Here is a 115,343-nt window from a genome sequence, read left to right on the forward strand (position 1 = left end):
GCAATTCCAAACGCTCGATCTGTGGACTTTCTTCTTGGAATTGGACCACATAGGTCTGTACAGCTCCCGTATCCTTAGCAGTCACAAAGATTTGGGATTTCAAACCATTTTCGCGATTAGCTTGTAGGACCGTCACTTGAGCATTTTCTGCACTTGCTGTGACTTGACCTGGTTCTTGACCATAAGCGAGGGAACGGAAAATGGTATGGTTGCCACTACCAAATTTTGGAAGGGCTACCCCATCTAGCTGAACCGTTGGTTTCTTAGCCTTGGCTACATCTCCTCCTGCAACCACTAGTGTCGCTTGGACCGTTTCCCCATTGCCTAGGAGACCTGTCGCCTTCAAGCGAGCACCTGGTGTGGACAACTGATCTTCTTGACCAGCTTCCAAGGTCCATTGATCGACCTCATAGTGAGCAGTGGTCCCATCAGTGAAGACTAATTGCACAGCCTTATCCACTGTTGCTAGATCTGCTCCCTGTGGGATTTGTTTGATGACTGGAAGGACTTGTTCCACGCCGATCACATCGACCAGAGCTTCGACCGTGCGTCCTTGAACATGACCGGTCACACGGACTTGGCCAGCACGGCTATAGTCTGCCGCATCCCATTCAACGGCTTCTTCTTGGGCCTTGCCATCGCTATAGACCACATTGACCTTACTTGGTAAGGTTGGTTTTTCTCCTAGATAAGCACTTTGTCGAACAGGTTCCACACCTAATACAGTGCGTTCTGCTTGGTCCTTCTTACCTGTAAAGAGGCTGACTTGGTCTGATTGCAAGCGGTCTGAGTCTGCATACAGAGTAAAGGCTCCCGCCTGCTCAGTTGATTTGACAATCACAACCCCTTTGCCATTGAAGGCTTTGCGTTGCCATGAGCCATCTTCCTGCGCTTTGTAGCGTTCACGGCTGGCTTGTTCCCCATTATCGACACCGACAATTTGGCCTTGTCCATGCAAATGGAAATGCACCAAATTATTGGCAGTTGGCACGATACGACCTTCTTCATCGACGATTTCATAGGTAATATAGGTCAAATCCTTACCGTCCGCTGCGATCGCATGTTCTTCTTTCAACAAACGAACACCCGCAGCCTTGCCGGCTGTTTCGACTTGATCTTTCGCGATCACTTCTCCTGCTTCGTTGCGGGCAATGGCTTCCACTTTACCTGGTACATAAGGAACCAACCACTCTAGATAGAGTTCATCCGGATTTGCCCCTTCTTGGTAGGTCCGGCCATCTGCTGTGGTCTTCTTGGTAAAGGTCTTGACTCCTTGTGATTCCCCATTGACAATCAATTCCACACTGTGGGCATTGGAGAAGGTCCGAACAGGGATCCGGCCTTCTTCGTCCATGACACGATTGGCTAATTCTGGATTGTCCCAGTTCCAATGTGGCAAGAGATGGACCATCGGATGTTTCTCTGCCGATACCCATTGACTTTGGTAAAGGTAAAAATCATTCTTTGGAAGGCCGGCAGTATCCACGATACCGAAATAAGAACTTTTCACAGGTGTGTCATTTTGGTTGTGCCATGGTGTTGGCTCACCGATATAATCCGTACCGGTCCAGATAAATTGTCCTGCATAACCGGCATGATCACGGTCAAAGGTCCAAGAGGCGGTTGCTGTCCGACCCCAACCAACCCGGTCATTGCCGTAGTCTGATTGTTCATAGTGGCGGTCTTCTTGGTTGCTGCCGACCCATTCTCTTTCAGGATGATAGTATGAGCCCCGTGTCCGCGTTGCAGAAGAGGTTTCCGAACCATAAATGAGCCAGTTTGGATGTTTGGCCCGTAAGCTTTCATAGTTGGCTTCTGAATAGTTAAATCCAACCGCATCGAGCTCTGCTACTACCTTTTCATGGCCTCCTGATCCATCACCAAAGCGGAATTTATCAGCTCCCATGGTGACATAGCGGGTTGCATCCACGTCCTTGATGGTTTTGACCAAGCGACGAACAGTTGCGACAGACTTGTCCGAACCATCTGCTTCACCGACTTCGTTACCGATTGACCACATGACAATGGCTGGATTGTTCTTGCCCCGCTCTACCATAGTCCGTAGATCGTAATCTGACCAAGTATCCCCCTTACGAGCTTCTGGGTGAGTGGCATCCTTTTCAAAGAAACGACCGTAATCGTATTGCTTCTTGCCACCATACCAGGTATCAAAGGCTTCTTCTTGAACCATCAAGCCCAACTCAGCCGCAATTTTTAAGGTTTGTTCACTGGCTGGGTTGTGGGTCGTCCGGATGGCATTGACTCCCATGTCCTTCATCTGTTTGAGACGACGGTATTCAGCCTTGTAATTTTCCTCAGCTCCAAGAGCCCCGTGGTCATGGTGAAGGGATACCCCGTGGAATTTCGTCGCCACCCCATTCAGGAAGAAGCCACCTTCTGGTGTCCAGTTCAGATAGCGATAACCAAAGCGTTCCTTTTGCACATCGACCAACTGCGAATCCCGATAGACACGCGTATACAAAGTATAGAGAGCTGGATGATCCGTTTTCACATCCCAGAGGGTTGGTTTTTCAACATGCAAGGTTTGAGAAAGGTTGATCTCTTGACCTGCTAAAACAGCTTGTGCTTCACTGCGCGTTTTTTCGCTCACCACTTGGCCATTTTGATCGACAATTTCATATTCCGCATAAATACTATGGGCTTGATCATCTTGGTTGACAATGCGGCTCTTCACCACTGTATCCACTGCCCCATTTTGCTGTTTTTCCAACTGAGGGGTCGTAATCGTAGTCCCATACTGCGCTAAATGAACCTTGTCCGTTACACTCAGCTTAACATCCCGGTAAATTCCGCTACCAGAATACCAGCGGCTACTTGGTTGTTGATTGACCACATGAACGGCGATGGTATTCTCGCTTCCATCCGCATTCAAATAAGGAGTAATATCATAAGAAAAGGCATTGTAGCCATTTGGATAATGACCAACGAATTGTCCGTTTACATAGACTTTGGAATCCATATAAACCCCGCCAAATTCCAAGCGGACCTTCTTATCTAGATCCTTGTCGTCCAAACGGAAGGTCTTACGATACCAAGCATCCCCACCGTTTAATTGCCCCCCTTCATTTTGAGCAGGAGAGTTGTGATCGAAATCAAAGAAAATAGACCAGTCATGAGGAAGATCTAATTTTTTCCAATCCTTAACATCCACTTGACGCCCTTCTGCACCAGGAGCCGCATTTAATTTAAAATACCAATCTTTATTAAAATCACGTTCTCGATCTTGCACAATATCCTCCGCTACACGATTTTGATCTGGAGCAGCAGTTTCTTCCGTTCCTGTAGCACGCTCAGATGAAGTAGAAACAGGCTGTTGAGGGGCTGGCTTTTCCTCAGCTCTGGTAGGGGTGATGACAGCTGGAGCTTCTGAAACCCTTGCACCAGCTCCAGGAACTTCCGCTTCTGAATTTTCCGTCACAACACTTGGTGTCTCCATCGAAGTCAGTTCACTTTCGAGGGCTGGCTTTTCTTCCGCATGGACCCTTGAAAGACCCAAGGCAGAAATCCCAATCACAACAGAACAAGCTCCAACTGAGAGCTTACGAATACTAAAAACAGGACGCTTTTCAAAAAAAGACTTTCCCATAAAAACCTCCTCTTAGGATTAACAATTAAATTTGTAAGCGCTTTCTTCTGTCTGCGAACACTTACAGAAAATCACATATTAACTATACCAAAAAAATAGGAGCGATAGGCCTCGATTTCGCTCCAACTATAGTTAGATTAAGAACTCCTTTAATTAGTGGAAATCTCCTACGAAGCAAAAAAATAGAAGCCAACGGCTTCTATTTTTTTATGATCTTATAATCCTGGTTCTTGACCAAGTTCAGCAGCCACCATCCAAATGTTCTTTTCAAGTTCTGCTTTAGCCCCAACAAAGATATCGTTGGTTACATCGTCGCCTTCAGCATCGGTAACATCCAAAGCTTTTTGGTAAAGGCCATCAAGGTAATGGAAGATTTCAAGAACACGTGTCAAGCTTTCTTCTACATTTTTTGTAAATGTTCCACGGCGTTCTTCAATATTGCTGTGTTCCAAAAATTCAGTCATGCTAGAATATGGCGCACCACCAAGAGTGATCAAGCGTTCGCTCACTTCATCTAAGGTTGCATCCAAGCTGTCCATGTATTCGTCCATTTTTGGATGCCAAACCATAAAGCCACGTCCACGCATATACCAGTGTACTTGGTGAAGGGCAATGTGAGCGACGTAGAGATCTGCTACGACTTGGTTCAAGAGAGCTTTTGTTTCTGGAAGAGTTTCTTTATTAGAAGGTGCAAAAGTTGCTACATCAGTAGCTGCTTCATGTTTCATAGTTGTCATGTCATTTCTCCTTTTTTATAATGATTCTAATTAACTATGTCTTTATTATATGCTTCCTCCACCAGAAAGTCAAGATAAAAGATTTAAAAAGTTCATCCCAAAGCTGGAATAGTTGTCAATTGAAGGAAGATACGATAGAATGAAGAAGACTAATCGAAAGGCTTGACCAATGAAATATATCTTTACCTTCCTGATCTCCATGGTTCCCCTCGTTGAATTGCGCGGGGCCATCCCTTTTGCCATTGCAAATGGTATTCCCTTATGGACAGCGCTCCTGATCGGAGTGATTGGAAATCTTCTCCCCGTCCCTCTGATCTTCTTCTTCGCCCGCCATATCCTCACTTGGGGCGCAAAAAAACCGATCATCGGAGGCTTTTTTAGCTGGTGTCTCAATAAGGGCCATAGAGGCGGACAAAAATTAGAGAAAGCTGCAGGAGACAAAGGAATCTTCTGGGCCCTACTCCTATTCGTCGGCATTCCTTTACCAGGAACTGGTGCCTGGACCGGAGCTCTTGCAGCTTCTATCCTTGACTGGGACTTCAAACGCAGTAGCCTCGCAGTCATGCTCGGAGTGATCCTAGCCGGCCTCATCATGGGAACCCTGTCCCTGCTTCTAGGAATCGATACCTTCGCACATTAAGCAAAAGACTGAAGCAACGGCTTCAGTTTTTGCATGCAAAAAAGATGCTTCCGTTCCTCTAAGAGTATAGACAAACTATTTTTTTTAAAATCTAATAAATTCTATAAAACAAAAAAATTTATTTCTTAGAATTACTCAGTCATCTACTAAAACTTTCCGCTGTGAGAAAAGTGCTAGAAACAATCATGTTTCTAGCACTCGGGAGTTTTGGAACCTTAGGTCCAAAACTAAGTCATGGAACTTCTTTGAAGTTCGCTGACGTCCGTACTCACCTAAGGAAAGTTATTTAGATGAATTTATCTTACAAAAAAAGAGGTTCCCATCGAAACCTCTTTTTTTGTATTCTTAGTTGTTAAGAGCCGCTGCCATTGTAGCTGCAACTTCTGATTCAAAGTCATTAGCTGCTTTTTCGATACCTTCACCAACTTCAAAGCGAGCAAACTCAACTACTGAAGCATTTACTGATTCAAGGTAAGCTTCCACTGTCTTGCTGTCATCCATGATGTAAACTTGTGCAAGAAGAGTGTAAGCTTGGTCAACTTTAGTGTTGTCAAGCATGAAGCGATCCATTTTACCAGGGATGATCTTATCCCAGATTTTTTCTGGTTTACCTTCAGCTGCCAATTCAGCTTTGATATCTTCTTCAGCTTGAGCGACAACTTCGTCAGTCAATTGAGCTTTAGAACCATACTTCAAGTGTGGAAGAGCTGGTTTACCAACCATTGCACGGCTTTCGTTATCTTGGTCGATGACGTGGTTCAATTGTGCCAATTCATCTTTCACGAATTGCTCATCCAATTCTTTGTATGAAAGAACAGTTGGTTTCATTGCAGCGATGTGCATTGAGATTTGTTTAGCAAGCGCTTCGTCTCCACCTTCGATCACAGAGATAACACCGATACGTCCACCGTTGTGTTGGTAAGCACCGAAGTGTTGTGCATCTGTTTTTTCAAGCAAAGCAAAACGACGGAATGAAATCTTTTCACCGATTGTAGCTGTTGCAGATACATATGCAGCTTCAAGAGTTTCACCTGAAGGCATTGTCAAAGCAAGAGCTTCTTCATTGCTAGCTGGTTTACCTTCAGCGATCACTTTCGCTGTTGCGTTTACCAATTCAACGAATTGAGCGTTTTTCGCAACGAAGTCAGTTTCAGCATTCACTTCAACAACTGCTGCAACGTTACCGTCTACATAAACACCAGTCAAACCTTCAGCGGCAACACGGTCAGCTTTCTTAGCTGCTTTAGCCATACCTTTTTCGCGAAGCAATTCGATCGCTTTTTCGATATCGCCTTCCACTTCAACCAATGCTTTTTTAGCGTCCATGACACCAGCACCAGATTTTTCACGCAATTCTTTTACAAGCTTAGCTGTAATTTCTGCCATTTTTGTTCTCCTATATTTTTTTGATAAAATAAGAGGGTCGGGCTGAGCCCTGCCCTCTTAGGTTCGTTACTTATTGAATGAATTAAGCGTTGTCGCCTTCTACAACTTCAACGATTTCTTCGATTGAATCAGCTTGACCTTCAGTAGCTGCCAATTCAGCTTCTACTGTAGCAACACTGTCTTCACCTTGACGTCCTTCGATAACAGCGTCAGCCATTTTCGCAGTGATCAATTTAACAGCGCGGATAGCGTCATCGTTCGCTGGGATGATAACATCGATATCATCTGGGTCAGTGTTTGTGTCGACCATCGCTACAACTGGGATACCCAATTTCTTAGCTTCTTTAACAGCGATTTGTTCTTTATGTGGATCCACAACGTACATTACGTCTGGGATACGAGGCATGTCTTCGATACCGCCCAAGAATTTTTCAAGACGAGCGCGTTGTTTGTTCAACAATGCGACTTCTTTCTTAGGAAGAACTTCAAAAGTTCCATCTTCTTCCATGCGTTTGATTTCTTTCAAACGAGCGATACGTTTTTGGATTGTTCCCCAGTTAGTAAGAGTTCCACCCAACCAACGGTGGTTGATGAAGTATTGACCTGAACGAACAGCTTCTTCTGCAACAGCATCAGCAGCTTGTTTCTTAGTACCTACGAACAAGATCACTGCATCGTTTGCAGCTGCATCACGCATGAAGTCGTATGCTTGGTCTGCATATTTTACAGTTTGTTGCAAGTCGATCACGTGGATTCCGTTACGTTCAGTGAAGATGTACTTAGCCATCTTAGGGTTCCAGCGACGAGTTTGGTGACCGAAGTGTACACCAGCCTCAAGAAGTTGTTTCATTGAAATTACTGCCATGAGTAGTTTCTCCTTTTTTGTTTTTTTCTCCTCTCTCAGACGTCAACTTGCAGCACGACCACAAGGGCAACGGTGCCACAATGGATCCGAGATGAGTATTTGCTGTCTTAGACAACTCTATAAGTATAGCAGAAATCACTAGAATTCGCAAGCTATTTGAGAGATTTTTTCAATCCCTACGATGAAATGGTTTTCTAAAGTTGTTTGACGTAAAAAGTTTTTCTTGACCTATCTTTATTTTTAGGTTACAATATTATATGTTATGGCGGTATAGCCAAGTGGTAAGGCACGGCTCTGCAAAAGCTTGATCGTCGGTTCAAATCCGTCTACCGCCTTGATAATAAAATTTTTTATCATCTTTTATCTTTTAAAAATTCCCCTAGCAATAGGGGGTTTTTTGTTGCCATTTGCTCCTTTCCTTGATTATTGATATAATAAAACCTCGCCTGATCGGCGAAGCACATTAGAAAGGGTATTTATGAAAAACATTCGTTTCTTTACGATCGGCCTTCTTTCACTAGTGACACTAGCCGCTTGCTCACCCGCCAATTCTGCGCAACCAGCAAAAACAGCTTCTAGCTCTAGAAAACCGATCAAACAATCTTCTACCAAAGCATCATCTAGTAAATCGTCGAGCACTTCTTCAGACAGCAGTAGCTCAGATGATTTTTCAGGTCGCTTCAGCTTGGATCCAGATGATGGCGCATCTCTCCAATATGTGCCAGGAGCTGCATCCATTCCTGAGATCGAAAAGCTCAAGAACCTCCACCCTACCACCGGTTTTGTATTGAGAACCGAAGATGGACAAGAGGTTGGTGGGCCAAAAGAAAGAAGCAGTTACGATGACGTAGTTGCAGCCTTTGGTCAACCCGTAAGTAGTACAGACAGTGCGAATCCTGGTGATGGAGTCAATGTATGGGCAACAGACAATGGCGATATCATGGCTTTCTTCCGCAATAATGTGTTAACAGATATCACCTTCCGACTAAGAGGGGGCGATGCCAACCACCAGTCTACTGGTAGCATTTCCAAATCCGATACACCAAAAACGGCCCTCGAACGTCTCGGAAAACCCTATGCCATTATGCGTTCAGAAAATGGGACCAGCTATGTCTATAAAGATAGCAACGGAGATGAATCTAGCTTCTCTACACAAGGAAATAAGATCTTCAATGTTACGTCTACTGCAGAGACCAAGCAGTTAAAAAAGATCACTGGCCTGGATAAAAATCAATAAAGATCCATACAAAGAACCCTCCAAGTTTTTCTTGGAGGGTTCTCTTTTTCTTACAATTCAGCAATTTGGTTCAGGTTCACTTCTGCAACTGTATCGTTACCAAACATAGAAATGACCATTTTCACCTTGTTGTTATCAATTTCAGTGATCTTACCAGTATAGTCTGTGAAGGCCCCGTCGATGATGCGAACTGTGTCGCCCACCTTGACATCCAAATCAAACTCTTGAACGGTTTGACCCATAGAGAGCAAGATGCTGCGGATTTCTTCTTCCAACAATGGAGTTGGTTTTGAACGGTTCCCGTGGGATCCGACGAAACCAGTAACGTTCGGTGTATTCCGAACAACAAACCAAGCTTCATCTGTCATGACCATTTCTACCAAGACATAACCTGGGAAGCGGTTTTCTTCGATTTCTTTTGTTTTACCGTTTTTCTCAACTTGTACGGTTTGAGTTGGAATCTCTACGCGCAAGATGTTTTCTAACATATTGTAAGTTTGCGCACGTTGCAAAAGATTCTCTTTTACCTTGTTTTCATATCCTGAGTAGGTTTGTAGTACAAACCAGCCTTTATCAAAACTGTCCATTTGGGCATCCTTTCTTTCTGTTTAGCCTGCTCGAGCTTTTGTGAACATACTAAAAAAAGCCTCTTGGCTTTCCTTTTCCTAGCTTCATTATACCACATTTTGCAGGAATGCAAAGAGGTTTGCTGATTTATTTTTTAGAAAAGACTACAAAAAGTGGGAGTGGGAAAGAACTCTGACTTGTTAAAAAGAGTTCGTTTTCCCACCCCCGCACAGTTGATTAGGCCATCTTTGAAGCTTAAAAAGCGAACAAAGATGCCAATCAACCACTGCGTCTTGCAGTTATTCCTATCAAAAATCAAAGGCTGGACAGTTGTTGCCCAGCCTCATGGCTTCTTTTCTTAAAAGAAATTGATCATGTGCAATAGGCCACGTGCAATGACTTTGTCGAACAAATAAATCAATGCAACAAAGAAAGCGGTGTACTCAATCACTGAGATAAAGTTTTTCCATCTTTCCTTGCGATTTGGCCAAGTTGTATCTTTTAGTAAGACGAAAATATCTTTAATGAATTTCACAACTCTCTCCTATCGTGTTTCTTTATGGATGGTATACTTGCTGCAATGTTTGCAGAATTTATTGACTTCTAGACGTGTTGGTTTTGGCGTCCCACTCAACTTAATGGAGTAATTGCGTGACCCACAAACCGTACACGCTAGACTTGCTTTTTTTAATGCCATAACGCCTCCGTTCACCCCATTATAGCAAGTTTTCCACGTTTTGACAAGAACAGAAAATCTCCTGTCAAGAAAAAAGCAAATCTAAAGCGTTATCACTCTGGTTTTTTCCTCATTTTTGGTAAAATAAAACAAAAGGAGACGAATATGAAAAGTGATAACCTAAAAGAAAGTAGAAATATCGAAGACCGTCGAGGGCAAAGCTACTCCCAATCTTCAGGAAACAGTAACCTTGGCGGGGGCATTTTACAGATCTTACTATCGCCCGGAAGCTTCAAGAGTAAGATCGTCCTCATCCTTCTTCTGGTTCTTCTAGGAGGTGGTGGCGCTAGTCTTGGTGGACTCTTTGGAAACGAGACTTCTCATTCTTACCAGTCTAGCCAGATCACGCGCACCAACAAGACCCATGTCGACGATGCAGATGCTGAGTTCGTCAGCAAGGTCCTTGCCACAACAGAAGATCATTGGCACAAGGTCTTTCAAGCCGAAGGACGGACCTACCAGGAGCCCAAACTAGTCTTCTATACCGGACGGACAAAGACAGGCTGTGGAGTTGGGCAAGCATCGGCTGGTCCCTTCTACTGTCCAACCGACAAAAAGATTTATTTGGATATGAGCTTCTACAAGGAATTAACAACCAAATACAAGGCTAGCGGGGACTTCGCCATGGCCTACGTGATCGCTCACGAAGTCGGCCACCACGTGCAAAATGAGCTGGGAATCCTTGGTAAATACCATCGGATGCAACAAGGTCTTTCTGAAAAGGAACGAAATGCCATCAGTGTCCGCATTGAGCTACAAGCTGATTATCTAGCCGGTGTCTGGGCCCGCTCCATTCAAGACCGAAACCTTCTAGATATCGGCGATATCGAAGAAGCCATGAATGCAGCCCATGCAGTCGGGGATGACACTCTCCAAGAGCAAGCCTACGGCTACTCGGTACCAGATAGCTTTACCCACGGAACTTCAGAGCAACGCATGCGCTGGTTCAAACGAGGCTACCAGTACGGGGATCTCCAACACGGCGATACCTTTAGCTTGTCAGATAGTGAACTTTAAACAAATAGAGGCTGGGACAAAAGTCCTAGCCTCTCAATTATTTTTGGATTATCGAGCAAGACGCAGTGGTTGAGTGGGCTCTACTACGCTGATTTCATCAGCTTTTACAGCCCTACTCAACTGTGCGGAGGTGGGACGACGAAATCGAATTCTAACGAATTACCGATTTCTGTCCCACTCTCTTTTTGATTAGAAACCAAGCCAACCTTTGAAGGTATCCCAAGCGTTTTTCGCTTTTCCTGGGATATCGGCCTCGTCGATTGCTTTTTTCGCATTATCGACCATATTCGACGCCTTTTCTTTGACATCCTCAAAGAAACCTTTGTCTTCTTTGCTATCTGTTTCTGTCGTTTCTTCTCCGACTGGCGCAATGCCGTTTTCAGCATAAGAGTTCTTCACCGAGTCAAACTGAGTACCGTCTGTATAAGGCAGAACACTGTTGGCAACATTGCGGAAGATCTCGGACGCCGTTCCAGCACTACTGTCCGTCAGGTAGTGATTTTCATCGGTCGTTGGGAAACCAAGCCACTGACTGATGACCACATCTGGCGTGTAACCGATCACCCATTGGTCTCCAGAGAGGTCCTTGTTAAAGCTGGTCTCTGTCGTACCGGTTTTTCCTGCCATGGTATAACCATAAGGCGCAGCGTTCACCCCCGTACCATTACTAAAGGTACCAAGCATCATATTGGTCATCTTATCTGTCGTTGAACCACTAAGCACTCGGGTTGATTTCTGGCTGTGGCTCTTGACCACTTGGCCACTTGCATTTTCAATCTTGGTAATGAGGTGAGCATCATTCATGACCCCGCCGTTAGCAAAAGTTCCATAGGCTTGGGCCATCTGCATCGGATTGGTTGTCACACCAGCTCCCAAGGCAACGGCAAGCGACTTGTCCACCTTATCCATGTTGAGTCCGAACTTTTTCCCGTATTCAAAGACCGTATCGAGACCCAAATCATTAGCGGTCGCTACGGCTGGAAGGTTAAGGGATTCTGCCAAGGCCTGGTACATCGGTACCGTTGGGCTAGACTGGATTCCCGCATAGTTATTGACCTCATAGCTTCCATATTGGGTGGTACTATTGTCCAACTCCTTATTGGTCGACCAACCTTCAGCAACAGCTGGGCTATAGACCACCAAAGGTTTGATGGTTGATCCTGGACTACGGGCAGCCTGGGTGGCATAGTTGTAGGTACGGAAACCTGGATTTTGATCGCTTCCGACACGCCCTACGAGAGCCCGAACTCCTCCGGTCTTAGGATCAAGCGCCACACTACCAGATTCTGCGCGCGTGCCGTCTTCCGCTACTGGGAAGAGGGCCGTATTGTCATAGATCACCTGCATGCTTGCTTGGTAATTCTGATCCAGCTCGGTGTAGATCCGGTAGCCATTTTTGACAATGTCTTCTTCGGTCAGGCCGTATTCATTGACCGCTTCATTGATGACCGCATCAAAATAGGATGGGTAGCGGTAATCCTCCGACTTGCCTTCATAGGCATCGACCAGCTGACCATGGATATCCACAGCAGCTGACTGATCAGCTGTTTTCTGGTCAATATAACCAGCCGCCACCATATTTTGGAGGACCGTATTGCGGCGATTGGTCGCATTCTCTACTGAATAGAGCGGGTTATAGATTTCCGGTCCCTTGAGCATACCTGCGAGAACCGCAGACTGATCCAGACTTAATTGACTGGCTGAAACCCCAAAATACTTCTTGGAAGCATCCTCAATACCCCAAACCCCATTTCCAAAATAGGCATTGTTGAGGTACATGGTGAGGATCTCTTTTTTACTGTATTTCTTATTGATTTCAAGCGCTAGGAAGAATTCCTTGGCCTTGCGCTCTACCGTCTGGTCCTGAGACAGGTAAGCATTCTTGGCTAGCTGCTGGGTGATGGTCGACCCACCACCTGAGCGACCCAGGGTCAAAATCGCTAAGAAGAAGCGCCCATAGTTGATCCCGCTATTCTTGTAGAAGCTCCGGTCCTCTGTTGCGACCACGGCATTTTGCAGATTCTCACTAATGGCATCGAGTTCGACATAGGTTCCTTTTTGCCCGGTCAAACTTCCCGCCTGGTCCCCATTCTTATCATAGATAATGGTAGTCGCCCTCAGTGCATTCTGCAAATCCTTGACGTTGGTCGTCTTAGCAAGGTAGAAAAGATAGCCCCCTGTCAAGAGGCTAAAGCCTAGCCCAATGATCAGGAGAATCTTGGTCAAATGGAATCTGCGCCAAAAACGACGGAAGGGATGCTGAGAGAGAGGCTTGCTTCTGTGCTTGCCTGAGCGACTATAGGTCGGCTCTACTGTCTCTTCCGGTAGTTCCGTGTCTGGCACTTCTTCTGCCACCGCTTTGGGCGGATGATCCTTTCTAAAAAAAGTGATCAGGTTTTCAAATAATTCTTTTATTCTATTCATACCTGTTATTGTAACACCTTATCCTTGTCCTAGCAAGAAAAGATAGCTCATCCCCTTCTCCCATTTAGTTTTCTTTAAGCTTAGATTTTGCTACAATAGGGTCATGAACTATCAATTTACCATTCCACAATCCTTTCCCCAGATGACTGTGAAAGAGTTGCTTGAGGACTACTTCCTCATTCCCCGTAAGATCCGGCATTTTTTACGAACCAAGAAACACGTCTTGGTCAATGGCGAGACCATCAACTGGCAGAGCCCCGTTCAAAAAGGAGACCAGATCCAGCTGATCTTTGACGCGGACGATTACCCTGAAAAAGAGCTCCCAGCCGGAGACCCGAGTCTGGTCGAAGAGCTCTATCAGGATGAGCATGTCATCATCGTCAATAAGCTTGAAGGTATGAAAACCCATGCCAATGAGCCGACAGAAATTGCTCTTCTCAACCATGTTTCCAGCTATGTTGGATCCACCTGCTACGTCGTGCACCGCCTAGATAAGGAAACCAGCGGAGCGATTTTATTTGCTAAAAACCCTTTTATCCTGCCCATTCTCAACCGCATTTTGGAAGATAAAAACATCCAACGCGAGTACTGGGCCTTGATCCAAGGTAGCTTAGCACAAAAAACCATCGTCTACAAGGATAAAATCGGACGCGATCGCCACGATCGGCGCAAGCGCCTGGTCGATCCACGCAAGGGACAGTATGCAGAAACCCAGGTAACGCAACTGAAAAAAATCGGGCGCAACAGCCTGGTTAAATGCCAGCTTAAGACGGGGCGTACCCATCAGATCCGGGTGCATCTCTCCCATCATGGGCACCCGATTGTCGGGGACCCTCTCTATAACCCTGCACGCGGAGAGCGACTCATGCTCCATGCTCACCGCTTGACCTTCACTAATCCATTAACCCTTGAAACCATCCAAGTCGAAGCCCCTTCTAAGAGTTTTGAAGAAGGGTTGAAAAAATGAGAAAAGAACCGAAATAGTCTTCTTGGAGACTTTCCTTAAGTGAGTACGGACGTCAGCGAACTTCAAAGAAGTTCCATGACTTAGTTTTGAGCCCAAGGGCTCAAAACTCCCGAGTGCTTGAAATTCTAATATTTCAAGCACTTTTCTCACTGCGTAAAGTCTCCAGTCATTATCGAATAATTCAAAAGATAAAAATCATTTAAAACAATTGACAGAATCTCTCATTTTATTTTAAAAACTTATCTGCATTCAAAAAAGAAGCCTGTGGCTTCTTTTTTATTATTGATAGCGAGGGGTTGCAAATCCACGAATATTGCCATGTCCGATTCGGTAGGTATTGCGACGGACTTGGTTGTTGGAGTTTCCTTCAATGGTATGAATGATCCCATTTGAGACGCTCTCAACAATTCCGATGTGATCCGCAAAGCCATTGTTTTGTTGGCTATTTTGATCCCAGTTAAAGGTGATGATGTCCCCTGCTTTTGGTGTAGTGGTACCATCTTCATTCCAGATGCCCAAGCGTTTGAAGATCTGGATGTGACGTTCGACTCCACATTCACGACCAATCAAACCACTCAAACCTTCCCGCTGGAAGACTGTTGTGACAAAGATATCACACCAGTCATCGGTCGTCTTCACTGCATAACCAACCGGAAGCGGTTTGACACTGTTATAATCATTGACCAATTGTTGGTGAGCTGCAGTGCCGCCACGAACGCCCACTAGACTAGCTGCTGCCCGTAAGACACGGTCCCGTTGCCCATTCGTTACACGAGGACTAAAAGCAGTTTGATCTATTGTCGCACGGGGATGAAGGGCTGTTTGACCAAGGTTAAAGCCTTCAACGCCACCATCGACATAATCCACATAGACGTGAGTGGTATAGTTACCTGATTGGTACTGGTGATTTGCTGCAGAGACCTGCACTTCTGTATGCATTCCAGAAGGTGCTGTTGAATACCAGAAAAGATTTTCTTGGTGTGCTTGAGACCAGGCTGCAACACGGATATTCTTAATCTGACGGCCTTGAGGCGCTTGATCCACCGTTACTGTATAGGTTCCAGCACCAGAATTGACATTCTTGATCCCTGTTTGTGTCTTGGTCTGGGCATTTCGGAATTCAACTTCTGTAGTCGTTGAACCGACACCCACACGAGAACCATCATTTTGAATATAGTAAAGATGAACATGGTACTGACCAGTAGAGTTCTTGTGGTCACTCGCTTTTACAGATACCTTGTAATCTCCGTTCGCTTGGCGTGTTGCTTCATACCAGCGAATATCGTCTTGCCCATCCTTATCAGACCAAGTAGGAACTTGCACAGTCTGCACCCCTTTAGGGCTGTAGACATCCTTGATGATGACGTCAAATGTTCCCGTATCCTTGTTGTTGTTTTGGATCAAGAGAGTGCCGGTTGGACGAGATTGATTTTTGAAATCAATAAAGGCTTTCTTGACAAACTTGTTTTGGCCTTGAGCGTCCACATAGAAAACTTGCGCTTCATACTTGCCATCAGCGTTTTCGTGGTCACTAGCTTTGGCTGTTACAGTATATGAACCGTCTACCTGGCGAGTTGGAGTGTACCAGATGATGTCTTTCATCCCATTGGCATGAGACCAGAATGGAATCTTCACTTCTTTATAACCATCGAAACCTTGAAGGTTCTTAGCTGTAATAGTGAAAGTACCGTCTTTTTCTGATTTCGTAATGGTCAGATCGGCTGACGGTTTAGGAGCTGTGTAGTCAATAAAGGCTTTCTTGACAAACTTGTTTTGGCCGTTAGCATCCACATAGAAAACTTGCGCTTCATACTGGCCATCAGCGTTTTCGTGGTCACTAGCTTTGGCCGTTACAGTATAAGAACCGTCTGCCTGGCGAGTCGGAGTATACCAGATGATATCTTTCATCCCATTGGCATGAGACCAGAATGGAATCTTCACTTCCTTGTAGCCATCGAAGCCTTGGAGGTTCTTAGCTGTAATGGTGAAGGTACCGTCTGACTCTGATTTCGTAATGGTCAGATCAGCAGATGGTTTAGGAGCTGTATAGTCAATAAAGGCTTTCTTAACAAACTTGTTTTGGCCTTTAGCATCCACATAGAAAACTTGCGCTTCGTACTTACCATCAGCTTTTTCGTGGTCACTGGCTTTGGCTGTTACGGTATAAGAACCATCTGCTTGACGACTTGGAGTGTACCAGATGATGTCTTTCATCCCATTGGCATGAGACCAGAATGGAATCTTCACTTCTTCATAACCATCCAAACCTTGAAGATTCTTAGCCGTAATGGTGAAGGTGCCGTCTGACTCTGATTTTGCAATAGTCAAATCTGCGGAAACTGGAGATTCCTGTTGAGGAACACTCTCATTTCTTGCTGCTACCACTCGTGCGCGTGCGCCATATGGTGCGCGACTAGCTACCACAGCTGGTGCTGGTTGCTCTGATACAACCTTGTCGCTAGTGCCCTTGTCAGAAGACTGGTTATTACTAAGAGTCGGTGTGATAGGTGCTGCCTCTGTTGCAACGGTATTTTCTGTCTGAATACCTTTCTCAACTACTACTCCTTCGCTCACGGTATTCTGTGCTTCTGATGAAGTTGTTGCAACGACAGCTGATGTATTTTCTGGTGTTTGATCAGACGCATGTTGCTCATCGGCTTTGACTTGTTGTGTCGAGAAAGCCAACAAAACGGCTGTCCCAGCATAAAAAATAAGATCTTTCTTTTTCATGTATCTTCCTTACAATTTTTTATACGGATTCTACCCACATAGTAGTATTATAGCACAAACCGCCGGATCAAGAAACAATATCGTGAGAAGAATCCTATTTTTAAAGAAAACAGAAGGCCAGATTGGCCTTCTGATTAGCTTATGCAAAAATTGAGAAGAAAGGTGCTCCAAGCTTGTTATCCATCGGGTCCTTACTCTTAATAGAGTGAAGATAATTGATAGAGTACCAGCCGTTGTTGCCGCTATTATATGGATCGCGAACATAGGTTCTTCCATTGTCATAACCATGCAAGACCAATTCATGAGTATAAGGATCACTAGTAAATTGGCTATTACCTACTGCAGCAAGTACATGCTTGCCAGCCATGAGGGCTTCTGCAATGCCTCCAGCTCCATTAATCAATTGGCTCTTCAAGCCCCAGTTACGAGTGGCAGCTACAATCCCATCAGAATCTGTTCCTGCTTCACCTTTGTTGAATGAATCAGTATTGTTGTAGAGATAATCAGCTACTGTTGTTGGCAAAATAGTTCTACCTAGGATATCTGTAAAGGTCATAGCAAGAGAGGTTGGCACACAACCTGACTGATCGACATTGCTCACACCGTAATATTTCCCAGCCCAACGAGGATCCCGTTGAGAATAATAGGTTGTTTGTGGATTCACCTTTTGATTTCGTGGAGACAAGGCTGTCTGACCGAGGTTAAAACCTTCAACGCCACCATCTTTGTAGTCTACATAGACGTGAGTGGTATAGTTGCCCGCTTCATTACCGTGATTATTGGCAGAGACAGTGATCTCTGTGTGCATACCTGTCGGTGTTGCGGAATACCAGTAAAGATTTTCTTGATGAGCTTTAGACCAAGCTGCGACACGAATGTTCTTAATCTGACGTCCCTGAGGCGCTTGATCTACAGCTACTGTATAAGTCCCGTTCGTTGCATTGACATTCTTGATAGAAGCCTGCGTCTTAGTCATGGCATTTCTAACTTCTACGTCTGTTGTTGTGGTACCAATACCAATCCGAGAACCATCATTTTGAATGTAATAGAGGTGAACATGGTACTTACCAGTAGAGTTTTTGTGGTCACTAGCTTTGACCGATACCTTGTAATCTCCGTTCGCTTGGCGTGTTGCTTCATACCAGCGAATATCGTCTTGGCCGTCCTTATCAGACCAAGTAGGAACTTGCACAGTCTGTACCCCTTTAGGGCTGTAGACATCCTTGATGATGACATCAAAGGTACCTGTATCCTTGTTGTTGTTTTGGATCAAGAGAGTACCGGTTGGACGAGATTGATTTTTGTAATCAATAAAGGCTTTTTTGACAAACTTGTTTTGGCCTTGAGCGTCCACATAGAAGACTTGCGCTTCATACTGGCCATCAGCGTTTTCGTGATCACTGGCTTTGGCTGTTACAGTATATGAACCGTCTGCCTGGCGAGTTGGCGTGTACCAGATGATATCTTTCATCCCATTGGCATGAGACCAGAATGGAATCTTCACTTCCTTGTAGCCATCGAAGCCTTGAAGGTTCTTAGCTGTGATGGTGAAGGTCCCATCTTTTTCTGATTTTGTAATGGTCAGATCAGCAGATGGTTTAGAAGCTGTGTAATCGATAAAGGCTTTCTTGACAAACTTGTTTTGTCCGTTAGCATCCACATAGAAGACCTGCGCTTCATACTGGCCATCAGCGTTTTCGTGGTCACTGGCTTTGGCCGTTACAGTATATGAACCGTCTGCTTGACGAGTTGGAGTGTACCAGATGATGTCTTTCATCCCATTGGCATGAGACCAGAATGGAATCTTCACTTCCTTGTAGCCATCGAAGCCTTGAAGGTTCTTAGCTGTGATGGTGAAGGTGCCGTCTTTTTCTGATTTTGTAATGGTCAGATCAGCTGCGACAGCATTGGCCGGTTTTGTCGCCGTATAATCGATAAAGGCCTTTTTCACAAATTTGTTTTGACCTTGGGCATCTACATAGAAGACCTGCGCTTCGTATTTGCCATCAGCATTTTCGTGGTCACTGGCTTTAGCTGTTACAGTATAAGAACCGTCTGCCTGGCGAGTCGGAGTATACCAGATGATGTCTTTCATGCCATTCGCATGAGACCAGAATGGAATCTTCACTTCCTTGTAGCCATCGAAGCCTTGAAGGTTCTTAGCTGTAATGGTGAAGGTCCCGTCTTTTTCTGATTTTGCAATAGTCAAATCAGCTGATACTGGTGTCTGATTTTTCTTTCCAATGGCTACTGTCGTCGTTGTTCCACCCACACCCGTCATTTGTCCATTGTTCTGAACATAGTAAAGATGGACATTGTAAAGACCGGTTGAGTTTTTATGGTTCTCTGCTTTGACATTGACGATATAGGTCCCATTTGCTTGACGATTAGCTGTATACCAAACAAGGTCATCTTGACCACCTGTTTCTGACCAGATCGGTACAGAAACGGTTCGAACTCCATTTGGTGCCTGAACATTTGAGATGACAACGTCAAAGCGGCCCGTCATAGTATCGTTATTGACAATATCAATCTTCCCACTTAAGCTGCCTTCTGTTGGATCCGCTGCAGGTTTTGCGTTCGCTGTGAAGCGACCGGTATAGTCCACACTGTGGTCAAAGAGGTGTTTTCCTGGAAGCAATTCCGCTTGAGAAGTGAACTGCCAGGCGCCAGCTTTCCCATTGTAACGCAAGCTTTTCGCATCGTTTACAGACAGTTTTGGAGAAGGGTATTGGGCAACCCAGAAATTCTGAAGACCAAATTGAGCGGTGTTGACAGGACCTTTCTTGCGAAGATTGTTTTCATCCAACCAGCTAGCACTGGTGTAGAACATCAAGTTGGTGTAACCATTTTTACGCATTTCGTCCGCCCAAGCTTGGGTGTTGCGGTTAATATTTGGCTGCATCTTGGCATCCTCAAAGTCATTGACCATGAGGGTGTTCTTTGGAAGATTCAAGCGTTGCGCTTCTGCAATGTAGAATCGCGCTTCTGCACGCGCTGCTTCCTCAGAAGTATAGCGTGAGAAGTGGTAGGTCGATACTTGCAGACCCGCAGCCTGTGCATTACGAATTTGGTTCTCCGCATTTGGGTTCTTGTACCAAGTGTCTTCTGTCAATTTGACAACGACACCGCCCACGCCTTTATTAGCTAGGGTACGGTAGTCGCCAATACTAATGTCTCCGTTGTGGCTACTCACATCAACGAATGATTTTGGTTGAACCGCCACATCTGTTGAACGACCAGCAGGAGCGTGAGCGCCTGTGTTAAAGAAGGTCGTGCTTCCTGTATTAGACGGAAGAGGAGTTTCTTCTTTTTCAGTCGTCGATGCTTCTGTAGCTTTCTCTACAGATGGGGTTCCACTTTCTGAAGCCGTGGTCTTGCTCGCAGGTGCTACAGACTGTTCAGTCACATTTGCTGGTGCTGCATAGTTGCTTGCGACAGGTGCTACCGACTTTTCAGCAACGGCTACTTCTGGCGCTTTTTCAGCTTGGACTTGGTTGCCTTCAGTAGTAGCGGCCTCGTTTGAAACCAGCTCATCTGCACTGACTCCCTGAGCAGATACAGCCATCAAGACTGCCGCTCCGGCATAAAAAATAAGATCTTTCTTTTTCATATAAACTTCCCTTTATACAAATTTTATACGTTAATCATTTTACCACACGGTTTCAGCGATGAAAAGTTTTATAAGGCAAATTTTTAAAATTAGTGATATTTTTTTAAAAAACTAAAAAAAGAAGTCCGTCTGACTTCTTTTGATCTTATGCTAAACGCTTTAAGGCCGTCTTTAAGTAGTGACCATCTCGGATTTCTTGGCCAACACGCTTGGTATTGTCTACCAAATCTTGGTAATCGGCATCTGAAAGATTGTCGATTGTCTCCTTCAAGTCATGAAGCGACTCTACTGCAATCCCACAGCCCTTCTCAAGCACAAAGTGAGATAAGGCTGACTGTTTCCACACTACAAGCGGGAAGCCCGATGCTAGATAAAGCGACGCCTTGTGAGAGTTGTTGTAGCGAAGGTACTCGCCAAAGACACCACTACAGGTTTCCGCGCTATCCCCATCCCAGACCAGTCCAAAACCACCCTCAAGGGCTGCAGGAAGCTCATCCGGTAGGAAGGAGCCAAAGTAAGTTTCATTCTCTAAAGCTCTACTCTCATCAAAACCAACACCATAGAGATTATAGGCAGGTTGTGCAGGCAGAGCATAGAGATAACCAGCTTTTTCCTGGGCCAAATTACCTGCCACAATCATCGGCTGGTCTTTTGTTTGGCCACTTTTCTCTTGGAAATTTGGAATCAAATAGTCGAAAATGCCAAGGCTGACAATCTTATCTTCCGCAATTCCTTTATCCACCAAGACAGATTTCATAACCGGATTGTGGGCGATGATCCCATCAGCTGCTTTGAGAAAACTTGCTTCTTGAAGGTACATCCGAATTCTGTGTTTTAAAGGTAGTGACGTCATGTTGGCATGGCGAAGCACTTCTAGGTCATGAATCAAGAGATAGACTTTAATCCCTCTTTTTTGTGCTTTTTTAACCAAATGGGTTGAGAAAAAACTATGGTGAAGCATTGGAAACTGGATCAGCAACTCATCTCCTTGCTTTAGTTGATCCAAGGCTTGACCAAAAGCCTTTGCCTTATGGCGTTGAGCCGCAAGGGTACTCATCTGATACCAATTGTCGACAGAAAGGACCAAAGGATGATAGCCTTCTTCTTTCACAATACTTTCTACGTCATTGCGTGCTTTATTTCCTGCGTTCTTTGCGTTGACATCATGCAGGAATTCTTCTTTTAAGTAGTATTTCATAGATTATGGTTTCTTTCAATCAAACTCATTTGCTACGACTTCTAGAGCACGCTCAATAACCACGTGCATGTCGTAGTATTTATAGTCTGCCAAACGTCCACAGAAAATGACCTTGTCATTTTTGGCTGCTTCTTCTTGGTACTTGGCAAACATAGCGTTGTTCTTTTCATCATTGATTGGGTAGTAGGGTTCATCCCCACGTTTCCAATCAGCTGGGTATTCACGTGTGATAACTGTCTTCGGTTGTGTACCATACTCAAAGTGCTTATGCTCAATGATCCGAGTATAAGGAATCTCACGCTCTGTGTAGTTGACCACCGCATTCCCTTGATGGTTTTCCTCATCCAAGACTTCGTGCTCAAAACGAAGACTGCGATACTCCAACTCACCATGTTTGTAATCAAAATACTGGTCAATCATTCCTGTAAAGACAACTTTATCCGCTGAAGCTTCAAGCTCTTCACGATTGGCAAAGAAGTCAACGCCAAGTTCTACCTCTACATCACCCAACATGTTTTCAATGATGACGTTGTAACCACCGATTGGAATTCCTTGGTAACGGTCATTAAAGTAGTTGTTATCAAAGGTCAAACGAACTGGAAGACGTTTGATGATAAATGGTGGAAGGTCTGTGGCAGAACGTCCCCATTGTTTTTCAGTGTAGCCCTTAATCAACTTTTCGTAGATATCTGGACCGATCAATTTGATAGCTTGTTCTTCCAAGTTCTTCGGCTCAACGTCTTTCATATCAGCCGTTTGCTCAGCAATCTTGTCCTTAACTTCTTGAGGAGTCTTAGTGCCCCACATAGCGTAGAAGGTATTCATGTTAAAGGGAAGATTGTACAGACTGCCCTTGTAGTTAGCTACTGGTGAGTTGATATAGTTGTTGAATTCAGCGAATTGGTTGACATAGTCCCACACTTTTTTGTTGGAGGTATGGAAAATGTGGGCACCGTACTTATGGACGTTAATGCCTTCAACCTCCTCGCAGTAGATATTTCCACCGATGTGATCTCGCTTGTCAATCACTTTTACTTTTTTACCACGTTTAGTAGCTTCATGTGCGAAAATGGCTCCAGACAAACCAGCACCAACAATCAGATAATCGTACATAGTAGACTCCATTTTTCTGTTTTAAAATATATCTAAGCTCTCAGCTGTATCATAGACTCATAGCTATAGATTAGATCTTCAAATCCCCCCAATTTCCTCACCATAAGAGAGGAAATTGGCCGGCTTTTTCTTGACAACTTCTGTCGCAAAGAGTGTGAACATAAAGATGTTATAAGTCGGTACAAACCAAAATGCTTCAATCATACAGTTAATCGCAATGAGGGACAAAATTGCAACAAATAAATAACGCCCCTTCTTGAATTCATATTTTGAAACAATGACATAAATACCGACTAATAAAGCAACCGGTACGATACCATATGTAAATAACATCTGAACATAAGACGAATCGACATAATTATAATTGAGGACAGACTCTGTGCTTCCTCCGGATCCAATAAACTGAACCTCTCTTGTTCCGAACCAATTCAATGGGTATAAATTAAAAGCATTTTTACCCAGGGCTAACCGACCTGTAATGAATTGATTAATTTGAACATAAAGTGGAGATGACCATGAGAAATGATAGGTCAAGTAGATCATTCCGCTTGAAAAAAGGATGATCGAATAGGGCAACAAGTGATACAACTTCAACTTTTTCTCTTTTGTAAAATAAAAGAAGAGAAAGAGCAAGACAGCAACCAAAAGCGAGATCGCATTCATACGAGCGTCACAGAACTTGATAATAAAGAGAGCTAGAAGAACACCACTCAGAGATCGTAAGCCAATATACCGATCTTTTAGCAAATAGGAGATTGCGACATAAAGGTAGAAACAATGGGCTGCAAAATCTGTTGGATAGATAAATCCAAATGAATTACGGATAACAGCACCCCGACTATATTGTAAGTTTGGAACTACCTTTAACAGTGACAATAGAAATACTGTAAGGACAATCGTACCTGCAACACCTACATAAGTTTTTAAAATGACTTTCCTATCCGCATTGACCAGCAAAATCATTAAGAGAGAATAAACTAAGAAATTTAACTTATCCGTCTTGAAATAAACCATAACAGCTACCATCAATAATATGGCAGACAAGATTAGATAATGATAGGGAATCGAGATTTTATTAAAAAAACGAAGCAATAAGAGAGCTACAACCACTATGAGGGAGCTAGCACCAACATGCAAAAAGCCCTTATTTAACATCGTAGTGGATATTGTATTAAAGAAGATCACAATCGAGACGACAAAACCAACCAGTAGATCGTCAAATTTCATTTTTATCATTAAATTACCTGATAAAGAATTTTTAAAGAAAAGCTCATTCTGTCTAGATTGGAATGCCTGCTTAGGGAACACCCCTGCTATAGCATTCTTTTCTAAAGATTTTGTTTACTTAAAAATTCATATCCTTCCTTTCTACTCTCTACTGTTTATTTAAAAATTGTTGTTTTAATTCTTTCACATCTACCACTCTCAGAGATAGGATAGCGATCAGATAAATGATCCCACCAAGCACCGCATACACGAGTACATTCAGAGTAGGGGTGAAATGTAGGAATGGTTTTATAAGGAGCAAGAGGCCATACATCACAGCAGATGCAAAAATAATTTTTGTCATAGACCCGATAATTGGAACTTCCTTGAGGTAATGACGGGTATAGTACAATTGAATGAACCATACCAGTGACTCTGTCAGAACGGATACAATGGCTGCACCGATAAAACCAAAATGAGGTAAGAAGAGCACATTCAACCCGACACTGACGATAGCAGGAATCGTAGTTGACAGCATAAATTCTTTGTTCTTATCATGCGGGATGAGAATTTGAATCCCCATGATATTGGTCCATCCGATGAAGAACATACGGAAGATCATGATAGCGATGGCATAGCGAGCATCTTGGAAGTCCTTCCCTAAGAAGAATCGAACAAAGTCATCGTTGACGATCAGCATACCCGCGATGATTGGGAAGATGACCAAATTATAGATCAAAAAGGACATTTGGTGCATCTTATTAACAGCCTTGTGGTCTCCTGAAGCCAAGAGACTCGCCACGCGCGGAAGCATGACACTTCCTAAAGACGTCACAAGGGTTAGCAAAATATTAACCAATTTCAAGGCCTGGTCATAAATTCCTACATCCTTTGTAGAGGCGAGAGCCCCCAGCATAGTCCGATCCAAGGTGACATAGAGGGAAATAGCAATCTGCGGTAAAAAGAGCAGAATGACCGGTTTCAAATGTACCCGTGCATAGGCCATATCAAAATGGGCTTTCCCAATGAATTCACGAGCGGGTAGCCACATGCTGAGCTGACCTAAGAGCTCAAAGATAGTGAGTAAGAATACATAGAGATACAAATCATTGGCAGATTTGACAAACAAGAAGATGGAGATGACTCCAACCAGTTTGACCGTGATATTTCGAACGGTAATCTTACGAAAATCCTCTAATCCCTGAAAGAGCCAGGAGATGTCGAGTCCCTTTGAAACCAAACTGAGCCCTAAGATATAGGCCACAGGGTTTTGCATAGAAGGAAGCGCCAAGCACAGCAAGACATAGAGTAGGATGGACACAAAGGTCGCTCCTAACTGGAGGGTATAAATCCCCCAGAAATTCTTTTGGATGTCTTTGCGGTGTCCTGAGATCTCCTTGGTTCCATAGTTAGCCACTCCCAAGGTCGCCAAAAGGATAAAATAGGTGACGATGGAGTTGAAATAACCATAGGTTCCTAAGTCATTCGAGCTAAAGACCCGTGTCACATACGGAGTGGTAATAATCGGCAAGATGATCACCAGCAACTGGTAGGAGAGATTATAGGCGTAATTTTTTAACACTTTCATGACTGTCTACAATCCCCACTTGAAGACCGTTTTAAACGGTGTGATCAAATCCGTCGCAAAAGCTCGATGAATATCTGGAATGGTTTGAACTTCTCCATCAACGTGGATAATGTTTTTCAAACGACTTTGAACCCGACGATTAGCCAGCATCTCTACAGCCCGCTCAAAATCCTCACGACCTGAGCGAGAAGACCCCACAAAAGTCAATCCCTTTTCAAGAACATCTCTTGTATTAACCGCGACCCGGTTATCACTAACCCCCATTAACATCACGGTTCCTTGGGGTTTGATATGATCAATAATATCATTGATGGCTGGTTCGCTTCCTTGACCACCAGTACACTCAAAGGCGTGGTCAAACCGTTGATCGTCTGTCAACTCGCTGGTTAAAATGGCTTGATGAATGAAATTAAACAATTGCAGTTTATCATTGTTGCGCCCAACTACAGTTATCTTCAAATCTGGATAAAGATAGTGCAAAGAAGTCGCAACCACATATGAAAGACTCCCATCTCCTAAAATCAAAACGGACTCTCTTCGTTGATGGGCAATGAGATCAAAGCGATGAATAGCATGCATGGCAACACTACTAAATTCTGCTAAAGCTGTGACTGGACCCCGAACTTCCTCTGGGTAAGCCACTACACGATCCAGCGGTAAGGCAACGACTTCCTGCATAAAGCCATTAAAGCCACTAGACAAGAAGTGCGTCCCCTCCATATAATTTTCAAAGAAGACACCCTCTGTTTGATGAGGAGGTTGATTGGGAACCATAGCCACAATCTGTCCTGGTTGATAGGTTCCCGTAGGATCCGCTACCACGATACCAGATGACTCATGGATCAGGGCCATGGGTAATTTCTTTTTAAGCACCTTAGGATCCCGTTTTCCTTGATAGTAACGTTGGTCCGCATGACAAATAGCCATGTAATAGGGGCGTATTAACACCTTGTCTTCACGGCTCATGTCTTCTTCTTGGTATTTGATGGTAATATTTTTCGGCTGGGTCAGCTGAAAGATTTGGTTCAACATATTAATTGTCCTCAATCATACCGCGTGCAATTTTCAAATCTGTAATCGTCGTAATTTTAATATTGGAATATTCCCCTTTAGCAAGAGCAACTTTTTTACCATTGATGACAAAGATCTTGCAGGCATCTGTCAAGACTTCTTTTTGCTGATCACTCAAATCATGGTACAAGGCAAGAAAGTCTTTCATTTTGAAGGTTTGAGGGGTTTGACCCTGATAGAGGTATTGGCGTTCAGGGATATCCGTGATAAAAGTATTGTCCAAGCTTTGAACAATGGTATCGGTCGCTTCGACCACTGTATCTACAACATCATGGCTCTTGGCTAGTTCAATGTTTTCTTGGATAGTTTTTAGGCTAACAAAAGGGCGAACCGAATCATGGGTGACGATAATATCCTCTTCTGTCAAAGGCTGCAGCTCATCGATAGCCAGGATGATGTTTTCGATGGTAGAGTTGCGGTCACTTCCTCCCTCTACAACCAAGATCCGATCCTTATAAGAAGCCAAGTACTTGTCGACCAGATCTTCCGTATAGGTCACCCAGTCCGGATGAATCCCCAATACAATCTTTTGAATCTCATGGACCAATAAGAACTTCTCAACCGTGTGGATTAAAATAGGACGTCCACCCAAATCCAAAAATTGTTTGGGCATATCCGTAATCCCCATCCGTGAGCCTGTTCCACCTGCTAAAATCCCTGCATAAATCATCCTAAACCTCCTGATGTTGTCTCTTTTTCCTTCTCTAGAACATGGCTATTTAGCAATCTAGCCTAGTTTTGCTCTCACCTTTTGATACAAATGAGGAGAAAGGAGCAAAAGAAGGTATTTGAGTTTATTTTTTCTTGTAATATGTGAATTGATTAGAATATCTTTCCAATAGCGACGATACTCTTTGCGAATTTTGTTAACCTGATCATACATATGAGAACCCAGCATAGCATGGACCACATGCAAGCCATTAAAGACATAGCGGGTATTGAGCGCTTTTTTCATTTCCGGATCATCAGGATAGTCTCTCTCGACATAGGCTCTGTTCCATTCCATGGCCTTGTAGAAATCCAAGAGCCGATCGCTATAAGAAGAATTGACGATACTCCCTGGTCTTCGATAGTATTTATAAAGATTTAGATCGCTAACTGCAATTTCCTCACAACAAGCAATATGTTCATAAGCAACAGCCAAATCTTCATAAATCATTCCTTCTGGATAGGGATGTTGGAGTAAGATCTCTTTCTTGTAGAGTTTACCTCCTGAATGGGTCCCAACGTGGTGACCATAGAACATTTCTTTGAGGGCTGTATGACGATCTAATTTCCTTGAACTTTTTTCATTTAGATCTCCTGAAAAATCTTTGTCCTCATGATTTCTGACTTCAATAACCGGTGTCGATACAAGGTCAACTTTATACTGTTCTTTTAAGCCAACCAAATATTCGACTGTTCTAATGTCATAATAATCATCTGAATCAAGGAAGATAATCCAGTCAGTTGTCGCAGCTTTCACTCCTGTATTTCGAGCATTAGACAATCCTCCATTTTGAAGATGGAGCACTCGAATACGGTCATCTTCCTGAGCATACTGGTCACAAATTTCTCCTGATCGATCAGTCGATCCATCATCGACTAGGATGATTTCAATATTTGAATAGGTCTGTTGTCTAAGACTACCGACACTATACTGTAAATACTCCTCGACATTATAGACCGGTATGACAATCGAAACCTTTTCCATTATGCTAATCCCTTCATGATAATTTCTACAATCTGTTGACAAGCCGTTCCATCCCCATAAGGATTACTTGCCTGGCTCATCTTCTCGTATTCATCTTGGTCTTCCAGAAGGAGCTTGAAGTTGCGATAGATGTTTTCTTCTTCTGTTCCGACCAATTTCAAAGTTCCTGCAGCCACACCTTCTGGACGCTCTGTCGTATCACGCATGACAAGGACGGGTTTTCCTAAAGAAGGTGCTTCTTCTTGGACACCACCTGAGTCTGTCAAGATCATATAGCTTTGGTTCATGAAATTATGAAAATCAATCACTTCCAAAGGCTCAATGATTTTCATTCGCTCATTCTCTCCAAAAATCTTGCAAGCTAATTCTCTGACTTTTGGATTTTTGTGAATAGGATAGACCACCTTGACATCTTCAAACTCTTCTAAAATCCGGTTGACCGCACGGAACATGTGCTCCATAGGTTCTCCAAGATTCTCGCGACGGTGGGCCGTCAACATGATGAGCTTGCTTCCTTTTGCCCATTCCAATATAGGGTGGTCGTAGTCTTCTTGGACTGTAGTTTTTAAGGCATCAATAACGGTATTTCCTGTAACGAAAATATTGGTCCGTCCTTCTTTTTGAAGATTCTCTTTTGAAACCTGGGTTGGAGCAAAATTGTAATCTGCCACTATAGAAGTAGCTTGACGGTTAAACTCTTCAGGATATGGGCTTTGAAGATTGTAAGTCCGAAGACCTGCTTCCACATGCCCTACTTTGATGCCCATATAAAAGGCCGCCAAAGCTGTTGCAAAGGTGGTTGTGGTATCCCCATGGACGAGGACAATATCAGGTTTTTCCTCTTCTAATACCGGTTGGATTTTTTCCAAGATAGAGGTCGTGATGGTAAATAATGTTTGATTGGCCTTCATAATGCCTAGATTATAGTCTGGAACAACACGAAAAACGTCTAACACTTGGTCCAGCATTTCCTTGTGCTGCCCTGTTACACAGACTACGGTTTCAATGGTATCGTGTTGTTTGAGTTCATTGACCAAAGGACACATTTTAATGGCTTCTGGACGCGTCCCAAACACTAACATTACTTTTTTCATTTTGAACCCTTCTTCATCGATTGGTAAAAGTTGCGATAGTTGTTTAAAAAGATCGGATAGCTAAACTTGTTATCATAATCTCTCTTTGCTTGAGCAGCTAAAGAGGCTCTTTCCTCAGGATTCTCTGCCAATTTTTTAATTGCTTGAGCTAAGGCTTGCGGATCCTCAGCTGGGACGAGGAGCCCATTCTCAGAATTCACTACTTCGTTCACACCTGGAATATCTGTTGCAATCATCGTTTTGCCGTTCATAAAGGCCTCGATTGCAACCAATCCAAATCCTTCAAAAATCGATGGAAGAACACAAAAGTCAAAGCTATTGATACACTCTACCACGTCGCTCCGATAGCCCAAAAAATGAATTCTTTCTTCCAGATTCAACTCTTTTGTTTGATTTATCAAATCATTTTTTAATTCTCCGTCACCGATAAGAAACAAGGATACACTTGGATTTGTCACAAGTGACATGGCTTGGATCAGATAGGGTAACCCTTTTTGTTCGGACAGGCGAGCGATACAGCCTATTTTGATACCGTCACACTGAGTAATTTCATTTACTGTATGCTCACTTTGTTTCATTTTCACTCCATTATAAATCACAATAGAGTTTTTTGACCCTACATCATTAAGGATATTTCCCTGGACAGCTTGACTGACAGCAACCGTTCGAGCCTTTCCTAGGGCGAATTTATAAAGTGGTAATTTATCCTTGAAAACATTATGGGCTGTATAGACATGGATCAATTTTGGATGGCGCATCTGCAGCAAACGAATATAGAAAGCAGCCATCCGGTGATGGGTGTGAACAATAGTGATCTCATTTTCTTTGATGATCTTGGAAAGACTAGCAAGAATCTTGAGGACAGTAGCTGGCTGTTTGCTATCGACATCTAGAATCCGATGGTGTTGAATCCCATTCTCTGCTAGTTTTTCTTCCCACAATCCACCAGTAGACGCAACATGAACCTGGTCAAATTCATCCTTGAGGTCTGTCGCCAACTGATAGACAATGCGCTCTGCCCCACCGATATCCATGGTCCGCGAAATGTGCAGAATATTATTTTTTTGCTTTCCGTTTTTCATGTACTACTCTCTTAATAAAAGTGGCATTTCCTACAAAATAGCGCTTAAAGAGGCGTTTTGGTTCATTGGCCACACGGAACAACCATTCCAGATTGGCCTTTTGCATCCACATAGGTGCCCGCTTGATATGTCCTGAAAGGACATCAAAGCTTCCTCCCACTCCCATAAAGACAGAGTTGACTCCATTGTCCATAAACTTCTGGATCAAGTACTCTTTTTTAGGAGAGGTAATGCCGACAAAGACAAAATCTGGATTCTTCTCACGAATATCTTCTTGAATAGCCTCTTCCTCTTCAGCAGAGAAATAGCCATTGCGATGCCCCACTACTCGGAGATTCGGATAATCCTTTTTAAAGATAGTTAACATATCTGTCAAGACTTCCTCTTTTGCCCCGAAGAAGTAGACAGAGTAGCCTTTTTCATTGGCCAAATGGAGCAATTCCTGCATCAAATCAATGCCTGCCACGCGCTCTGGTACAGAATAGCCCAAATAGCGCGCTGCGAGAACAACAGAAGCACCGTCTGCATTAATGATTTCAGATTCATTAACTATCTTCTTGATGGCTTCGTCTGTCGCACACTGATTGAGCTTATCTGCGTTGACCCCCATCAAATGGAGTGGTTTTTTATCTCGTACAAATTTTTCTGTAGCAGCAACGGTTTCTGCCATTGTTAAAGGGTCAATTCTGACCCCCATCATTGTAAAACTTTTCAAGCTTATTCTCCCCAAGTGGATTCAAAGTGACCTTTTTGCTCTGATTCTTCAGGCAACTTCATATAATCGCCATAGATCTTTGTCAAATAAGCATCCGGATCAGCATGACCACTGATTTTAATAGTTTCAAAATCAAGGAGTTGTGGCTCCCCAAATACCTCTTTGTAGGCCAATTCTCTCTCGCGATAGGATCCTAAGACATTTCCCACGAGATCACTTGTCTCAAAGTCATATTTTTTAATCGTATTTTGTAACTTTTGATTGATTTTTTCAGTATTTAGTAATTTGTCTAGGTGAAGGATCTTAGAAACCTTCACAATTGAATTTTCAAAGAAACCTCGGTCGCGATTGTGCAATCGATTGATGACAGATATTTTGGAAAGGGCACGGTAATACTTAATTTTATTGGTGTGCAAGAAATAGTGGAAGCCATCTGATGGGTAACCATCTAAAGGAAACACATCGATAAAAGGACTACACACAACCCCACCAAATTCAATTTGAAGTGAGGTATCCATGATAGATGTATTGCCTAAATTATCATCATGGATTCTCAAGATGACATTGCTTGGTAATTCGTTTTGGCAAATTTCCAGAAATTTTTCATAGTCTTTTCTAGGCATGCCCAAATCCATATCGTCATCCCAAGGAATAAAGCCCTTGTGACGAATAGCTCCCAATAAAGTGCCCCCTAAAGCATAGTATCGAAGATTGTGTTTTGTGCAAATCTCAATATACTTTTCTAATAAGGATAGTTCTCCTAATTGAATCTGTCTAACTTTACTCACAGCCTACTTCGCTCCTTCTTTTCTAAGTACAACCTTCACGGTCTTGAGCAGGATCTGAATATCTCTCCAGATCGTCCAACCATCCATATACGCAACGTCGAGTTTGACCACTTCGTCAAAATCTGTAATCTCACTGCGTCCGCTCACTTGCCAAAGGCCTGTAATCCCTGGCTTGAAACTGAGTCGGCGTTTTTGGGCTGGCGTATAGTCTTGGTATTCGTCTACCGTTGGAGGACGAGTTCCGACTAGACTCATATCACCGATCAACACATTGTAAAATTGTGGCAATTCATCCAGACTGGTCTTACGGATAAAGCGTCCGATTGGGGTTACCCGTGGATCGTTTTCCATCTTAAACATGCCACCAGTCATGGTATTTTGTGCCATGAGATCTTTTTTAATCTCTTCGGCATCCACGCGCATGGAGCGGAATTTATAGAAGTTGAAATACCGTCCGTTCTTTCCGACCCGCTTCTGTACAAAGAAGGCAGGGCCGCCATCTTTACGGATTAGAGGGACCAAAACGATACTCACTAGTCCACAAATCAAGAGACCAAAGAGGGCTCCCGCAATATCCAAGAGACGTTTAGCAAAGACGTGACTCGGCTTGTAAAAATTGGTTGAGAAAGTGACGACACTTAGTCCCCCGACTTCTCGAACCCGTTTATTACCCAAGGAAGCGAAGTTAAAGGCATTGAGATTAACCGATACATCGATCCCCATACTCTCAAACTCCGAGACGAAGTCACTAATATTGTAGTCCTCACTTGGCAGATTAATAAACACTTCATCCACCACTTCCTTGGTCACAAAGTTCATCATTTGATCTGGATGCACCACCCGTACACCCGAATGAGCAAAATCCGTATCGTCCATGACGGTGACACCGATCAGTTCCCCATGATAAAGGCTAGGCGAATGCAGAATATCAAATACCTTTTCCATCCGACTGGTCGCTGTGATCAAGAAAATCTTTCGCGAACTTTTCCGTCGTGGTGAAACAGACTTCCGGTATCTCTTGAGCAAGAGATCCATGATATAGACGGAAAACGTATTGAAAAGAAAGAAGTAGATCATCCCCCGACGAGAGATGGAAAAGACCCCATCGAGCATAAAAGAGGTAAAGGTGATCCCAACAGCGAAAAATACGTTGTATTTCAAGACCTGAAAGAGCTCATCTAGATAGCCTCTGCTATAAAAACGATAGGCAATATTGCTAATGTAAAAGGCTACAAAATGCAAGAGATAGAGAATGGCGATCGTCTGTGACGTGTATTCTGCATTCTTAAAAAGACTCACAATGTAAGCTGAAAATAGGACAGCTAAACTTTGAAAGAGAACAATATTTAGTTTTTCCAGTTCAATTCTTTCTTCTCCCATTTTCCCTCAATCCTATTCTTTACTTTTTCCCGTACTCTCCGTAAGATCCATACCCACCGTATGAACCATACTCAGCAGCTTTAATGTTAAATTTATTGAGCACTACTCCTAAGAAAGGTGTGCCTGTTTGTTCTAATTGGTCCTTGGCCTTTTGGACAGCCTTGCGTCCATTGGCACCAGATTCTGTGATCAAGACAGTTCCATCACAGCGTTGGGCGATAATGGCCGCATCGATCACGACCCCGATTGGAGGCGTATCGACAATGATGTAGTCAAAATGCTCACGCAAGGCATCCATCATCACAGTGAAGTTCTTGCTTTGCAAGAGACCTGTTGGGTTTGGCGCGACCTGTCCAGACTCGATGATATCCAAGTTTGGAAAATCAGTCGCATACAAGATTTGGTCCAATTGGCTACGACCAGATAAGAAGTCAGTCAAGCCTTGGATCTTATCCCGACTACGGAAAATCCCTGTCATGACAGAGTTCCGGATATCACAGTCGACCAAGAGGGTCTTGTAACCCGCACGCGCAAAGGCAACGGCCAAGTTGGTTGAAGTGGTTGATTTTCCTTCATTTTCTTGAACAGATGAGATAGCGATGACTTTCAAGTCCACCCCACTCAATTGGATATTCGTCGCAAGGGCATTGAAGTACTCTTCTGCCTTCCGAATTTCTTGTAATTTGTTTTTTGAAATTTCTAACGTATTCATGCGATCCCCAGTCTACAGTTTCTTAATATCTGGCACAACACCAAGTAGGGTCAAGCCCATCAACTCTTCGATATCTTCTGGTCTCTTGACACGATCGTCCAAGACTTCTACTACGACCATGAGAACCACCATGAGGCCTGCTCCAGCAATGAAGCCAAGAAGGACATTGCGTCGGATATTTGGTGAAGAAGGTGATTGAGGCACTTCTGCTTCATCCAAGGTCGTAACATCTGACACCTTGGTCACAGCAATGATCTTTTCAGCTGCTACATTCCGAAGGCCATTGGCAATACGAGCTGCCTCTTTTGGATTTCCGTCCTTAGCCGTAATCGAAAGGATACGAGTATCTGTTGGAACGGATACACTGATCTTTTTCGACAACTCAGCAGGTGTCATATCGAGTTTCAATTCTTCGATGGCTTGGCTCAAGACATTTTGAGAAAGAATGATTTCACGGTAGTCCTTAACCAAGTAAGAACCCGCCTGCAAATCAGAGTTTGTCAAGGCATTGTTGTCTTGGTTTTGACGACTGACCACGTAGATCCGGCTGGTACTTTGGTATTCTTTCTTGGCTAAAAAGGCACTGTAGCCAAATGCTGCGATGGCAAAGACAAGAGCGACCAAAACGATCGAAAACTTGCGTTTCCATAGGGTCTTCAGCATAGCGAAAACATCAATTTCCACTGCTTGATTTTCTTGATTGTTCATTTCCTAATTACTCCTTCATGTGGATCTCTCCACCTGTTTCCTAGTTAGATTAATTCATCCGCTAACAAGAGTTCTTGATTGCTGACAAAGAGAGCTTGTGCTCGTTGTTCTCCGTATTCTTCCTTGATCAAGCGATAGGCTTCTGCCATATAAGGCGGCCGTTTATCTACATTGTGCATATCACTGGCCACAAAGTGTACCAAGTCTTTTTCTAAGAAGTACCGAGCTCGTTTTTTCAGTTGTTTTTGTTCATCCCCAAAGAGGCGAGGCTTGAGAACACTGGAACTATTAATCTGCATGTAGCAGCCCATGTCAATCATCTCTTGCACGCGCTCCTCATTTTTCTCCAAGCACTTGTAGCGCTCGATATGGGCCACCACCGGTGTCACACCTAGATGGAGCAAACGGTCCAAGGCCGTATGAATCTCCTTGTAAGGCGTTCCCATGCTGAATTCAATCAGAGCAAAGCGCGTATCTGCCAAACGTGGAATGATCTTTTCTTCCAGTTTTTTCAAGACATCATTAGTAAAGTAGATCTCTGCCCCGTAATGAATCGTTAAATCTGGCGCGACCTCTGCCGCAATTTTTTTCACTTCTTGAAAATTTTCAGAAATCTTTTCTTCGGGAGTTTCAAACATTCCCTTGCGACGATGAGAAGTGGAGATAATGGTCCGTACCCCTTGGCGATAGCTTTCTTCCAATAAGGCACGCGTATCTTCTCTTGTCTTTGGTCCATCATCCACATCAAAGACGATGTGCGAGTGGATATCAATCATTTTTCTTTTCCTTCCATTACTTTTTGAATGGTTTCCTTAGCCTTGGTCAAGCTGGCTTGATCCAACTCCATGACATAGAGGTTGTAACCAGGCATAGCATAAGACGGCAAGTCATTTCGTCCTTGACCGGTGATCGCTTGAGAAGTCACCTCATAAGAACCACCCGTTTCTAACTGGGTATTGATCAAGTTCATCATAGTCGGCAACTGCATATTGGTTTGGACAGAATCTTGGAGGTTTCCGATAATCTCATTGTAGTTGCTTAAGACCTTGGTAGAGGTCAACTTTTTGATAATGGCCGCAATGACTTTTTCTTGGTTTTTCCCACGGTCATTGTCGCCACCTTGAAGAGAGTAGCGTTCTCGGACAAAACCGAGGGCTTGCTCTGAATTCAAATGAACCTTTCCAACTGGGAAATGGAACTTGCCATGAAGACTCGTGAATTCTTGGTCATTTTCCACATCGATTCCCCCTAGAAGGTCAATCAACTTGAGGAAGGAGGTGAAATTGAGACGAACATAATAGTTGAGCTTGATATCATAGAGATTCTCAAGAGTATGGATCGAAGCATCCACTCCGTAGATCCCCGCGTGGGTCAACTTATCATTTTGGTTGTTACCACCATCTGCAATCGGTACATAGGCATCCCGTGGTGTCGTTGTCAATAGGACTTGCTTGGTCTTCCGATTGACGGTCATGATGATATTGACATCTGAACGAGAAACCGAGGTTACCGGCCCATAGGTATCGATCCCGCTGACATAGATGTTAAAGACATCCGCATTGGCAGATACCTTGCTCGTCGCTGCCACTTCTTTTCGGATCTTGTAGGAATAGATTTTCTTCAACTTCTTCGCATAGTCGGCATCTTCAGCAGCGATAGTATCTTCAAAGGTACTGTTGAGCACCATGGCAGAAGCATTCCCTTCTTGCAGGCTCTTATAGGCATCTAGATAAGTCGGTGCATCCACTACAGAAATTTCCTGACCCTTGGTCTTTTTGATATTGTCCAAGAGGACCGTGAGATTGGCTTCATTATTGTTGCCCTTTGGTGCCACCACTTCCTTGATTTCTTTGATGTCTTTGATGTCACTGTCTTTCTTGACATAGACAGCCATCTCAAACTCTGTATAGTTAGAATGGCCATTGACATTACTCGTCAGATTTAGCAGCTGTTGACTAGCAAACAAAACTCCTGAACTAGCCAATAAGCCGACAAGAAGCAGGACCAAAGTTGTCTTTTTGGCCTGATTTTTGATCACAAACCAAGCTGACAAGAGCAAGAGAACAGCTAGTAGTACCATCACGAGAACATTAACATAGCGAAAAGCCAAGATGTTATTGGCCAACATGGTATAGGTCGCCCAACTCGCGGTCATAAGCAAAAAAATAAGCAATACGGAATTAACGATTCGCAATTGCCCCCACTTATGCTCTGAACGACGACTCCGTCTCTTTTGTGACATAAATACCTCCAATTAGTCCTAATTATATTTATTGTAACATATTTTTAGCAAAAAATGCATTAATTATCACTTTTTTGTCCATTATGGACACTTGGAAAGTAAGCGCTTTCTGAAACAAGCAAAATCCCTTGTATACTTATGCAGAGAATCCAAAAAACCGGGTGAAACACCCGGTTTTTGAAGATCCTACAAAAGATCATCCCGCTTGACTTGCTCAAAACTTTCCTTGCCATCATTGAGCTTGTCCCAGATGACAACCTTTCCTTCTTTCAATGATTTTTGAACATCAATAATCCGCTGGTTGGAAGACCCACGGAACTGCAACATGAGGTTGCGTTTGCTTTTATCATAGCGTCCATCGACCAGGATATCAATCAGCGACAAGAGCTCCAGTTTATCAGGCGTTTCTAACATCATTTCTTCCCAAGTGTAGCCTGTCCATGACCAGATGTCTTTTTCCGGCAATTCTTTCCGAATACGTTTTACAAGGGGTAAAAGAATACCTGTATTAAGAAATGGCTCTCCTCCTAGCAAGGTTAAGCCTTGAACATAGGGTTGGGCCAGATCGGCCATGATCTGCTCTTCTAACTCCTTGGTATAGGGAATACCAGCATTGAAAGACCAGGTCGCTACATTGTAACAACCCTCACAGTGAAACATACAGCCAGCCACATAAAGGGAGTTGCGCACTCCTTCGCCATCGACAAAGTTAAAAGCCTTGTAATCGATGATTCGCCCTTTACTCAGCTCCTCACTCTTCCACTCTCCTGGTTTTGGTGTATTCCATGTCATCCTTCTAGTCCACCTCTATCCAATACCGCTCCGTTCCATTACGAACATCTTCAAATTGACCGCCATTAGCTAAAATAACAGCTCGGCTGGCAGGATTTTCCGTGCTACAAGTCACCAGAGCACGATGAATGTTCTTTTCTTTAGCCACTTGCAGACCTTGATGAAGAGCTTCTTTTGCATAGCCCTTGCCCCTTTCAGAGGGACGGATGGAGTAGCCAATGTGGCCACCCTCCTCCAGGAGATATGCACTCAGGCGCAAGCGGAGATTGAGAAAGCCAACCGCTTGACCGTCTCTTGCAAAAGCGACTAACTGAACAGCAGGAACCCAACCTTCCGGAATTCCTAGCCCCATTTCCATGTCACGATTACTTTCCAACCAGGCTTCGTAAACAAAAGCTTCAGCATCCCAAAAGCCGCCGTCATGAGCCGATTGGGTCTCTTCGAACTCTGCCACCATGCTTAGAATGGTTTCTTTATCTGCTAAAGTTGGTCTACGTAGTTCCATCTTTACCTCCCCCCATACGAGAAAAGCGAGAGCGGACTCTCACTTCACAACATAAACAATCATTTTTAATAAAATGAGTTAATAAATACTGAATCAATAAGGTGACGCTTATTTATTAAACTTTTTTTAGAATCCCGTGGGAAAAATGCCTGAAACTAACAAGTTTCAGGCATCCGGAATTATTGAGACCCTAGGCTCAATAATTAGTCATGGAACTTCTTCGAAGTTCGCTGACGTCCGTACCCACCCAAGGAAAGTCTCAAAAGAGAATTTCATCTTCAATATGAAGCGAGAACTCTCACTTTTATTTTTTCTTAGCCTTTTTTAGAAATTGTTCTCTCAGGCTGGCTACTCGGTCTTTTTTATTGATTCCACCCTTTGAATGCTTCTCGTGGAATCGTTGAACCTGAGCCTTGCCTTTATCATCTAATTGGTATTTTCCCATAATGTCCTTTTCTAATCTGTCACTTGGTGTCCAGCTGATTTGATAGTGGATCCATTCATGTGTTTGACCCGTGCAGCGATTTCCTTATGACGGCCATTGACCATGGGACGAGCTTGCGGGTTTCCTAGATAACCACAGGTCCGTTTGACCACATCAACCGTTTTCGGATCGCTATTACCACAGTTTGGACAAGCAAATCCGCGCTCAGTCGGCGTGAAATCTCCTTCAAAATCACACTTGTAACAACGGTCAATCGGCGTATTGGTTCCGAGATAACCGACCCGGTCATAGGCATAATCCCAAACCGCTTCAAGGGCTTTTGGATTTTGTTGGAGCACAGGGTATTCACAATAGTGGATAAAGCCACCAGACGCACCTGCTTCAGGATAAACTTTCTCAAAATCCAACTTCTCAAATGGCGTTGGGTTCTTACGAACATCGTAGTGGAAACTATTGGTGTAGTATTCCTTGTCTGTGATATCCGGAACCTTACCAAATTTCTCCGTATCTAGGCGACAGAAGCGGTCTGTCAAGCTTTCTGACGGAGTCGAATAGATAGAGAAGTGGTAATCATACTGGTCAGACCATTCTTCCACACGCGCTTTCATATCCTTGATAATATCGATCGTGAATTGTTTGGCTTCTGAATTGTGTTCCCAATTTGGACCATAAAAGACGGTTGCGACTTCATAGAGTCCGATATAGCCCAGAGAAACAGTTGCTCTGCGATGACGGAAGAGCTGATCTACCTGGTCATACTTGCCCAAGCGTTTTCCGAAAGCCCCATATTGGTAGAGAATCGGCGCATTAGCTGGTGTCGCTTCTTTGGTGCGTTCCACCCGGTAAACCAAGGCATCTTCAGCGATGTTCATCCGTTCATTAAAGATTTGCCAGAACTTCTCCTTGTCTCCGCCTGATTCCAAGGCAATCCGAGGTAAATTGACTGTCACAACCCCTAGGTTCATCCGGCCAGAATTAACTTCCACACCATTCTCGTCCTTCCAACCTTGAAGGAAAGAGCGACATCCCATCGGCACCTTGAAGGAGCCTGTCAACTCGACAATCTTGTCATAAGACAAAACGTCTGGATACATACGCTTCGTTGCACATTCCAAGGCCAATTGCTTGATATCATAGTTAGGAGTTCCAAGTTCTAGGTTGAGCCCCCGCTTAAGGGTAAAGATCAGTTTTGGAAAGATAGCGGTCCGATGTTCCGATCCAAGTCCCTTGATTCTGATTTCCAAAATCGCCTTTTGGATTTCCCGCTCGAAGCGATTGGTCCCAAGACCAAAACCAAGCGAAGTAAAGGGAGTTTGTCCGTTTGAGGTAAAGAGGGTATTGATCTCATATTCCAGCGATTGCATGGCATCATAGATATCTTTTTGAGTCTTGCTCCAAGCATAGTCCTCCTGCTTTTCAGGAAGCACCCACTCTTTGGCATCTGCCAAGTGTTTTTGGTAGTTCTTTTCTGCATAAGGGGCCAGGACCTCATCGATCCGGTCAGCTGAGCACCCCCCGTACTGACTAGAAGCTACATTGGCAATAATCTGCGAGATTTGAGCCGTTGCAGTTTGGATAGACTTAGGACTTTCTACTTCTGCATTCCCAATCTTAAAGCCATTTCTGAGCATGCCTTCAAAATCGATCAAACAGCAGTTGGTCATCGGTGTATAAGGGCTATAGTCCAAATCATGGTAGTGGATATCCCCTTTTTGGTGGGCATTGGCTACGTGTTTAGGCAACATTTTAAGACCAATAGACTTACCAACGATCCCCGCCGTCAAATCCCGTTGCGTATTAAAGACATCGCTGTCCTTATTGGCATTTTCATTGACAACCGCTTGGTCCTTGTTGAGGAGTTTTCCAATCGTAAAGTTGATATCCGTCGCTTTTGAGCGCTCAAAATCCCGCTGAGTCCGATAAGTAATGTAGCTCTCAGCAATCGCATATTCGTTGGCTTGAAGCAATTCATGTTCAACAACGTTTTGGATCTCATAGATCTTCACGCCATTTGGAAAACGTTCCAAGATCTCTGCGATCACACGATCGACAATGGCTTCTAGTTTGGCTTCCATCACTGGAGTGAGAGAAGTCACTTCTTCTGTCGCCTTCAACAAGGCTTTATAAATTTTTTCAACATCGAATTGAACACGACGGCCATCTCGTTTTTCAACAAAAATATCCGGGGCCATTCTCAGTTTTTCTTCTCTCAAGGTGATCATACCAAACATGCCTCTCTTCATTTATTTACATACAAGTTGTATTATACCACTCCAAAAATAAAAATCAATATCTTGTGGTGAAAATTCTAAAAAACTTTCTAAAACACAAGATATTGATTTTCTTAAGAGCGTTGATAGAGTTTGAAATGACGGTATTTCTTCTCAACCAGACGATAATTTTCTTTGAGCAAGTCCTTCATATTGGAGGTCAACTCCACCTGATTGTTGACCACAATATACTTCGGTTCAGACCGATCGATTTGTTGGATCACATTGGTCCGATTTTCATTAATTCCCAGATAAGACATTGGGGTCAATAAGGCAGAAGCTGCCAAACGATCACTTTCTTGATAGAGAGTAGCTGTCGCATCCCAAGCATAAATGGTATCTTTCGACTTGGTGTGATTTTTAATGTAGCTGGCAATAGCGCTCCGTTCACTGGATTGACCAGACTGAAGCACAACATCTTGAACCACCGGATTCGCCAACAGATAGACAAGGGCTACTAGCGGTAAGAAAACTTGGCTTGTAAAGTAAGCGGCCCAAACTTCCTTGTTTTTCTTCTTCCGACCACGACGTTCGATCCCATCGTTTTCTTCCCCATCTCGTGAGAACCAGATCGCAAACAAAGGAAGAACAAATGGCAACATTGGCAACAATTGGTAAGCGCCTTGCTCCGGAAGACCAATAGACACGATGAGGACTACCAGGCTACCTGCCCATCCCATAAAGCGGAAGATCCGGCGAGCACTGCTATTTTGCTTCGTAAAGGACATCAAAAAGGCAGAGACCAGACCAAAGGCCAGCGCCAACAGTCCATAATAAATGGCATTACTGAAGGTCTGTCCATTGCTAAAATTCAAGGCATTAAAGACATAGGTTACTTGGTTAATGGCATAGCCAAAAGTCTGATTCAAAACGGTGATATAGCCAATTGGATAAAAGACGAGTGAAAAACCAAGGAGAGCTGCTAGCAGTTGATAAAAGCCACGCGCCCATCTCTTCTGCTTGATGTTAAAGGCTGTTAATCCAAGGAAGGCCAACAAATAAAACAAGGCACTGGTCATCGGATCAATCAGGAAAGCCACAGCTGCAATCGCACCATAAAGGATAAAGCCTTCATCCTTACGATGCCCAATCAAATAAGCCAAAATGAAATTCATGCTGGCAAATAGGATTGGAAGGCTAAAGAGAGTCACATAAGTCCCTCCAAAACCAAGGCCTAACACCAAGAAATAAAAGAGTAACTGGACATTCTTCGCTGTATCTTTATCAGACACCAGCAAGCGCACAACCCGATAGAGGTAAGTCCCCGCAAAGAAGAGGGCAATCGCTTGAAGGATCATCAAGATCCAATGTCCACCAGCTAAACTTCCCAACCAGTTGATTGCATAATAGAGCAGACCATTGGTTCCGTAAAAATCACCAAACGGTACTTGACCCTTGGTCATTGCCCAGCCAGCATACAAGTTTTGAGATTGTTGATTGGTTGCAAAACGGGTTAAAAATGGCACCCCGACATGCAGTAAACTAATCAAGAGACTCAACACAAAAGGAATCGCTAGGGGCACTGGACGCTTGGATTGACGACGGATCGGCTCAACTGCCACATCTGCTTCTAGCTCTTCCGTATTCTCTTCTACCTTAGATGCTTCCGCTTTTGCCGCTTCAACTCCCGCCTTACGCGAACGACGACTCATCCGACTGAGCGTTTGCTCCGCTTCCTGTTCAGATTCTTGTGTAGGTTCTGCTACTGCTTCTGGCTTGGCATCACTAATTTCCTCTGATGCCTCCATTGCAACCGGCTCCTCCAAGACTTCTGCCTGCTGGCTATGAGTCGGCTCTTCTTCACGAAAGACTGATTTATCTAGCACTTCGCGAATTTCACGTGTATCCTGAAAACTGTCTCCCACGTGAAGCCCTAACTTTTTCGAAGTCATTTCTTGCTCTTTTTCGCTCATTCTTTTTCCTTTTCTTCGCTATTCCTCTGCTCTTTCCTTTTAGAAAAAAGCCCATTATCTTCTCTAGTATACCAAATTCTGCCGACCATGTCAGCCTCTTGCCACATAGTCCTATGGAAAAAGAGTCAGGCATCTCGATTCCTGACTCTGATTTTCGTTTTTATACATTTACAACATCGGTGCGAACAATTGCATAATTTCCTTGATTAAGCTTTGGTGCCATGTAAAGCGGAAGGTATCCTCTGTAATTTCTTGAGACACTTCAAAGATATGGTCAAAGTCCTCACGAATCTTTTTCAAGGCAGGCGTCCGATACATCCAGACAGCATTTTCATAGTGATGGACCAAACTGCGGTAATCAAAGTTAATCGACCCTACAACCGCCATTTCATCATCGGCAAGAACTTGCTTACTGTGGACAAAACCAGGTGTGTACTCATAGATTTTCACACCAGCGTCCATCAGATCCAAGTATGCCCCACGGGTTACGATTTGGATCAATTTTTTATCCGGAATATACGGGGTCACGATGCGAACATCCACCCCACGAAGGGCCGCATTGCGGATATCTTCTGTCAAATCATAATCGATGATCAAGTAAGGAGTCGTGATATAGACGTAATCCGTCGCCTGGTTAATCATATTTTGATAGACTGTCTTTCCAACCTGCGACTTGTAAATCGGTTTTGGTCCACTCCCATAGGGAATGTAGAGCCCTTCTCCTTCGACCGCCTTATTTTCAATATGGTAGCGGTCAAAATCCTCGATTTCCCCACGGTTGATGTACCAGTTCATGAGGAAGAGTCGCGTTAAGGCCTTAACAGCTCGTCCATCTAAACGAATGGCACTGTCCTTCCAGTGACCAAACCGCTCAATGTGGTTGATGTACTCGTCTGCCAAATTGACACCACCCGTATAGCCGATCTGGCCATCAATGACCAAGATCTTACGGTGGTCTCGGTTGTTATAAGCCACTGTTAGACGGGGGATCACCTTGTTAAACTTATGGGCATCAATCCCCATCTTTCGCAATCGTTTGGTATAGTTCCCAGCCAAGGTTGCCATACAGCCGATGTCGTCATAAAGGAGTTTGACTTCGACCCCCTCTTTCACTTTCTGCTCTAAAATCTCTAGGATACTGTTCCACATCAAGCCCTCATCAATGATGTAAAACTCGATGAAGATAAATTTTTTCGCCGCTCTCAGATCCTCTAGTAGTTGCTCATACATCTCCTCCCCTAGAGGGTAAAAGGTTGATGCCGTCCCATTGTAGAGATCCGCATTGTGATCCATGGATAAAATCGACTTGACCAAGCCATAAACCGCCTTGCTTTCTTGCTTGAGCTCCTTACGCAACTGATGACTATTGTCCTCTCGAAACTTCATGGACTCCATATTTTTCAGCTGGATCATTTCCTTTTTGGACAAACGTCGCTCTCCAAACATGAGGTATAAAAGCGATCCAAAGACAGGAATGACGGCAATCAAGAGCCAGGTCACCTTATTTTCAGGCGGGGTATTTCGATTAACAATAGCTAAGATTGTCGACACATATAAGAGCCCAATGACTGCAACAGATAGCCAATGAGGGAACCATCTATTGAGCCAGAAGAAGGCCGCAAAGGATGCCCATAGTTCAAAGCCCATAAACAAAATACTAAATCCATATTTGGACATTAATAGACGTAATTTTCTAAAGGTCACAGCATCCTCCTTTTTTCTTTCTACTAGTATACCAATTCTTTTTACCCGTTGCAACGACCAACCAAGCCCCTTCTAGACAAACAAAAAGAGAGTGGGACAAAAGTCCTAGCCTCTCAATTATTTTTGGATTGTCGAGCAAGACGCAGTGGTTGAGTGGGCTCTACTACGCTGATTTCGTCAGCTTTTTCAACCCTACTCAACTTTGCGGAGGTAGGACGACGAAATCGAATTCTAACGAATTACCGATTTCTGTCCCACTCTCTCTTGTCTCGTCCCTTATTGCTTGGTCAGGACAATAATTCCTTGATCATCCTCTGCTTGTTCCAAGTCTTCTAGCGACAACTGATTTCCTTCGATCCGATAGCGATAAGGCTCATCTCCGATACGCATGGATTGATTGACCGGATCAATACTAACCTCTTTGGCCTCTTCTTCTCCATCAGCATCTTGCACCGTAAACGTGCCTTTTCGACCCGTCACCACCAAGAGGATCGTATTTTCCTCGTCCTGTCCACGATAACTGCCATCTATGGACACCCCTTCTTTCTGTTCTTCACTCGCTGACGTCACAGTCTGTGATGAAGCAGACGTCTGTTTGCTCGAAGTCTGTGTCGCTTTTTCTTGCTGGCTACAAGCAGTCAGGAAAAGGGCTACTGCCAAGGTCATTATAGACATGATTTTTTTCATTAAGATCGACTCCTTTCGCCATAACCGTATACCATCTACCACCAGTATACGCCAAGAAAGTCTTTAGGTCAATTGTTTACCCCTCTAATAAAAATGCCCTTACTTCCGCAATAAAATACAAGGATCCTGTCACAAATAAGACTTCATCTGAAGGACTCTGATCCATAAATTCTTTGATATAGGCCTTGTAGTCAGCTACATAGGGCAGGTCTTGTCGGTCGCCTTGTGCCACCACTTCCCCGTAATGGAAGGTCGTCAAAATCAATTCAGCTTCCGGCAATCCCGCTTGAAGCGTTTGGAGCATCCCGCTATAATCTTTTCGCTTGAGGGCTCCAAATAAAATCTTCACGCGCTTTCCTGCTAAGCTATTGGCAAACTCGATCAAGCGCAACATAGCATGTGGATTATGGGCGCCATCCAGATACACCTGGTCACCAAACAACTCTAGACGTCCCGGCCACCGCGTCTCTTGCAAGGCGTGCTTGACCTGATCTATATCCACTTCTTGATCTAGGCCCTCCATATAGAGGAAAAAGGCCTCCAGAGCTACTGCAGCATTTTCCCGTTGGTAATCACCCTTCAAGCTTAGAGACGGCAAGACAAGTTCCACGCTTTCATTCCAAAAGCGATCCTGCTCTATGCCAAAATCTTTCTGGAAGGCGTGGAGAGCCACAGCCAATTGCTCCGCTTTTTCTTGACAAACAGCTATAGCATCATCCGACAAGGGACCCACCACAGCTTTCTTGCCCTTCTTAAAGATCCCTGCCTTTTGCTGGGCGATTTCCGCAATCGTCCCTCCCAGTGTTTCCTGGTGATCGAGGCCAACCGAAGTGATCACTGCGATTTCTCCTGTCACTACATTGGTGGTATCTAGTAACCCTCCGATGCCAACTTCCAATAAGACCACGTCCACTGCTTGTTCCTTAAAATACAAGAGGGCCATGAGGCAGATAATCTCAAAATAAGAGAGTTGGTCTTGGGTTTGAAGTAAGGTCTGCTCCATTTGTTGGACTTCTTGGCCAATCCGAGTAAAATCTTCATCTGAAATCGGCCGATCCCCAATACAAATCCGGTCATGGATACTGATCATATGAGGAGAAGTAAAGGTCCCAACTTTCTTTCCGTGAGCCATCAATAATTGACGCAGAAAGGCGATTGTGGATCCCTTCCCATTGGTTCCTGTCACATGAAGGATCGGATAAGCCTTATCCGGCCTCCCTAAAAGGCTCACTGCCTGCTCCATACGATCCAGTCCCGATCGAAAATTCAGACCGATCCGACTATTCATCCATTGCTCAATCTTATTCACATCTTCCTCCTAAAAGAAAAAAGCGACAAAACCTCTTCTGACGTTTGCGCTCCTTTCTTTCGTAGTTATTTCTTTCTCATTTTTACAGCAAGTCCATCGGACTTACCAACTCTTTCTAGTTTCTAGGAGTTGAGGTAAAAACATCCACTGGATGTTTTTACTCCTCCATAAAGCTGTTGAAGACTTCTTCGATCATATCCCATTCTGCATCTGAGTCTTCTGGGATTGGTTGAAGGTCGCCTTCTGTTCCGTCTTCGTTTTCTGTAAATGAATAAGCTTGGATTTCAACTTCGCCGTTTTCATCTTCTTCTGCATTTGCAGGGATCAAAAGGACATAGTTTTTCCCAAATTCTTCTTTGCCATCAATGGTCAAAAGAATTTCAAACAAGGTTTCATTTCCTTGTTCGTCCACCAATGTGATTAATTCACGTTCTTCATGGTCGTGGTTATGATCATGTGCCATACTATTCTTCCTCGTTTTCTTTCTAAAAATTGCGATCTAAATAATTTTGTAAAATAAGCTGCGCCGCTAACTTATCAATAACTTTTTTGCGTTTGCTACGGCTAATATCTGCTTGCTCAATCAACATCCGCTCTGCAGCAACTGTTGTCAACCGTTCATCTTGGTAGTCGACTGGCAACCCAAACTTTTCAGCAATCATTGCGCCATAAGCCTGACTGGCTTCCACACGCGGTCCGCTTGTGTTGTTCATGTTTTTCGGCAAGCCCACAACAAAACGGTCTACCTTGTATTGAGCCACTAATTCGGCCAAGCGCTCCAAACCGAATTCTTTTTTGTCTTCATCGATTTGGATGATTTCAAGACCCTGAGCTGTAAAACCGAGAGGATCACTCACAGCAACCCCGACGGTCTTTGAACCAACATCCAATCCCATAATTCTCATTAGAGGTCTATTCCTTGCCCTTTCAAATAATAACGTACCAATTCTTCCACGATCTCATCTCGTTCATATTTACGAATTTGGTTCCGTGCATTATTATAACGAGGTACATAGGCAGGATCACCACTGAGTACGTATCCTACGATTTGATTAATTGGATTGTAGCCTTTTTCATCCAGCGACAAGTAAACATCTTTCAAGGTCTCGCTAATTTCCTTACGATTTGAATCATCAAGATTAAAACGTACTGTTTCATCTGTAAATCCCACAAGAACACCCTCTTTCCTTAGAATATTACTATTATACCATAATTAAGAGTTTTCCACAACGGCCAAGCCCTTGATTTTACGGCTTTTTCAAGCATTTTTGAGCTATTTTAGCTAAACTGTTTTTTTATTTTTGCTCACTCGCTCCAGCATTGATGAGGTTGTCCGCAAATTGACTCGGTGTCAGCTTCAACAACTCCGGTAAGTGATTGTTTTTGAAGTAAGTCATGCCTTCGGCTTTCTTCACATCCATCGCTTCAAAGTCATAGGTGATGGTTACCTTGTATTCATTCTCATTTTCCAAGGTTAAATCAGCTGTGAAACCTGGCACTGTCAAAGCTTCCTTAAAGGCATCGTCCTTGTTAAAGGATTCTCTCAATTGCTTTTGCGCTTCCTCTATTCCAACCTGTTGGATCCCTTTTTTCAACTCCTCATCGGTTGCCGTCACATTGATGGTCTCCAATTTTTTAAAGGTGTTCCCCACATAGGTGACAATTTGCGTCTGTTGTGTCCCCTTATCATCTTTTGGAAAGACAAAGGTTCTAGTGATGACCTTATTTTCTTCAGCTTTTTGCAGAATACTCTTATTATCCTTTTGTAGCTGCTCTGCTTTTGCTTGGATTGCCTTTTGCTCACTTGAATTTGGCGTTTTCGCTTGTTTTTTTTGACCGCATCCAGTCAAACACAATACAAGCGCACCCAATAAGAAGATTTTCCTTTTCATTTTCCATTCCTTACTAGTTATTGTTTTCTAAAATATTGTATCATAGATTTCGTAAAATGGCGCAGTAAACTTCTTTTCATTCCGTTTTTTAACAAGAAAAAATCAGAAACAATTGTTTCTGATTTTCATTCGCTTTAAAGAGCTGCACGCATCCGCGCTTCTGCATTTTCTACATTTCGAACTGATCGTGGCAAGAAGGCACGAATATCGTCTTCTTTGTAGCCCACTTGGAGACGTTTGTCATCTACCAAGATCGGACTTTTAAGAATACGAGGTGTTTCCATGATGATGTCAATGACTTCATTGACACTCAAGTCTTCGATGTCCACTCCTAGATTTTTAGCGTATCGATTTTTTGAAGAGACAATACTTGCCACTCCATTTTCAGTCTTTGTAAGGATATCCAATAATTCTTCTTTGGTGATCCCTTCCTTACCGAGGTTTTGTTCTTTATAAGTTAGCTGGTGAGCGTTGAGCCAAGTCTTTGCTTTTTTACAGCTGGTGCAACTTGACACTGTATAAATTTTAATCATGCATGCACTCCTTTCGCTACACGATAATACTATCGTATTAAATTATAACACAAAAACCATCAGTCTAGCGACCTATTTTGAAAAAAATTAATCTTCAATTTCAATCGCGTCATCTAAATCTAGAGTTACTTCTTCTACGACAGGAGCTGCTTCTTCAGTTTTATCAAGGGTTTTCACTGCTTCGTCTTCTTCGATCAAACCAAAATGAACCCGAACCTTGTGGTCGATTTCGTCAAAAATTTCTGGGTGGTCAGCCAAGAATTTCTTAGCATTTTCAGATCCTTGACCAATTTTTTCGCCATTATAGGAGTACCACGCACCCGCTTTTTGGATGATATCCAAATCTGTTGCAATCTTCACCAATTCACCTGTACGTGAAATTCCTTCCCCGTACATGATTTCGACCATGGCTTCTTTGAACGGTGGAGCTACCTTGTTCTTCACAACCTTGATCTTGGTTTCCTTACCAACGTTGGTATCTTTTTGGTCCCCAGTCCCCTTGATTTGAGTGTTTCCACGGACATCTAAACGAACCGAAGCATAGAATTTCAGGGCACGACCACCAGGTGTGGTTTCAGGGTTCCCAAACATGACCCCAACTTTTTCACGCAATTGGTTGATAAAGATAGCAATGGTCTTGGTCTTATTGATCGAAGCTCCAAGCTTACGCATCGCTTGGCTCATCATCCGAGCTTGCAAACCAACGTGGCTATCCCCGATATCTCCATCGATTTCCGCACGAGGTACCAAGGCTGCAACAGAGTCGACAACCACCAAATCTACCGCACCAGAGTCGATCAATTTACCAGCAATTTCAAGTCCTTGTTCCCCTGAGTCTGGTTGAGACAAGAGAAGTTCGTCGATATTGACCCCAAGAGCTGCTGCATAAGATGGATCCAAGGCATGCTCCGCATCGATAAAGGCAGCAATGCCTCCTTCTTTCTGTGCTTGCGCTACTGCATGGAGGGCAACGGTTGTTTTACCAGATGATTCTGGACCATAGATTTCGATGATCCGACCTTTTGGATAACCACCAGCACCCAAGGCAATATCAAGCGCCAAGGAACCAGAGCTCATGACTTGTACTTTTTGCTCTGCACGTTCACCCAAACGCATGATCGATCCCTTACCAAAGTCTTTTTCGATCAATTTCAGGGCATCATTGAGCGCTTTTTCACGCTCATCTCCAAATTTCTTAGAGATATCATCTAATTTTTTCTGTTTTTTCGCCATTCTTTTCTCCTATGTTTTTACTATACAGGAAATGCATGCAACTCACCGACGTTTTCCGGTCTTTGAAAGGCACATTTCCTATCCATTTTTAGAATTATTCTTCATTTGGCACAAGCTTCATTATACCAAATTTTCACCATTTAATACAGCCAAGCGCACCAAATTAAAGGCATGAAGAACTGCAATTTCGCGGACATCCGCCCGGCTACGTCCAGCGATATTAACTTGGACACTATCCACTCCATTTGGAGTCGCAAGTCCGATAAAGACAGTCCCTGCTGGGTGCCCTTCTAGACTATCTGGCCCCGCAACTCCGGTCAGGCTAACACCATAATCGGATCCTGTTAACTTACGGGCCTGTGAAGCCATGGCTTGAGCTGTAAAATGAGACACCACTCCATGTTGCTCCAACTCTTGAGCTGGAATAGACAACATCTTGCTTTTTTCTTCCAGACTATAGGTGACAAAACCACCTGCAAAGATGCTAGACGCCCCTGAAAAATCTGCCAAAGTCGCTTGGAAGAGGCCAGCCGTCAGGCTTTCTGCAGCTGTAATGGTCTTACCAGTCCGTTTCAAGAGATCAAAGGCCACCTTGGCCATCGAATTGTCATCCCCATAACCGTAAAACAACTCTTGCAAAGGTTGATGATCCAGGGTGTGGCGTGATAAGATTTCCTTTTCTAAGACATCGAGCTTAGCATCCGCTGAAGCTTGATCCTTCGCCTTTGTAGATAGACGCAAGGTTACTTCTCCTGTCTTGGCATAAGGGGCAACTGTCGGATCACTCTGCTCTTCAATGATATCTGCTAGGATCGTAACCAGCTGGCTTTCCCCAATTCCAAAGAAGCGCAAGACTCTTGAAAAGAGCTGTTCCCCTGTTGTCAAATGAGGCACCAATTGTTCATTGACCATGGGTTTTAACTCACTTGGTGGACCAGGTAGAACGACATAGGTCACACCGTCGACTTCAATCAAACCTCCAACCGCGAGACCTGTACGGTTTTGAAGGGGGATTGAACCGGCAATCAATTGTGCTTGCCGCTCATTATTGGGCGTCCGGACATAATCAGGGCGACTGGCAAAGAAGGTGTCGAGTTTGGCAAGCGCTGTTGGATCAAAAACCAGTTCTTTCCCTAAAAACTTAGCAAGGGTTTGCTTGGTCAAATCATCCTCTGTTGGCCCAAGTCCACCACATAAAATCACCAAATCACTGCGTTTTGAAGCTGTCTCAATGGTCGAGAAGAGACGACCTTCATTGTCTCCTACCGCCACATGATAATAGACATCAATCCCTAAACTAGCTAATTTTTCAGACAAGAATTGAGCATTGGTGTTGACAATTTGTCCTGTTAGAATTTCTGTTCCAACTGCAATAATTTCCGCCTTCATGGTGCCTCCTACTTATACTATTCGTAATTTTCATTTCATTTTAACACAATTTCCTAAATTATTTAAAAAAGTCGCAACCTGCGACTTTTTATTGTTCCTATTTCCATTCACAAGCATTCTCATGATCATTGACCAGACCTGTTGCTTGTAGGTAGGACAGGACCGCAACGGGACCTGTAAACTTAAAACCACGCTTTTTGAGGTCCTTGGCTAGCTTCTCAGAAAGAGCTGTCTTCGCTGGAGCCTGTCGGTAATCTGGAACATCATTGACGATGGTTTTCCCATTGACAAAAGACCAAAGATAAGCATCAAACGATCCAAATTCCTTCTGGACTTGTAGAAAGGCTTGAGCATTGGCCCGTGTCGCAAAGATCTTGGCACGATTTCGGATGATAGCTGGATTGTCTAACAAGGATTCCAGTTCTTCATCCGTCATCTCTGCGACGCGTTGAAGATGGTAACCATGAAAAGATTCTCGGAAAGCCTGCCGTTTATTGAGCACCGTCTCCCAAGATAGGCCAGCCTGATAGGTCTCCATACAGAGTAACTCAAAAAGGGCCTGGTCATCATGGAGGGGCCGTCCCCATTCCTCATCATGGTAGGCCACATAGAGCGGGTTGGTCATTTTGACCCAGCCACAACGTTTTGGCATAGGAACCTCCTATTTCACCAACATCTTCAGGGCAGACTTGATGTAGTTTTCAGCAGTATCAGAAGTTCCTTCAAAGAATTTCTTGATTTTCTTGAGTTCCGTTGCCTTGTATCCCAATGCCAACATAGCTTCCATAGCTTCTTCAAGGGCTTGGTTTTCTTCTGCAACTTTGGCTTTGGACTGAGCCGGTGCATCTTCTAGGTCAAGATTGATCTTACCTTCCAGATCCAAGACCATCTGTTGGGCTGTTTTCTTGCCGATCTTCGGAAACTTGGTCAAGTAGGTAATATTCTTGCTTTCGATGGCTTGGACAAGGCCTGCATTGTCATCTGCAGCGATAATAGCCAGAGCTGAGACAGGTCCAATACCAGAGACTGAGATCAAGTTTAAAAAGAGCTGTTTCTCTTCTTCGGTCGCAAAACCATAGAGAAGATGAGCATCTTCCCGAACCACCTGGTGCAGATAGACTTGCACCTCTTGATTCATTTTTCCAGAGTAGGCATAAGGATTGGCCACATGCAAGAGATAGCCGATCCCAGCTGTTTCTACCACAATGTATTTAGCAGTGATTTTTGTTAAGATTCCTTTAATGTATTCGTACATAATCTTCCTTTATTGTTTGTTTAATACTTGCCCAATTCCCGTAAACTGGTGTGATTTTCCTGAATACGTCGGAACATCTTTTCCATATCCGACTTGGTGAAGTTGACCAAGACAGGACGGCCATGAGGGCAGTTATAAGGGTTGTCACATTGGGACAGTTGATAGATCAGATCCCGTGCAGAGTAATCATCCAGTGTGTGATTGGCCTTGATGGAGCGTTTGCAGGACATCATGATGGCCAACTCAGCTCGGTATTTCTTGATGGACACTTCCTTGGTCAAGAGGAGCATGTCACACATCTCATAGATGCCCGACTCAATCTCTTCTTCCTTCATCCAGATCGGATGCTCCCGCAAGATCAACTGGTTGGCTCCGTACTCTTCAAGATAAACTCCCACTTCCTCTAGGAGGTGTTTGCGCTGTTGCAGGCGGATCAGATCGTCTGCAGGGAACTCAAAGATATAAGGAACCAGCAGTTGTTGCTGACTGCCGTCTACGTCCCCAATGCTCTCCCGGTATTCTTCGTATTTGACCCGCTCTTGGGCCGCGTGCTGGTCAATGATGTAGAGACCTCCATTGCCTTGGGCAAAGAGATAGGTTCCATGCATTTGACCGAAATATTCCAACTCTGGGAAGGTCGAATGTTCTTCCCCATCCAACTTATCATAGGCCTTGTCTAGACTAGCCAGATCCAGCTCTGGGTGATCCAGTTCATCATAAACCACAGCCTTTCTTTCCGCAAACTTGATCGCGCTTGTCGGTTTTTCTACTGGGTTTTCTTGGATTCTAGCTTCAGTAGCAGTCTCATCTGCTAGAGGCCGTTGAGGATCTGCCACCTCTGGTCGAAGCTTGAAATCTTGACTCTCTCGGTCATAATAGAGACGGTTTTCTTTTAAAGGCAGGGTCGTCTGTACTGGCTTTTCTGTTCGACGAATAGTCGACTTGGCTAGATTTTCTAGAGCATCCGGAATCAGGTCCTGCTCTTTCAAGGCGTTCGCAATAGCCTGGGAGATCAAGGCCATTAGTTCTCGTTCTTTGGAGATGCGAACCTCTTGCTTAGTGGGGTGAACATTGACATCCGCTAAGTAAGGATCGATCTTGATATTAATGATCGCGAGCGGAAAGCGGCCCACCATGAGTTTACTGCCGTAGCCGTCTAAAATAGCCCGATTGAGCAAGAAATTCTTGATATAACGGCCGTTGATAAAGAGACTGATGTAATTGCGATTGGCACGAGTCAATTCAGGCAAAGACACAAAGCCCGTCACTTCAAAATCTAGGTCACGGTTTTCAATGGACACCATCTTCTTGGCAGACGCGAGGCCATAGACGCCCGCAATCGCCTGCCGGAGATTACCAGTCCCCGCTGTTTTGGTCATTTCTTTTCCATCATTGATCAAGGTAAAGGCAATCTCAGGATGAGCCAAACTCAAGCGGTTGAGAATATCCACGATATGGGACAACTCTGCCTGCTGGCTCTTTAAATACTTGAGACGAGCAGGGGTATTAAAAAAGAGATCTTCCACTGTGATCTTGGTCCCGACAGGGCTTGTCGCTGGCTCCAATTCCTCAATTTCGCCACCCTTTGCGACCAATTTGGTCCCGTGGGCAGCTCCTTCTTGCGCCGTTAGAAGGGTTAGAATACTGACAGAAGCAATGGAAGGCATGGCCTCACCACGAAAACCAAGCGTTCGAATACGAAAAAGATCCGCTTGACTCTTGATCTTACTGGTCGCATGTCGACGGAGGGCCAAAGCGACCTCATCGTGCGCAATTCCTTCCCCATTGTCTGTAATCCGAATCGACTTCAATCCTGCTTCTTCGATTTCAACAACGATCTGGCTAGCTCCAGCATCGATCGAGTTTTCAACCAATTCCTTGACCACGCTAGCAGGTCGTTCAATCACTTCACCTGCCGCAATCTGATTGGCTAGGACTTCTGGCAATTCAATAATCTGTGACATGTCTGCTCCTTTACCTATTTTTTCACCGATACATGTAGCTCTATTATACCACAGATCCACAAGACTCCCTTTCTTAAAAAATAGAGGCCAGTCCCATCTTCTTCCTTAAAAACCGCATAGGCAAAGAAAACGACCACATAGACAAATCTCCTTGTCTTCCCTTTGGAAAAAGTGTTTAATAGTAGTGTAAAGAAGGAGCCGGGCTAGCAGGCCAACCGACTTTACCCAAAGGAGGGAGAAACGATCTTATGAAAGTTGAAGTACACATTGATTCCCACTTCCAAGAAGAAGCGGTGATGATCACAGCACCTGCACTGTCTGCGCGTGTAGAGAAAATTCGTGACTTTGTGGAAGAATTGGATCAAAAAGGGCGCTTACGTGCTAAAAAGGATGGGGAAGCTTACCTGATCGAAAGCCAGCTATTCCAACGTTTTTACATTGAAAATCGGCAAGTAATTGGCGAGACCATAACAGATCAATTTATTCTGACTGGGCCACTCTATCAGCTATCTGAAGACTTGCCGACCTGCTTTCTCAAAATTTCCCAATCTGAAATTATCAACACAAAAGAAATCGATCACCTGCACTTTACCAGTGGAGGATCGGTGCAAATCTATCTTAAAAACGGGAGTCTGACCTACTCCTCCCGTCGTTACTTGAAAGCCATTAAGGAGAAATTATCATGCTAAAACAATCTTTTTCTGACGCCCTGAAAGGCATTCTCATCGGGCTCATCTTATCCATCTTCTTTTCCTATCTCTTCTCACCTGAGTTGTACCTTCCCTTAAGTCCCAACTCTGCAGTCGGTCGCTGGATGTTCTTGCATCATGTTCACGGCTCACTGGTCATGCTCTATTGTGCTCTCGTTTGGGGTGCGATTGGGGTCCTCTTTAGCTTCGGAAGTCTCCTCTTTCAAAAAGACTGGAGCCTCTTACGGGCTACTCTGAGCCATTACCTACTCATGTTACTTGGGTTTATTCCCCTAGCTACCTTGGCCGGCTGGTTTCCAGCACGACTCGGATTTTACTTCTCACTCGTTGTCGAATTCACCCTCGTTTACGTGATCATCTGGTTGGTCTCCCATCATTTTTATAAAAAACAAGTCCAAGAAATCAATCAAAGCATTGCTAACCACTAAGCAAAAAGATCCTCAGTGCTACGAGGATCTGAAAGTAGAGATAAACTGTTCCTTTATACAAATCTAATAAATTCTATAAAAAATATACTCGTTATAGTTGTTCAATCATCTACTGAAACTTTCCGTTGTGAGAAAAGTGCCTGAAACAATTGTGTTTCAGGCACTCGGGAGTTTTGAGAGTAAAACAGTTTGGGAAACTGTTTTAGCCTGAGCCCAGAAATTAAAGAGCGAAGGGGCTCAATAATTAGTCTTGGAACTTCCTGGATTGCTGAAATCATCCACTGGATAATTTCACCTAACGTCCGTACTCACCTAAGGAAAGTTTCTAAGATGACTTTGTCTTCAATAAAAGATCCTCGCTATTACGAGGATCTTCTTTTTACAATTTCTTTTTCAATTCGGCGACTGCCATCATGACTTCCATGGGAGTCATATTGTAGAGATCCAAATTTTTCAATTCTGTGATCACTGTATTTTCTGTCACTTCCTCAAAGAGGGACATTTGTTCAGCAACCTGCGAAGACACTTCCTTTTTAGGAGTTGCATCCGCAAGCGGTACTTGCTGGGCTTGTCCTTCGAGCTTGGTCAAAATCGCATCCGCCCGCTTCAATAATTCTTCTGGCAAACCAGCGATCTTGGCCACGTGAATCCCATAAGACTTATCTGCTGGGCCGGGTTCAATCTTGTGCAAGAAGGTAACCTGACCATCTCGCTCCAAGGTCGCAACATGGACATTTTCCAAGCGAGACAAGGTCTCTGAGAGTGCCGTCAACTCATGGTAGTGGGTTGCAAACAAGGTTTTGGCACCGGTTCGATCGTGAATGTATTCGATGATGGACTGGGCGAGGGCCATCCCATCATAGGTCGCCGTTCCCCGTCCCAACTCATCAAATAAAATCAAGGACTGAGGCGTTGCCTTGCGAATGGCATGATTGGCCTCCATCATTTCCACCATAAAGGTAGACTGACCCGATACCAGGTCATCAGCAGCTCCGATCCGGGTATAAATCGCATCAAAGATTGGCAATTCAGCCCTTTGCGCTGGAACATAAGAGCCAATTTGGGCAAGAATCACAATGATCGCCAATTGGCGCATATAGGTAGACTTCCCGCTCATATTTGGCCCCGTAATCAGCTGAATATCCCGTTCTTCATCCATAAAGATGCTATTAGGAATATAGGACTGGGCTCCCATCACTTTCTCAACAACCGGATGACGACCTTTGTCGATCGCGATTCGTCGTTCTTCATGAAAGAAGGGACGATTCAACTGTTGCGACTCAGCGACACTGGCTAAACTTTGTAAAACATCAACCGTCGCAATCGCCTGAGCTAACTGTTGCAGACGTTGGATATACTTGCCAACTTCTTCACGAATCCGCATAAAAATCGTATATTCCAGATTAGCAGACTTCTCACGCGCCTCTAGCATATCTCCTTCGATGCGTGCCAATTCCTCCGTACCAAAGCGTTCTGAATTTTTCAAGGTCGCCTTGCGGAAAAAGTGAGCAGGAACGTGACTCAATTGAGAATTGGTGACATGGAAATAATAGCCATCCTTCTTGTTGTAATCGATTTTTAGACCTGTAATGCCACTGGCTTCGCGCTCTTTGGCCTCAATCTCAGCAATCCAACCAGTACCATCCCGAAGAACGACACGATACTGATCCAATTGCTCGTCAAAGCCAGTTCGGATGATATTTCCCTCCGTAATAACAGCAGACGCTTCCGGAGCAATAGCTGAGGTAATCAAGCGGTGCAATTCAGGAAGTTCATCCAAGCGTGCAATTAAGACATCTAAGACTGGATCACCAATCCCCAGTAGAATCGACTTGATCGTCGGCACATGCCCCAGAGTATCTCCTAGCTGCAAGAGATCCTTAGGATTGATCTTGCCAAAGGAAACACGACTCGCTAAGCGTTCAATGTCATAGACCCCTTTGAGACTGTCGGTCAAATCGCTCCGTTCAAAGAAATGATCCATAAAGACCTGAATGATGTCCTGGCGCTCTCGAATCCGTTTCAAATCGACTAAGGGTTTCTGAATCCAGGACCGCAACAAACGACCGCCCATGGCCGTCTTGGTTTCATCCAAATACCAATACAAGCTACCATGTTTCTTCCCAGTCCGCGCATTCTCTGTCAAATCAAGACTAGCCTTGGTCGCAAAGTCCATCTGCAAGAAATCGCAAATCTCATAATGATGGGCTTTTTTGAGGTGGCTCAATTCCCGCATTTGTGTCTGGTAGACATACTGGAGAAGTTTTCCAGCCGTTTTCTTTTCGAGCTCACTCAGATGATCCCCTAAGAGTTGAACATCGTCGAGCGCCGTCTCTACATGTGACAGCAAGAGATTCATCTGGCTAACAAACACACGCTCTTCCTGTTCTGGCAACTCATAACCCAGGACCACCTCACGCGCACGTAAATTGCGGATTTCTCCACAAACCATGCTAAAGTCATTGAGGGTCGTCACCTGAAACTCCCCTGTCACCAGATCCATATAGGCTAGCCCATACTCATTTCCTGAACGATCCAAAGCAACCAGGAAGTTGTTCTCACTATCTGGCTTGGTCGAATCCACCACTGTACCCGGCGTAATCACCTGTACGACTTCACGCTTAACGACCCCCTTGGCTTCTTTAGGGTCTTCCATTTGTTCTGCAATCGCGACCTTATATCCCTGTTCAATGAGAACATCAATATACTGCTGGGCCGAGTGGTAGGGAACACCCGCCATGGGGATCGGATTCTCTGCATTTTTATTCCGTGAGGTTAAGGAAATCTCTAAAATTTGAGCTGCATTCACTGCATCTTCATAAAATAATTCGTAAAAATCTCCCATTCGAAACAGCAAAAAGGCATCCGGATAGTCTTTTTTGATATCTAGATACTGCTGCATTCCAGGGGATATTTTCTCTACTGCCATACTTCTTTATTCCTTACTGTTGCATCATTTTCTGACACAAGCTCCATAGATGAAAACAGGAGTAGATAGCTCACTATCTTCCTCCTTTTGACATCTTAACAGGGCTTGATTACTGCATCATCCCTAAAATTTCATTTTGAATTTCAATGGCCGCATCTTGGTCACGGCAGACAATCAAGAGGGTATTGGCCCCTGCTACTGTCCCCAAAATACGCTCATCTGACATTTCATCTACACCATTGGCCAAGAGAGCTGCTTCTCCTAGTTCTGTCCGCAAAACCAAAGTGAATTCTGCTCGTGAGACCGACTTGGCATGGCTGGACAACATAATATAAATCTCTGCCACCTCAGGCTCATTTGGCAAAATATAATACAACTGGTCTTTTCGTTTCACCTTGACTAGACCCAGATCGCGCAAATCTCGTGACAGAGTTGTTTGCGTTACAGCAATTCCTTTTGCTTCTAATCGATCCTGAATCTCTTTTTGAGTCGACAATTTTTCATTTCGAATCATTTGTTGAATCAAAAGGTGACGTTCTGTCTTTTTCATTGGACCTCCACTTTTGAATAAATATACTTTAAATTATACCAAAAAAATTGAAAATTCGCTCAGAATTGTGTTAAAATAATAGTTAAAAGGACTAAGGAGCTAATATGAACAATAAAGAACTCATTGCTAGTGAATTGGCCAAAGTGATTGACTCTCTTGACCAAGATGCTATTTTAAACTTGCTTGAACAACCAAAATCATCTGATCTTGGTGACATTGCTTTTCCAGCCTTCTCACTTGCAAAAGTGGAACGCAAGGCTCCTCAAGCAATCGCTGCAGATATTGCTGAAAAGATCGACCAAAGCGCCTTCGAAAAAGTCGTTGCAACTGGACCTTACGTGAACTTCTTCTTAGACAAATCTAAGATCTCTGATCAAGTAATCAAATCCGTCATCGAAGCAGGTGCAGACTACGGTCAACAAGACGAAGGTCATGGCCAAAACATTACCATCGACCTTTCAAGTCCAAATATTGCAAAACCATTCTCAGTTGGTCACTTGCGCTCAACCGTTATCGGGGATGCTCTTTCAAACATCTTCCGCAAAATGGGCTACAACACGATTAAAATCAACCACTTGGGGGACTGGGGTAAACAGTTTGGTCTCTTGATGGTGGCCTACAAAAAATGGGGTAGCAAGGAAGCTGTCGAAGCTAACCCAATCGATGAATTGCTAAAACTTTACGTTCGAATCAACGCTGAAATCGAAAACGATCCTGAGCTTGATGATGAAGGACGTCTCTGGTTCAAAAAATTGGAAGATGGGGATCCAGAAGCAACTGAATTGTGGCAATGGTTCCGTGACGAAAGCTTGGTGGAATTCAACCGTATCTACAAACTCCTCGGTGTTGAGTTTGATAGCTTGAACGGAGAAGCTTTCTACAACGACAAGATGGACGAAGGGGTCCAAATCCTTGAAGACAAAGGCTTGTTGAAAGAGTCTAAGGGTGCTAGCATCGTTGAGCTCGATGATGTGAACCTTCCACCAGCTATGATTAAGAAATCAGACGGTGCCACTCTTTACATCACGCGTGATATCGCAACCGCTATCTACCGTGCACGGACTTACAACTTTGTGAAAAACATCTATGCTGTAGGTCAAGAACAATCCAACCACTTCCGTCAGTTGAAAGCTGTTCTGAAGAAAATGGGATTTGACTGGAGCGACGATATGGTTCACGTTGACTTTGGTTTGGTGACAAAAAACCGCCAAAAATTGTCAACTCGTAAAGGAAATATCATCCTTCTCGAACCAACTCTTCAAGAAGCCATCTCTCGTGCCAAAGCGCAGATCGAAGAAAAGAACCCTGAATTGGAAAACAAGGAAGAAGTGGCACATGCAGTCGGTGTTGGTGCGGTTAAATTCTACGACTTGAAGACAGACCGTCGCAACGGTTATGACTTCGACCTCGAAGCCATGGTATCCTTCGAAGGAGAAACTGGACCTTACGTTCAATACGCTTACGCTCGTATCCAATCAATCCTTCGTAAAGCCAACTTCACACCATCTACAGATGCGACTTACAGCTTGAGCGACCCAGAAAGCTGGGAAATCATCAAGCTTCTCCAAGACTTCTCTCGTGTTGTCAAACGTGCCGCTGAAAACTATGATCCATCCTTGATCGCAAAATATGCTATCAACTTGGCTCAAGCCTTCAACAAATACTATGCACACACTCGTATCTTGGATGAAAGCCCAGAACGCGAAAGCCGTCTTGCTCTTAGCTACTCAACTGCAGTAGTCTTAAAAGAAGCCCTTCGCTTACTTGGTGTCGATGCCCCTGAGAAAATGTAATTTCTTATCTAATGATTGATAAGTAGAACATCTCATATGGGAGTGAGAGGAGAAACTAAATGCGATTCAATTTAGTTCTTTCTCACTCCTTTTCTCATGCCTAATGCCCTTCATTCTCTACATTTTCAAATCCTTTATATACAGGAGAAATCTATGAATCAAACCGTTTACATCTTAATCCTCATCAGTTTAGTGGTCCTCTTTTTATTCAACAAGTACGAAAGAGAAAAACTACAACGGCTCTTACAAGAGCAACTCTTGAAAGATCAAGCTTTCAAAGATAGCATCAAGGAAAAAATCCAAGAGACCGACAATATCAACGATGTCATCCATGCCATCAACAAAGACTATCGATTGGGACTCCTACTTGCTAAAGAAATCACAGAAAAATTAAAATAAACCGTAAAAGAGAGAGTGGGACAGAAATCGGTAATTCGTTAGAATTCGATTTCGTCGTCCCACCTCCGCACAGTTGAGTAGGGCTGTAAAAGCTGATGAAATCAGCGTAGTAGAGCCCACTCAACCACTGCGTCTTGCTCGACAATCCAAAAACAATTAAGAGGCTAGGACTTTTGTCCCAGCCTCTCTTTACTTTAAAGATGGTACAACTCTTCTACAATGGCAGCTACTTTTTTAATATCTCCCAACATCCCCCGCATTTCAAAATCGGCTAACATAGGGAAACCAAAACGTTGGCTGTATTGCTTAGCAGTTAAACAATATTGATTGTTAAAATTCCGATTGCCTGATCCAACCACTCCTAAGCACTTGCTGGCGTTGTCTCCGTAAGCAATAAAATCCGCAACATCTGTCGTCAAAATTTCCACATCGCCATTGTCAACACCATTTCCACCCTCCAAATAGGTAGGCAAAAAAGTGATAAAAGGATTGGTCATTTCAAAGAAGGGCTGGCCCTCTTTGACCAGGTCTTTCACATGAACTTTCTCGATTTCAAGTCCGGGATGGACTTCCAGCAAATAGTCACTTAAGCGACGGACAAAACTCTCTGTATTTCCACTCAGACTAATATAAACAAAGGATACTTTCATCTTTTTTCTCCAATCAAGAAGCTCTCTTATCCTCTAAGAGAGCTCCATTCAAACTTATCTATTATGCTGTAGCTTGAGCTTTTCTCAAACGCAAGGTTTTATACAAAACAATTCCAAGGAAGAGAAGGGATAAAGCAGTCAAGAGTAACAAAGCAATGGATGAAGATGCCAAATATCGTTGGCGAAGGGACGGGTTTGAAAAACTAGCTAATAGTGGACGCCCTGCAAAATAATTATAGCAAGAGAAGGCTTGACTTAATAAAATCTGCCCCATATAAGTATAATGTGCTGTTAACAGATCCTGCTTCATAAAGAGGAAATAGAAAGTTGCCAGCAAAGCAATCAGAATCAGGGACACAAATAAAAAGGTTAGTGGAGACTGATTGAGTTGGGCTGATTTCTCATAATATGTCACATAGTCAGCCTTGTCTTGAGCCGTTGTTAAACCAAGTTGTTTAGCAAAATCATCTGTCAACTCAAAACTCTTTGAAGCTCCAAAGGTTGAAACAGCTGAAGTCAGGGTTCCAACCGTAGAGAAAAATAACAGGATATAAAGATAGATAGGTTTCTTTTTCATACAAACTCCTTTTCATTTCTTACACCCTATTATATCGCGATACAGATAGAAAGGCAAGCGCCTCAAAACCGTGGAAGCACTTGCCTGATCACTGATACGTTCAAATGAAATTCATTTGGAAAAGTAATGTGTGCAAAAGATGAAAAAGACATCGCAACTGTATAATTGGAATGATTAGAGATATAACGGAGTCCTATAAACTTTCATTCGAACACCACCAGTATACCTCATTCTCTTCTTCTTGTGTCATCCATTTCTATTCTGCTTCATTTCGACACGATTTGGTCTATAAAAGCCATTTCCTCTCCTTATCCAAAAACTATTCTGTTCTATTTCTCAACTATTTGGTCATCACTCCATCAAAAAAGCCAGAAGGACTTGCCTTCTGACTTTCTTTATTTAGATGAATGAACGAAAGAAACAAGAATTAATCTTCTTTTTTCTTGCGTGCAAGACCCAATCCAAGCAATCCAGCCATCGCACCTGCAAGAACAGCTGCAGTTGAGCTTTCTGTACCTGTATTTGGAAGCGCAGGTGTTTGTGGTTGCGCAGGTTGTACAGGCTGTTCCGGAACTTCAGGAGTTGGTTCGATTGGAACCTCTGGAGTTGGTGGAACGATTGGTGTAGGTGGAACAATTGGTGTTGGTGGGTTGTATGGAGTTGGTGGAGTTGGAGGAACTGGTGTTGGTGGGGTTGGAATATCTGTTTCCGTTACCACTTTATTCTTATGCCATTTCACTTCAGCTTCCGGTTTCACCGGATTCGTATTTGGAACGACTTCAGGAGTCGGTGGGGTTGGAGCTTTTGGTGGAGTTGGAGCTTTTGGTTCCTCCACATCGACCGTAATCACAGTGTAGTTAGGTGCTGTTGGCGGAGTTGGTGATTTAGGTTCTTCTGGTTTCGTTGGCTCTGCAGGTAGATTTTCCACTGTAATCGTTGGTGGAGTTGGAGCCTTTGGTTCTGTTGGTTTTGTTGGCTCTTTCGGTTCTTCTCCTGGCTCTTTAGGAAGACCTACATTTGAGTTGATGGCAAACCAGTAAACCGTTGGTTGACCAGCCGCATTGGCACCATTAGCCGTAAAGACTAAGTGTCCATCTGACATCTTCAAGCCTGCTCCACCATAATAGAGGTATGGAGAAGATGGATTATCCCAACCTTCAAGAGTTGTTGAAGATTCACCGTTAAAGACAGAGCCATGTTCAATATATTGGTTATCTTTAAAGGAAGTTACTTCTTTAGTAGCAGCATCATAAGACACACTTGAGTTTGGAATTGGAATAAATTTATTATTTCCAACATTTACAGATTCTTGGTGTTCCACGTTTTCAAATTTCTTCTTAGGTGTGAACGTAATTTGACCTGTAGTTGCATCTATTTTGTATGATCCGATAACATCATCCTTACCTTCAAAGGTAAATTCTTCTGTACCAATAGAATGAACACTTCCTGAACCCGAAGCATTTACAGTTAACGCATCCGTTACTTCTTCCTTCTCAGGTGTCGTACCAGGAACCCATTTACCTGTGTCATCTTTAACATAACCATATTTCTGAGTCACAATTTTGAGAGGGTTGTCTGCTGAAATGGAAACAGTTGCAGTACCAAAGTCTGCTTTTCCTGTTTTAACCTTCACTTCATTATTTTCAATGCTCATGGATGAACCATCTGCATATGGATCCCAAGTTCCACGAACAGTGTTGCCATCTTTATCTTTGGCTTCTACTGTAAGGGCACGAGGTTTGTCTCCACTATCGACATAGGAAGCACCTGTCCAGTGGTTGAGCGAGTTCAAAGCGACAATGGCATTGCGTTGAGTCAAATCAAATTTATTGCCATCACCATCATAGAATTCAACATCGACAGCAACCTTAACAGGTTTGTCTTTATCTGTTGAAGCTCCGACTGTCATGGTTACCGTTGGATCTGCGTTGACTGCTGCAATCCCTTTGCCATCATTTGATGGAAGACTTAAAATCTCATAACGGTAAATCACACGTTTGATTGGATGCATATCCGTATTTTCACGCATGCTAGACTGATTCAAGTTATCATAAGTAACGACAAATTTATCGCCTTCTTTCACTTGAATGTACTCAGTTTCATTATTGGCCCAAGGACTAGTCGCTACAATATCTGAAGCTTCCAATTTATTGGAATCATATTGGTGTACATTGCTTGTATTTAAACGAGCTTGAGCATCACGAGTAAGATAAGTGCTGATGCCGTCAATGGTGTGAGTTGCACCACCTTCACGTTGGAAGGTCAAATCTTGAACAGTTGAAACATTTTTAAGGTCAGCATACGCATTGTCTGTCATATATTTGTCGTATGCTTGTTTCGCGTCCGTATATTGTTTTTTGGCAACTTCGTATTCAGCTAATTTCTTTTGATAAGCAATATAATCATTTTCGTACTGTACTTTTTCTACATTGTATTTTGCAAGATCAGCTTCGTATTGAGCCTTAGCAGCATCTTCTTCTGCCTTCTTCGCTACCAATTGATCATAAGCTGCTTTATCTTTATCGTATTGCGCTTTCTTAGTTTGGTATTCTTGTAAATCTTTATCGTATTGCGCTTTCGCTGTATTGTAAACAGCCATTTCTGCATCATACTTAGCTTTTGCTTCTGCATTAGCCTTATCCGCTGCTGCTTTTTCTACTACTTTGGCATCATAAGCTGCCTTTTTAGCATTGTACTCTTCTAAAGCTTTATCATAAGCTGCCTTTTGCTGATTGTACTCTGCTACTTTCTTTTGATAATCTGCTTCTGCTTCCGCATTTCTCTTTTCAATCAATGTGATTTCTTGAGATTTTGCTTCATACTCAGCTTTGGCCTTTTTGTAGTTTTCAACGACTGTGTTGATTTCAGCTGTTTGAGCTTTATTATCTGCTTCTGCTGCTGTGATAGATGGTTGGACTTTTTCAGCTTCTTCTGTAACGGTTACACCTTCTGTAGCTGCATCAGCTTTTGCTTTTTCAAGTTCCGGTGATTCTACATAAGTAGTCGTAACTATTTTATTTCCTTCTGTCACAGTTGTAGATGTCAACTTAGAACTTGTTGCAACAGCTGCATCGCTTGTTGCTGTATCCGTAGTAGTCGCTTCAGTTGCAGGCGCTGTTGCCTCATCTGCTTTCACTTCTGCTCCGTAGGTATTAACAGTAGCTAATCCAGCGATAGCCAATGAAACAACACCGACTGATAACTTACGAATTGAAAATTTTTCCTGCTTCGAAACATGTTCACGATAGCTTTTCATTTTCAAAACTCTCCTTTTTGTTTATGTTTAAAAAAATCTCACTGTAGAGGCAAAAATATGCTACTGCCAGTTAACTCTATTGTATCACAATCAACCATTTTTAAATATTTGTCTATTTAATTTTTTATTTTACTTTAAAGATATAACAACTTGAAACGCCAAACCTTCCGGACCTTCCTCATCTTTTAGTTGAAAATATATGTAAGCACCTGTGAAAAATCCTTTATTTTCAAGGATTTTCATCCCGGTTTCTCTTTTTATAAATTTCACCGGAAGGCTTTTTTAGGGGAAGTATTTTTTTATACCAATAGATTAGATTTGAAGGTTAAAATAAAAAATTATGTAATTTTTTCCCTGCCGGCTCGGAAAAATTCAAAAAAACAACACTGTTTACAGAAGTGTCCATTCTTTAAATTCCTTCCTTTTTCTTCCCAAATAACAAGAAATGAAAAAGACCAAGGTCCTAAGAACCTTGGTCTAACAACTAATGATTAGTTTAAGTGCCAGATATCTTCATTGTACTGAGCGATCGTACGGTCAGATGAGAAGAATCCTGCTTTAGCAATGTTAACGATGACTTGATCCAACCATGCATCACGGTCTTCGTAGTCAGCCAACATACGTTCTTTGGTGACAATGTAGTCTTCCAAGTCAAGAAGAGTCATGAACCAGTCTTTGTTGATCAATTCCTTGTGAAGACGAGTCAAGCGTTCCTTGTTACCAACTGCAAGAACGGCATCGCTGATAATGAAGTCTACCAATGGTTTGATAGCTTCACGTTCATAGAAGTCCGCTGATTTGTATGCTGATTTCTCATATAGATCGATTACAGTTTCTGAATCTTCACCGAAGATGTAGATGTTGTCACGTCCAACCAATTCAGCGATTTCCACGTTGGCTCCATCCATCGTACCAAGTGTCAATGCACCATTCAACATGAATTTCATGTTACCAGTACCTGAAGCTTCTTTCGAAGCAAGAGAGATTTGCTCAGAAATATCGCTAGCTGGGATCAAGTAGCTTGCAGCAGTTACGTTGTAGTTTTCAACCATCACCACTTGCAAGTGTGGAGCTACTGCTGGATCGTTTGCAATCACTTCAGACAAGCAAAGGATCAAGTGGATGATATCTTGTGCAATGGTGTAGGCAGGAGCTGCTTTACCACCAAAGAGAACAGTGATTGGGCGAGCAGGGATATTTCCAGCTTTGATGTCCAAGTATTTGTGGATCACATACAAAGCGTTCATTTGTTGACGTTTGTATTCGTGGAGACGTTTGATTTGGGTATCAAAGATAGAGTTAGGATTGATTTCCACACCTTGATGGTCTTTCAAGAAACGAGCCAATTTCCGTTTGTTGTGAGACTTGATGTTTTCCAATTTTGCTTTGACTGCATCTTTATCTTCATAAGAAAGAAGGTCTTCCAATTTAGATGCGTCATGGTGCCAGTCACGTCCGAGGATATCATCCAAGTAGTGTGACAAGGTTGGGTTGGCATGCATGAGCCAACGACGGAATGTGATACCGTTTGTTTTGTTGTTGAATTTTTCAGGGTAAATGTCGTAGAAGGCTTTCAACTCAGAATTCTTCAAGATTTCTGTGTGAAGTGCTGCTACCCCGTTTACGCTAAATCCATAGTGGATATCCATGTGCGCCATGTGTACGCGATCATTCTCATCGATGATTTGAACAGCTGGATCTTTGTATTCAGCGCGAACACGGCGGTCCAATTCTTCAATGATTGGAACCAAGTGAGGAACCACTTCTTGCAAGAATTCAAGTGGCCATTTTTCAAGGGCTTCTGCAAGGATTGTGTGGTTAGTGTAAGCCGTCATGCTACGAACGATAGAGATGGCTTCATCCATTCCAATACCACGTTCTGTCAAAAGACGGATCAATTCAGGGATGACCATTGATGGGTGAGTATCGTTGATTTGGACAACAGCATAGTCAGCAAGGTCATGCAAGTTGCTTCCTTTTTCGATGGCTTCGTCGATGATCAATTGTGCACCGTTTGATACCATGAAGTATTGTTGGAAGATACGGAGCAATTCCCCTTGACGGTTACTATCATCTGGGTACAAGAAGAGGGTCAAGTTGCGAGCGATATCTGTCTTGTCAAAGTTAATACCATCTTCAATAATAGATGAATCAACTGAATCCAAGTCGAACAAACGCAAACGGTTCTTGGTTTCAATCTTGTAACCAGGGACATCGATATCATAAAGGGTAGAAGTCAATGTGAAGTGTGCAAATGGCACTTGGTAGCTACGGCTTGAACGAACGAGCCAGCTTTGGTCAGTCAACCATGCATTTGGAATCGTTTCTTGTTGGTTGTTTTTAAGGACTTGTTGGAACAAACCAAAGTGGTAGTTCAAACCAACCCCATCCCCTGTCAAACCAAGGCTTGAGATAGAGTCGATAAAGCAGGCTGCCAAACGTCCCAAACCACCGTTACCAAGTGATGGTTCCAATTCCACTTCTTCGACTTCGATCAAGTCTTTACCAGCATCTGACAATTCTTTTTTAACATCGTCGTAAAGACCCAAGTTGATCAAGTTGTTAGACAAGAGTTTACCGATCAAGAACTCAGCTGAGATGTAGTAAACTTTTTTCTTACCAGTATTTAATTTCTTTTGAGCGCTTGCTTGCTTCGTGTAATTTAGCAAGGCAATGTACAATTCTTCATTTGAACATTCAGCAATTGTTTTTTGATGATGATCAATCACATATTTTTGTAATGATTCCATGTTTTAAAGTCTCCTTTATTTCAACAATTTTAATAGGGAAAGATTATTTTTTTGCTTTCTTAACTTCTTTTTTCAAGTCTTTGTTTTCACGACGATAGATCGTAGTGAAATCAAGCAATTCTTGCTCGACAGCTGGAGTCAATTGATCCGCTGTCATTCGCCATGACCAGTTACCACCGAGAGTAGATGGGAAGTTCATCCGAGCTGAGCCATCTAACTCAAGCAAGTCTTGCATCGTAGCAATCGCCATGAAGCTGACGGAAGCAAAGACGGTGCGAAGCATCGCATGCGGTACAGATTCGTACTCTTTCCGGTTAGTATAACGAGCAAGGTACTCACGAGTTGGATCGTCGATTTCATTGCGGTACCATCCAAGAACTGTGTTGTTATCATGTGTTCCTGTATACATCACAGAATTGTTTGGTGCCAAGTGAGGGCTATCGATACTTTCATCGTCCGGATTGAAGGCAAATTGAAGAATCTTCATTCCTGGGAAGCCAGTGCTTTCACGAAGTTCGATGACTTCATCTGTCATAAAGCCAAGGTCCTCAGCGATGATGTTCAAATCACCGAGCTCTTCCTTCACAGCTGCAAAGAGTTTGTAGCCAGGACCTTTAACCCATTTACCTGGTGCTGCTGTATCTGATCCAGCAGGGATTTCCCAGTAAGACTCAAAACCACGGAAGTGGTCGATCCGCACGATGTCGTAGATCTTGAAGCTTTCACGCAAGCGTTCAATCCACCATTGGTAGCCATCTTTGTCCATTGCTTCCCAGTCATAGATTGGGTTCCCCCAAAGTTGACCAGTTGCTGAGAATTCATCTGGCGGGCATCCTGCGATGCAAGTCGCTTTCCCGTTTTTATCTGTTTTGAAGAGATGAGGGTTCGCCCACATGTCACTTGAATCTTCCGCTACATAGATTGGCATGTCTCCGACGATTTCAATGTGATGGTCATTGGCATAAGCTTTCAAGGCCAACCATTGTTGGAAGAAGAAGAATTGAGTCACACGATGGTAAGTCAATTGATCCGCCAATTCTTCACGGTATTGAGCCAAAGCTTTTGGTTCACGTGCACGAATAGCTGCATCTGGCCACTCTGTCCAAGCTTTCAAATCAAAGTGTTCTTTAATAGCCATGTATTCTGCGAAGAGCTCCAACCAAGAAGCATTGGCTTCACAAAATTCTTGGAATTCTTTTTGATCACTTGATTTTAAGAAATTCGCAACGGCTTTTTCAAGCAAGGGACGACGTTGTTCGAAAACCTTTGCATAATCCACTTGAGTAGGATCTTGACCAAAGTCCACTCCTTTAAGGTCTGCTTCTGTCAACAAACCTTGCTCGATCAAAAGATCGAAATCAATAAAATGAGTGTTCCCAGCAAAAGCTGAGAAAGATTGGTATGGAGAGTCTCCATAACTAGTTGTACCAAGCGGCAAGATTTGCCAGTAACGTTGCTTGGTCCGAACGAGGAAATCAACAAAATCATATGCTGATTGACCGAATGATCCGATCCCGTATTGTCCAGGAAGGGAAGAAATGTGCATCAAAACACCACTTTGACGTTTTTTCATGGGTTACCACCTCTTTTTATTTCTTTGAAGCCTGCGATTCGGTGCACGGTATGGGTATCGTTGCAGAGTCGTATCCAGCTCTCAAGCGGCTCTACTCTTTGTTAAAAATCGAACAGGCGCAACTCAGTTTACGCAATTTTTGCGAAAACGTTTGCGTACCATGTCATTATAAACTTTTTCCATATTTTCTGCAAGGGATTTCTTAAAAACTTTTTAACTTTTTTCAGAATGTCCTCACTCCCTTAGTGTATTCTTTCCTTTGCCTAATGTCAACGAATTTGATGCACTTTATAGAAGAAAGTTCGGAATTAAAATATTTTTAAAAAAAATTGTTTAAAACTACTTGCAAACGTTTTCGCCTTGTGATATACTTAAGACGTTTTAGGAAAACGTTTGTCTAAAACGGTTTCTAATTATTATCTTTTTTTATTCTTTAGGAGGAATAAATCATGAAACGTACAATTTTACGTAGTGCTGCTGTACTTGGTACAGTTGGTTTTGCCGGCTTCTTACTTGCTGCTTGTAGCAATAGCTCATCAGGTTCTTCTGAGGCAAGTAAAGAAATCAACGTCTATGTAGACAAAGGCTACAAATCTTATGTTGAAGAAGCTGCAAAAGCTTTTGAAAAAGAAAATGGCGTAAAAATTAACATCAAGACTGGTGATGCTCTTGGTGGATTGGATAACCTTTCTCTTGATAACCAATCTAAAAAAGCTCCAGACGTAATGATGGCTCCATACGACCGTGTAGGTGGTCTTGGTAGCGATGGTCAATTGGCTGAAGTGACTTTAAACAAAGATAGCCATACAGATAAAACAACTGAAGCTCTTGTAACAAACGGTGGTAAAGTTTACGGTGCACCTGCTGTCATCGAAACTTTGGTTCTCTACTATAACAAAGATCTTGTAAGCGAAGCTCCAAAAACATTTGGTGATCTTGAAAATCTTGCAAAAGATAGCAAGTACGACTTCGCTAGCGAACCTGGTAAAACAACTGCCTTCTTAGCTGACTGGACAAACTTCTACTACACTTACGGTTTACTTTCAGGTAACGGCGGTTATGTATTTGGTAAAGACGGTACAGATCCTAAAGATATTGGATTGAACAACCAAGGTTCTGTCGATGGTATCGAATATGCAAAAACTTGGTATGCTAAATGGCCAAAAGGTTTGCAAGATACAAAAGCTGCTGCTAACTTCATCCAAACACAATTCCAAGAAGGTAAAACAGCTGCTATCATCGATGGTCCTTGGAAAGCTGCTTCATTGAAAGAAGCTAAAGTAAACTACGGTGTCGCAACGATTCCAACTCTTCCAAACGGAAAACAATATGCTGCCTTTGGTGGTGGTAAAGCTTGGGTTATCCCTGCAGGTGCGAAAAACCTTGATGGCGCTCAAAAATTCATTGACTTCTTGACAAGTACTGACCAACAAAAAGCTTTGTTTGACAAGACCAATGAAGTTCCTGCCAACACAGAAGCTCGTAAATATGCGGTTAGCAAAAACGATGAATTGACAACTGCCGTTGTTGATCAATTCAAGAACGCTCAACCAATGCCAAATATCTCAGAAATGAGTGCGGTTTGGGATCCAGCTGCTACTATGCTTTTCGATGCTGTAAGTGGTAAAAAATCTGCAAAAGCATCTGCTGACGATGCAGTGAAATTGATTAAAGAAACCATCGAACAAAAATTCGGTAGCAAATAAGACAGTTTTTAGGTGTGAGTAAGAGGTTGGAGACAAAGTCCCAACCTCTTATGTTCAATTTTCAAACACAACTGACTGTCTGACTTGTCTTCTTGCTCTCTGGCAAGGACATTATAAGGAGATTTGAATGACTACAGAACAAAACCCTAAAAAGGCTATGTGGCTCTCTTTGATCCCGGGTCTTGGGCAAATTTATAACAAACAAAAAACCAAAGGCTATATTTTTCTTGCCGTAACTGTTCTCTTTCTCGCCTATTTCCTAGGAATTGGAGCTGGAGAATTAGCGAAATTGGTTACACTTGGAACCGTCCGTGGACAAGATAATTCTCTCTTTATCTTGATTCGTGGCGCCTTCCACTTGATCATCACTGTTGTTTACTTCCTATTTTATGCCTTAAATATTAAGGATGCTGGAACAGTTGCTAAACGCATCAACAACGGGATTGCCGTTCCAAAAACCTTGAAAGAAATGGTTCAAGCCATCTATGAAAATGGCTTCCCATATTTATTGATTATTCCTTCATACATTGCTATGACATTTGCGATTATCTTCCCAGTTTTAGTAACTTTGATGATCGCCTTTACCAACTACGACTTCAAACATACCGCTCCAACAACCTTGCTTGATTGGATCGGGTTCCAAAACTTCACTAATATGTGGACCTTGAGTACCTTCCGCTCAGCCTTTACATCGGTTCTTGGCTGGACCTTGATTTGGGCCCTCGCAGCTTCTACTCTTCAAATCGTACTCGGTATCTTGACCGCTATTGTTGCAAACCAACCATTCGTAAAAGGAAAACGAATCTTTGGGGTTATCTTCTTGCTTCCTTGGGCTGTTCCAGCCTTCATCACTATCCTAACTTTCTCAAATATGTTTAACGATAGTGTCGGTGCTATCAATGCACAAGTTATCCCATTGTTTGCGAAGATCTTCCCATTCTTAGATGGCGTTTTGATTCCTTGGAAAACAGATCCTACCTGGACAAAAATTGCTTTGATTATGATGCAAGGTTGGCTCGGCTTCCCTTACATCTACGTCTTGACTTTAGGGATTCTTCAATCTATTCCAAACGATCTTTACGAAGCTGCTTATATTGATGGTGCCAACGGTTGGCAAAAATTCCGCAGCATCACTTTCCCAATGATTATGGCTGTTGCAGCTCCAACTTTGATCAGTCAATATACCTTCAACTTTAATAACTTCTCCATCATTTACTTGTTTAACGATGGGGGACCTGGTTCTGTCGGAGGAAACGCCGGATCTACAGATATCTTGATCTCATGGATCTACAAGTTGACAACCAATTCTTCTCCTCAATATTCAATGGCTGCAGCGGTAACCTTGATTATCTCTGTGATTGTGATCTCAATCTCTATGGTTGCCTTCAAGAAACTACATGCATTTGATATGGAGGATGTATAAAATGAAAAATTCAGTTCAATTTAAACGCCGCCTCAATCATTTCTTGACTTACCTGTACATGGTGGTTCTTTCAATCGTTATCATTTATCCATTGTTGATTACGGTTCTATCAGCCTTCAAATCAGGGAATGTCAGTGCCTTTACACTTGATTTTAGTGGCAATCTTAGTTTTGATAACTTCTCAAAACTTTTCTCTGAAACCCATTATGGCACTTGGTATATGAACACCTTGGTTATCGCCATTATCACCATGATTGTACAAACAAGTATCGTTACCTTCGCAGGTTACGCATACAGCCGTTACAATTTCTTGGCGCGTAAACAAAGTTTGGTCTTCTTCTTGATTATTCAAATGGTCCCAACCATGGCAGCCCTCACAGCCTTCTTCGTTATGGCTTTGATGCTGAATGCCTTGAACCAACCTTGGTTCTTGATCTTCCTTTATGTTGGTGGTGGTATTCCAATGAATGCCTGGTTGATGAAGGGATACTTTGATACTGTTCCAATTTCCCTCGATGAATCTGCGAAATTGGATGGAGCTGGACACTTCCGTCGCTTCTGGCAAATCGTCCTTCCTCTTGTTCGTCCAATGATTGCCGTTCAAGCACTTTGGGCTTTCATGGGGCCTTTCGGAGACTATATCTTGTCTAAATTCTTGCTTCGTGACGAAGTGAACTATACGGTAGCCGTTGGTCTTCAAACCTTTATCAGTGACCAAAAAAATCAAAAAATCGCCTTCTTTGCAGCCGGTGCTATTTTGATCGCGGTTCCAATCTGTATCTTATTCTTCTTCCTACAAAAGAACTTTGTTTCAGGCTTGACAGCTGGTGGAGATAAAGGATAAAATAGAATCTTATTTCAAGCACATTTTATTTTTAAGTTGAGGGTAGTATGGTGGATGCTTTACTACCCTTCGTTAAGAATAAAATCAATGCAAAGAGATTTCTCTTTGCATTTCTGATACTCTTATATTTAGAAAGGTCATCTTATGCCCTATCCTTTTAATTATTTCGCAAGTATCTTCAATTTCCGCTCTTCTTTTGCAAACCGCAAAAAACTGAGCTGGTTCCAAATGATTTTTACTTCTTTCTTTCTAATCTCTATCACACTATTACCTGTGGCTCTGCAAAATGCTCAACTCAAAACCTATCCTTTGACAACCTTTGTCAGCGATGTGTTTGATCCTTTATCAACAGACGTTATGAAAGATATCCAAGAACACGTCGTGATCAAAGACCAAGAGCTCACCTATACAGGTACCAACCCTGTACACAAGACTTCAAAAGGACAGGTTATCTTAGGCCAAGAGGCAAAGGCTAGTGAAGGCAAGGAGTTAACACTCCATTTTGATCGCAAACAATTGATTATCTCAAAAGAGAATAAAGAACTCGCTACAGTCTCATACCAGGCTATTAATCAAGAGAGCCTTCGGGATAAAAAAAGCTTCACTCAAGCTATCTCTAGCGATTGGTTTCGCGACAATCGACTCCCTGTCAGTCTCTTTCTCGTGATTTTCTCTGGCTTCTTATCGACAGTCAATTATTTGATTCTCATCGTAGGGGCATCTTTCTTCCTCTACTTGACACGAAAATCTCGACTCTTTTCACTACAAACTTTCAAGGAATGTTTCAATTGTATTCTGAATTGCTTGGGACTCCCTATTTTACTGAGTGTCTTCATCAGTTTACTATTCCATCAAGTATTTACTACGACGATCATGATCCAAAATGTCTTATTTGTACTCTATCTTGCTATGGTATTTTATAAGACCCACTTCCGTGATCCAGACTATCACCGCTAGGAGGTTTTCTCATGCGTGTTACCATCAAAGATGTGGCGAAACTCGCTGGCGTCGCGCCTTCAACTGTCACGCGCGTCATCCAAAACAAATCCACGATTAGTGATGAAACAAAAAAACGTGTCCGTGAGGCCATGGTCGAATTGGACTACCATCCCAATCTTAATGCTCGCAGCCTTGTCAGCCAATCTAGTCAAGTCATTGCTTTGGTCCTACCAATCGACAGTGACGTCTTCTACCAGAATCCTTTCTTCCCAACTGTTTTAAGAGGGATTACCCAGATCGCGTCAGACAATGATTATGCCATCCAAATCTGTACGGGGCAAAATGAAGAACGGCGGCTCGACAACCTCAAACAACTCATCTACGGAAATCGTGTAGATGGTTTGATTTTCCTTTATTCCAACCCGAATGATCCCCTCGTTGAATTTGCGATCAAAGACAAGTTCCCCTTCCTCATTCTCGGAAAGGCAGCTTCACCTTTTGTATCGCTAGTGGATAATGATAATATCAAGGCTGCATTTGATGCGACGGATTATTTCATTCAACAAAACTACCGAAAAATTGCTTTTATCGGGGGAAACAAAGAACTGTTCGTATCTCAAGACCGCTACGAAGGTTATAAAGAAGCCCTCCAAAAAGCAGGGATTCCTCTCGATGAAAAACTGGTTCATTTCTCATTTGGTTTTATGTTGGAAGACAATTCTTATCAAATGATGGAGAGCCTTCCCCTAGCAGAGTTAGATGCCATCATGACAACCGATATTCTCGTTGCTGAAGGGGTGCGCCAATACCTATTAGAACACCAGCTGACAATCCCGATTATTTCCTTTGATTCGATTAAGCCACGACTCGATATTGAAGCCTATATTGACATCAATGCAGTGGAACTCGGACGTGAGTCTGTTCGGACAATTCTACAAATTATCAAGGATCACAAAGAAGGAAAAACCGTTTGCTACCGTCAATTGATTGACCATACCATTACGAAACTCTAGGAGTCTTTATGTCTACATTTACTGCTTATTTAGATGACCAAGACCTCATTCGTATCCAAAAGGGAGAGGAGCATATCCTTCCTTTTTATTTGAAAACGAACCAAGGTCATCTTGCCTTAATCCCTGTCAAAACGTCAAGTGCAGCGACTGATACAGGAGACTATTTCTTAAGCCCTGTTCCGCTTGAACTGGGAGAAGAGTACACCATCTACGATGCTGCTGGAAATTCTTCTATTCTCCACTATCGTCAAATTGTTCGCAAACCCATTTTTGATCAAACCTTCACCTATAGTGGAGAGGATCTAGGAAGTTTCTACACACCACATCAGACTCAATTTAAATTCTGGGCACCGATTTCGCAAAATGTGACCCTTCATATTGAAGATCAGGTCTATCCGATGAATCGTACAGAAAACGGTGTCTGGGAACTCGTGCTCAAAGGGGATTGGGAAGGAGCTGCCTACCACTATGAGTTTCGTGTCAATGGCCTAGAACGTCGGATTCATGATCCCTATGCTCTATCCTCTTTAGCGAACTCTGGAGATAGCTTGGTCATCGACTGGAAGAAGATCACACGTCCTATCAGGCGTGCCACTCGTCAATTAGACCCAACAGAAGCAATCATCTACGAGATGAGCGTTCGGGATTTCTCTGCCCAAAAAGAGGCTGGCTTTAAACACCCTGGTAAGTTTAAAGGCCTGACAGAGTCGCCCCAACTCAATGGTGAGGTTCTTGGATTTGATTACCTTCAAAAACTGGGCATTACCCATGTACAGTTACTTCCAGTCTACGATTTCGGTAGTGTCGATGAAGAGGATCAATGGAAAGCCTACAACTGGGGCTATGATCCTGTTCAATACAATGTTCCAGAAGGAAGCTATGCGAGTGATCCTAACGATCCTTATGCACGAATCCTAGAGCTCCAAGACACCATTGACACCTATCACCGGGCTAATCTGAGTGTCATCATGGATGTAGTCTACAATCATGTCTACCAGGCAGATGAGTACGCTTTTGAACAGATCGTTCCTGGTTATTTCTACCGTTATAATGCAGAGGGCGAGCGGACCAATGGAACCTTCTGTGGAAATGACGTAGCAAGTGAACGCTCCATGGTGAGACACTATATCAAGCAATCCCTCAAACAATGGGTTTCCCTCTACGGCTTTGATGGTTTCCGCTTTGACTTGATGGGAATCCTAGACATTCAAACCATGACAGAGATTGCAGAAGAACTCCGTGAAATCTATCCTAACATCTATCTCTATGGGGAAGGGTGGAAGATGGATACAGGCCTCTCTGAAGATCAGCTCGCTCACCAATATAACGCGAAACGATTACCAGCCTTTGGCTTTTTCAGTGATAACTTCCGGGATACGATCAAGAGAACACTTGTAGCTGGTCACCGTCGTGAGAGTCAACATTCTGCGAATGATTTCGCTAACATTCTAACGGCAAATGTCGGGAAGCTAGGGCCTGCTCATTTCACCCAACCTCAACAAGCCATTCAGTACGTCGAATGCCACGACAATGCAACTGTTTTTGATTATTTCCAACTTGAAAAGGAAGAGATTCGTCTAGAAGATCGAAAAGCTCTCTCACGATTAGCTCTTCATTTAGTGTTACTAGCTCAAGGAGTGCCGTTTATCCATGCTGGTCAAGAATTTTATCGCACAAAAGGGCTCGAAGACAACACCTATAACTTACCAGATAGTCTCAACCAATTGGACTGGACATCCCTTCCAAAATGCCAAGAAGAAATTGCTTTTCTTGAAGAATTGATTGCTTATCGGAAATCACAGCCACTCCTTCGTTTGAAAAAAGGGCAAGAGATTCGCGACTACTGTGATGTCAAATGGTTGTCTGATCATCATTTGATCTACACGATTGAGAAAGATCGTGAAAAAATAACGATTCTTGTCAATATAGGTGATCAAGAACAGACCTATCAACATCCGAGTGATAGTCAGCTGTTATTTGCCTATCCTCATGCCAACCTCCAAGTGCCCATTCCTAAAGGAAAGGAACTTTCTATTCCTGCCCATAGTTGGCTTCTTCTCCACGAAACGAAATCAGCAAAATAAGGTCACCACAATGTGGTGACCTTTATTTTTATTCTTCTGTTTCCACAAAGCGTCCGATGATATGAACGTTTTCTGAAATGGTGATAAAAGCCTGAGGATCAGCTTTTTTCATAATATATTTGAATTCATTAAACTCTGCACGCGTAATAACTGTCAGCAGAACTGCTTTTTCCTGATGGTTATAGGTTCCTTCTGCATTGTGGATAATGGTCGCTCCACGGTGCAATTTTTTATGAATCTTTTCAATAATGGCATCTGGCTGGCTCGTTACGATCATTGCCTGCATCCGTTTTTGCTTGGTAAAGACAGCATCCGTTACTCGACTCGATACGAAGATGGTAATCATAGAGTAAAGAGCATACTTCCAACCAAAAGTCAGACCAGCAATCAACATAATGGTCCCATTGACCAAAAAGGAGATACTGCCGACATTCTTTCCTGTCCGTTTTCGAATCGTCAAACTAACAATATCCGTTCCTCCACTGGAAATGTTGTTCCGAAGAGCAAAACCAATCCCTGTTCCCATGACAACCCCACCAAATAGGGCATTCATGATCGGATCGTTGGTCAACGTAATCACTGGCACGAACTGAATAAAGAGGGAACTCATCGAAACCGTAATAAAGGTAAAGATGGTAAATTTATGGCCAATTTGATACCAAGCCACAATCATCAAAGGGATATTGATGGCATAAAAGGTCAAGGAAACGGGAATCGTAAAGCCAATAAAGCGTTGGCTCAGAACAGATAAAATCTGAGCTAGACCTGTTGCACCGCTGGAGTATACATGTCCTGGTTGAAAGAAGAAGTTGACGGCAATCGCTGATAGAAAACCATACAGCAAGGAAGCTGACACTTTTTCATCGTATTTCTCACGGGAGATGCTCTTCAGCACGCGCAATAATTTAATGTTATAAGCTAGTCGCCGCACATGATAGCGAAATAGCATATGAAAGCGAGTTTTTTTCATTTTCAATCCATCGATTAGAAGAAAAGGAAAATCTTAGAGCAACTGATTCCTAGACTTTCCCTTTTCTCTCTTGTCCTATTCTTGCTCTGCTACTTCTACTTGAAGATTTAACTCATCCAATTGCTTTTCAGAAACGACAGAAGGAGCTTGTGTCATTGGATCTGTCGCCTTGTTATTCTTAGGAAAGGCAATGACTTCCCGAATATTATCCTCGCCTGCAAGAAGCATCACGAAGCGGTCCAACCCAATCGCCAATCCTCCATGTGGTGGGAAACCATAATCCATTGCTTCCAACAAGAAACCAAATTGTTCATTGGCAGCTTCTTTTGTAAATCCAAGTGCCTTAAACATCCGTTCTTGTAAATCTTTATGATTAATCCGTAGGCTTCCTCCACCTAATTCATAGCCATTTAAGACGATATCATAGGCAATTGCTCGAACTTTTGAAAGATCTCCTTCCAATTCATGCTCTGTTTCAGCTTGTGGGAGTGTAAATGGATGGTGAGCAGACATATAACGGCCTTCTTCTTCAGACCATTCAAACATTGGCCAATCCACTACCCAAAGGAAGTTGTATTGATTGTTGTCAATCAAGTCAAGCTCTTTCGCAAGACGAACACGCAAAGCACCAAGCGTTGCATTGGCTACTTCAAGAGTATCTGCTACAAAGAGAACTAGATCCTTGTCTTCTAACTGTAAAGCAGCTGTCAAGTCACTTGTCAAGTCTGTCAAGAACTTCGCAACAGGACCATTCAAAGCACCCTCAGCATATTTCACCCAAGCAAGACCTTTTGCACCGTATTGCTTCGCAACTTCTGTCAATTTATCGATATCTTTACGAGAGTAATGATCCGCTGCACCTTTGACAACAATCGCCTTAACTGCTGGAGCTTCTGAGAAGACTTTGAAGTCTACACCCTTGACAAGCTCTGTCAAGTCTTGGAGCAACATTTCAAAACGTGTATCTGGTTTATCTGAACCATACAAGGCCATCGCGTCATCATAATTCATCCGTGGGAATGGGAGTGTTACTTCAATTCCCTTGGTTTCTTTCATGACACGTGCAATCAAGCCTTCTGTGATATCTTGGATTTCTTGATCACTCAAGAAAGAAGTTTCCAAGTCGACCTGTGTAAACTCAGGTTGACGGTCTCCCCGTAAATCCTCATCACGGAAACACTTCACGATTTGATAATAGCGATCAAAACCGGCATTCATCAACAATTGTTTTGTAATCTGAGGACTTTGTGGAAGGGCATAGAAATGACCCTTATTGACACGGGAAGGAACCAAGTAGTCACGCGCTCCTTCTGGAGTTGACTTAGAAAGAAACGGTGTTTCCACATCAATAAATTCTAATTCATCTAAGTAATTGCGAATCGAATGGGTTACTTTTGCACGGAGTTTGAGGTTTTCCAACATCTCAGGACGACGAAGGTCTAAGTAGCGGTAACGAAGACGGGTATCATCATTGGCTTCAATTCCGTCCTTGATTTCAAATGGTGTTGTTTTGGCAGTATTGAGAACCGTAATAGCTTCTACCTTGAGTTCTACTGCTCCTGTAGGCAAGTTTGGATTAGCTTGTTCACGAGCTTCCACAAGACCTGTCACTTCTACAACATATTCACTACGGATGCTTTCAGCTGTAGCCATCACTTCTGCACTAACTGTTTCTGGATTGATCACCAATTGCATGATCCCTTCGCGGTCGCGTAGATCGATAAAGATCAAACCACCCAAGTCACGACGACGGCTAACCCATCCTTTCAAGGTAATACGAGTTCCAATGTGTTCTTCACGAACACGTCCAGCATACATTGAACGTTTCATTTCTAATTAATCTCCAAACTAATATTCTTCCTTCTATTTTACCATAAAGACCAGCAGAAAGTGGCCTTTAGCTCAACTTTTTCAGTCACCAACTTCTTTAGTTATCGTGGCTAACTTCTTCCTTCTTTTTGGGATCATCGTAGAGAGTGGGGGCTATCACCTTCATTAAAGTCGCTGTCCCAAATCTCAAGACAGCTGCTGCTAGTCCAAAAATAGGGGATAAGTAACGGAAAAAGAAATCTCCCCTAAGTGCGTAGGTCATGCCACCCACAATAAAAAAGATAACAATCCCCTGAACAATTGCATAAAACCAAATTTTTTTCACACTATTTCTCCTTTTCACATGCTAGCTGACTTATCCACTGTTTTTCATCACTTATCCACAAAAATGTGGATAACTTTTACCTATTTTCCCCTTAAAAGAGGAAGATTCATCAGCATCAGGACTTGTTTTCATCCATTTACAAGCAAGTTTCCCATAGCCTGTGGATAACTATCTTGCTTACTTGTGACTTTCCGTCCCTTTCCTCACAAATCAAGGAGCCAGGATTTGATCCTGCCCCCTTTGATCAAGCATTATTTAAATTCGTCTGGTGTCCCTTTATATTGAGCCCAGTCTTTACTGAAGAAGCGATCATTTAGATGGTAAGTTGGTGCTTTTTCAGCCTTTGTGACAAAGGGATTGACCGCTTTATCAAAGGCTAGCCAACCATTCCATCCCATATGAATCGTATCTTCCATAAAGTAAGGCTGATCACCATCTTTAGAAAAGTCTGCAATATTGGTGAATCCTTGACTTTCCAATTGGTAACGAATCTTTTGAACAGCCTGTTCATACTTTTCTTGGCTCAAGCCTGTGTATTTCATCCATTTGGCATTAACTGGAGGAATGACAAAGATAACATTGGTCCGAGATTTAGCAAACTGGTCTAGAACCAATTGCAAGTCATTGTACTCAGGAGATTGAACATAGGATTCGTTTTTTTGGAAACCTTTTAGTTTCTTCAACTTCATTTTTAAACGAGTATTGTAAAAATGATTGCTGATTCCAAGGTCGTTGTTATTAGTCTTGACTTTTGCTTCAGCCGTTGCAATTTCTTCCAATTTCTCATATGAGAATTGATCTGGTAAATCTTGTAGACGTTTTTTGACCTTCTTATCGTAATTCCCGTTTGTACGCGTTGCAAGATTACTAAACAAAGCATCTTCGCGTTGGACAAGGTGGGAAACAAACTGGTTCAAAGACTGATCAAATCTGGAAATTTTCTTTCCTTGAGAAATGTTCGTTACAACACTTTGAAAGGCGACATTTGGATACTGTTGTAACAGACGCTTTGCAGCATACTGGGATGCAGCATCCTGTTGGTGATTGGCAATAAAGCTATTCAACTGATCGCTATTAAAGAATTGTTGAAAGGCAGAGGAATCATAGCCCTTCTTGGTGAACCATTGCGGAGAAACCACATAAACAGCTGTATTGTCCTTGAGTTCTGGCAAAATCTGTTGCATCCCAAAATACTGGTTCAAAGAAGCCGCACCACGTTCTCCTAAAAAGTAGGGTCTGTAATTGCGGTCATATTTTTCAGCCAAAACTGCTGGATGCACCACATCAAAACGCAACCACTCACTGGAGCCGAAATAAGGAACAAAGCGATGCTGTGGATCAGAAAGTGCTTCTTGTTTCTTTGTACGACTCTTGAATCCTTCTGCATTCAAACTAACCGCAGCTTTTTTCTCTTCGGTATAGTTGTGCTTATGATTGATTGGATAAAAGAATAATAAAGCTGCTACCATGAGGAGCGCGCAAAATACGGGCCCTAAAATCAGCCACAAACGCTTAAGCATTCTGAAGCTCCGTTACACCTTCTACGATCTTGTTAGCAGTATTCCAATCATCGCGTCCAAATTCAGATACAGGAACACGGATGCCAAAGCGATTTTCCAATTCCACAATCAATTCGACTGTTCCCATACTATCAAGGACACCCGCATCAAAGAGATCCTCATCCATCATGTCTGAGACATCTTCCATAAACAATTCGTCAATAATTTCAATTACTTGTGATTTTACATCCATTTTTCTATTCTCCTTTTATTTCAATTTTGGAAACCATTGTTGATCCAAGAATCCTGAGAAAATCAGGAAGGACAGCATCACTGTGTTAAAGGTGATAAAGATCCCTAAAGCTTTGGTCCAACGATTGTCCGGTATCGGATCCAATCCTTTTGCTTTTCTTTCTTTATTGATGGTCTTTTTCTTGCGAATCCAAGCATCATTGATAACCATTCCAAGCCCATGGAAGAGCCCATAAGCGATATAGTACCAGGTCACCCCGTGCCAGAAGCCCATGACCAACATATTGATAATATAGGCAACATTTGAGGTGGTAATCCGGCTCTTGAATACTTTATTGCGCATCAATACCATCACGAGACGCATAAAGACAAAATCACGGAACCAGAAAGATAAACTCATATGCCAACGATTCCAGAATTCCTTTAAGTCACGTGATTTAAAGGGACGATCAAAGTTGATGGGACTTTTAATCCCCATCAAATTGGAGGCTGCTAAAGCAAACATCGAATAGCCCGCGAAGTCAAAGAAGAGGTCAAAGCCATAAACATACATGACTCCCAGCGTTCCGATATTGAAGAATCCACCTTGAGACAAGGCATAGGTCTGCACATGACCTAACAATAAGTGGCCAAAAATATGAGCTAGGATAAATTTATAAAGGAAGCCATACATGATATACTTAACAGCTTGCTCCAACATATCCAATAATTCTTCACGCTCAGGAATGGTTTTATAATCCTCATTAAAACGTTTGAAACGATCAATCGGCCCACTTGAGAAGGTCGGCATAAAGAGCATAAAGCGTAAGAATTCCCAGAGTGTGAATTCTTTCAAGACACCATCTCGCATTTCGATGATCATTCCGACAGCTCGGAAGGTTAAATACGAAATCCCTAAAAATCCAAACAAGGATTGGTGCCCGTTCTTGATCGCTGGCTCTACCTTAACAAAGATCAGGGGCAAGACAGACAAGAAGGAATGAAGATAGAAAATCCACTTATTGTCCGCTTTCTGACGATAGATCTTGTAGGAATACACAATCAAGATTTGCCAGACTACGTAAAAGAGCAGGGCATAAATTTGCTTGAGATTCGAACCTGTCAGCATCAAAATGATAAAGATCAGACTCACCAGTCCTTCATATACCGGAAACCGCTTTTTGAAAAAGAGGCCCACAAAGATCGGCAAAAAAGCTAGAATGAGGTAGATAAAATAGATCGGTGTTCCATAGTGTTCTAAATGAGGGAGCTGTTTCAAAAACTCGATCATCGGTTGTTAACCTCGCTAATCAACCCTTTGATGTCGATTTTCCCGTTTGGTGTTAATGGCAGGCTGTCACGATAGAGGAATTTTGAAGGCATCATATAAGACATCATGATGTTTTCTAAATCTTCCTTAATGGCTTTCGTGATATCAATTTCGCGCTCAAATTGTTCTTTGACACCCTCTTTTAAGATGACATAGGCCAAGAGATTTTGGACCTTGTGATCTTTATTATAACGCGGTACTGCGACTGCTGAGTCAATATACTTCGATTTGTTCAAGTTTTGAGAGACATCCTCTAGCTCGATACGATAACCGTTAAACTTGATTTGGAAGTCCATCCGACCACCATAGAGAAGAAGACCTTCATCCGTCATGGTTCCGACATCTCCCGTATGGTAGGCTGGAAGACCTTCAAATTCGAAGAAAGCTTCTGCTGTTTTCTCTGGATTATTCATATAACCTTTTGAAACGGCTGGGCCAGATACGATGATCTCCCCTTGCTCACCATTTGGCAATTTGTCTCCTGCCTCATCAATGATGAAGGTTGGAGAATCTTCTTTGGTGTAACCAATTGGCAGACGTTTCAAAGTAGCTAACATCTCATCTGTTACGGCTACAGCCGAAAGAGCTACAGTTGCTTCTGTTGGGCCGTAGGCATTGATGATGCGTGCATTTGGGAAACGCTCGCGCAATTTCTGAGCAGTCTTGACTGTCAACTCTTCCCCATCAAAGTAGAAATGGGTGATCCCTGGCATTTTTTCAGCATTGAAATCTTCAGACAACATGGCCATATCTGCAAAAGATGGTGTTGAAGTCCAGATAGCAATCGGAAGAGAAAAGATGGTCGCAAAGAGTTGTTTGAAGTCTTGAGTAATGGCTGATGGAAGAGCAAAAAGCGTTCCTCCAAGAGCCAAGGTCGGTGCCCAGTACATGACAGACAAGTCAAAGGAATAGGGCGGTTGCGCCAACATTTGCGGACGCTCTGGCGTTGCAAATTCCTTGTCCGTAATCATCCAGTTGGTAAAGCTGAGCAAGTTATCGTGCGAAATTTGCACCCCTTTTGGTTTCCCAGTTGTCCCTGAGGTAAAGATGATGTAGTAGTTATCATCCCCTTTGACCGGATGTTTCAAGTCATAGGCATGCTGAGCCGCATAAGCTTCACGCACTTGCTCCAAGGACATGATTGGAGCAGCTGGGTTTTCCAATGGAAATTCATTGATGGCAATAATCAAGCTTGGCTCTGCTACTTCAACAATGGCAGACACGCGCTCCAAGGCAGAGTGGCTATCAATTGGGATATAGGCATGGCCAGATTTTGTCAAGGCCACAAAGGTTGCTAACATTTCATATTCTTGTCCACCAAAGACAACAACAGGTGACTTTTCAGGAAGTCCCATTTGATCAATGTGGGCAGCCAAGCTATCTGAATCAGCCTTCAATTGGCCATAGGTATGCTCCTCACCAAGGACATTGTAGACCGGATAGTCTGGTTGTAGTTGCGCATAACGTTCAATTGTCTCGATCATATCGTGAATAGGTTGGTTTGACACGGGTAGGAGTCTCCTTTTCTAAAATTCGTTGTAGATAAAGCCACCCTGACCTTGACCAAGGTAACTAAAGAAATAAAGTAGGGCTAGGAAAATGGCAAAATACAAGACCGTCTGCCCGATAAATTTATAAAGTGTTTTATGTTTCATAAGCTTCACTCTTCATTTTGATTATTACTCTCTATTTTACCATTTTTTATACCAAGTAAGCAATTTTAAACATAGTGAGAATGTCGTAGAAAACGTTATCATTTCAGATCATTCAAGCCGTTTAACGATAGCATTTTTCTTTAATCAGTTTTCTGGTTGAAATCCTATTCTATTTCACAGTCCCCTGATGAATCAACTCCAGACACTTGTCCAGATCCACATCTCTCTCGAAATGGCTAGGTGTCCAAGGAATCTCTATATCGGGTAGAACACCCTGATCCGTCATTCCTTTCCCTTGATCCACGCTTAAACAGCGAGAAGTGGGAAACATTAAACAAAAATTATCATAATCAACCGTACAACAATTAGAGTAGTCTAGAATTCCGAGAGTTGGTCGACCCACCACCGTTACCTTCTTAAACTGCTTCATCATCTGAACAAAGTTATCCCCAGATGAAGCACAATAAATATCTGATAAAATAAAGATCTGTTCAGGATAGTGGCCTCCTCTAACCTCTGGGAAGAATTCCTCGCTTTCTTCCTTATATGTTACATAGCCTTTTCCCCGATGGCGGAGCAAATCCTCTTTCATATCTTCAAGCAGCTTAACTGTTTCAGGGCTAATTTCTTCCTGTTGCATCCAGTCCTCAAAGTCTTTCAAGCGCAGGTCAACATTGCGCTCTGTGTAGAGAATTTCCATGCCATCATCATCCCAGTCAAGCGAATCATAGCCCTGATCCTTCTCTAAGGCTAGATGTAATAGAGGGAAATATAAAGAATCCGTCCCTCCACTGTTGCGTCGGACATCAATGATAAGAAACTTGACTTCCGTCATCGTCGGTAAACACTCTTGGTATAAACGACCCAAAGATCCTTCATCCATAAAGTTATCCAGACGAAGATAAAGAATCTCATCGTCTAATCGTTTCCAAAAAATCTGATCCTGGATCGGTTCTCGACTGGGTACTACTTTAATGGTCTTTTCTATCCCTTCTCGAAGCAGGGTGACACTCGTTGACTGAGAGACCAAATCTGCCCATTCTCTATAATGTCTTTCTGGGGTCTTGCTGATAAAATAAGCTTTATGAAGAGAAGCTATCTGATCCAAGTCACTTCCATCCAGAGCTAGGATCTGATCTCCTACTTGAAGACCCGTATCTTCATTAGCTTCCTCAACATACAGTTTCTGTCCATTTATTCTCAAAAGGAACCCTTTTTGACTGGCCTTTTTATCTCGAAAGGAAACATGCCCGATCACCCCAAAACTAGCTAGGTAAGCCTTAACTTGATAGAGAAAGGCATCATCTGTCATATCATCTGTAATGTTTTCTCGAAAAGGCTCTGGATCGCATCCTTTTCGATCCTTGCTGGTAGATGAATCATGGATCATAATAGAGACGACATCTTCAAAAATAGCAGTCTTTTTCATAAAGGATTCCTTCCATTTTTTAGAAACAGTATACCACTTTTTCTTAAAAAGTTCTTAAAACCCTAAAAAACTATCCTAAAGTAGGATAGCCGTTATAGATTCTTTCTTTTCTTCGCTTTCTTTGTCAGAGCGACATCACAATTTTCAATCTTGCTAATCAATAGATTGGCAAGGCCAAAATCATCAATGTTTGATTTCATATTTACCTCATAGTTCAAGGTCAGTTGTTCTCCAGCTTGGGCCGTTGTGACAGAAATAAAGTCAATTTCTGAACAACTTTGGTCCAACAACTGGCTGATTTGTTCTGCAACAGAATCTTGTTTTGAGACAGTTATGGTCAAATGACGGCGCCGTTGATGGTCTGCCTTACTCTGTTTGTTCTCCAATACCAGCCACACTCCTAGTAAAGAAAGGGTTGATAAAATGGCCAATAAAAGATAGCCAGATCCAGCTGCCAGTCCTATAATCATAGCTAAGAAAATGGCAATCAACTCTCGAGAACCACTCGTAGCCGAACGAAAACGGATCAAACTAAAGGTCCCTGCCACTGCAATCGAGGTTCCCAAACTTCCATTGACCAAAAAGATCACTAAGGTCATCATACAAGGAAGCAAGGTCAAACTAATGACAAACTCTCGAGTGTAAAGTGTTCGGTATTTATAGGTCCAAGATAGGGCCAGCCCTAGAAAGAGGCTGACCAAAAGGGCCAGCAGCAAGCGCAAGGGATCCACCGTTGCTGTGGCATTATTAAAAATAGAATCAAATAGATTAGACATAGGCAGCACCTACCGTTTCTTGAATTGGTCTTGGGGCATAATCCAAGCCTTGTGATTTATGATAAGCACAGCTATATTTTGAAAATTTCTGTTTCACCAAACCATACTTCTCTAAAATATCCTTTAGCCATTGAGGTTCTTGGCCAGGAGCTTTAATTTCCATGATCACGAAGTCATCCTCTAGTAGAGGTTCTCCTTTCTTCCCATCAAAAAGGCTAACAGCCTGGTCTCGAAAGACTAGGTTTTGATCGATTGTCACGCGAATCTTCTGATAAGGATAACCCTGAATGGATTTCTTTTCTTTGAGAGACAAACGATCATAGTAAATGAACATCCGTGGTTCCAATCGATGACCATAACGTTTGCGCAATCTCTGAATCTCTTGCACTAAGTCTGGATCTTGTATCTGATGATCTACTTTCCCATCTGTGATCAAGTTGATAATGGCTTGCGAAGTGGCGACTAGACGGAATTTATGGCCAATTCCTTCTTCATCTTTTGACTTCACCTCTAGAAATACTGGACTGTCTGCTTGAGGTTTTTCTATATATGTCCGCATCCGAATTTTTTCACGGCAGTGTTGTTTGGCAAGAGCATCTTGAATGACATCAAAATTTTCCGTATCAAAATAAATGTTTGAAATGGTTGAAGTTGGGTAATCATCTTCTACGACGTATTCTTTTAAGTCTTTGATCAAGTCCTTCACGTCATCTTTTGCGACAATATATTTTGTTTCGATTCGTTTGAAACTTGTCTCAATTGTTTTTTTCATGTTTCTTCTCCTTTAAGGGGGATCTATTATTTCTAACCTTCAGTAAGTATGAATACGACTTACGTGCTTTCTAGTTTAATGGGACTTTCTTAACTGGTCATTAAGCCAAACTTAAAGAAAACTAAAGTTAAGGTTCCTTTCAGAAAAACTTTAGGAAACTTTCAGCTAGCAACTTTAGACTAGGAGCATATCAATTGAACGAGAGGAAAAGCTCATGAAATCAAACAAATGGAAATTTTTATTAACGGGGGCCGCAACCCTCACCTTACTGACAGCTTGCACCCAGGCGTCATCACAATCAGCTACAAAGAGCAATATTGCTCAAACAACCGCTACTTCTACTTCAAAAAATAAAACAAACAATTCCAACTATTTTACAGATAAGGACAAGGACAGCTCTTATGATGAAAGCAAAGCATCTACTGTAAAACTATCTGGTTCGTCTGCAAATGTATCAGGTGACGGCGTAGCCGTTTCTGGATCAACTGTGACCATCTCAAAGGCCGGAACCTATGTCATCTCTGGTGAATCCGATGGGGTTCAAATCAAGGTCGAAGCAGGTGACTCAGATGATGTTCATATCGTCTTGAAAGGCGTTACCATGACCAACACCAACGCGCCAATTTCTGCTACGAAAGCAGGTCATGTCTACCTGACTCTAGCAGATGGCACGACCAATACCTTGTCTGATTCAAGTTCAAACAATGATGAAGATGCCGATGCGGTGATCTTCTCTAAAGGCGACCTCACCATCAATGGTTCAGGTACGCTCAACATTGACGCCAAGAAGAACAACGGTATCAAAGCCAATGACACTCTCCATATCACAGGTGGAACCTATAAGATAACGGCTGTAGGAGATGCCTTCAACGTCAATGACGAACTCAATATCACTGGTACGACCATGACCATCGATGCAGATGAAGATGCCGTCAAGGTGGATAATGATGAAGATACTTCGGTCGGAACCATGTACCTTTCAGATAACAAAATGACCATCACTGCAGGAGACGACGGAATCCATGCTTCTGGTGATCTGATCATCGATAGCGGAACCTATGAGGTAACAGAGTCTGTCGAAGGTCTCGAAGGAAAATCGATCACCATCAACGGTGGAGATATCACCATCTATGCAACCGATGACGGTGTCAATGCAGCCAATGCTAATGCCAACCAAGATGAAATTTTCTTCACTATGAATGGTGGAACCCTCAACGTTGAAGTTGGCCAAGGCGATACCGATCCAATTGATTCGAATGGAAATATCACCGTTACCGGAGGAACCATTAAATTAACGGGACAATCTGGATTCGACTTTGATGGTACTGCTACCTACACTGGCGGAGACATCTATATCAACGGTGAAAAACAAACGGAAATTGTCAACTCCATGCCTGGAGGCGGTGGGGCTCCAGGTGGTGGCGGACCTCAAGGCGGTGGACCTGGAGGGGGGCATCCATAATAACAAATAAAGGCAGGATTTCTTCCTGACCTTTTTTTGTTACCCTTTTTATGATAGAATAGAAAATCAATCAGCTTATCGAAAGGAACATGATGAAAAAACAGACACTACCTCTTTTCTTCACACTCTTGCTGTCTCTTCTTTTTCTCTCAGCCTGTGTGCCGGATCTTAAGATCAACTTTAAAAAAGAGCCCACTACTACCAGCTCAAAAAAGAAAACCTTTAAAAAAAGTAGCTCGAGTCGTTCAACTAATCGTTCAAATAGCTTAAGCAACTCCTCTAGCTCTCCTTCAACCACTACACAGCCCTCTTCGGACATCGTCACAACCGAAGGACTCCCTAAAAATGCTCAAGAAGCCCCCAAAGATAAAATTTATGCAACAGGGAACTTAAAAGTAGCCTACTCTAGAAATGACGATACTATTTTTGCACAGACGCCGGATTATGAAGGATATACCACTGCCCTTGTCCAAAAAATCCTTGGAAATCCAGAGAAACAAATAACAGACCCTGCTTATATTGCCGAATCTTTTGAAAATACCGAATTAGAAAATATTAAAGGGCTCTACCACGAGGGGAAAATCACAGAGGAACAAGCTCATGCCTTTTTGATGGGAGCTGTTGATCTCAAACAAGCGTCTAAATTCGGAGTAAACTACACCATTTACACCTATAAAAACAATACTATCCAGCTAGTCTTTGAAAACGACCGACTCCTCTATATCACTCCAAATCCTGATGTCGTCTTCTTTAAATAATAAGAGAGTGGGACAGAAATCGGTAATTCGTTAGAATTCGATTTCGTCGTCCCACCTCCGCACAGTTGAGTAGGGCTGTAAAAGCTGATGAAATCAGCGTAGTAGAACCCACTCAACCACTGCGTCTTGCTCGACAATCCAAAAATAATTGAGAGGCTAGGACTTTTGTCCCAGCCTCTTGTTTCACATGAAACAAAAAAACTCCCAACACATTCTGTTGGGAGTTCCTGAAGATTAGTCCTCTTCATATTTTTTTGGATTATAGAACCACATTCCGAGTCCTGCAAAAAGGACAATAGTCATCAGAAGGAAGGCCACTTGATTTCCAATTTCTCCTGTCATCGAAATCGTTTGACGAAGACCAGAAACGGTATAACTCATTGGCAAGAATGGATGAATGGCTTGGAAAAATCCATTTGTCAAAGCAAGAGGATAAGTTCCTGCACTAGAAGCCAATTGCAAGAGCAAGAGGATCAAGGAAAGGAAAGCACCGATCTTTCTTTGCCATGTTGTCAAAGCAGTCACGATAGACATGAAGGCCACACTACCAATCACACAAAGGAAGAGAGTAGCCATCTCATGATTAGCTGATAAACCAATCAAGTGAACGGCACCATAGACCAAGATTCCTGCAATCACCGCAATCGTTCCGTTGACCTCAAAGCGAGATTTAAACCATGCCCAGCGACTTTCAGGATGACGACCGGATGGCAATTTTGCAAAGATCATATTGGTTGACAAGGCACAAACAAAGAGTGCTACAGAGATCATATAAGGAGCCATTCCGACACCATTCACCGGGACATTGTCACGGTCTGTTTTAGACAAAGTGACAGGATCTGCTAAGGTTTTAGCGTTTTCTTTTTCAGTTGTAGCCACATTCAATTGTCCCTTAGCATCGTTTAATCCTTGACTCAAGGTTTGGCTTCCTGTTGCTAATTCACCTAAACCATTTGTCAATGTTTGGCCACCTGCTGCTAATTTGCTGGACCCATCTGAGATTTGATTTGCACCGTCGGCTAGTTTATCAGCTCCGGTCACCAGTTGACCTGATTTTTCTGTCAACTGATTGACACCAGTGACAAGTTTATTGACACCACCTGCCAACTCTGGAATCTTGCTGTTCAATTGTCCTACACCGTCAGCTAATTTTCCAGCACCAGCAACCAATTCACCCGACTTACCTGTTAATTGGGTCGCTCCTGAAGCCAGTTGATTCATACCTGATGTCAAGGCAGGCATCTTCCCATTTAACTCACCTAGACCAGAAGCCAATTGATTGCTTCCTGCAAGTAATTCTGATGATTTACTATCTAGTTGACCAACACCTGCTGCTAACTGACTAGCCCCATTTGTTAAAGTACTGCTATTCGTCTGAAGTTGGGTTGCTCCATTAGCGATTTTATCGACACCAGCTGTATAAGCGCTGATCCCTTGACTGATGGTTTGACTAGCTGGCAACAATTGTCCACTAACTGCGGATTGGATCTTAGACAAGCCACTTGACAAGTCTGTCAAGGTAGAAGAAGCTGTCGGTAAAACTTGATTGGCTGCTGTTTGCAGTTGTGTCAAGCTATTTCCTGTATTCAAACTACCTTGGATCGTTTGAATCGTAGTCAAGATTCCTTGAGCCGCCGTTTCACTCGAGCTTGGGCTCGATGAGATTGCCGCATTGATTTCCGCTTGTTGGTCAGCTGTCATTGCTTGATAGGCTGCTGTCCCTTGCACACTTGCAAGGGCATTTGCACGATCCGCTTGGGCTGAAGCAAGGATTGATTGAGCTGAATTCGCAATACTCGTCAATCCAGACGAAAGTTGACTGGTATCTACTGAAGCATTTTGAATCGCTGCATTTAATTGGTTTAAACCAGCTGCCAATTGATCAATCTGAGCAGATTGACTTGTAGAAGCTTGTAGCTGGCTTGATAATGTTTGAATACCTGATTCTAATTGTGAAACCCCATTTCGAAGGGTAGCAGATTGACTACTTAATTGACCCGCTCCTTCTGATAAAGTAGCGACTCCATTTGTATAGGTTGCTAAACCATTTGAAAAGTTAGATAGGCCTGAATTCAATTGACGCACGCCATTGGTATAATTCCCAAGACCATCATTGAGGGTCCCCATACCACTGGTTAATTGACCAACTCCTGAAGCCAACTGAGGGGTTTGACTCGCCATTTGATTGAGACCATTTCCTAATCGATCCACTCCGGTAGCGTAAGCCATCAAGCCTGTATTAAAAGTACCAAACCCATTATTTAATTGATTGACGCCAGATACCAAGTTTGGAAGTTGACCAGCCATTTGATTGAGACCATTTCCTAATTGACCAACACCATCTGTATAAGCCACTAGACCTGTACGAAGAGTAGTTGCACCATCTGAAAATGCTAAGCTTGAACGAGCCAATGTATTCAAATTAGTAGATAGTGTTTGACCACCATCTTCCAATTTACTTGCACCATCTGCTAATTTAGCACTTCCATCTGCCGCTGTCCCCATACCAGTTTTAAGCGATCCCATTTTAGAAAATAAAGCTGTTGTATAAGTATTGGTCACTTTTTCAGCCACTGACTGCTTCATTTTTGTCATCGCAGTGTCGCTCATTTTCCCTGCGATAAAACTATGACCACTGGATGTTTGGTAATCAATGGTCATCTGTTCCGGATGATTGGTTAAGATGGAGCTAGCTTTTTTTGAAAGATCCTCAGGCAGGGTTACAATCATATAATAATCGCCATTTTTGAGACCATCTTTCGCAGCTTTCTCATCTACAAAATGAAAATCAAGTGAGTCATTGTCCTTCAAATTGGACACCATGTCTTTTCCGATTTCCATTTTTTGTCCATTATATGTAGCAGATTGATCCTTATTGACAACCGCTACAGGAAGATCCGAAACCTTTCCATATGGATCCCACATGGAAGATAGAAAAATAATATTATAAAGAGCTGGAATCAAAGCAACTCCAATCATGACAATGATAAATGTTGGCTTTTTAAGAATAGCCTTCCATTCTTTCATCATATTTTTTGTCTCCTTTTTATACACATTGTCTAAATTTCTGATATAATAGATTATACAGTTTCTAAAAATTTTCACAAGTAGGAAATCTTTGTTTTTAGACACTGTGTATAATTTTGTGCAAAAAGGATTAACAGATGACTGAGAGCAATAAACGATTAAAAACAAAACGAAATATCGAGGAGGCGATGGTTCGACTACTCGAAAAGGAATCATTCGACCAAATCACAACGGTTGAGTTAGCACAAGAATCCGGTATTAGTCGCTCTAGCTTTTATACCCACTATCGAGACAAGTACGACATGATCGAGCGCTACCAACAAGCACTCTTTCACAAGCTTGAATACATCTTTGATAAACACCAAGACGACAAGCGCCAAGCGATTACAGAGGTGTTCGAATTTCTAACCAAGGAGCCACTCTTTGCGGTTCTTCTGACAGAGAATGGAACCAAGGAAATCCAAACCTTCTTACGACATAAATTACAGATTCTTCTGGTTGATAGTTTGCAAGAGCGATATAGTCATAAATCATTAACAGATATTGAAAGAGTCTACAGTTCTGTCTATCTGACCAATGCCTTCTTCGGAGTCTGTCAAATGTGGGTTTCTCGCGGAAAAAAAGAAAGCCCTCAACAAATGGCTGAATTTTTAATGAAAATGTTACGGTAATAGTGCCTCCTGATCTAGATAGATCAGGAGTTTTTTTATTAGCAGGTTTAGGTTTTAAGAAAACAAAAAACTACCTCATGTAATAAAACAGCTTTAGAAAACTTATAACTGAACAAATAACTGAACAAACCCAGAAATCAACCCTTTAAGACAAAACAAAAAGCCCACTGTAGTAGGCTTTCTGCAAAGTATATCTTAAAATTAAAGCATTTTGTTATCATCACTCAAACATGTATAGTAATAATAAGGCAACCTAACTACCAAAAACATTGTGTTTCAACAATCACTAACAAAGTGAGACATGCTGGGGTAACTTAAAGGGTAGTAAAAAGGGAACTAAATCTAATGAGTTCAACAGGCAAGAATTAAGCTCCAAAATTTTGGGGCTTTTTTAAAATCTTTGACTTTTTTTGACCTATACCCCCACCCCCTTAAAAATTAACCCTTATATTTAGAAAATCGACCCCTCCCACCGGTTCCCAGAGACCGATTTTTTTCGATTTTTTTCGACCGGGGGGTCTGTGAATTTTTCAAAATTTTAAATTTTCATCCCCACCATTCGTCCGAACGAAAATTTTTATTTTGCAGTTTGGATGATTTGCGAAATTGGAAGCGATGATGTCGCTTGTTATGACACTCCTTGCACAGAGTACGAAGATTGTCTATATCTAAAGCAAACTCTGGATAATATTCCAGCTCTTTGATGTGATCGACTTCGAGGTTATCTGTAGTCACCTTCCCCTCATCTCGACACCAGACGCATTCAAAATGATCTCGACTCATTGCTTCGAGTCTTAATTGTCTCCATGATTTCGAAAGATAAAACTCTCTGCGACTTTCTCTTGTCGAAACATCTACTTTCAATTCTCAAATCCTCTGTAACATTTCATACTTTCAATTATCTATTTCTGAAATTCATTATATTATTTCTGAAAACTATATTGTTTTTCTCTCTTGAATTAGACATATCTTACATTCTGTCTAATTCGTTTATTCACCAAACCCCAAGCGTATCAAGAAACTACAAGATTTTAAAAAATGAATTGGCATTTTCCTCATTATGTCTAATTGGAAGAATTGAAAGATAAAAAGATAGGCCGAAGCCTATCCTCTACCTATTTTATCTTCTCAACTCATCAGCTTTACTTTGATAATCATTGAGACCTTGAGCCACTAATACAGTTTTTCCATTCTCCAGTATTACATCTCCAGCTTGGTATCCTTCGTTTAGGTATGGCTCCGAATAACTACCCTTTATCTCTTTTTGAATTTGTTCAAATCTTTTCTCCCGAATAGTTTTTAATGTTTCATGTCTTGCTTCGAGAGTTAACAACATGACTATTTTTTCAGCGTCATTTGCAACTCTTAACATCTGTTTAGTGGTGGGTTTCTTGTTTGGTGTTAACCCGATTGTCATTAGCTTCTGACCATATGATAGATTGTTTTTCTTATCCTTTACTCCAAGTGTCATTAGCTTCTGACCGTATGACTGATTTTTGTTATTCTTAATACTTTTCAGTTCATCAATATTCGCATCAATTTTATCTAAATTCTTTTTAATTACATTTTCCATAAACAAGTGTCGCCCTTGTTCTGGGACATGTTCGAGAATACTAGCAACCATTTCACGGGAAATTTTTTTCATGAACATTTGTTTATCTACAAAGCCATACTCTAGCGCACGATCACAAGAAAACCATGTTTCTTCTTCCATTAAATTTCTAATAGTTTCCATTGGTAAACCTGTCTTGTTTTGATAGGCCAAAGCGATACTATTGTTTACTACTTCTAGAGCTTCAATTTGTTTTTTATGCTCTTTAGTATTACCATACGTCCAAGCCATTGCGTTATGTATCATAAACAAACCTGTCGGGCTCATTTCTACAGTATCCCCAGCCATTGCAATCACACTGGCAATACTAGCACAAACCCCCACTATTTTTACAATTACTTGTCCTTTATGATCTTTCAATCGACTGTATATTTCGCTTCCTGTGAATACATCACCACCCCCAGAATTGATGATCACTTCTATAGGTTCAGAAGAAGGCGGTAATTCAATATCTTGTAAGGCCGTGTATTCCTTCCCCTCTTTCTTATATGCTTCAATACTATTATTGGGGATAATTGCCCCTTTGATCTCAATCTTATTCATTTGTAAAAGCTCCTAACATCTTTTTGAAAAAGCCTTCTTGCTTCCCTTGTGCTTTTAGTTCTTTTAAAGCTTGTTGCATTTTCATACCTTCGATATATGCAAGTTCTTCCGCTTCTTTACGTTTTTCATGGACACTTGCAAGCCATTCAACTTTTGAACTAAATCCGTTTTCTTTCCAGTAGTTTTCTACTTTAAAGTTTGTTAAATGTCTATTAAGTGTCTGTAAGCCTAATTCTTCAAACTCTTCCTCTGCATGACGTGTAAACGAAACTTCTTCACCAATTCTAATGAAATAGTTAAAATCACGATCTTTTAAAGGTGGGTAAGGTGTATATAATTCATCTACAAAATAATTTGTAAATTCTTTTTCTGTACACTCTGGGCAATTTGCGTATAAGTTAATTTTTGAAGGAAGAACTTTATTATCTCCAAATTCCCCAAGTGTTTCAGTAACTTCTTGAATTTTATTTAAAATTGGAGCAAATACTTTTTCTTGTTTATTGGCAAGTTTTACATTTACTTTTACCAGATCATTTAGATTTAAAGCAATTTCTTTTTTTAACTCACTTGCTTTATGGTCTTTCTCTTTACTAGTGAGATAATTATCAGAAAGAATTTTATTCATTTTATCAATGGACTTTGTTCGAAGTTCCCAATATTTTTTAATTGAATTACGAATTTCTTCAACAAGTTTAATAATATCTTTGCCCTCTGATAATGTACTTGCAATTTCTGGAATAAGTCCTAGTGTTAGGTAGTGATAATTATCACTATACCCTGTACCAAACCAGGTAGTTTCTTTATTAAATAAATTATAGTTTTGAACTAATTCAAAATAAATCTTTTTTGCTTCTTTAATTTCCATTTTTTCCTCTTTTCTTTAGATTGATATAAAAAAGAGACATGACAAAAAACGAATTATAAAAACCGTTTTATGTCATGCCTCTTGTTCTCAAGTCAGCAATTAAATTTTTGTTTGTTCTTTAGTCTCTATGAGTGTAACAACACCATTAGAGACCTTTAAATTCAGCTCCCCAAATTCGGGGATCTTTACACTTTTAATTATACCACGGTTCATAAAATAGATCCAACCGTCATTTAGTTTATCCATCATAACCCCTCCCATTCTTCATCGAAATCTAAATTTAGCCCTGTACGATATTCATCATAAAAGTTACAGATTCGATTTAGAATACTGCTTAAATCATTTACAGATACATATTTTAACGACAATCTAGTTAGACTACTGTCCTTCTCTACACATAGGAAGTCTACCTTTGCATTTACCCTAAAATGAGTACCCAGTAAATATCCTATAAGTGCCTCCGAGGCTATATGAGCCGTTTCTTCTGTTTTAAAATCATATGTAAAATTAAATTCCTTTACATTGTATTTTAGTTTTATTTTCATTTTCCACCTCCTTTTTTATCATTTTGGTTGTAAAAATTTTCCAACTGGTTGGAATTTATAAACTAGTTTTCCAACCGCCTTAAGCCTGTTATATCAACGTTTTTTAGATCTGGTTGGAAAAGTTGGATTTTTTTCACCGAAAGTTAAAATAATTTAATACAGTGTATTCAACAATAAATAATATACTTTTTCTTATTAAATATTGTTATTTTCCAACCAATCATCAAAAAAACCTTATATACCAAGCGTTTCCGTGGTTGGATTTTTTAAATAACTTTCCAACCATTTTTTTAAAAAATCCTTCCCCCCCTTACTCTCACAAGGGTTTATACGGTTGGAATTTTGTTCTCATTTTTCCAACCTCATTGTTAAAATTCCAACTATCCATTTTTGAAAAAACCAGATGTAGTAACCTTCCCGAATTTTATGCCTTTCTTGTATTGCCATTCCTGTTGATTTTGTAGAGCCATTCTTATTTTTGCCTTTTGCTTTTGAGTGGGGCTGTCGTTCAGATAGACTTCTTGAAAAAATAGGTTAACAGTTAAGCGATCACGTTCAACTAATTTCCCGTATTTTTCATCTAGTTTTTCTTCCTCACCATTTCCATTAAGCCAAATTCCATTGGTTAAAATTTCATGGATAAAATACTTTCTAACTTTATCATTAGGAGGGCTAAAATACATTCTTTCGGGATAGGGGGTATTTAGATATCTTTCAAGATCTTCTAATTCTTCATCTATAGCTTTATATTTGGCCCGTATAGCGTTTACTAGGGCTTCTTGTTCATCTGATAGGGTTAAGTCTTTATTATCTCTCCAAGCCTTGACCATACCACCCCAGAACCTCCTACGATCATTTTCAGTCCAGTTTCTACCTTTGTAGGAACTATCTTTATAGACTTCAGCAACAAGAAAACGACGTTCTCCAGTTAAATCATTTAGGAAGTCGGGCTGGTTCGTTGCCCGTACAATAACAAAGTTTTTCAGTAATCGCCTATCAGTGCTACCATAAGGCGGGCGATATTCGATTTTTCTATCAGTTATGAACCTTTTTAATTCTTGGAAACTGGTCTTTTTAGTTGCTACCATTTCATCATCAAAAACGCACCAATTTCTCACCATTCGGGCTTTATCGTCTTTATCCGTGAAAGTTTCAACGGTTGTGAAGTATTGATCTGTAAACAAGCCTTCAAAAAATTGTGTTTTTCCTACCCCTTGTTTACCAGTCAAATCTAATACAAAATCAAACTTTACACTAGGATCAAACACTTTCGCAACTGCTCCACGAAAAAATAGATCAAATATTATCCGATTGTATTTACTATCTTCTACATTAAGATATTGACGTAAAATATTAAATGTTTCTGGTGGATCACTGCAAGAATTATATTCCCTTTCACATTCTAGCAAGAATTTTTTCAAGGGGTTGTAACCTTGTGTACGGGCCACAACTTCCAAAGTGTCAGAAATATCGCTTTTTTTAAAATCCACTTTATATTTTTTTGCAATATATAGACGAATTTCTTTTAAAACACTATCATCTGCTACCCCAGTAAGCCCGTTATCACTATTGAGTTTTAATGAACCGATGATATCAATTTCATGTGTGAATTCATTATATCTTAACTTGTCTTTCAGTAGACTGTCTCCACTTATAATCTTACTCAAATTATCTAAACTAGAAGCCCAGCCTTTCCCTTTGGCCTTTTCAACCAAACCAAGACTATTATTTTCGGTCTCTGTTTCTCTTCTTTCCGTAAGGTTTGGAAAGTTCGGGGAAGCCCGTTCTTCTTGTATTGTCTTTTCTAATGCTTTTTTAACACTCATGTAGTTACCTCATAACGGTTTATCAATTCAACAAAATCACGGGCAAGAGATTTCTTTTTAACGATATTAGAAAAGATCTGTATGATTATTTCTAAATTATATCCAGCCCCGATCATCATTTTTAAAAAGGTAGATACTTCTGTTCGATCATTTAAGCCATACGCAACAAATTCCAGTAATGGCCCATTAAATTCTAAACCATAGCCATTTTTATAACCTCTAAATTTATAGACTTCATATAATTGTAAAAACTCTAGTAAGTCCCCTTGTAATTTACTAATAGGGAAATTACGTACTAACTTCCAGCCCCTATTTTCTAGGTTTTTAGAGTTGGTTACTACTTGGATAAGCATTTTAGGGCTTACTTGTTCAGTCAGATTTTCCCCCATCGGTTCATAGTAAATAAAAGCGTACCACTCATTCTTTTTATAAACCCTAGTAGGGGTATCCTTCAAAAAGTCAAATTCTTGTATCTTTTGTTCTTGTAGAAATAAAATCACTTGTCTATACATCTTTTCACCTTCTCAAAATGTTCTATGATCTTCTTTTCAGCTTCTTCATCTGTACCTAATGGCAGTAATAAAAGATTAAAAGGAGCATTATATACTGCTTTGTTAAAATCTTTAGACGGTTCATAATATCTCACTTCCATTTCTCTCTACCTCACTGATAAGAACAAATAAATGTCACTTGGGCGATAATAAACTTTTCTAGCTCTCTCAGTTGGGGTTTGCAGTTTTTTCAGTCCAAGTTTTTCCCAATTTCTTAGAGTTTCTCCTGAGACTCCTAGAGCCTCTTTTAATTCTTCTCTAGTAATAAGATCTAGTTTCCCTTTTCGTTCCATTTCTAAATTCACAAGTGTTTCTAAAGTCTCTTTTTGTGCTTGAAGCCATTCCAATTGAATTTCCTTTGAAAGTAATTCCATATCCTTACCCCTTTCAATTAAAACGCTTGCCAGCTAACCAAACATAAGCCCCATAATCTGGATTTAATCCTTTTGAAACTTCTAGCTTTTCTTTTTCTGCAACTAGTTTGATTGGACTTGGTCTATTCCATATTTTCCATACAATTTTAAATAGAATTACAAGTAAAATAATGGTTTTGTCAGTTGGTAAATTCCATTCATTCATTTTATTTTCCTCATTCTCTTTTGAACTTCTATACCCCTCTAAATCAGCTATTTTTCCTGATCTATAGGCGTTTTATGGCGATTTTTCATAGATAGATATCCATGAATTTACTAAACAAAGCCTTAGAATTGCCCTGTCAGCATGACTTTTCTTACACTGTTTTTCTTTTTTCACCTATCCGCTTGCCAGTTTAATAAGTGATTATTTATTTAATTTTTGTTTATGTCCTATCTGATCTCCAAGTCTTTTATAAAAAACATAAAATTCAGATCTTGATATTCCTCCATGGTATATTGAAATCAGTATCACTGCCCTACTTAATAATCGGGGATAATGAGAAAACTTACTTCCATCTTGTGTACCACTCTAATTTTTGATATACTAGGTACATAAAAAGTATTTAGAAAGCTGTTCTTTCTATGTACGTTTCTTTTCAAGTCATATACTAAAACCTTGGTCGGGGCAAGTATGTGACTTTTTTTGTTGTCTTTTTCCAAAATCATGTGTACATTATGTATCCTTCCTATTCTTTCACATCTAGAAATTCATCAATAGTTACCCCTAGAAAACTTGAAACTTTCTTCAAAGTATCTAACGTTGGACTTTTTGCCCGTTCATAGTATAATGCCGTTAGTGTACTTTTTGATATTCCTGTAGCTTCTGCAACGTCAGAAGTTTTTTTCCGTTGCTTTGCTAATAACAAGCGCATGTTGTTTCTCATGCTATACCTCCTCTATATTATTTTATGGTGTTTACTAATTTGTACGCAACTTCCTGCGGTACATCTTGAATTATACACGCATCTTTTTGCGTTGTCAATACTTTTTTAAAAAATAAATGCAATTTTTTGCGTCTGTTTAAATATTTTTTGTGTTATAATGTTTTTGAAAGGTGTTTACTATGAATAGATTGAAAGAATTACGCAAAAAGAAAGGAATTTCACAAAAGGAATTCTCTAAAGAACACAATATTCCTTTACGTACTCTACAAAGTTGGGAAAATGGTGAGAGTCAATTCAAAGCAGATAGAGGGCAACAGTTAGCCGAATATTTTGGTGTAAGTTTAAATCATTTATTAGGTTTTGAAGATGAACCCCATAAATCCATGCCCGACTTGGTCCAGCAAAATCCAGAGCATTTCCCTAAAGATAAAGATGGTTTTCTAAAATTCACGCCCCAAGGACTTGTGGACGCCTCTTTAGAAGATAATAATAGATATTTTTTTATTGACAATATAATTGAGTTTGTTAGGAATACAGAAACTACAAATAAAGAATTAGAGTTACTATCTGATTTAGTAGATACTTTTAAAAATAAAAAGTCGTAACGTTTCGACATTCTAAAAATGCAATTTACGCTATTTAAATTTCCCAATGTTGGGAAATATCAAGCACTAGTTTAGTAAGTGCAATTTCCAGATCACTTTCGTTAAACTAAAAGCGACAACGTTGTCGTTTATCATATTTCGAAACGTTTCGAAATGTTGCAACGTTGCAACATATTGTTTCTTCGTTTTTCGAAGAAACAAATCTAATCTAAAAACGTTCAACGTTGAACGATTTCAAATTACCCAACGTTGGGTAATTAAATTATGTGACGTCACATAATATAGAAAGCCCAAGAAATGGCAAATACGACCCCATGGTCGTATTTAATACCCTTAATAAGTGACAACGTTGTCACATTTACTAAATTTTCTTTTCTCACCTATCCGCTTGCCTGTTGATGGAAAGGAAAGAAAAATGAATATCAAAACCGTAGTAAAAAAGAATGGCCAAACTGTTTACCGTGCTAGTGTTTATTTAGGTGTAGATCAGATGACGGGGAAAAAGGCCCGTACCACTGTTACAGCTAATACTAAAACGGCAGTCAAAATCAAGGCTAGGGAAGCTATTAATACCTTTGCCAACAATGGATATTGTGCTAAAAATAAACCAATGATCACTACTTATAGAGAGTTAGTTGCTCTATGGTGGGAGAGTTATAAAAACACAATCAAACCAAACTCCCAACAATCTATGGAGGGTATTGTAAGGATTCATATTTTGCCCGTTTTTGGCGATTATAAACTAAATAGCCTAACTACCCCTATTATTCAACAACAAGTAAATAAATGGGCAGATAGAGCGAATAGAGGGGAGAAGGGAGCATACGCAAATTATAGTTTTCTAAACAATATTAATCGCCGTATACTTCAATATGGGGTTACTATGCAAGTGATCCAGCACAATCCAGCCCGTGATGTTATTATTCCACGTAAGCAACAAGCAAAGGAACAAAAGATTAGATTTTTTAGCAATCAAGAATTAAAGAAATTTCTAGCCTATCTTGATAATTTGGATCTAAATTTATATGAAAATCTTTTTGATTACGTTCTTTATAAAACTTTGCTGGCCAGTGGTTGCCGTATCGGGGAAGCTCTAGCCCTTGAATGGTCTGATATAAACCTTAAAACAGGTACTATCAGTATATCTAAGACTTTAAACAGATATCAAGAAACAAATACCCCTAAATCAAAAGCAGGCCTAAGAGATATTGAAATAGATCCAGCGACTATATCACTTTTAAAGCAGTATAAAAAGCGCCAACAAGTAGAATGTTGGAAGCTGGGAAGGTCTGAAAATATTGTGTTCACACCTTTTACTACTAAATACGCTTACGCTTGCTTATTGAGAAAAAGACTACAGGAGCATTTTAAGAGTGCTGGGGTACCCGATATAAGTTTTCATGGTTTTCGCCATACCCATGCTACTATTATGCTTTACGCTGGAATAGAGGCTAAAGATCTGCAATATAGACTAGGCCACTCTAATATAACAATGACTTTAAATACATACGTCCACGCTACAAAAGAAGGCGCAAAAAAAGCCGTCTCAATATTTGAAACGGCAATCAGCAATTTATAAATACAGTAAAATACAGGGTGAACCTGAAAAGGTACACCCTCTTACTATACAAAAATTAGTCATAGGTAACTAAAAGGGTAGTAAAAAGAAACAAAGCACTCTAGGGAAAATACCTAAAGTGCTTTGTTTAAAGGCTTTCCAGCCTGTCATAGTTAAAAAGATATTACAACATTTTGTTGTAGAATTCAACGACAAGTGCTTCGTTGATTTCTGGGTTGATTTCATCACGTTCTGGAAGACGTGTCAATGAACCTTCCAATTTGTCAGCATCGAATGATACGAATGCTGGACGTCCAACTGTAGCTTCAACAGCTTCAAGAATAGCTGGAACTTTAGCTGATTTTTCGCGAACTGAGATCACTTGACCTGGAGTTACACGGTATGAAGGGATATCAACGCGTTTTCCGTCAACAAGGATGTGACCGTGGTTAACGAATTGACGAGCTTGACGACGAGTAGTCGCAAGTCCAAGACGGTAAACAACGTTATCCAAACGACGTTCCAAAAGAAGCATGAAGTTGAAACCGACAGTTCCTTCTTTAACTTTAGTAGCTTGTACGAACAAGTTACGGAATTGTTTTTCACCAAGTCCGTAAGAGAAACGAAGTTTTTGTTTTTCAGCTAATTGCAAACCGTATTCTGACAATTTTGAACGGTTGTTTGGTCCGTGTTGACCTGGTACGTAGTTACGACGTGCCAATTCTTTACCTGTACCTGTAAGTGACAAGCCAAGACGGCGAGATTGTTTCCAAGATGGTCCTGTATAACGTGACATTTGAAATGTCCTCCTATAAAAATAATTTTTTGTAGGAAATAACGTTTTAGACAAACCTGATTCGTTCAGAAAGCCTTCGCCCAAACAGCAAAGGTTACTTTTCTAGCTGGCTTCCTGTTGACGAGCTTCATTTTGTCCTGCTGTCATTTCGCACAAATTCTATTCTATCACGGAATAGAAACTTTGTAAAGTCCTTCAAAACAATTTCAATGAAATTCAGACAATAATTCTATGATTCGTTTTTTATATTGCAATTGTTGCCAGTCTCTATCCGTTGCTGGATCCCATTTTAAAGGAAGATCTGCAATAATTTCACCGGGATTATGATTCAAGATATAGATCCGGTCACTCAATGTCAAAGCTTCTTCGATACTATGAGTGATCACTAGAGTGGTGAGACCAAGACGTTCCTTGCTTTCTAGATACCAGTGATAAAGATCCTGCCTTGTCAATTCATCTAAGGCACTAAAAGCTTCATCTAATAGGAAGACAGAATGACCCAATAGATAAGTCCTTAATAGCGCCACCCGTTGCCGCATCCCCCCACTCAGCGCATTAGGATAAAGGTTGGCGATACTTCCCAATTTAAATTCATCTAACAATTTTAGAGCTGTAGATGTTGCCTCTTCCTTAGGAATCTTTTTTAATTGAAGGGGAAGAATAATATTTCCCAATACTGTCTTATGTTCTAACAAAAGATCCTTTTGTAGCATATAGCTGACTTTTCCAAAGGAGATCGGGGCATCATCTACTTCTATAGCGCCCTTTTGTAAGGGAAGGATCCCAGCAATTAAATTAAACAAGGTTGATTTCCCTACCCCACTTGGACCTAGAATAGAGACGATTTCTCCTTTTTGCACTTCTAGTGATACATTGTTTAAAACTGCTTTATCTCCAAAAGAGAAACTTACATCTTTTACGGTTAAAATATCAGTCACCTACCAATTCATTTGTGAAACCTTTGTCTTCTAAGTCATTTGAAACCAATCCTTGCTCTTTTGCCCAAGCATAAAAAGCATTCCAACGTTTGGAGTCAAACTGTCCCCATTTATCCTTGTCTGAAGCATATTGACTGGAAAGATATTTTTGAGAAGCTAGTACAAAATCACGCTGGTTAGCCAAAGCAGGGGCCTGTTTAATCAAGATATCTGCTGCTTCTTCTGGATGCTCTATAGCATATTGGTAGCCTTTTTTCACCGCTTGAATGAATTTTTTTGCTTCCTCTTTATGAGATTTCAAATAGTCATTGTTAGCAATAATAACAGGCGAATAGTAGTCAAATGCAGGAACAAAATCTTTCATATAGAAGAAATTGGTTTTCATTCCCTTTTGCTCAGCCAAAATTCCATCCCAACCGTGATAAATCCAAGCAGCATCAAAGACCTTATTTTCAATCGGAGTAATGGAATTTGAATCACTATTTGGAACCAATTTTACTTGATTAAAATCAGCCCCTTCTTTTTTCATCATCGATTTGATCATTTCCAACTCAATCGGATCATTCCAGGTACCATACTTCTTACCAACCAAATCTTTTGGACTTGTGATCGCTGCATCTTTTCTTGAAATAATCCCTGACGTATTGTGTTCGACAATAGCTGCAATAGCGGTAATACCCGCACCTTTATCCAATTTCTTGGCCATAGAATCTTGGAAATAAATACCAAATGGAGCTTTCCCATTGATAATCAAATCAGAACTACTGTCTTCCGGAGGAAGTTTTATATCTACATCCAGTCCTGCATCTTTAAAGTACCCTTTTTCCTTTGCTACATAGAGACCCGTGTGATTGGTATTCGGGGTCCAATCTAGAATAAAATCAATCTTTTTCAAACCACTTGACGATTGCTTGACAGAATTTTGACAAGCACTCAAGAAAACAAATCCCAATATTATTGAGAAAAATAAACCTATTGACTTTTTCATTAGCTATACCTCTTTTACATTTTTGTCAATTTAATTTTTACACCATTTACAAGTTTGTCAATCCTTTTTCCATTTTAGAATGGTTCGTTCTAATTGGTCAACGAGAAACATACCGAGTAAACTAATAGCAGAAATCAATACAATGATCGCAAACATCGTATCATACTGAAATAACTTCTTCGATTGGATCATATAGACCCCCAATCCATCAAAACCTCCTAACCATTCTGAAACTACCGTACTGATAAAAGCATAGGAAACGCTCACACGTAAACCTGCGAAAAAATAAGGAAGCGCTGCAGGAATTTTATAATGGACTAAAGTCTGAAAGCGATTGGCTTGCATAATCTGAAACAATCTCAGAATATCTTGATCGCAATGCCGAAAACCATCTAACAGACTGACTACGATGGGAAATACAACCGTAATAATGATCAAAACCAGTTTTGGAAGCATACCATAACCAAACCAAAGAACCAGGATAGGGGCCAAGGCAATCGTCGGAATGGTTTGAATAACAACCATAAAAGGATAGACCAGATCATTCACCCATTGAAAACTATCCATGAGAATCGCAAAGCCAGCAGCAAGAAGAACCCCTATAACAAGTCCGATCAAGGCCACTTGAAGGGTAGACAAACTGTGATGAATCAGGAGAGCTCGATCTCGTACAAAGGCATTCCCAATTTCAAGTGGCGTTGGTAATACAAATTTGGGGAGGATATTTAACAATCCTGCTAACTGCCATAAGACAAGAAGGCTGCTAAAACCTGCAAATCCTATCAACTGTTTTGAATATCTTTTTACAAGAGACATCGTAACCTCCTTTCTCACAAATAAAAAACGCCTCCAAAATAGGAGACGGATTGCACAAGGTCACTCATAACGAAAAATACATTTCATTTGTTTCCTACGCTGGCATTACCCAGATCAGGTGCGGTCGAAGCTTACACTTCCTCTCAGACTGTACACAGACTCCCATATGTATTTATTATAATAACTGATTTAGACGATAAAAGCAAGAAATTAATCCAAATAACGAATTAAATTCTTCTCTGTCAAAATATCTGAATAGGTGTAAGACTCCACGTAGGTATTGGCCGGTTCACCTGGTAAGCTATTGTCGTTCGTATACTCGATAATAAATAAAGAAGGATAGACCTCAATCAAGCGTCCAAATTTATTTTTTTGACGTTTCCGTCCATTTTCAAGCGTCATTTCAACCACTTGTCCTTCATGGGCCTTGATTTCTTCTTTAATTTTTTTCATTTTTGCAACATCTGTAAATGCATCACTCATCTTATTGATCCTCTCTCTTTGAAATACTTGAGAATTTATTGTATTCCTTTTGGAATATTAATTCGACTGTCCCACGCGCACCTGAACGGTTTTTCTCAATAATCACTTCAACCGTATTATTGGGCATTCCATCTTCTTCCTCTTCACCAGCTCGATCATAATAATCATCACGGTACAAGAAAGCAACAATATCCGCATCCTGCTCAATCGATCCAGATTCACGAATATCAGAAAGAACAGGACGTTTGTCTTGGCGCTGTTCCACACCACGTGATAGCTGACTCAAAGCAATAACGGGAACTTTTAGTTCCTTTGCCAAAATCTTTAACTGACGAGAAATTTCTGAAACTTCCTGTTGACGGTTTTCTCTTCCAGTCCCTGTAATCAGCTGCAGGTAGTCAATCAGAATAAGACCGAGATTGCCTGTTCCCTGCGCTAATTTTCTTGCTCTCGAACGAATCTCAGTGATCCGAATTCCTGGGGTATCATCGATGTAAATACTCGCATTGGCCAAATTTCCTTGAGCAATGGCATATTTCCGCCACTCTTCATCCGTCAATTGACCTGTACGAATCGAATGGGATTCAATCAAGCCTTCAGCTGCTAACATCCGGTCAACCAAACTTTCAGCACCCATTTCTAATGAGAAAATAGCCACTGTCTTATCCAACTTTGTCCCGATATTTTGAGCAATATTTAGAGCAAAGGCTGTTTTCCCTACTGCAGGACGAGCCGCTAAAATAATCAACTCTTCCTCATGTAGCCCTGTCGTCATATGGTCCAAATCGCGATAGCCTGTCGCAATACCCGTAATATCAGAGGTTTGAAGCGAGCGGGCTTCCAAGCTACCAAAATTTATATTCAAGATGTCTCGAATATTTTTAAATCCACTACGATTTGCGTTTTCACTAACATCAATCAGAGCTTTTTCAGCACCCGCAATGATTTCATCTGAAGGACTTGCACCATCATAAGCTTGATTAATACTTTCCGTTAATCGAGAGATCAATCGACGTAAGACAGCTTTTTCGGCAACAATTTTCGCGTAATACTCCGCGTTAGCTGAAGTTGGTACCGAATTAATGACTTCTACCAAATAGGAGAGACCACCAATATTTTGGAGATCCCCCTGACTATCTAAAATATTTCGAACAGTCGTCGCATCAATCGCATCCCCGCGGTCAGCTAGATCGATCATGGCTTTAAAAATCAAACGGTGCGAGTACTTAAAGAAATCGCCAGGCTCGATATATTCACGAACAAAGACCAATTTCCCCTCATCAATAAAGATGGCTCCCAACACTGATTGCTCCGCTTGGATATCCTGAGGTTGTGTTCGTAATTCCTCTATCTCAGCCATAAAAAAACCTTTCTATCGATCGTGTTTACCCTTCGTTTACACGAATATTAATCACACCTGTAACATCTTGATAAATTTTTACAGGGACGTCAATCAAACCTGTTGAACGAATTGGAGAGGAAACTTGGATATGACGTTTATCAATTTTAATGCCAAATTGTTTCTCAAGCTCTTCTGCAATCTTTTTATTGGTAATAGAGCCGAAAGTACGGCCATCTGGCCCAATTTTTTCCGTGAATTGAACAACAGTTGCTTCTTCTTCTAATTTTGCTTTAATCTTTTGCGCTTCTGCTAACAATTCAGCATGCGCTTTTTCTTCTGACTTTTGCTTTCCACGAAGTTCACCGATTGCTTGGGCATTGGCTTCTTTCGCAAGATTTTTCTTGATCAAAAAGTTTTGTGCATAACCAGTAGGCACTTCTTTAATTTCGCCTTTCTTACCTTTACCTTTTACATCCGCTAAGAAAATAACTTTCATTCTACATTCTCCTTTTCAATAGTTACTTCGTTTTCAATAGTCTCAATCAATTGTTGACGAATACTCATCAAATCTTGACCCTCAATTTGAGAAGCCGCCGAATTGAAATGACCTCCTCCGCCAAGCTGTTCCATGATACGCTGTACATTGACTTTGCTTCGACTACGTGCAGAAATCGAGACAGTTCCACTTTGATTACAAGCAATGACAAAGGTTGCTTCCACCTCAGACATGGCCAGCATACTATCAGCAGCCTTACTAATGGTTACTGAATCATAGGCTTTAGTCGTATTGGCACAAGCTACGATGATATGCGGCAAAATCTTTTCACCAGTCAAGATCAGTTCGTTCACTTCGCGGTACTCGTCAAACTGAATCGCAGAGATCTCCTGGATGGCTACACTATCACTACCTCTTGAACGAAGGTAACTCGCCACATCAAAGGTCCGACTTGTAACACGTGTGGAGAAGTTCTTAGTATCCAGCATGATCCCAGCCATCAAGACACTAGCTTGAATCTTCGTTAACCGATTTTTCTTCGACTTCTGGAACTGAATCAGTTCACTAACCAATTCGCTCGCACTACTTGCTCCACTTTCAATATAGGTGATCAGAACATTTTCAGGGAAATCATCGTCCCGACGGTGATGGTCAATGACAATAATCTGTTGAAATTCCTGATAAAATTCTTTAGAAAGGGTCAAAGCTGTCTTAGAATGGTCAACCATAATTAACAAAGAGCGATCCGTCACCATTTGCATGGCTTCCTCTAGGGAAAGGATTTTCGTTACCTGCTCTTCTTCTAGTTTCGCAATCGCTCTTGAAATATCACTTGCCATTGCATGCGGGTCATAGACCACATAAGAGGAGGCCAAAATATTGCTAGAGAAAAACTGCATTCCCACAGACGCTCCTAGAGCGTCCATATCCAAGTTTCTATGCCCAACAATGAAGACTTGATCAACGGATTTGATCTTATCCGAAATAGCTGTCATCATAGCGCGTGTGCGAGTCCGAGTCCGCTTCACAGCCGAAGCTGTTCCCCCACCAAAGAAAATAGGGTTTTTCTGTTCATCATTTTCCTTGACAACCGCTTGATCCCCACCACGAACTTCTGCAAGGTTTAGGTTCAAGAGAGCCCCTTTACCAATCTCATCATGCTTCCCGTCACCGTACGAGAATCCCATACTTAAGGTAATAGGTAGCTCACGATTTTTAGCTTCTTCACGGAATTGATCGATGACTGAAAATTTTGATTCCATCAACTGTTCTAAGACCGTGTAGTCTGTAAACAAATAGAAACGATCCATCCCCACACGTCTGTAAAACATATGGTAATGAGCTGTAAACTCTTCTACAAAGTTGGCAATAAAACTATTGATATTGCTAATATCAGAGTCTGAAATGACATCTTCTAGATCATCATAGTTATCAACAGAAATAATACCGATAACGGGACGAGTTGTCACCAACCCCACAGTTGCTTCATACTCACTTGAAACATCAAAAAAGTAAACAACACTAGACGTCTGATCAAAGTAAACGGAATATTTCTTATCGGCTACAGTGACATAGTGTCCTTTATCCTCAAACAGAGTATTGAGCAACTTTTTCAAGGATTCAACATCAAAGTCCCCATCATCTGTTGAAAAAATCAATTCAGCATAAGGGTTGAACCACTCTACTTCATTTGACTCTTCATTAATTTTGATAACTCCAACAGGCATTTTATCAAGGAGGGATGCTAATCCGCTTTCTGCCTGATGGTTCACATATTGTATTTGTTCTAATTCATCTAACTCTGAAATTTGTAACTGGTATTCAAATAAAGCAATCAATCCAGCTAAGACTAAAAAAATTGCAATGAGAGTTACATAGCCTTTGCCAAAGATTCTTAAAAAAATTGCTAAAATTGCAAATGAAATAAAACCAATTAACACATAATGGATGAACGATAAACGAAATTTTTTCATCATAAACCTCTTCTCGGAATTATACCATAATTAGAGGTAAAAAGCGAGGTTTCTCTCTATATTACAGAGAAGATTGACCAGTCAAAAACTCTTTCTCCACTTCACTACCTTGTAAACAAAAGTTTACAATCGTGTAAACAACAGCAACAAATTTCAATCTATAAAATTGAGGCTGAAACATCATCTCAGCCTCATTTGATTAGTGGTTTGCTTTGTTTTTGGAGATACTCCGAGATTTACCTTCCAAGTAAACCATTAAAATAGAGATATCTGCTGGATTGACACCTGAGATACGACTTGCTTGACCAATCGTTTCTGGATTAATTAATTTAAATTTTTGACGAGCTTCGGTTGCAATGGAGTCAATATCATCCCAGTCAATATTTGCTGGAATTCGTTTTTCTTCCATACGCTTCATTTTTTCGACTTGGTCCATTGCTTTTGAAATATAACCTTCGTATTTAATTTCAGTTTCAATCAATTCAATGATTTTATCATCCAGTTCTTCAGCTGCAGGACCGATAAATTCCACCACATCTTGGTAAGACACTTCTGGTCGTCTTAAGAATTCTTTAGCAGTGACAGCATCTGTCAATGGTTTAAAGCCCATTGCAGCAACCTTCTCATTGGTTTCCTTTACAGGCTTTAGCTTAATGCTATCCAAACGCTTCATCTCTTTTTCAAACTGATACTTCTTGGTTTCGAAACGTTGCCAACGTTCATCATCTACCAATCCAATTTCTCGTCCCATTTCTGTCAAGCGCATATCGGCATTATCATGACGCAAAATCAAACGGTATTCTGCACGGCTTGTTAACAAACGATACGGTTCGATCGTTCCCTTTGTTACCAAATCATCGATCATGACCCCAATATAACCATCACTGCGTTTCAAAATGAGTTCTGGTTTTCCTTGGATTTTTAGAGCCGCATTGATCCCTGCAATAATCCCTTGACCAGCGGCCTCCTCATAGCCAGACGTTCCATTGGTTTGGCCAGCTGTAAAGAGACCTGAAATTTTCTTGGTTTCCAAAGTTGCGCGCAATTGATGAGGCAAGACCATATCATACTCAATTGCATAACCCGTACGCATCATTTCAGCCTTCTCAAGTCCCTTAATAGAATGGACGAGATCCCGCTGAACATCCTCTGGTAAACTCGTTGACAACCCTTGAACATAGACTTCTTCTGTGTTTCGTCCCTCTGGTTCTAAGAATAGTTGATGACGTTCTTTGTCAGCAAAACGGACAATTTTATCCTCAATAGACGGACAATAGCGAGGACCTACTCCCTTTACAACTCCTGTAAACATAGGTGCCCGGTGTAAATTATTCTGGATAATTTCATGACTATGACCATTCGTATAAGTCAACCAACAAGGAACTTGATCCTTTACATAATCTTCATCACGCGATGTATAAGAAAAATGATTTGGAGCTTCATCTCCAGGTTGAATTTCCGTTTCGTCATAATTAATTGACGATGCCTTTACACGAGGTGGCGTGCCTGTTTTGAAACGTCCAATTTCTAATCCTAGCTGTTTGAGATTATCGGCCAAATTGATAGAAGCTAGACTATGATTAGGTCCTGACGAATACTTGAGGTCTCCAATGATAATTTCTCCGCGTAAAGCTGTCCCAGTAGTGACAATAACAGCCTTTGCGCCATATTCTTGGTGAGTCGCAGTCCTTACACCAACAACCTTACCATTCTCCACCAAAATCTCATCAATCATGGTTTGGCGAAGGGTTAAATTTTCTTGGTTTTCAACCGTTTTCCGCATTTCTTTTGAGTAAAGTTCTTTGTCTGCTTGAGCCCGAAGTGCACGAACCGCAGGACCTTTACCAGTATTGAGCATTTTCATTTGGATGTAGGTCTTGTCGATATTCTTCGCCATTTCTCCACCGAGGGCATCGACTTCACGCACGACAATCCCCTTAGCAGAACCACCAATAGAGGGATTACAAGGCATAAAAGCCAGCATTTCAATGTTAATAGTCGCAAGTAAGACCTTACAACCCATACGGCTAGCAGCTAGAGAGGCTTCTACTCCCGCATGCCCCGCACCGATTACAATGATATCGTATTCTTCTATAAAGTTATAATTCATTCTATTTCTCCTATTTCTCAAGATGGATGTGTCGTAATTTTCCGTCCCAGTCTGGTAGGGCTGATTTTAAAAAAGCCGGTTTCAGGTCAACAGTGTGTAAATCATCTAAAGCAATCCAACGGCAAGGTAATTGCTTTGTATCTTCCTGCATGACCAAAGGTGCATCTTCCAGTAAGTCCACCAAATAATGAAATTCAATGTTATGGTAGTGGATTCCAGCTTGTTCAAAGTGATTTTCAACCACGAAAGCTAACGGACCTGCTGTAGATGTGACACCAAGTTCCTCTTTGACTTCCCGAACTACAGCATCTTCTGTAGTTTCATTGACTTGAATAGCACCTCCGATTGTATAACAGCCGTCCTCATCTTCTATGACGAACAAGCGATTATCTTTTACAATCAAAGCAGTCGCCCTCACACCAAAAACAGTAGAACCTATTTTCGTTCGAAAATCCTGTCGCCTCATTTTACTTCCTTTCGAAATCACAAAAAAATAGTCAAAACTCTGAGAAGTGCAGGACAAAAAAGCCTGCAACATCCATGAGCTTTGACCATCATTTCTATTGCTTTTATTATTGTAGCAAATTGAGAAAATTTGTCAATTAAATATACTGACAAACTTTTCCATCC

At 41.9% G+C, this 115,343-nt stretch carries 103 protein-coding genes, 1 tRNA gene and 1 riboswitch (2 of these 105 cut by a window edge); of the genes, 20 read left to right on the forward strand and 84 right to left on the reverse strand.

All coding sequences use genetic code 11. The features are described 5' to 3' along the window. Both NML76_RS07440 and NML76_RS07445 read right to left on the reverse strand, forming a co-directional pair. Positions 1 to 3,607 carry the 5' portion of an Ig-like domain-containing protein gene (locus tag NML76_RS07440; RefSeq protein WP_254733213.1) on the reverse strand. It extends 3,263 nt beyond the left edge of the window, so only the first 3,607 of its 6,870 coding nucleotides appear in the window; it begins with the start codon at positions 3,605 to 3,607; its stop codon lies beyond the left edge, outside the window. A 215-nt stretch (positions 3,608 to 3,822) separates the two neighbouring features. Continuing rightward, a complete protein-coding gene (locus NML76_RS07445; protein ID WP_003001978.1) occupies positions 3,823 to 4,344 on the reverse strand; it encodes a DNA starvation/stationary phase protection protein in 522 nt (173 codons plus the stop codon). Between the two features lie 169 nt (positions 4,345 to 4,513). On the opposite strand from NML76_RS07445, the gene NML76_RS07450 reads away from it, so the two are divergent. Further along, positions 4,514 to 4,984 carry a small multi-drug export protein gene (locus NML76_RS07450; protein ID WP_003002130.1) on the forward strand — a complete coding sequence of 157 codons (471 nt, stop codon included), beginning with the start codon at positions 4,514 to 4,516 and terminating at the stop codon, positions 4,982 to 4,984. Between the two features lie 345 nt (positions 4,985 to 5,329). Here NML76_RS07450 and tsf read toward each other — a convergent pair whose 3' ends face one another. Next, a complete protein-coding gene (gene tsf, locus NML76_RS07455) occupies positions 5,330 to 6,370 on the reverse strand; it encodes a translation elongation factor Ts (protein ID WP_049492557.1) in 1,041 nt (346 codons plus the stop codon). Between the two features lie 82 nt (positions 6,371 to 6,452). Continuing rightward, on the reverse strand, positions 6,453 to 7,235 hold the full coding sequence (gene rpsB / locus NML76_RS07460; RefSeq protein WP_003016971.1) for a 30S ribosomal protein S2: 783 nt from the start codon (positions 7,233 to 7,235) through the stop codon (positions 6,453 to 6,455). Between the two features lie 264 nt (positions 7,236 to 7,499). On the opposite strand from rpsB, the gene NML76_RS07465 reads away from it, so the two are divergent. Continuing rightward, positions 7,500 to 7,570: transfer RNA gene (locus tag NML76_RS07465), tRNA-Cys, on the forward strand. Between the two features lie 143 nt (positions 7,571 to 7,713). After that, entirely contained in the window at positions 7,714 to 8,472 is a 759-nt protein-coding gene (locus NML76_RS07470) for a hypothetical protein (RefSeq protein ID WP_254733215.1), read from the forward strand. A 50-nt stretch (positions 8,473 to 8,522) separates the two neighbouring features. Here NML76_RS07470 and nusG read toward each other — a convergent pair whose 3' ends face one another. The 3 genes from nusG to rpmG all read right to left on the reverse strand — a co-directional run bounded on the left by nusG (position 8,523) and on the right by rpmG (position 9,736). Then, positions 8,523 to 9,059: a transcription termination/antitermination protein NusG gene (gene nusG, locus NML76_RS07475; RefSeq protein ID WP_003002077.1), complete on the reverse strand. Its 537-nt coding sequence runs from the start codon at positions 9,057 to 9,059 to the stop codon at positions 8,523 to 8,525. A 338-nt stretch (positions 9,060 to 9,397) separates the two neighbouring features. Further along, entirely contained in the window at positions 9,398 to 9,574 is a 177-nt protein-coding gene (gene secE / locus NML76_RS07480) for a preprotein translocase subunit SecE (protein WP_003002261.1), read from the reverse strand. A 9-nt stretch (positions 9,575 to 9,583) separates the two neighbouring features. Next, complete coding sequence (gene rpmG, locus NML76_RS07485; RefSeq protein ID WP_003009043.1) at positions 9,584 to 9,736, reverse strand: 50S ribosomal protein L33; 153 nt, start codon at positions 9,734 to 9,736, stop codon at positions 9,584 to 9,586. A gap of 144 nt (positions 9,737 to 9,880) precedes the next feature. Between rpmG and NML76_RS07490 the strand changes: the two genes are divergently transcribed. Further along, positions 9,881 to 10,792, forward strand: coding sequence for a neutral zinc metallopeptidase (locus NML76_RS07490; RefSeq protein ID WP_049492562.1), 912 nt, complete (start codon positions 9,881 to 9,883; stop codon positions 10,790 to 10,792). Positions 10,793 to 10,981: 189 nt separating this feature from the next. Here the strand turns inward: NML76_RS07490 and pbp2a are convergent, their stop codons facing one another. Beyond that, a complete protein-coding gene (gene pbp2a, locus NML76_RS07495; protein WP_254733217.1) occupies positions 10,982 to 13,216 on the reverse strand; it encodes a penicillin-binding protein PBP2A in 2,235 nt (744 codons plus the stop codon). A gap of 103 nt (positions 13,217 to 13,319) precedes the next feature. On the opposite strand from pbp2a, the gene NML76_RS07500 reads away from it, so the two are divergent. Continuing rightward, positions 13,320 to 14,183: an RluA family pseudouridine synthase gene (locus tag NML76_RS07500; protein ID WP_049472713.1), complete on the forward strand. Its 864-nt coding sequence runs from the start codon at positions 13,320 to 13,322 to the stop codon at positions 14,181 to 14,183. A 279-nt stretch (positions 14,184 to 14,462) separates the two neighbouring features. Here NML76_RS07500 and NML76_RS07505 read toward each other — a convergent pair whose 3' ends face one another. From NML76_RS07505 to mutL, 36 genes are all read right to left on the reverse strand, one after another. Then, on the reverse strand, positions 14,463 to 16,913 hold the full coding sequence (locus NML76_RS07505; RefSeq protein WP_254733219.1) for a GBS Bsp-like repeat-containing protein: 2,451 nt from the start codon (positions 16,911 to 16,913) through the stop codon (positions 14,463 to 14,465). 139 nt (positions 16,914 to 17,052) lie between these two features. Then, positions 17,053 to 20,526, reverse strand: coding sequence for a GBS Bsp-like repeat-containing protein (locus NML76_RS07510; protein ID WP_254733221.1), 3,474 nt, complete (start codon positions 20,524 to 20,526; stop codon positions 17,053 to 17,055). A gap of 145 nt (positions 20,527 to 20,671) precedes the next feature. Continuing rightward, positions 20,672 to 21,724, reverse strand: a complete 1,053-nt coding sequence (locus NML76_RS07515) for a galactofuranosyltransferase (RefSeq protein WP_254733223.1) — start codon at positions 21,722 to 21,724, stop codon at positions 20,672 to 20,674. 15 nt (positions 21,725 to 21,739) lie between these two features. After that, positions 21,740 to 22,837: a UDP-galactopyranose mutase gene (glf, locus tag NML76_RS07520; RefSeq protein ID WP_117744805.1), complete on the reverse strand. Its 1,098-nt coding sequence runs from the start codon at positions 22,835 to 22,837 to the stop codon at positions 21,740 to 21,742. 78 nt (positions 22,838 to 22,915) lie between these two features. Then, positions 22,916 to 24,073: a polysaccharide polymerase gene (locus tag NML76_RS07525; RefSeq protein WP_254733225.1), complete on the reverse strand. Its 1,158-nt coding sequence runs from the start codon at positions 24,071 to 24,073 to the stop codon at positions 22,916 to 22,918. 139 nt (positions 24,074 to 24,212) lie between these two features. Next, complete coding sequence (locus NML76_RS07530; RefSeq protein WP_254733227.1) at positions 24,213 to 25,631, reverse strand: flippase; 1,419 nt, start codon at positions 25,629 to 25,631, stop codon at positions 24,213 to 24,215. Positions 25,632 to 25,637: 6 nt separating this feature from the next. After that, positions 25,638 to 26,663 (reverse strand): zinc-binding dehydrogenase, encoded by a 1,026-nt coding sequence (locus NML76_RS07535; protein WP_254733229.1) that lies wholly within the window; start codon positions 26,661 to 26,663, stop codon positions 25,638 to 25,640. Between the two features lies 1 nt (position 26,664). Further along, a complete protein-coding gene (locus tag NML76_RS07540) occupies positions 26,665 to 27,372 on the reverse strand; it encodes a 2-C-methyl-D-erythritol 4-phosphate cytidylyltransferase (RefSeq protein WP_049492592.1) in 708 nt (235 codons plus the stop codon). A 57-nt stretch (positions 27,373 to 27,429) separates the two neighbouring features. Beyond that, on the reverse strand, positions 27,430 to 28,395 hold the full coding sequence (locus tag NML76_RS07545; RefSeq protein ID WP_254733231.1) for a glycosyltransferase family 2 protein: 966 nt from the start codon (positions 28,393 to 28,395) through the stop codon (positions 27,430 to 27,432). Next, entirely contained in the window at positions 28,395 to 29,489 is a 1,095-nt protein-coding gene (gene wecB / locus NML76_RS07550; RefSeq protein ID WP_254733233.1) for a non-hydrolyzing UDP-N-acetylglucosamine 2-epimerase, read from the reverse strand. Before wecB ends, NML76_RS07545 begins: the two co-directional genes overlap by 1 nt. Next, positions 29,486 to 30,571: a glycosyltransferase family 4 protein gene (locus NML76_RS07555; RefSeq protein WP_254733235.1), complete on the reverse strand. Its 1,086-nt coding sequence runs from the start codon at positions 30,569 to 30,571 to the stop codon at positions 29,486 to 29,488. Before NML76_RS07555 ends, wecB begins: the two co-directional genes overlap by 4 nt. Beyond that, positions 30,546 to 31,268: a WecB/TagA/CpsF family glycosyltransferase gene (locus tag NML76_RS07560; protein WP_176745555.1), complete on the reverse strand. Its 723-nt coding sequence runs from the start codon at positions 31,266 to 31,268 to the stop codon at positions 30,546 to 30,548. The genes NML76_RS07555 and NML76_RS07560 overlap by 26 nt, the downstream gene beginning before the upstream one ends. Before the next feature lie 20 nt (positions 31,269 to 31,288). Next, a complete protein-coding gene (locus NML76_RS07565) occupies positions 31,289 to 32,074 on the reverse strand; it encodes a phosphorylcholine transferase LicD (protein ID WP_023919863.1) in 786 nt (261 codons plus the stop codon). 3 nt (positions 32,075 to 32,077) lie between these two features. Beyond that, complete coding sequence (locus NML76_RS07570; protein WP_201087990.1) at positions 32,078 to 33,454, reverse strand: sugar transferase; 1,377 nt, start codon at positions 33,452 to 33,454, stop codon at positions 32,078 to 32,080. Positions 33,455 to 33,473: 19 nt separating this feature from the next. Then, positions 33,474 to 34,166 carry a tyrosine-protein kinase gene (locus NML76_RS07575; RefSeq protein ID WP_021154082.1) on the reverse strand — a complete coding sequence of 231 codons (693 nt, stop codon included), beginning with the start codon at positions 34,164 to 34,166 and terminating at the stop codon, positions 33,474 to 33,476. A gap of 12 nt (positions 34,167 to 34,178) precedes the next feature. Next, positions 34,179 to 34,874 carry a Wzz/FepE/Etk N-terminal domain-containing protein gene (locus tag NML76_RS07580; protein WP_254733237.1) on the reverse strand — a complete coding sequence of 232 codons (696 nt, stop codon included), beginning with the start codon at positions 34,872 to 34,874 and terminating at the stop codon, positions 34,179 to 34,181. Positions 34,875 to 34,918: 44 nt separating this feature from the next. Continuing rightward, a complete protein-coding gene (cps4B, locus tag NML76_RS07585) occupies positions 34,919 to 35,650 on the reverse strand; it encodes a capsular polysaccharide biosynthesis protein Cps4B (RefSeq protein WP_031574381.1) in 732 nt (243 codons plus the stop codon). Further along, the gene (locus tag NML76_RS07590) at positions 35,647 to 37,116 is read right to left on the reverse strand and encodes an LCP family protein (protein WP_254733238.1); all 1,470 of its coding nucleotides are present in this window, start codon (positions 37,114 to 37,116) and stop codon (positions 35,647 to 35,649) included. The genes cps4B and NML76_RS07590 overlap by 4 nt, the downstream gene beginning before the upstream one ends. 186 nt (positions 37,117 to 37,302) lie before the next feature. After that, positions 37,303 to 37,908 carry an anaerobic ribonucleoside-triphosphate reductase activating protein gene (gene nrdG, locus NML76_RS07595; protein ID WP_070594635.1) on the reverse strand — a complete coding sequence of 202 codons (606 nt, stop codon included), beginning with the start codon at positions 37,906 to 37,908 and terminating at the stop codon, positions 37,303 to 37,305. Positions 37,909 to 37,912: 4 nt separating this feature from the next. Next, positions 37,913 to 38,413 carry a GNAT family N-acetyltransferase gene (locus NML76_RS07600; RefSeq protein ID WP_024055168.1) on the reverse strand — a complete coding sequence of 167 codons (501 nt, stop codon included), beginning with the start codon at positions 38,411 to 38,413 and terminating at the stop codon, positions 37,913 to 37,915. 304 nt (positions 38,414 to 38,717) lie between these two features. After that, on the reverse strand, positions 38,718 to 38,858 hold the full coding sequence (locus NML76_RS07605) for a hypothetical protein (protein ID WP_024055167.1): 141 nt from the start codon (positions 38,856 to 38,858) through the stop codon (positions 38,718 to 38,720). 11 nt (positions 38,859 to 38,869) lie between these two features. Then, positions 38,870 to 41,080, reverse strand: a complete 2,211-nt coding sequence (gene nrdD / locus NML76_RS07610; RefSeq protein ID WP_024055166.1) for an anaerobic ribonucleoside-triphosphate reductase — start codon at positions 41,078 to 41,080, stop codon at positions 38,870 to 38,872. Between the two features lie 122 nt (positions 41,081 to 41,202). Then, on the reverse strand, positions 41,203 to 43,041 hold the full coding sequence (locus NML76_RS07615) for an MFS transporter (RefSeq protein ID WP_049515848.1): 1,839 nt from the start codon (positions 43,039 to 43,041) through the stop codon (positions 41,203 to 41,205). Between the two features lie 168 nt (positions 43,042 to 43,209). Beyond that, the gene (gene cls / locus NML76_RS07620) at positions 43,210 to 44,745 is read right to left on the reverse strand and encodes a cardiolipin synthase (protein WP_049515846.1); all 1,536 of its coding nucleotides are present in this window, start codon (positions 44,743 to 44,745) and stop codon (positions 43,210 to 43,212) included. A gap of 276 nt (positions 44,746 to 45,021) precedes the next feature. Then, complete coding sequence (locus tag NML76_RS07625) at positions 45,022 to 45,432, reverse strand: SP_0198 family lipoprotein (protein ID WP_049515005.1); 411 nt, start codon at positions 45,430 to 45,432, stop codon at positions 45,022 to 45,024. Positions 45,433 to 45,508: 76 nt separating this feature from the next. Then, positions 45,509 to 46,741 carry a folylpolyglutamate synthase/dihydrofolate synthase family protein gene (locus NML76_RS07630; protein ID WP_254733239.1) on the reverse strand — a complete coding sequence of 411 codons (1,233 nt, stop codon included), beginning with the start codon at positions 46,739 to 46,741 and terminating at the stop codon, positions 45,509 to 45,511. A gap of 157 nt (positions 46,742 to 46,898) precedes the next feature. Beyond that, positions 46,899 to 47,204, reverse strand: coding sequence for a DUF1292 domain-containing protein (locus NML76_RS07635; RefSeq protein ID WP_003001941.1), 306 nt, complete (start codon positions 47,202 to 47,204; stop codon positions 46,899 to 46,901). A gap of 22 nt (positions 47,205 to 47,226) precedes the next feature. Beyond that, positions 47,227 to 47,646: a Holliday junction resolvase RuvX gene (ruvX, locus tag NML76_RS07640; RefSeq protein WP_023919889.1), complete on the reverse strand. Its 420-nt coding sequence runs from the start codon at positions 47,644 to 47,646 to the stop codon at positions 47,227 to 47,229. Continuing rightward, positions 47,646 to 47,912: an IreB family regulatory phosphoprotein gene (locus tag NML76_RS07645; protein WP_003002070.1), complete on the reverse strand. Its 267-nt coding sequence runs from the start codon at positions 47,910 to 47,912 to the stop codon at positions 47,646 to 47,648. Before NML76_RS07645 ends, ruvX begins: the two co-directional genes overlap by 1 nt. A 124-nt stretch (positions 47,913 to 48,036) precedes the next feature. Beyond that, positions 48,037 to 48,633 (reverse strand): SP0191 family lipoprotein, encoded by a 597-nt coding sequence (locus NML76_RS07650; protein ID WP_045760023.1) that lies wholly within the window; start codon positions 48,631 to 48,633, stop codon positions 48,037 to 48,039. A 134-nt stretch (positions 48,634 to 48,767) separates the two neighbouring features. Beyond that, positions 48,768 to 49,166, reverse strand: a complete 399-nt coding sequence (spx, locus tag NML76_RS07655) for a transcriptional regulator Spx (protein ID WP_003009108.1) — start codon at positions 49,164 to 49,166, stop codon at positions 48,768 to 48,770. Positions 49,167 to 49,253: 87 nt separating this feature from the next. Next, entirely contained in the window at positions 49,254 to 50,399 is a 1,146-nt protein-coding gene (recA, locus tag NML76_RS07660; RefSeq protein ID WP_003002082.1) for a recombinase RecA, read from the reverse strand. A gap of 120 nt (positions 50,400 to 50,519) precedes the next feature. Continuing rightward, positions 50,520 to 51,788, reverse strand: coding sequence for a competence/damage-inducible protein A (locus NML76_RS07665; RefSeq protein WP_070506004.1), 1,269 nt, complete (start codon positions 51,786 to 51,788; stop codon positions 50,520 to 50,522). A 97-nt stretch (positions 51,789 to 51,885) separates the two neighbouring features. Further along, positions 51,886 to 52,440 carry a DNA-3-methyladenine glycosylase I gene (locus NML76_RS07670; protein ID WP_118096158.1) on the reverse strand — a complete coding sequence of 185 codons (555 nt, stop codon included), beginning with the start codon at positions 52,438 to 52,440 and terminating at the stop codon, positions 51,886 to 51,888. Between the two features lie 9 nt (positions 52,441 to 52,449). Next, complete coding sequence (gene ruvA / locus NML76_RS07675; RefSeq protein ID WP_013904320.1) at positions 52,450 to 53,043, reverse strand: Holliday junction branch migration protein RuvA; 594 nt, start codon at positions 53,041 to 53,043, stop codon at positions 52,450 to 52,452. A 20-nt stretch (positions 53,044 to 53,063) separates the two neighbouring features. After that, positions 53,064 to 55,007 (reverse strand): DNA mismatch repair endonuclease MutL, encoded by a 1,944-nt coding sequence (mutL, locus tag NML76_RS07680; RefSeq protein WP_118096160.1) that lies wholly within the window; start codon positions 55,005 to 55,007, stop codon positions 53,064 to 53,066. 248 nt (positions 55,008 to 55,255) lie between these two features. Between mutL and NML76_RS07685 the strand changes: the two genes are divergently transcribed. Continuing rightward, on the forward strand, positions 55,256 to 55,696 hold the full coding sequence (locus tag NML76_RS07685) for a LytTR family DNA-binding domain-containing protein (protein WP_118096162.1): 441 nt from the start codon (positions 55,256 to 55,258) through the stop codon (positions 55,694 to 55,696). Next, positions 55,690 to 56,145: a DUF3021 domain-containing protein gene (locus NML76_RS07690; RefSeq protein WP_247923680.1), complete on the forward strand. Its 456-nt coding sequence runs from the start codon at positions 55,690 to 55,692 to the stop codon at positions 56,143 to 56,145. The genes NML76_RS07685 and NML76_RS07690 overlap by 7 nt, the downstream gene beginning before the upstream one ends. 379 nt (positions 56,146 to 56,524) lie before the next feature. Here NML76_RS07690 and mutS read toward each other — a convergent pair whose 3' ends face one another. Next, positions 56,525 to 59,074 (reverse strand): DNA mismatch repair protein MutS, encoded by a 2,550-nt coding sequence (gene mutS, locus NML76_RS07695; protein WP_254733240.1) that lies wholly within the window; start codon positions 59,072 to 59,074, stop codon positions 56,525 to 56,527. A 109-nt stretch (positions 59,075 to 59,183) separates the two neighbouring features. Beyond that, positions 59,184 to 59,624 carry an arginine repressor gene (gene argR, locus NML76_RS07700; RefSeq protein ID WP_003009125.1) on the reverse strand — a complete coding sequence of 147 codons (441 nt, stop codon included), beginning with the start codon at positions 59,622 to 59,624 and terminating at the stop codon, positions 59,184 to 59,186. Positions 59,625 to 59,728: 104 nt separating this feature from the next. Here argR and argS point away from each other — a divergent pair, with 104 nt between their 5' ends. Together argS and NML76_RS07710 are read left to right on the forward strand one after the other, a co-directional pair. Next, a complete protein-coding gene (gene argS / locus NML76_RS07705) occupies positions 59,729 to 61,417 on the forward strand; it encodes an arginine--tRNA ligase (RefSeq protein ID WP_049503868.1) in 1,689 nt (562 codons plus the stop codon). Between the two features lie 153 nt (positions 61,418 to 61,570). Continuing rightward, complete coding sequence (locus tag NML76_RS07710) at positions 61,571 to 61,816, forward strand: hypothetical protein (protein WP_023919916.1); 246 nt, start codon at positions 61,571 to 61,573, stop codon at positions 61,814 to 61,816. 194 nt (positions 61,817 to 62,010) lie between these two features. Here the strand turns inward: NML76_RS07710 and nrdI are convergent, their stop codons facing one another. The 5 genes from nrdI to malQ form a co-directional block, all read right to left on the reverse strand. Continuing rightward, complete coding sequence (gene nrdI, locus NML76_RS07715) at positions 62,011 to 62,466, reverse strand: class Ib ribonucleoside-diphosphate reductase assembly flavoprotein NrdI (protein WP_070587707.1); 456 nt, start codon at positions 62,464 to 62,466, stop codon at positions 62,011 to 62,013. Between the two features lie 61 nt (positions 62,467 to 62,527). Continuing rightward, positions 62,528 to 63,043: a hypothetical protein gene (locus NML76_RS07720; protein WP_049516112.1), complete on the reverse strand. Its 516-nt coding sequence runs from the start codon at positions 63,041 to 63,043 to the stop codon at positions 62,528 to 62,530. A gap of 427 nt (positions 63,044 to 63,470) precedes the next feature. Next, positions 63,471 to 66,299 (reverse strand): GbpC/Spa domain-containing protein, encoded by a 2,829-nt coding sequence (locus NML76_RS07725; protein WP_254733242.1) that lies wholly within the window; start codon positions 66,297 to 66,299, stop codon positions 63,471 to 63,473. Between the two features lie 491 nt (positions 66,300 to 66,790). Further along, on the reverse strand, positions 66,791 to 69,049 hold the full coding sequence (gene glgP / locus NML76_RS07730; protein WP_049471794.1) for a glycogen/starch/alpha-glucan family phosphorylase: 2,259 nt from the start codon (positions 69,047 to 69,049) through the stop codon (positions 66,791 to 66,793). 43 nt (positions 69,050 to 69,092) lie between these two features. After that, entirely contained in the window at positions 69,093 to 70,622 is a 1,530-nt protein-coding gene (malQ, locus tag NML76_RS07735; protein WP_247913795.1) for a 4-alpha-glucanotransferase, read from the reverse strand. Positions 70,623 to 71,071: 449 nt separating this feature from the next. Between malQ and NML76_RS07740 the strand changes: the two genes are divergently transcribed. The 6 genes from NML76_RS07740 to pulA all read left to right on the forward strand — a co-directional run bounded on the left by NML76_RS07740 (position 71,072) and on the right by pulA (position 78,631). Further along, on the forward strand, positions 71,072 to 72,328 hold the full coding sequence (locus NML76_RS07740; protein ID WP_070449550.1) for an extracellular solute-binding protein: 1,257 nt from the start codon (positions 71,072 to 71,074) through the stop codon (positions 72,326 to 72,328). A 127-nt stretch (positions 72,329 to 72,455) separates the two neighbouring features. Beyond that, a complete protein-coding gene (locus NML76_RS07745) occupies positions 72,456 to 73,751 on the forward strand; it encodes a sugar ABC transporter permease (protein ID WP_254733245.1) in 1,296 nt (431 codons plus the stop codon). A 1-nt stretch (position 73,752) separates the two neighbouring features. Beyond that, complete coding sequence (locus tag NML76_RS07750) at positions 73,753 to 74,595, forward strand: sugar ABC transporter permease (RefSeq protein WP_021154117.1); 843 nt, start codon at positions 73,753 to 73,755, stop codon at positions 74,593 to 74,595. Positions 74,596 to 74,739: 144 nt separating this feature from the next. Beyond that, positions 74,740 to 75,552, forward strand: coding sequence for a DUF1189 family protein (locus NML76_RS07755; protein ID WP_021154118.1), 813 nt, complete (start codon positions 74,740 to 74,742; stop codon positions 75,550 to 75,552). Positions 75,553 to 75,563: 11 nt separating this feature from the next. Further along, positions 75,564 to 76,547, forward strand: a complete 984-nt coding sequence (locus NML76_RS07760) for a LacI family DNA-binding transcriptional regulator (protein WP_013904333.1) — start codon at positions 75,564 to 75,566, stop codon at positions 76,545 to 76,547. Positions 76,548 to 76,555: 8 nt separating this feature from the next. Continuing rightward, the gene (gene pulA, locus NML76_RS07765; protein WP_254733247.1) at positions 76,556 to 78,631 is read left to right on the forward strand and encodes a type I pullulanase; all 2,076 of its coding nucleotides are present in this window, start codon (positions 76,556 to 76,558) and stop codon (positions 78,629 to 78,631) included. A gap of 28 nt (positions 78,632 to 78,659) precedes the next feature. Here pulA and NML76_RS07770 read toward each other — a convergent pair whose 3' ends face one another. The 11 genes from NML76_RS07770 to NML76_RS07820 all read right to left on the reverse strand — a co-directional run bounded on the left by NML76_RS07770 (position 78,660) and on the right by NML76_RS07820 (position 89,448). Continuing rightward, the gene (locus NML76_RS07770; RefSeq protein WP_070505993.1) at positions 78,660 to 79,601 is read right to left on the reverse strand and encodes a YitT family protein; all 942 of its coding nucleotides are present in this window, start codon (positions 79,599 to 79,601) and stop codon (positions 78,660 to 78,662) included. Between the two features lie 75 nt (positions 79,602 to 79,676). Beyond that, positions 79,677 to 81,431, reverse strand: a complete 1,755-nt coding sequence (gene aspS / locus NML76_RS07775) for an aspartate--tRNA ligase (RefSeq protein ID WP_049482684.1) — start codon at positions 81,429 to 81,431, stop codon at positions 79,677 to 79,679. 97 nt (positions 81,432 to 81,528) lie between these two features. Further along, positions 81,529 to 81,756, reverse strand: coding sequence for a hypothetical protein (locus NML76_RS07780; protein ID WP_070664970.1), 228 nt, complete (start codon positions 81,754 to 81,756; stop codon positions 81,529 to 81,531). 251 nt (positions 81,757 to 82,007) lie between these two features. Further along, on the reverse strand, positions 82,008 to 83,276 hold the full coding sequence (dltD, locus tag NML76_RS07785; protein WP_037606871.1) for a D-alanyl-lipoteichoic acid biosynthesis protein DltD: 1,269 nt from the start codon (positions 83,274 to 83,276) through the stop codon (positions 82,008 to 82,010). After that, positions 83,269 to 83,508 carry a D-alanine--poly(phosphoribitol) ligase subunit DltC gene (dltC, locus tag NML76_RS07790; RefSeq protein ID WP_003002265.1) on the reverse strand — a complete coding sequence of 80 codons (240 nt, stop codon included), beginning with the start codon at positions 83,506 to 83,508 and terminating at the stop codon, positions 83,269 to 83,271. Before dltC ends, dltD begins: the two co-directional genes overlap by 8 nt. Positions 83,509 to 83,523: 15 nt before the next feature. Continuing rightward, entirely contained in the window at positions 83,524 to 84,777 is a 1,254-nt protein-coding gene (gene dltB, locus NML76_RS07795) for a D-alanyl-lipoteichoic acid biosynthesis protein DltB (RefSeq protein WP_254733249.1), read from the reverse strand. Further along, positions 84,774 to 86,324, reverse strand: a complete 1,551-nt coding sequence (dltA, locus tag NML76_RS07800) for a D-alanine--poly(phosphoribitol) ligase subunit DltA (RefSeq protein ID WP_254733250.1) — start codon at positions 86,322 to 86,324, stop codon at positions 84,774 to 84,776. Before dltA ends, dltB begins: the two co-directional genes overlap by 4 nt. A gap of 18 nt (positions 86,325 to 86,342) precedes the next feature. Further along, complete coding sequence (locus NML76_RS07805) at positions 86,343 to 86,471, reverse strand: teichoic acid D-Ala incorporation-associated protein DltX (protein WP_003002102.1); 129 nt, start codon at positions 86,469 to 86,471, stop codon at positions 86,343 to 86,345. 169 nt (positions 86,472 to 86,640) lie between these two features. Beyond that, positions 86,641 to 87,900, reverse strand: a complete 1,260-nt coding sequence (locus tag NML76_RS07810; RefSeq protein ID WP_247923690.1) for a S41 family peptidase — start codon at positions 87,898 to 87,900, stop codon at positions 86,641 to 86,643. A gap of 92 nt (positions 87,901 to 87,992) precedes the next feature. Next, positions 87,993 to 88,676: a DUF4956 domain-containing protein gene (locus tag NML76_RS07815; RefSeq protein WP_254733252.1), complete on the reverse strand. Its 684-nt coding sequence runs from the start codon at positions 88,674 to 88,676 to the stop codon at positions 87,993 to 87,995. Then, entirely contained in the window at positions 88,669 to 89,448 is a 780-nt protein-coding gene (locus NML76_RS07820) for a polyphosphate polymerase domain-containing protein (protein WP_254733253.1), read from the reverse strand. The genes NML76_RS07815 and NML76_RS07820 overlap by 8 nt, the downstream gene beginning before the upstream one ends. Positions 89,449 to 89,662: 214 nt before the next feature. On the opposite strand from NML76_RS07820, the gene NML76_RS07825 reads away from it, so the two are divergent. Both NML76_RS07825 and NML76_RS07830 read left to right on the forward strand, forming a co-directional pair. Next, positions 89,663 to 90,910: a carbohydrate-binding domain-containing protein gene (locus tag NML76_RS07825; protein ID WP_254733254.1), complete on the forward strand. Its 1,248-nt coding sequence runs from the start codon at positions 89,663 to 89,665 to the stop codon at positions 90,908 to 90,910. A gap of 89 nt (positions 90,911 to 90,999) precedes the next feature. Beyond that, a complete protein-coding gene (locus NML76_RS07830) occupies positions 91,000 to 91,668 on the forward strand; it encodes a DUF4947 domain-containing protein (protein WP_254734562.1) in 669 nt (222 codons plus the stop codon). Positions 91,669 to 91,902: 234 nt separating this feature from the next. Here the strand turns inward: NML76_RS07830 and NML76_RS07835 are convergent, their stop codons facing one another. Then, the gene (locus NML76_RS07835; RefSeq protein ID WP_254733257.1) at positions 91,903 to 94,698 is read right to left on the reverse strand and encodes a YhgE/Pip domain-containing protein; all 2,796 of its coding nucleotides are present in this window, start codon (positions 94,696 to 94,698) and stop codon (positions 91,903 to 91,905) included. Positions 94,699 to 94,832: 134 nt separating this feature from the next. Between NML76_RS07835 and NML76_RS07840 the strand changes: the two genes are divergently transcribed. After that, on the forward strand, positions 94,833 to 95,366 hold the full coding sequence (locus NML76_RS07840; RefSeq protein ID WP_003001962.1) for a TetR/AcrR family transcriptional regulator: 534 nt from the start codon (positions 94,833 to 94,835) through the stop codon (positions 95,364 to 95,366). Between the two features lie 546 nt (positions 95,367 to 95,912). Here the strand turns inward: NML76_RS07840 and NML76_RS07845 are convergent. The 10 genes from NML76_RS07845 to NML76_RS07890 form a co-directional block, all read right to left on the reverse strand. Next, on the reverse strand, positions 95,913 to 96,230 hold the full coding sequence (locus tag NML76_RS07845; RefSeq protein WP_061604992.1) for an HNH endonuclease: 318 nt from the start codon (positions 96,228 to 96,230) through the stop codon (positions 95,913 to 95,915). 256 nt (positions 96,231 to 96,486) lie between these two features. Continuing rightward, positions 96,487 to 97,521 (reverse strand): head maturation protease, ClpP-related, encoded by a 1,035-nt coding sequence (locus NML76_RS07850; protein ID WP_227038289.1) that lies wholly within the window; start codon positions 97,519 to 97,521, stop codon positions 96,487 to 96,489. Then, positions 97,514 to 98,386 carry a hypothetical protein gene (locus tag NML76_RS07855; protein ID WP_227038290.1) on the reverse strand — a complete coding sequence of 291 codons (873 nt, stop codon included), beginning with the start codon at positions 98,384 to 98,386 and terminating at the stop codon, positions 97,514 to 97,516. Before NML76_RS07855 ends, NML76_RS07850 begins: the two co-directional genes overlap by 8 nt. Before the next feature lie 99 nt (positions 98,387 to 98,485). Beyond that, the gene (locus NML76_RS07860) at positions 98,486 to 98,635 is read right to left on the reverse strand and encodes a hypothetical protein (RefSeq protein WP_227038291.1); all 150 of its coding nucleotides are present in this window, start codon (positions 98,633 to 98,635) and stop codon (positions 98,486 to 98,488) included. Then, positions 98,632 to 98,931: a hypothetical protein gene (locus NML76_RS07865; protein ID WP_227038292.1), complete on the reverse strand. Its 300-nt coding sequence runs from the start codon at positions 98,929 to 98,931 to the stop codon at positions 98,632 to 98,634. The genes NML76_RS07860 and NML76_RS07865 overlap by 4 nt, the downstream gene beginning before the upstream one ends. A 380-nt stretch (positions 98,932 to 99,311) precedes the next feature. Then, positions 99,312 to 100,757 (reverse strand): virulence-associated E family protein, encoded by a 1,446-nt coding sequence (locus tag NML76_RS07870; RefSeq protein ID WP_227038293.1) that lies wholly within the window; start codon positions 100,755 to 100,757, stop codon positions 99,312 to 99,314. Beyond that, the gene (locus NML76_RS07875) at positions 100,754 to 101,269 is read right to left on the reverse strand and encodes a hypothetical protein (RefSeq protein ID WP_227038294.1); all 516 of its coding nucleotides are present in this window, start codon (positions 101,267 to 101,269) and stop codon (positions 100,754 to 100,756) included. The genes NML76_RS07870 and NML76_RS07875 overlap by 4 nt, the downstream gene beginning before the upstream one ends. 146 nt (positions 101,270 to 101,415) lie before the next feature. Further along, positions 101,416 to 101,682 (reverse strand): MerR family transcriptional regulator, encoded by a 267-nt coding sequence (locus NML76_RS07880; protein WP_227038295.1) that lies wholly within the window; start codon positions 101,680 to 101,682, stop codon positions 101,416 to 101,418. Positions 101,683 to 101,695: 13 nt separating this feature from the next. After that, complete coding sequence (locus NML76_RS07885; RefSeq protein WP_254733259.1) at positions 101,696 to 101,887, reverse strand: hypothetical protein; 192 nt, start codon at positions 101,885 to 101,887, stop codon at positions 101,696 to 101,698. A gap of 523 nt (positions 101,888 to 102,410) precedes the next feature. Next, a complete protein-coding gene (locus tag NML76_RS07890; RefSeq protein ID WP_070449596.1) occupies positions 102,411 to 102,608 on the reverse strand; it encodes a helix-turn-helix transcriptional regulator in 198 nt (65 codons plus the stop codon). 179 nt (positions 102,609 to 102,787) lie between these two features. Here NML76_RS07890 and NML76_RS07895 point away from each other — a divergent pair, with 179 nt between their 5' ends. Both NML76_RS07895 and NML76_RS07900 read left to right on the forward strand, forming a co-directional pair. Continuing rightward, positions 102,788 to 103,213: a helix-turn-helix domain-containing protein gene (locus NML76_RS07895; RefSeq protein WP_254733260.1), complete on the forward strand. Its 426-nt coding sequence runs from the start codon at positions 102,788 to 102,790 to the stop codon at positions 103,211 to 103,213. Between the two features lie 415 nt (positions 103,214 to 103,628). Further along, the gene (locus NML76_RS07900) at positions 103,629 to 104,792 is read left to right on the forward strand and encodes a site-specific integrase (RefSeq protein WP_254733262.1); all 1,164 of its coding nucleotides are present in this window, start codon (positions 103,629 to 103,631) and stop codon (positions 104,790 to 104,792) included. Positions 104,793 to 104,955: 163 nt separating this feature from the next. Here NML76_RS07900 and rpsD read toward each other — a convergent pair whose 3' ends face one another. The 11 genes from rpsD to mnmA form a co-directional block, all read right to left on the reverse strand. Continuing rightward, positions 104,956 to 105,567, reverse strand: coding sequence for a 30S ribosomal protein S4 (rpsD, locus tag NML76_RS07905; RefSeq protein ID WP_003002210.1), 612 nt, complete (start codon positions 105,565 to 105,567; stop codon positions 104,956 to 104,958). A gap of 206 nt (positions 105,568 to 105,773) precedes the next feature. Beyond that, positions 105,774 to 106,505, reverse strand: coding sequence for an ABC transporter ATP-binding protein (locus NML76_RS07910; RefSeq protein WP_024056481.1), 732 nt, complete (start codon positions 106,503 to 106,505; stop codon positions 105,774 to 105,776). Then, positions 106,498 to 107,493 (reverse strand): ABC transporter substrate-binding protein, encoded by a 996-nt coding sequence (locus NML76_RS07915; protein ID WP_049475071.1) that lies wholly within the window; start codon positions 107,491 to 107,493, stop codon positions 106,498 to 106,500. The genes NML76_RS07910 and NML76_RS07915 overlap by 8 nt, the downstream gene beginning before the upstream one ends. Before the next feature lie 57 nt (positions 107,494 to 107,550). Beyond that, on the reverse strand, positions 107,551 to 108,309 hold the full coding sequence (locus NML76_RS07920) for an ABC transporter permease (protein ID WP_049516089.1): 759 nt from the start codon (positions 108,307 to 108,309) through the stop codon (positions 107,551 to 107,553). A 74-nt stretch (positions 108,310 to 108,383) separates the two neighbouring features. Then, positions 108,384 to 108,485, reverse strand: a riboswitch (TPP riboswitch). A 34-nt stretch (positions 108,486 to 108,519) separates the two neighbouring features. Continuing rightward, on the reverse strand, positions 108,520 to 108,792 hold the full coding sequence (locus tag NML76_RS07925; RefSeq protein WP_003009183.1) for a Veg family protein: 273 nt from the start codon (positions 108,790 to 108,792) through the stop codon (positions 108,520 to 108,522). 1 nt (position 108,793) lies between these two features. Further along, a complete protein-coding gene (gene dnaB / locus NML76_RS07930; protein ID WP_254733264.1) occupies positions 108,794 to 110,152 on the reverse strand; it encodes a replicative DNA helicase in 1,359 nt (452 codons plus the stop codon). A gap of 25 nt (positions 110,153 to 110,177) precedes the next feature. Beyond that, positions 110,178 to 110,630: a 50S ribosomal protein L9 gene (gene rplI / locus NML76_RS07935; protein WP_003002156.1), complete on the reverse strand. Its 453-nt coding sequence runs from the start codon at positions 110,628 to 110,630 to the stop codon at positions 110,178 to 110,180. Next, positions 110,627 to 112,606: a DHH family phosphoesterase gene (locus NML76_RS07940; RefSeq protein ID WP_080982795.1), complete on the reverse strand. Its 1,980-nt coding sequence runs from the start codon at positions 112,604 to 112,606 to the stop codon at positions 110,627 to 110,629. The genes rplI and NML76_RS07940 overlap by 4 nt, the downstream gene beginning before the upstream one ends. Before the next feature lie 196 nt (positions 112,607 to 112,802). Next, positions 112,803 to 114,713: a tRNA uridine-5-carboxymethylaminomethyl(34) synthesis enzyme MnmG gene (mnmG, locus tag NML76_RS07945; protein WP_118096206.1), complete on the reverse strand. Its 1,911-nt coding sequence runs from the start codon at positions 114,711 to 114,713 to the stop codon at positions 112,803 to 112,805. Between the two features lie 10 nt (positions 114,714 to 114,723). Beyond that, complete coding sequence (locus NML76_RS07950; RefSeq protein WP_070675875.1) at positions 114,724 to 115,179, reverse strand: NUDIX hydrolase; 456 nt, start codon at positions 115,177 to 115,179, stop codon at positions 114,724 to 114,726. Between the two features lie 136 nt (positions 115,180 to 115,315). Beyond that, positions 115,316 to 115,343: the end of a tRNA 2-thiouridine(34) synthase MnmA gene (gene mnmA, locus NML76_RS07955; protein WP_023919979.1), read on the reverse strand. 1,094 nt of this gene lie beyond the right edge of the window; the window shows 28 of its 1,122 coding nt (coding positions 1,095–1,122); its start codon lies off the right edge, out of view; it ends in the stop codon at positions 115,316 to 115,318.

This window comes from Streptococcus sp. CF8_Ac1-9 (assembly GCF_024295565.1).
Classification (GTDB): domain Bacteria; phylum Bacillota; class Bacilli; order Lactobacillales; family Streptococcaceae; genus Streptococcus; species Streptococcus parasanguinis_X.

Coding starts and splice junctions, on each gene's coding strand:
- NML76_RS07445 (WP_003001978.1), bottom strand. CDS start 4,344: ATGACAACTATGAAACATGAAGCAGCTACTGATGTAGCAACTTTTGCA.
- NML76_RS07450 (WP_003002130.1), top strand. CDS start 4,514: ATGAAATATATCTTTACCTTCCTGATCTCCATGGTTCCCCTCGTTGAA.
- tsf (WP_049492557.1), bottom strand. CDS start 6,370: ATGGCAGAAATTACAGCTAAGCTTGTAAAAGAATTGCGTGAAAAATCT.
- rpsB (WP_003016971.1), bottom strand. CDS start 7,235: ATGGCAGTAATTTCAATGAAACAACTTCTTGAGGCTGGTGTACACTTC.
- NML76_RS07470 (WP_254733215.1), top strand. CDS start 7,714: ATGAAAAACATTCGTTTCTTTACGATCGGCCTTCTTTCACTAGTGACA.
- nusG (WP_003002077.1), bottom strand. CDS start 9,059: ATGGACAGTTTTGATAAAGGCTGGTTTGTACTACAAACCTACTCAGGA.
- rpmG (WP_003009043.1), bottom strand. CDS start 9,736: ATGGCATTAAAAAAAGCAAGTCTAGCGTGTACGGTTTGTGGGTCACGC.
- NML76_RS07490 (WP_049492562.1), top strand. CDS start 9,881: ATGAAAAGTGATAACCTAAAAGAAAGTAGAAATATCGAAGACCGTCGA.
- pbp2a (WP_254733217.1), bottom strand. CDS start 13,216: ATGAATAGAATAAAAGAATTATTTGAAAACCTGATCACTTTTTTTAGA.
- NML76_RS07500 (WP_049472713.1), top strand. CDS start 13,320: ATGAACTATCAATTTACCATTCCACAATCCTTTCCCCAGATGACTGTG.
- NML76_RS07505 (WP_254733219.1), bottom strand. CDS start 16,913: ATGAAAAAGAAAGATCTTATTTTTTATGCTGGGACAGCCGTTTTGTTG.
- NML76_RS07510 (WP_254733221.1), bottom strand. CDS start 20,526: ATGAAAAAGAAAGATCTTATTTTTTATGCCGGAGCGGCAGTCTTGATG.
- NML76_RS07515 (WP_254733223.1), bottom strand. CDS start 21,724: ATGAAATACTACTTAAAAGAAGAATTCCTGCATGATGTCAACGCAAAG.
- glf (WP_117744805.1), bottom strand. CDS start 22,837: ATGTACGATTATCTGATTGTTGGTGCTGGTTTGTCTGGAGCCATTTTC.
- NML76_RS07525 (WP_254733225.1), bottom strand. CDS start 24,073: ATGATAAAAATGAAATTTGACGATCTACTGGTTGGTTTTGTCGTCTCG.
- NML76_RS07530 (WP_254733227.1), bottom strand. CDS start 25,631: ATGAAAGTGTTAAAAAATTACGCCTATAATCTCTCCTACCAGTTGCTG.
- NML76_RS07535 (WP_254733229.1), bottom strand. CDS start 26,663: ATGTTGAACCAAATCTTTCAGCTGACCCAGCCGAAAAATATTACCATC.
- NML76_RS07540 (WP_049492592.1), bottom strand. CDS start 27,372: ATGATTTATGCAGGGATTTTAGCAGGTGGAACAGGCTCACGGATGGGG.
- NML76_RS07545 (WP_254733231.1), bottom strand. CDS start 28,395: ATGGAAAAGGTTTCGATTGTCATACCGGTCTATAATGTCGAGGAGTAT.
- wecB (WP_254733233.1), bottom strand. CDS start 29,489: ATGAAAAAAGTAATGTTAGTGTTTGGGACGCGTCCAGAAGCCATTAAA.
- NML76_RS07555 (WP_254733235.1), bottom strand. CDS start 30,571: ATGAAAAACGGAAAGCAAAAAAATAATATTCTGCACATTTCGCGGACC.
- NML76_RS07560 (WP_176745555.1), bottom strand. CDS start 31,268: ATGGGGGTCAGAATTGACCCTTTAACAATGGCAGAAACCGTTGCTGCT.
- NML76_RS07570 (WP_201087990.1), bottom strand. CDS start 33,454: ATGGGAGAAGAAAGAATTGAACTGGAAAAACTAAATATTGTTCTCTTT.
- NML76_RS07575 (WP_021154082.1), bottom strand. CDS start 34,166: ATGAATACGTTAGAAATTTCAAAAAACAAATTACAAGAAATTCGGAAG.
- NML76_RS07580 (WP_254733237.1), bottom strand. CDS start 34,874: ATGAACAATCAAGAAAATCAAGCAGTGGAAATTGATGTTTTCGCTATG.
- cps4B (WP_031574381.1), bottom strand. CDS start 35,650: ATGATTGATATCCACTCGCACATCGTCTTTGATGTGGATGATGGACCA.
- NML76_RS07590 (WP_254733238.1), bottom strand. CDS start 37,116: ATGTCACAAAAGAGACGGAGTCGTCGTTCAGAGCATAAGTGGGGGCAA.
- nrdG (WP_070594635.1), bottom strand. CDS start 37,908: ATGACATGGAATACACCAAAACCAGGAGAGTGGAAGAGTGAGGAGCTG.
- NML76_RS07600 (WP_024055168.1), bottom strand. CDS start 38,413: ATGGAACTACGTAGACCAACTTTAGCAGATAAAGAAACCATTCTAAGC.
- NML76_RS07605 (WP_024055167.1), bottom strand. CDS start 38,858: ATGGGAAAATACCAATTAGATGATAAAGGCAAGGCTCAGGTTCAACGA.
- nrdD (WP_024055166.1), bottom strand. CDS start 41,080: ATGATCACCTTGAGAGAAGAAAAACTGAGAATGGCCCCGGATATTTTT.
- NML76_RS07615 (WP_049515848.1), bottom strand. CDS start 43,041: ATGAGCGAAAAAGAGCAAGAAATGACTTCGAAAAAGTTAGGGCTTCAC.
- NML76_RS07625 (WP_049515005.1), bottom strand. CDS start 45,432: ATGAAAAAAATCATGTCTATAATGACCTTGGCAGTAGCCCTTTTCCTG.
- NML76_RS07635 (WP_003001941.1), bottom strand. CDS start 47,204: ATGGCACATGATCATAACCACGACCATGAAGAACGTGAATTAATCACA.
- ruvX (WP_023919889.1), bottom strand. CDS start 47,646: ATGAGAATTATGGGATTGGATGTTGGTTCAAAGACCGTCGGGGTTGCT.
- NML76_RS07650 (WP_045760023.1), bottom strand. CDS start 48,633: ATGAAAAGGAAAATCTTCTTATTGGGTGCGCTTGTATTGTGTTTGACT.
- spx (WP_003009108.1), bottom strand. CDS start 49,166: ATGATTAAAATTTATACAGTGTCAAGTTGCACCAGCTGTAAAAAAGCA.
- recA (WP_003002082.1), bottom strand. CDS start 50,399: ATGGCGAAAAAACAGAAAAAATTAGATGATATCTCTAAGAAATTTGGA.
- NML76_RS07665 (WP_070506004.1), bottom strand. CDS start 51,788: ATGAAGGCGGAAATTATTGCAGTTGGAACAGAAATTCTAACAGGACAA.
- NML76_RS07670 (WP_118096158.1), bottom strand. CDS start 52,440: ATGCCAAAACGTTGTGGCTGGGTCAAAATGACCAACCCGCTCTATGTG.
- ruvA (WP_013904320.1), bottom strand. CDS start 53,043: ATGTACGAATACATTAAAGGAATCTTAACAAAAATCACTGCTAAATAC.
- mutL (WP_118096160.1), bottom strand. CDS start 55,007: ATGTCACAGATTATTGAATTGCCAGAAGTCCTAGCCAATCAGATTGCG.
- NML76_RS07685 (WP_118096162.1), top strand. CDS start 55,256: ATGAAAGTTGAAGTACACATTGATTCCCACTTCCAAGAAGAAGCGGTG.
- NML76_RS07690 (WP_247923680.1), top strand. CDS start 55,690: ATGCTAAAACAATCTTTTTCTGACGCCCTGAAAGGCATTCTCATCGGG.
- mutS (WP_254733240.1), bottom strand. CDS start 59,074: ATGGCAGTAGAGAAAATATCCCCTGGAATGCAGCAGTATCTAGATATC.
- argR (WP_003009125.1), bottom strand. CDS start 59,624: ATGAAAAAGACAGAACGTCACCTTTTGATTCAACAAATGATTCGAAAT.
- argS (WP_049503868.1), top strand. CDS start 59,729: ATGAACAATAAAGAACTCATTGCTAGTGAATTGGCCAAAGTGATTGAC.
- NML76_RS07710 (WP_023919916.1), top strand. CDS start 61,571: ATGAATCAAACCGTTTACATCTTAATCCTCATCAGTTTAGTGGTCCTC.
- nrdI (WP_070587707.1), bottom strand. CDS start 62,466: ATGAAAGTATCCTTTGTTTATATTAGTCTGAGTGGAAATACAGAGAGT.
- NML76_RS07720 (WP_049516112.1), bottom strand. CDS start 63,043: ATGAAAAAGAAACCTATCTATCTTTATATCCTGTTATTTTTCTCTACG.
- NML76_RS07725 (WP_254733242.1), bottom strand. CDS start 66,299: ATGAAAAGCTATCGTGAACATGTTTCGAAGCAGGAAAAATTTTCAATT.
- glgP (WP_049471794.1), bottom strand. CDS start 69,049: ATGGAATCATTACAAAAATATGTGATTGATCATCATCAAAAAACAATT.
- malQ (WP_247913795.1), bottom strand. CDS start 70,622: ATGAAAAAACGTCAAAGTGGTGTTTTGATGCACATTTCTTCCCTTCCT.
- NML76_RS07740 (WP_070449550.1), top strand. CDS start 71,072: ATGAAACGTACAATTTTACGTAGTGCTGCTGTACTTGGTACAGTTGGT.
- NML76_RS07745 (WP_254733245.1), top strand. CDS start 72,456: ATGACTACAGAACAAAACCCTAAAAAGGCTATGTGGCTCTCTTTGATC.
- NML76_RS07750 (WP_021154117.1), top strand. CDS start 73,753: ATGAAAAATTCAGTTCAATTTAAACGCCGCCTCAATCATTTCTTGACT.
- NML76_RS07755 (WP_021154118.1), top strand. CDS start 74,740: ATGCCCTATCCTTTTAATTATTTCGCAAGTATCTTCAATTTCCGCTCT.
- NML76_RS07760 (WP_013904333.1), top strand. CDS start 75,564: ATGCGTGTTACCATCAAAGATGTGGCGAAACTCGCTGGCGTCGCGCCT.
- pulA (WP_254733247.1), top strand. CDS start 76,556: ATGTCTACATTTACTGCTTATTTAGATGACCAAGACCTCATTCGTATC.
- NML76_RS07770 (WP_070505993.1), bottom strand. CDS start 79,601: ATGAAAAAAACTCGCTTTCATATGCTATTTCGCTATCATGTGCGGCGA.
- aspS (WP_049482684.1), bottom strand. CDS start 81,431: ATGAAACGTTCAATGTATGCTGGACGTGTTCGTGAAGAACACATTGGA.
- dltD (WP_037606871.1), bottom strand. CDS start 83,276: ATGCTTAAGCGTTTGTGGCTGATTTTAGGGCCCGTATTTTGCGCGCTC.
- dltC (WP_003002265.1), bottom strand. CDS start 83,508: ATGGATGTAAAATCACAAGTAATTGAAATTATTGACGAATTGTTTATG.
- dltB (WP_254733249.1), bottom strand. CDS start 84,777: ATGATCGAGTTTTTGAAACAGCTCCCTCATTTAGAACACTATGGAACA.
- NML76_RS07805 (WP_003002102.1), bottom strand. CDS start 86,471: ATGAAACATAAAACACTTTATAAATTTATCGGGCAGACGGTCTTGTAT.
- NML76_RS07810 (WP_247923690.1), bottom strand. CDS start 87,900: ATGAAAAAGACTGCTATTTTTGAAGATGTCGTCTCTATTATGATCCAT.
- NML76_RS07815 (WP_254733252.1), bottom strand. CDS start 88,676: ATGTCTAATCTATTTGATTCTATTTTTAATAATGCCACAGCAACGGTG.
- NML76_RS07820 (WP_254733253.1), bottom strand. CDS start 89,448: ATGAAAAAAACAATTGAGACAAGTTTCAAACGAATCGAAACAAAATAT.
- NML76_RS07825 (WP_254733254.1), top strand. CDS start 89,663: ATGAAATCAAACAAATGGAAATTTTTATTAACGGGGGCCGCAACCCTC.
- NML76_RS07830 (WP_254734562.1), top strand. CDS start 91,000: ATGATGAAAAAACAGACACTACCTCTTTTCTTCACACTCTTGCTGTCT.
- NML76_RS07835 (WP_254733257.1), bottom strand. CDS start 94,698: ATGATGAAAGAATGGAAGGCTATTCTTAAAAAGCCAACATTTATCATT.
- NML76_RS07840 (WP_003001962.1), top strand. CDS start 94,833: ATGACTGAGAGCAATAAACGATTAAAAACAAAACGAAATATCGAGGAG.
- NML76_RS07850 (WP_227038289.1), bottom strand. CDS start 97,521: ATGAATAAGATTGAGATCAAAGGGGCAATTATCCCCAATAATAGTATT.
- NML76_RS07855 (WP_227038290.1), bottom strand. CDS start 98,386: ATGGAAATTAAAGAAGCAAAAAAGATTTATTTTGAATTAGTTCAAAAC.
- NML76_RS07860 (WP_227038291.1), bottom strand. CDS start 98,635: ATGATGGATAAACTAAATGACGGTTGGATCTATTTTATGAACCGTGGT.
- NML76_RS07865 (WP_227038292.1), bottom strand. CDS start 98,931: ATGAAAATAAAACTAAAATACAATGTAAAGGAATTTAATTTTACATAT.
- NML76_RS07870 (WP_227038293.1), bottom strand. CDS start 100,757: ATGAGTGTTAAAAAAGCATTAGAAAAGACAATACAAGAAGAACGGGCT.
- NML76_RS07875 (WP_227038294.1), bottom strand. CDS start 101,269: ATGTATAGACAAGTGATTTTATTTCTACAAGAACAAAAGATACAAGAA.
- NML76_RS07880 (WP_227038295.1), bottom strand. CDS start 101,682: ATGGAATTACTTTCAAAGGAAATTCAATTGGAATGGCTTCAAGCACAA.
- NML76_RS07885 (WP_254733259.1), bottom strand. CDS start 101,887: ATGAATGAATGGAATTTACCAACTGACAAAACCATTATTTTACTTGTA.
- NML76_RS07890 (WP_070449596.1), bottom strand. CDS start 102,608: ATGAGAAACAACATGCGCTTGTTATTAGCAAAGCAACGGAAAAAAACT.
- NML76_RS07895 (WP_254733260.1), top strand. CDS start 102,788: ATGAATAGATTGAAAGAATTACGCAAAAAGAAAGGAATTTCACAAAAG.
- NML76_RS07900 (WP_254733262.1), top strand. CDS start 103,629: ATGAATATCAAAACCGTAGTAAAAAAGAATGGCCAAACTGTTTACCGT.
- rpsD (WP_003002210.1), bottom strand. CDS start 105,567: ATGTCACGTTATACAGGACCATCTTGGAAACAATCTCGCCGTCTTGGC.
- NML76_RS07915 (WP_049475071.1), bottom strand. CDS start 107,493: ATGAAAAAGTCAATAGGTTTATTTTTCTCAATAATATTGGGATTTGTT.
- NML76_RS07920 (WP_049516089.1), bottom strand. CDS start 108,309: ATGTCTCTTGTAAAAAGATATTCAAAACAGTTGATAGGATTTGCAGGT.
- NML76_RS07925 (WP_003009183.1), bottom strand. CDS start 108,792: ATGAGTGATGCATTTACAGATGTTGCAAAAATGAAAAAAATTAAAGAA.
- dnaB (WP_254733264.1), bottom strand. CDS start 110,152: ATGGCTGAGATAGAGGAATTACGAACACAACCTCAGGATATCCAAGCG.
- rplI (WP_003002156.1), bottom strand. CDS start 110,630: ATGAAAGTTATTTTCTTAGCGGATGTAAAAGGTAAAGGTAAGAAAGGC.
- NML76_RS07940 (WP_080982795.1), bottom strand. CDS start 112,606: ATGATGAAAAAATTTCGTTTATCGTTCATCCATTATGTGTTAATTGGT.
- mnmG (WP_118096206.1), bottom strand. CDS start 114,713: ATGAATTATAACTTTATAGAAGAATACGATATCATTGTAATCGGTGCG.
- NML76_RS07950 (WP_070675875.1), bottom strand. CDS start 115,179: ATGAGGCGACAGGATTTTCGAACGAAAATAGGTTCTACTGTTTTTGGT.